Source organism: Shewanella sp. SR1, assembly GCF_020447145.1.
In the GTDB taxonomy this organism is placed as follows: domain Bacteria; phylum Pseudomonadota; class Gammaproteobacteria; order Enterobacterales; family Shewanellaceae; genus Shewanella; species Shewanella baltica.
In genome coordinates, this window is the sequence record NZ_JAJAEF010000004.1 from 57,672 (window position 1) to 173,014 (window position 115,343).

The window sequence follows — 115,343 nt, forward strand, 5'->3', positions numbered from 1 at the left end:
CCATAACTATCAAAGCGTTGAAAATTGTATTGCCTGTCATAACCCTGCTCAAGTGCCAAGTGATGAAAACCTTGCAGCGGGTCTAATTTATGACTTCCCTGCAATGATCCATAGGATCCACTCTGGCGCAGAAAACGCAGCAAACTTTGACCCTAGCAATGATAAAGCTAAAGAATGGAGTGAAATTGGCTTCCCATCTGATCTGAAAGAATGTACGACCTGTCATACTACAGACCAACCTAGCTATAACACTATTTACGCCCAAGCTTGTGTAGGCTGCCATATGACAGTCAACTTTGCGACGGGTGAAAACCACTCTGAATTTGCCCTAGCTCAAGCAGATGATACTCAATGTAGCTCTTGCCACGGCACAGGTAACTTGTCACCTGCGGTGGTTCACAGTGTTGGTAAACGTGCAGAGTATGCATCTCTGTTCAAAGTTGACTTCACCAGTGCTACAACAGTTCCATCAGCTACTCTAGGCATGAAAACCTTAACCTTAACAGCCAATGTCACCTTAAATGGTGCGCCAATTGCTGATGGTACATCGTTAAAAGCCTACAACGCGACCACTAACCCAACAGCGATGTTTGTCGCTAATGGTCTATTGATCGGTAATGTGGCCACTGACGGTACTGTGTACTCTTGGAGAGATGTTAAACCTGCTGCAATCAGTATTAAGCTAGACAGTGGAACACTTGCTGGTGGCGTGTTAACTATCGTTAAAGATATCCCAGATGCGCAAGCTGTGGGCACTCTCTACGTAGGTTCAGAAGCCAACTTCTGTGCTAAAGCGGGTAAAGTGGTTAGCTGTAATACTACAAACTTAGAGTTTGGTCCAACTAGCCCTATCGGTAACGAAGCTGCAGTGAAATTCTATAGCCCTGATGGTAGTGCAGTCACTAAAGCCCGTATGACTGATCCTGCTCGCATCACAGTCGCAGAAACTAAGTGTAATGCTTGTCATGGCACCTTAGATTATGCAAAAGGTTCAAGACACGGCACTTACACCTTCGACCAATGTATGCACTGCCATAACGACACCACTGGCGCTTCTGGCCACGGTGCAACTGGCTATAAAGGCGATGATGGTAAGTTAGTTGTTAATCCTGAAGTGACCTTCAATAACAAAGACCTATTCACAGTTGCTCACCGTTTCCACAGCGGTAACTTCGGTGTAGTAGAAGGTATCTTCCGCGATGTGAAAGGTGATTTGTTCGGTTATCCAGCGGTTGAAACAGATTGTGCGGCTTGTCATAAAGACAATGCCAAACTATTTGCTGCAGATAATGGTTTAACTTCAGGCAAACGCTCAATCAAAGTCGGTGATTACTACATTAGCCCAGTCGCTGAATCATGCCGTACCTGTCACGCTCATTCTAATGCGGCAGCTGTCGCTCACTTTAGAAGTAACGGTGCGGTAGTTGAAGCGGATGCAATGACAGATCCTAATCTACCAATAGAATCTTGCGCGACCTGTCACAAAGAAGGAAAAACCTACGGCGTAGATAAGGTACACGCAGAGTAGCACAGCAGTACTAGTACCTTTGGGTTGCCCCTGCACAACCCAAACTTAATCTCTGCAACTCATTGGGGACCCTTAGGGTCCCCTTTTTTATTGCCAATTATCTTCACGTAAAAATGAAATATCAATCGTATTAATAACTGCGGTAAAGCTTAATCCGCTAAGCGACTGGCTTGTGCAATACGTTGCCTAAGCAGCTTGATAAAGTCCTTAGCTTCTCTGTCCAAACTGTCATGGGGAATATACAAGTGATAACCTAAACGCGTATCTAACATCACGCAGCGATGCCCAAACATTGCCAATACACCGCGATAACGATCCCCTTCTATCACCAAAGGACCAAACTCTGCGCCGAGATAAGTTTCTAAAGTCGCTAAGTCTTCATCTTGCGAGGCTGCAGTCACCAATAAAGGCCGCTGCTCTGTTAATAAGCCGGTGGCTAAGCGCAGGGAGATATTGTCCAAAATAGGATTTAAGTGTTTTAGCTTAATGCCTAAATAAGATAACTCTATGGTATCTAATCCATTGGTCACCCGCGGGATATCGACCCTTTGAATATTATCCCAACCGATAGACACTTTGCCGCGACGATGAAAATAGGTCAGCCCCTTGTCATCTAATGCTAGGGTCGTTTCCGGCTCATACACCTTAGCTAAACCGAGAATAAGTGAAATAGCGCCCAAACTAAAAAACATCAAACCGACAGCAAACAAGGCTGGCCACGTTAGAAAAAGCCCCAAACCCAGCAGCAGACTTAAACCGCCCAGCCAAGTTAAGGTTAACCCATTTCGTTTTGATAAAGGACGCACTGACACTATTTCTGACTCAATTGTCATTGTTCATCTTCCTGTTAACACTCACTATCTTTAGATTGAAGTCGGAAACCACACCCTTAACTTGCCATTTTTAACTTACGGTCTTTAACCATAACCACAAACGGCCAATGTATTCATGAATCGCCCGCTGAGAAGCCACTAGATTATCCGCCGTCAAACGCCACCAAAAATCATCTCTCCCAATAAAATCCGTTGGTGCGGCTTCAGGATGTAAACCTTTAGCGGTGAAGATAGCCATAGCCCGTGGCATATGAGTGGCCGATGTGACTAAGCGAAAAGGTTCTTCGCCTAATTCCCACTGTAAATATTGCGCTTCTTCTATCGTATCTCGCGCTAAAGGGAATTGAATGATCCGACGTTTATCAACGCCCAGTTCAACTGCGGCTTTCGCCATCATTTCAGCATGGGAAACCTGCGTGAGTTCGCCGCCCCAACCGCTGACAATCAACTTGCATTCTTGGCCTAAGTTAAGTTGTCTGGCACCTTCACTAAGCCTTGCAAGCGCTACTGCAGACAAGGATTGCACCGCAGTAGCGCCTTGAATATCCGAGTGCGCCGAACCTAATACCATCACAAAACAAGCGCCTGTGATGAGTGTGGAATTAATGGGGTAAGCCGATTCTAATGGCCGCACTAAGGTATTCACACCCAGTTGACTGCTTAAAAAGAGTAAGACAAAGAAGGCGCACGATACTAAGTATTTAGCCATACTCCGACGGCGCCATACCAGAAAAGAAATGACTAATAACAATAGGATAAAGGGAATCGGCATTATCCCCTGTGAAACAACTTTCTTAACCCAAAACATGATGTCCATGCCAAGCAACCCAAAAGAGCGCAATCATAGCATCAAAATACGGCGAAACGCATAGCAGATAACATTAGCCCAGCGTTTTGCTGGGCTAATGTTTATAAAACGTATAGGCCATTAAGCATTGATTTCAAAGCTTAATAAGCTCACTAGATGAGTACAGATATCCAAGCGAAGATTACTTTTCCCACAACCAAGCGGCGCCGCGCACACCCGATGAACAACCATAAAGATTCTGCACCACAGGCGTATGGCACTCACGCCCCACCACATAATGGGCCAGTAATGCCGGTAATCTTGGGTAAATTGCCGCAACATTAGACATACCGCCGCCCAGCACTATGGCATCGGGATCGAGCATGTTGATCACATGGGCGAGTGAACGAGCGAGCCTATCCATATAACGATCAAACGCAGCGACCGCAATCGCATCCCCCTCATCGACTAACAACATAATATCGGCACCTGATTTTGCAGCAGCTCGAACTGTGCCTGCCGCCGTCAATGCCGCATTATAATCACGCACAAAGCCAGTGCCAGAGATAAAGGTTTCGATACAATCGGGATTGCCACAGAAGCAACGGGTGGTATTAAACTCTTCCTTGGTCATCCAAGGCAGAGGATTATGACCCCATTCACCGCCAATACCATTACCCCCACCGTGCACTTTGCCGTTAATTGCCACGCCAGCGCCACAGCCAGTGCCGATAATCACACCAAACACCACAGATGCGCCAGCGGCGGCACCATCGACCGACTCTGATACCGCAAAGCAGTTTGCATCATTGGCAACCCGCACTTCACGCTGCAACAATTCCCCTAAATCCACATCGAGGGGATGACCATTGATCCACGTTGAGTTGGCGTTTTTCACTAAACCTGAATAGGGCGATACCACACCAGGAATTCCCACACCGACTGTGCCTTGCTCGCCGAGTGTCGCTTCCGCTTCCTTGACCAGATTGACAACAGCAGCTAGCGTGCCCTGATAGTCACGCGGCGTCGTCACACGTTTGCGAAATAGCTCATTGCCTTCATCACTCAGTGCGACTAATTCTATTTTTGTTCCGCCTAAATCGACGCCCATGCGCATCATGAATTACTACTCCAGTGTTTAGCCCGCCCTTTCATCAACGAATATCGATGCTAGGCGGTCGTTATTTCACCCAGCCTGGGGCTGTGGCAATAAAGTAAGGGTTTAAAATGTCAGGTTTTTGATTATAAGTTAATGGTTCACCTGACTCATAACAGACAACTGTGCCGCCTGCACTTTCGAGCACAGCTTGCGCCGCCGCAGTATCCCATTCGCTGGTAGGGCCCAGTCTGGGGTACAGATCGGCACTGCCTTCTGCCAACATACAAAACTTAAGCGAGCTACCCACGCTTAAGATGTCATGCTCGCCAAACTGTTGTAAATATTGCGCTAAACCAGGGCTCAAGTGCGAGCGACTGCCAACAATCATCGGCATCGCGCGTGGCGCTTTAGAGCCCAATAAGGGACTTTCTTGACCCGCTTGTTGACGCCATGCACCTAAATGCTTAGCGCCGTAATAATAGGTATCGAGCACAGGCGCATATACCACACCTGCGATTGCAACCCCTTGATGGATAAGCGCAATATTGACGGTAAACTCGCCATTGCGCTTAATAAATTCCTTAGTGCCATCTAAAGGGTCAATTAACCAATAGGTTTGCCATTGACGACGCTCATCCCACGCAATATCCGCCGCTTCCTCAGACATAATAGGGATACCGACAAACTGCAGCGCCAATGCCGCCACTATCACGTGGTGCGCGGCTAAATCGGCGGCCGTTACGGGACTATCGTCGCCCTTGTGGCTCACCGAAAAGTCATCTTGACCATAAACCGTCATAATGGCATCGCCCGCCGCTTTGGCAATCGCGACCACTTGCAATAAATCTTGTTTGGTCAATGTCTGTGCTATTGTCGTTTTGTCTGCCACTGAAACGTCCTTAATGCATTAAATATTCTGGCATTATGCCATTGTCATCCAAGGGGAATTTAGAACAAATTCATCATACATCAAGCAAAATAGACTAAGACTCACGGCTTGAACCGCTGCGCACAAAACCACAGATAAACAAAGTGATTACGATACTAAGGCAAGCCATCGGTGCTGAGAAGAGCCTTGAGTCCAGCTGCATTCGTATTCACAGCCCATGTTTTCATACGGATAGTCTAAAGCCGTCGCTTAAATCTGATTATTGGCGGGCTTATTGTTTTCAACAGCGTTAATCACTCAGATGACGTAAACGCTTAAAGCGTGATTAAAGCAGCCTAAAGCAAAATGTGAGTCACGCTCATTATCGTCAAGATAACCGCCGCAACATGCAATTCAGTTGCTGACGCCAATCTTGCCACTCGATCTGTTCAGGCATCGACAGTACATTATTCGTAGCCAAAGTGGAGCGTAATTTACCACTGTTCAACACACTATAACTCGGCCTTTTTGCCAAATTGACACCGCGGTTTAGTGCCTGCTTAGTATAATCCGCACTGGTAATCGGCTGGATATCCACAGGTTGACTTAACAAATTAAGCGCTAGGGCTTGTCGCTGGATTTCACTGGCAAATTCATACCAACTGCACTGGCCTTGAGCGCTGTAATGAAATACGCCCGAGCGCTGCTGCATGACTAATTGCCAAATCACCTTAGCGAGTGCATCACTCCAAGTCGGGCAGCCGATTTGATCGGCTATCACCTGCAAACTTGACTGAGTACGCATCAAGTTCAGCATGGTGTTGACAAAATTATGCCCATCTTGACCGTAAAGCCATGAGGTGCGCACAATCGTTGCGCAATCACCCAAGACCGCCACTACCCTCTGCTCACCAAGCAACTTACTCGTACCGTAAGCAGACAACGGCTCGGGAGCATCAAGTTCAACAAATGGCCTTGGTAAATGAACTTGGTTTGGGTTTGGGTTTGGATTTGGGTTTGAATTTGAATTTGAAGCTGAGTCTGGGTTTTGATGTTGTTCAACGCCACTTTCTCTAGCATCGCAAACAACACGTTCAGCAGCATGAGCAATCTCGCAAACAGCTTGACCACCAAACACATAATCGCTCGACACATGCAGCAAGCGGGCGCCCGACAACAAACATTGCTGCGCCAATAACTCAGGGCCGAGTGCATTCACCCGATGCGCTTCGATTGCGTCATGCTCAGCAGCGTCTACCGCATTATAGGCCGCGCAATTGATCACCCAGCTTGGTCGATATTGATCAAACACTGCTGCAATATTGGCGGCATCGGTAATGTCTAACTGACTGCGACTTAACGCATACAGCTCCAGCGGTATGCTTGTGTTTTCACTTGCGTTGCTATCTATGGCTAGCTCGCCAATATTGGCAGCGATTCTCAGCAAGGCCTCTGCGAGCTGACTCTTCGCGCCAGTGATTAACACGACTTGCGGGATGTTAGCTTCTGTAGTGCTCGCCTCAGCGCATTGAGTTGGTGTCACTTTAATTGCCACTATTTTCATCACGGATCAACAGCATGGCTCATCATCGCTAAATAAGGGGATCAAATCGGCGACGGTTTCATGACCACGGGCGGCTAAAAAAGCCAAGAGTGCAGAAGGACTGCGATTGAGTAATCGTGATGGCGGATAAGCCACTTCATCGATGATCGCTTGCGCCCGCGCAAAACCGCCCAAACTAAAGGCCACATGGGAATCAGAGCCCATAACTAAAATAGTGCCAAATTCCTTGGCCGCTTTAGCAATCGCAGTGCAATTGGCTTCGCTACCCTTACGGGATACTTCAAAGGAGGAATTGTTAATTTCAAGCGCTACACCGTATTCGGCAGCGGCGCGGGCAACGGCTTCAATATCAATCGGGTAGGCTGGGTTTCCCGGATGAGTAATGATATCAACCTTGCCACTCTTAATCGCATTAATCATAGCCTCTGTGTGGGTTGCCTTATCCGATGGCGGATAAACCGGCTCATGGAATCCCGCGAGCACAATATCCAGCTGCTTTAGATAATCGCCAAAGAAATCAATCTCGCCGTCGATATTTTTTATGTTGGCTTCGATACCGCGCAAAATCCCGACACCATCGACCATACGTGGCAGCACTCTTAAATTCACAAAGTGCCAAAAATGCGGTGCATCCGCCATCGCAGGCCCATGATCTGTATTCGCAAATAGGCGAATACCCTTCTGTTTTGCTACGGCAATATAGTCATGAATCGTGCTATAAGCATGGCTTGAAGCCACAGTATGGGTATGAGTGTCGACTTGGTACTGCATGGTTCACCTCAGTCAAATGATTCAATCAATTTAGAAAAACTGGCCATGATTAGCTAAAAAGCGATAACAATTCATCGGCGCTTCCTTGCCATGTGCCCTTACCTTTACCTTCGAGAATACTGTCCGCGAGGCTTTGCTTATGCTGCTGCATTTCTTGGATTTTTTCTTCTACAGTGCCTTCGGCAATCAGCTTATACACAAACACGGGCTTATCTTGGCCGATACGATGGGCTCTGTCCGTAGCCTGTTTTTCCGCCGCCGGATTCCACCAAGGATCATAGTGGATCACAGTATCCGCCGCGGTGAGATTGAGCCCAGTACCGCCCGCTTTTAAGCTAATTAAGAACACAGGCGTATCGCCCTCTTGGAACTTATCTATCTGGGCTTGGCGCAGGCGAGTTTGCCCTGTGAGCTTACTGTAATCGAGCCCCAAGTCCACCAGCTCAGCTTCAATCAGGCTGAGCATGCTAGTGAACTGGCTGAAGATCAATATCTTACGCCCCTCTTGCACCATCTCGGGCAGATTCTGTTTTAGCCAGTCTAACTTAGCATTACTCTTCACTTTTTGCGCTTGCTCTAACTTTACTAAGCGCGGATCGCAGCAGGCTTGGCGTAGCTTAAGTAAAGCATCGAGAAACTCGATATGGCTGCTGCCAACGCCTTGAGTGGCAAATAAATCCCGCAGTTTTTTCTCCATTACCAGTCGAATACTCTCGTAGAGATTTCGCTGATCTTTTTCTAACTCTAAGCTCTGGGAGATTTCGGTTTTAGGGGGTAATTCACCGACCACTTCATCTTTGGTTCGGCGCAGCACAAAAGGCGCAATCCGTTGACTCAAGATTTGCGCTTGTTCCATATCACCATAACGTTCAATTTTGTGCCTAAAGGATTTATTAAAGAAGGCATTCGTGCCGAGTAATCCGGGCAAACTAAAATCCATCAAAGACTTAAGTTCGCCTAAGTGATTTTCAAGCGGCGTACCCGACAAACACAATCTAAACGGCGCTTTAAGATCTTTAATCACTTGAGTCACTTTCGCCTGCGCATTTTTAATCTGCTGCGCTTCATCGAGCACGATATGTTCAAACACCTGCTGTTGATAATAGTCACTGTCGCGCACAATCAGCGGATAGGTAGTCACCACAATATCAAACTCACCTAAGCGTTCGAGCAAAGGCTTACGCAAGGCGCCATGAATGATGACAAGCTTTAACGAAGGCGCAAATTTCGCGGCTTCTTTCGCCCAATTGCCCACTAAACTCGTTGGGCAAATAATTAGGCTCGGTACATGGCTAGCACCCGTCGGTTTTAACGCTTGCTGCTTGAGTAAAAAGGCCAAGGTTTGAATGGTTTTCCCCAGCCCCATATCATCGGCCAAAATACCGCCAAGCTGATATTCCTTTAAAAAACAGAGCCAATTTAAGCCTTGCTGTTGATACTGGCGTAACTCAGCATTTAAGTTGTATGGGACTGCGACCTCTAACACACCGTTAAAATTTTCAAGCTTAGTTGCTAAACTGCGTACCCGCTCACCATTAAGCAGACGAATATCGCTGTCGGCAAAATCATTTAATAGGTGGGCACGGTATTTAGGCAAAGACACGCTATTGCCTTTATGGCTATCGAACAGTTCTAAAATTATGCTGATCAGCGGCTTAATCACGCTGGCTTTGACTTTTAACCAATCGCCATTCGGGCTGGGTAGCAGTAATTCTGCATCATCTGCCGGTTCACCATACTGCTTAAGCCAAGTGGCAATTAAGGGCAGCATAGGCACCATTTGGCCATCGATATCGGCATTCAGTGACAGGGAGAACCAACCCTCTTGCGTATCATCCAGTTCAATCGCCAATGGAGTATCAATCACATTCAAACTGAAATGGTCGGCAAAATGCACTTGGTAGCCCAAGGCCTCTAGCGCCGGGATTTCCTGTTGAATAAAGTGCAACCAAGCATCAATGGTTTCTGGCAGTGGCCCTAAACCCCAAATGCTGACATAGCTGCCACTGTTAGGGATAAAAGAAGGTGCCAGCTCCACCAGTTCCAATGCCATCAAACGATTAATCGCATCCATTTCCGCATCGAGTTGACGCGCGACTTGATAGGTTTTGCCTTGATGGGTAACTAAGGACAAGGGCTCGTCGGGATATTGGCCGCCAAGTACCACGTCTTGATAGACAAACTCCAACAGCACCAGTGGCTGCGCCATAGCAAACTCGGGTAACTCCTGTGAAGTTAAGGTCAACCTGACTTGCAGCGGTACTTGCAACTCGACAAAATCAATCGAAACAGGCGTAGGTACGGTTTTCGCCGAAAAGTGTTTAATCAGTTTGTGACTCACCATTTCAATCTGCGAGCTAGGCACTGGCGGCATCTGGCTGAGTAACAAGAGTTTTTCAACGCTGATCTCTGTCTCTAATGCGCCTATCTTAAAATAATCAAAATCGATATAAGTCGGCGGCTCGCAGGGGATCAGCTCCCAATTTTCTTTATTGGGCAACGTTAACTGCATCTGTTTATGTTCGGCATCCTTATCTAGCCAAATGAATTCTGGCTTTAACGGTTCACCTCGGGTGAGCGCTAAACGGCTCTCTTCCCAAAAACACCGTTCAGTGACGAGCATTTTTTCCAGCGCCATAGCGCCTAACTGAGCTTTAAGGTACAGACGCGAGGCACCGTGGCGGCGGGTCGACATAACGAGATTGATGATGAGTACGTCTTCGGCACCAATCCAAGCGGGCATGTAATATTGCACATCGGATAACGCTATTTTCGAGCCTTTGTTATAGCCGCCCTTCTTCGCCAACTTGCCTTTTCTTAGCTCAAGGTAGACGCCGTTATCATCTTTGGATAACACGTACAGCACGCGATCGTCATAGAGTAAATCGACATTTGAAACCGTGAGATCATCACTCTCGTCTAGCAGATGTAACCACTGGGCAATACGTTGATCTTCAACGGTTCTATCACTCAGTAAACTGTAAAGCACGGCGGCAATATGCTTGCAATGCCCAGTGGCGGGGCATGAACAGAAGCCATTCATGATCAACTTATGGTTAACACTCACGAGGCGAATATCTTGACGATAGGGCTGGGATTCCGTCCCCATGACGCGACCTTCAATATGACGAAAATCGGCATTCGCTTTGGCGCTCAAGACCCGTCCCTTCATCACATAATCACGGGCGCGCATTAAGGTTGGCGACGTGAATAATGACTCAATAGTAGTGCGAGTCAATTGGATAGGATCTTGGGGGGACAAGCGATTCATGTAAAAACCTTGAAACTAAAAATATCAATACCTAACAATAGCAAGCCATTGCCGAGCGACATTTATCAATGAGTTGTGTGGGATTGTATTGAAAGCCTTGGCCGAAAGCCAGAATGATAGCCTCTATCGATAAACCCACCCTGCCTGCAAGATTAAGAGAACACACTTACTCGCAGACAGGATATGGATTTAAACTCGCATAAAGCCATTGATAAATCAGGTGTTAGCCTTGCATTAATCACTAAGCGTTAACGGTTACAACCAAGGGCTAAACTTTTGCTTTAGCTTCAGTACTTTTTGTATCAGCAATGTTTGTATCAGCAATGTAGCGATCGACCAATGTTTCTAAGATATCCAAGGGCACGGCGCCATTTTTCAGTACCACATCATGGAAGTCTCTGAGATCGAACTTATCTCCTAGGGCCGACTTGGCTTTTTCACGCAGTTCGAGAATTTTCATCATGCCGACTTTATAGGCCGTCGCTTGGCCTGGCATAACGATATAACGCTCAATCTCAGCCGTGACATCACGATCGGACATGCCAGTGTTTTTCTTCATATAGTCGATCGCTTGCTCGCGAGTCCAACGGCTATGGTGAATGCCCGTATCTACCACTAGACGCACAGCGCGGAACAACTCTGCCTGCAAACGACCGATATTATCAAAGGGATCCTTTTGAAAACCAAGCTCCCACGCCAAACGTTCGCTATATAAAGCCCAACCTTCAATGTACGCCGTAAAAGGCGCCATCTTACGAATAAGTGGCATACCCTCTAACTCCATCGCCACTGCGATTTGAAAATGATGCCCAGGGATCCCCTCGTGGTAGGCTAAAGTGTGCATACCGTATTTAGGCGTGGCCTTGATGTCATATAAATTGGCATAGAAACGCCCCGGACGACTGCCGTCAATCGCGGGCTGCTGATAATAGGCACCCGGTGCTGTTTTCTCTTTAAATTCAGGAATACGCACCACTTCCATGCCCGCTTCGGGTCGAATACGGAAGGCATCACCGAGTCCGGCATTCACTTCATCAAGAATATGCTGATAATCGACCAGGATTTGCGCTCTGCCCGCATCGCTATCTTCGTAGTAAAACTTAGGATCGGCGGCTAATGCTTCAATCGCGACCGAGAAACCTTGGCTCACATCGTAGCCTTCAGCGGCTAAGATAGTCATGATCTTGCTCTGAATGCGATCCACCTCAGCCAGCCCTTTAGCATGGATTTCGTCAGCAGTGTAATTAGTGGTCGTAAAGAACTTCAGCAATTGCTCATAGGCAAGGTCGCCATTTGGCAGCGCCCAATAACCATCATCCGTCCCAGCTTTGGCTTGTAACTGGGTGAAGTAGTCGATAAATAATTGATACGCTGGATGCACATAACCTTTAATGTCCGCTTCAGCGGCGGCCAATAACCGTGCTTGTTCATCGGCACTGATATCCGTGTCAGCTAATTTGGTTTTGAATGAACTGTATAGGATATTGTCTTGAATCGGCGTCGCGACAAAATCATTCATCTCGGTCAGTACCCGCTCAATCACAAACTTAGGCGGAATAATCCCTTTAGCTTCACGGATTTTTAAGCCTTCGAGCGTTTGCGCAAACTTAAGTTTCACCTTTTGTAATCGCGACAGATAGTTTTCAGCATCGCCCACCGAGTGGACTTGGTGCTGTGCCTGCATAAAGCTGGGATACCCGTTTTGCACACCAAACAACTGATTCAGCGGATAGTTATGGTAACGATACGGCTCAGAGACCAATGCAAAATCGGCAAGATATAAGGCAATATCCTTGGAAATGCGCTGATTTTCATCTAAATCCGCATCGGAATAACTCAGCAAGGTTTCACGTAGATCACGCACTTGCGCGAAAGTCTTATCCATCGCCTCTGGACTATCATCATCCAACTCGGCGTTATGGCCTGTAATCCCTACCGATTCTAAGAAACCCAATGAGGTTAAGGTCTCAGGGCTTTCGAAAGCCATCTTGACCACACTTCGATCTAAAAACGCGCGAAAGAAAAACGGCTTTTTCGCAAACCATTCATGGGCGGCCAGCGACACTAATAACAGCACTAAGACTAAGCTGCCGAGTCCAATCCGTTTTAGTGCTGTTTTCAACGTCATTCTCCATTCTTATTATATTGGGTCTACAGTTATCGCACTGAATCTAAAGCTCAAGCACGCTGTTATTTTGCAGACGAGAATATCACCAACACAAATAGGTAACAATTTAGCAACGTAACTAAGCGTGACTGAATCCCTTCTCTGGCATACAGGTCGCCTCCCACACTCCACAGACACCTAATAGGTAAACTGTCACTAAGTCGCGACAAACAGACAAAATATTTTTTACGCTCGATAACTTTCAAACTAACTTCGTATCCAATTGAATATAAACAGTTATAAAGCATCACCCTCCCAGAATCTTTCCATAACCCTCTCTATAGATGAAAGGTATTTCAAAATAAAGCTATACAAACCCCTAGAGTGTGTTAATCTGTACTCCGGCCTGTGATTCAGACCTATTTATAAGCAATATTATGTATTTGAAAACCTTCGCTACGCCTGTAATATTTTTTGCTGTCATGAAGCTTTCCACTCATAACTTATCATCAATGTAAATAATTCTATTTCTGGCTAACATCCCGCATAATTGCGAATTATTTGTTTGAAAATTTTGGAGACATTCATGTCTAAAACTACTGGTGTAGTTAAATGGTTTAACGAAGATAAAGGTTTTGGTTTTATTTCTCCTGACAATGGTGGCGCTGACGCATTCGTTCATTTCCGCGCAATCGTTTCAGAAGGCTTTAAAACTCTTGCTGAAGGTCAAAAGGTTTCTTTTGATATCGAACAAGGCCAAAAAGGTCCTCAAGCTGCGAACGTAGTTATTCTGTAATTAGACTTTGTCTAATTTAAGCTAACAAGTTCCAGACAAAAATGCCGACATTATGTCGGCATTTTTATATCTGCGTTTTCATCCATCACTCACGCAGACCATTAACCTTTAGCCGTGCAGCAGTTTAGCTTCCGCTTTCTCAAGTCTTCGTGGTTTACCCACTATCAGTAAGATATCCCCTGCACGAAAAACCCAGTCCTGCTCAGGATGTTCCACTTCGGCGCCACTGCGACGAATCGCCCTTAACTCCACCCTCAATGTTTCCCACATAATATCGGCAACGGTTTTACCAATCGCATCTGCACCACGCGGTAACGCCACCGCATGCAATGACTCCAAGGTGAAGTCGGTTTCTGTACCGGAAAAGAAGCCATGTAAAAATTGATAATGATTGCGCCGCTCTGACTCTAAGCGTTTTAAAATGCGCGCCAGTGGCACACCACATTGATGTAACACCTGTGACACTAACATCAGGCTGCCTTCCAAAGATTCTGGGATCACTTGATTGGCACCGGCTTTTTTCAGTAAGTCTAAATCACTGTCGTCTTTAGTTCTGACTAAAATTTTAGCGTCTGGCGCCAATAACTTACATAAGAGTAGAACTTCTTCTAAACTGCGCGACTCACAAAAAGTGATGACGATCATCTTGGCCTGCTTAACGCCAATTTGTTTTAACATCGCCCGTTTACACACATCCCCAAAATAAATAGGTTCGCCAGCACGGCGCGCCTCAGAGACACGAGTCGGATCGAGATCCATGACCAGATAAGGTACAGCTTCAGTTTTCAAAAAACGGGCAATGGTCTGCCCGACTCGGCCGTAACCAAAAATCATCACCAGATCATGCTCATCCATCAAGAGTGGCACAGCTTCATCCACATGTTTTGCCTGCCTTATTCCTAACACCCACTTAGCAATATCCACGCTATGGCGAACTAACCACGGGGCTATCGTCATGGAAAGCACGGCGACCATGACTAACATGGTACTGATTTCATTATCTAGAAGTTGATAGTTAACCGCTAAAGCCAACACCACAAAACTGAATTCGCCCACTTGGGCTAAGCTCATGGCGGTGCTCATCGCAATCCGAAAGGGTTCGCCAACCAATCTTAAGATCCCATGAATGATCAGCGCCTTACCTAGTACAACGGCCACTAAGATCAACAATATCTGCCACCAGAAACGCATCACTAAGGTAAAGTCCAGCATCATGCCGATGGAAATGAAAAACAGCCCCATCAATAGATCGCGAAACGGCCGGATATCCGCCTCAAGTTGGCGACGGTACTGGCTTTCCCCCAGCAGCATGCCCGCCATAAATGCCCCCAGCGCCATTGATAATCCCAGCCATTGGGTAAATGCGCCTGTCACTAAAGCCACCACTAGTGTTGATAACACGAAGAGTTCGTTAGAGCGGGAGCGGGCAACTTCGTCAAAAATCCGCGGCAGTGCCCATTTACCAAAAGCCATCAAGAGGAAAAAGGCCAAAATACCTTTGAGCAAGGCAAAGGCGATATCCGCAAGCATCAAAGGTTCGCCACCATTGGCCAGTAATGGCAATAGGATCAACAGCGGCACAACCGCTAAATCTTGGAATAATAAGACACTGACGGATAGCTCACCATGACGACGACGCAACCACCCCTGTTCATTGAGTAATTTAAGGACGATGGCAGTGGATGATAAGGCAATGGCAGCTCCGATAACTAAGGCTTCGACCCAATTAAGACCACACAACAGGGCCACGCCCATAGTCAACAGGGTCGTTATTACCATCTGTGCACTGCCTAAGCCAAATACGGTACGGCGCATGGCCCACAGACGCGGCACAGAGAACTCTAAGCCTAAGGTAAACATCAGTAGCACTACCCCAAGTTCAGCGACAGATTGCATTTGATGCTGGGTAAACCAATGAAAACCGCTCGGTCCACTCACTACACCAGTGAGTAAATAAGCCAGAATTGCGGGTAAGCCCAAACGGCGCAGCACAGCAATAGCCACAATGGCAATCACTAACATAAGTAGTACTTGGATTAAGAAGCTATGTTCCATTGGGGCGATGACTCCTGTCAAAATGCTGACGTGTCAAAAAAACTAACGCTGAGTTTTAAGCTTAACTGAATGACTAACAAAGACAAATTTTATTAACAAATATTACGGCACGGTATTTGCTTAGACTAGGTAAGAGATGTATCGCACTAACATTTGCTGGAGTGATGATTATGGACTTTGGCCTAGCGACCGAGCTATATCCCGACGAATATCGCTATCAAACAGAACATTATAGTCCCAATGATAATCCATTGGACTTGGTACAAGTGATCCAACAACTGCACGCCAGTTTAGATCCAAGGACAGTCTTTGCCTGCTATGGCAAAGTGCTGGGACAACACTTGCCGATCCAAGGTGTGCGCTTAAGTTATGGCGAACATAAATTAAGCTGGGGCAAACGTTATGGTATCAGCGTCAAAAGACAGCTGATATGTGCAGGTATGCCGCTGACGATTCAATACCAGTTATTGACGCCACTGACGCCATCGCAAACCTCGAACCTGAAAGAGATTGAGCCGCTGTTATTGCAACCGTTATTAAATGCAATGCAATACCAAGAAATGTCGATGCAAGCCATGTTTGACTCGCTCACAGGTTTAGGTAATCGCCATTACTACAGTCAAAGTCTCAGTAATGCGACCGCCAGAGCCCATAGAAAACAAGGTTCTGTCGCACTCATAGTGCTCGATTTAGATAACTTTAAACAGCTAAATGATAAATTCGGCCATAAATGTGGTGATTATATTCTGAAGGAATTTGGCGACATCATTCGTGCGACCATACGTAATACGGATCAAGCATTCCGTATCGGCGGTGACGAATTCGTTATTATTGTCCAAGGTAATATTCATGCGGCAGGCTTGTTGTGCGAACGGATTGTCTCGGCCATCAATCAGCACAGTAGTTTCACCCAGTTTGGGGTGAGCTGTAGTCTAGGTGCGGCAGAATCACACGATACCATTGAAGCCGAACAACTTTATGAACTTGCCGATAAGGCACTATATCAAGCCAAAGCAGCGGGACGTAACTGCTATAAACTCAGCCAAAATCAATTAGTTTAGACGCGCAGGGATGCCAAATGAAATGCGATAAAAAACTCGCAGCGCGTAATCGGTGAAGGTTCAAAACGAAAGGAAAGTTAATATCTCAATGTAGATCTCAAGGAAGATTCGAATCAAACTGACGTGCTGCGACCTACTCTTTCTTACTTTGCTGCTTTCCTACTTAAAAAGAATAACGCCGCAACGACTCACAAAAACTCCAGCGACAACTCCCAACCCAAACCCCTTGCTTCGCCAACAGGCACTTAAACAAACACTTAAACAGAAGTTTGAGAGACCTGTAAACCTAGTCCATTCGACTCAAGAATAAAGCTCTTTTCAACCCACAGCCCAATCGCCATAACCAGTTGCTCGTTATAGAACACGAAACCGACCTTTTCACGTACCCAAGGCGGAACGGCAAACTCTTGCCACAGTTTCTTTAATTCTCGGCCCTTGCCACGAGAATGGGGATGACAGCGACATTGCCCCGCAAGTTGATAACGCACACTCACCACTTCATCTGGCCGAGGAAAGCGAGCTCTGGGCCCTTGTTTAGAGGCACTGAGACGCATCGGCTCACCACAAGTAACCTCCGCAGGTTTCACGTCTAATTTAGTAACGCCTAATTGAGTAACGTCTAATTGAGTAACGTATAATTGAGTAACGTCTGATTGAGTAACGTCTGATTGAGGAACGTCTAATTGAGAGACATCGCCCTGCACTAACGGGATGAGGAGCTGCGAAGGAAGCGTCCAGCTCGCAGGCTTAACATGACGCGGACGGGCTTGATACTTAAATAAATACACTTGATTGGCAAAGCGGCGGATTTCACATTCACCGACACGAATATGCACTTTGGCATCATCTTTCGCGGTTAAAACCTGAGTGATGATCTGATTAAGCTGAACCTTTGAGGGCAAGGCAAAACCCTGGGATTCGATAAAACCCCGCAATAGTAGCGCTTGCCAGTCGGCTGACTGCTCGGCAAAACCATCGAGTGTAAATACACTTTGAGTATGGTAAGGCGCTTGGGTTAACCATAAAGGTAAACGTTCACCCACCTGTAAATCCAGCGTTGCCTGTTGCTCGGCGCACAATGCCGCACTGCGACTCGCGGTCGTCGCAATACTCGGCCAACGCGCTTTTAAGCGGGGAATGATTTCTAAACGTAAAAAATTACGATCGAACTTATCGTCTTGATTACTTTCATCTTCGATATGCACTAAGCCTTGCTGTTTTGCGTAGGCTTCAATTTGCTCACGGCTGATATCCAATAACGGCCGAAGTTGTCTGCCTTGTGCTAATGCTTGTACTTGCCCCATAGCCGCCAGCCCTTTCGGGCCCTGACCACGCTTGAGCGCAAGCAGAATAGTTTCGAGCTGATCATCTTCATGGTGGGCAGTTAACAACACATCATTTGCGCTTAAATGCCGTTCAATCGCTTGATAACGGACTTTTCGTGCTTCGGCTTCAAGGCTTAATCTTGGTCCGCGATTAACCGTTACTCGCTCAACCGTTACGGGCAAACCGTAATGCTGACCGCGCTCAAGACAATGCTGCGCCCAAACCTCAGCGTTGTCGCTTAGGCCATGGTGCACATACACCAGTTGATAGCTAAACTCGGGATATTGCCGCGCAAACTGACTTAAGCCAAAGGCCAATACTTCGGAATCAACCCCGCCACTGTAAGCCAGCACTAACTTGCAGTCAGGCGCTAAAGACTGCGCCGTCAAAAAAGCACTAATATGCGCGCAGAGATCGCCTGCAGCCGATGGCTCATCAAACTTAACCGACATAGGTTAACTTCATCTGTTTGCACCTAAGACATTCGCCAACATTAGAATAAAATTCTCACCTTGTTTGGCCCGAGCAGCGATTCAAGCGAGAGCATCAAGTCATCGGTCGGATTCACTCGCCAAGCATCGGCGAGCCTAAATTGACCTTTGGCTTGGGCTTGAGTGTAGTTGATCACCACAGGCACGGCGCCGTTACGCCACGAGCTTAAGGCTTGCTCGAAGGTATCGAGGGCTGATGGCGTTAACTCACTGCCATCCATATCGATTTCTAGCGCCTTAGCAAAGTGACTTCGCGCCTCACTAATGTCGATGATATTACGCGCCGTCATGCGGTTGCCGCCGGCGAAATCATCGTAACTCACCTCACCTTCACAAATGAGGATGCGATCTTTTTCCAGTAGATGATTAAATTTTTCAAACGCTTCAGTAAACAACATGATCTCAAGACGCGCGCTCTTATCGTCAAGCGTCAACAGGCCCATTTTCGAGCCGCGCTTAGTCAACATCACGCGTGTTGCCACCACTAAACCCGCAGCCTTAGCCGTTTTACCGCGCTCGGTGGGATGCACATCTTTCAAACGGCCGGACGTGTAATGCTTAAGCTCTTTTAAATACTGATTGATCGGATGGCCGGTCAAATACAAGCCTAAGGTCTCACGCTCGCCTTCAAGCCAAATTTTATCCGGCCAAGGGGTACATTCAACAAACTGCTGCTTGCTGTCTTCGGGTTCACTGTTGAGCAAACCAAACATATCGTGTTGGCCTATCGCTTCGGCTTTAGCATGTTGATCGGCGGCGCGAATCGCTTCGGGCAAGGTGGCCATCATTGACGCACGGTGCGGCCCAAGATTGTCTAAGGCACCCGCGCAGATCAGCTTTTCAATCACGCGCTTATTGAGTTTTTTCAAATCGATGCGGGCACAGAAATCGAATAAATCGACAAAGGGGCCGTCTTTACGCGCCTCTAAAATCGATTCAACTGGGCCTTCGCCCACACCTTTAATGGCGCCGATGCCATAAACAATGCGCAGATCATCATCGACGGTAAATTTGAACAAACCTTTGTTCACATCCGGCGGAATAAGCGGCAAGCCCATACGCTCACATTCATCGACCAAGGTCACAATCTTATCTGTGTTATCCATATCGGCCGACATGACCGCCGCCATAAACTGCGCAGGAAAATGGGTTTTAAGCCATAAGGTCTGATAGGAAACCAGCGCATAAGCGGCGGAGTGAGATTTGTTAAAACCGTAGCCGGCAAACTTTTCCACTAAGTCGAAGATCTTCATCGACAAGTCGCCATCGACGCCGTTATTGATTGCGCCTTCTTTAAAGATACTGCGCTGCTTGGCCATCTCTTCGGGCTTTTTCTTACCCATAGCACGGCGCAGCATGTCGGCGCCGCCAAGGGTGTAGCCCGATAGCACCTGCGCAATCTGCATCACCTGCTCTTGATACAGAATAATGCCGTAGGTCGGCGATAACAGCTCACGAAGCGATTCATGTTGATACTGAGAATCTGGGTACGAGACTTCCTCGCGCCCATGCTTACGTTCGATAAAGTTATCTACCATGCCCGATTGCAACGGCCCCGGACGGAATAGTGCCACCAGTGCGATCATGTCTTCGAAACAGTCGGGCTGCAGACGTTTAATCAAATCCTTCATACCACGGGATTCGAGCTGGAATACCGCCGTAGTTTCATACTTTTGCAGCAAACGGAAACAGGCGGGATCCGTGAGTGAAATCGCCTCAATCCGTATTGGTTTGCGCCCGTTTTTCACTTCGACCTTGTTCACCATCTCGAGCGCCCAGTCGATAATCGTCAGGGTTCTTAATCCCAAGAAATCGAACTTAACTAGCCCTGCGGTTTCAACGTCGTTTTTATCGAATTGTGTTACTGGGTTTTTGCCTTCTGCATCGCAATAGAGCGGCGCAAAATCGGTAATTTTTGTCGGTGCAATCACTACACCACCGGCGTGCTTACCAGCGTTACGGGTTACGCCCTCGAGCTTACGGCACATGTCGATCAGATCTTTGACGTCTTCATCGCCATCGTAAGATTCTTGCAACGCTGGCTCGACTTCAAAAGCTTTCGCCAGTGTCATGCCTGGTTCTGGAGGAATTAATTTTGAAATTCGGTCAACGAAACCATAGGGATGACCGAGCACTCGGCCAACGTCGCGGATAACCGCTTTTGCCGCCATAGTACCAAAGGTGATAATTTGCGATACCGCTTCGCGGCCGTACAACTCGGCCACGTGGTCGATCACTTCATCGCGTCTATCCATGCAAAAATCGACGTCAAAGTCGGGCATAGAAACCCGCTCAGGGTTCAAGAAACGTTCGAACAGTAAGTCAAATTCGAGCGGGTCTAAGTCGGTGATTTTGAGCGCATAGGCCACAAGTGAACCCGCGCCCGAACCACGACCGGGTCCCACTGGGATACCGTTATCTTTACCCCATTGGATGAACTCCATTACGATCAAGAAGTAACCAGGGAAGCCCATCTGGTTGATTACTTTGAGTTCGATATCGAGCCGTTCGTCGTATTCGCCCCGTTTCTCGGCGCGCACTTCGGGGTTGGGGAACAAAAACTCGAGCCGCTCTTCAAGGCCCTTCCTCGAGCAATCGACCAGAAAGTCTTCGATGGACATATCGCCAGTCGGGAAGTTGGGCAGAAAATACTCGTACAAACGAATCGTCACGTTACAACGTTTAGCGATTTCGACACTGTTCGCCAGCGCCGCGGGAATGTCGGCAAATAGCTCGCACATTTCCTCTTCGCTGCGTAAGTACTGCTGTTCACTGTACTTTTTAGGACGGCGCGGATCGGCAAGGGTAAAACCATCGTGGATCGCGACCCGAATTTCATGGGCGTCGAAATCCTCAGGTTTAAGGAACACCACCTGATTGGTGGCGACCACTGGGATACCCTTATCCTGCGCTAAGATCACTGCCATGTGTAGATAACGCTCTTCGTCTGGGCGGCCGGTACGGATAAGTTCGAGAAAATATCGATCGGCGAAATGTGTCTGATAAAACTCACATAAAGATTCAACCTGAGTGCTATTACCCTTGAGGAGCGCCTTACCCAGATCGCCCTCTTTGGCGCCCGATAACAGCAAAATGCCTTCGTTATAAGTGAGTAACCACTCTTGGTCGATCACCACACGCCCAGCAACTTGGCCACGCAAATAAGCCTGACTGATAATTTGGGTCAGATTCTGATAACCAATATTGTTCATCGCAATTATGGTCAAGGCGCATAATTCGCCTTCAAATCCGGGCACTTGCATCCAAAAATCGGCGCCGATAATCGGCTTGATCCCCGCACCATGGCAACCACTGTAAAACTTAACCAAACCACAAAAGTTGTTTTGGTCAGTCAGGGCGACAGCCGCCATTCCCTGCGCTTCCACCTGCGCCAAAATTGGCTTGACCTTGGCCACGCCATCGGTCATTGAGAAGTCACTGTGGACACGAAGATGCACAAAACGAGGATCGGACATAATTAGGATTATCTTTGAATAGCAGGTTAACAATAACTAGAAAGCAGACTAACAAAGTCACGCAGCCAGAGCCAGTGACTTTGCCGGATAACGGGAACTATATACCCAAACAACCTGAAGATACGAGTTTCAAGTTGTTTGAGCAAAATGCTAAAAGCAGCGCTTACAGTCCCAGTAATGCCTTGACGGGTTTGAAACTTTTACGATATTGGTCAAACACACCATGTTCGGCTATGGCCTCAAAATGCGCCTTAGTTGGATAGCCCTTATGTTTTGCAAAACCGTATTGCGGATAAGCGGCATCGAGCACGTCCATCTCGCGATCCCGCGTCACTTTCGCGATGATCGAAGCGGCGCTGATGCTGGCAATCAAACCATCACCTTTAATGATGCTGTGGCTGGTAAGCCCTGCGCCATTATGGGCAACAAAGATGGGGCTACGATTGCCATCCACAAGCACAAGCTCTGGGGCAATATTAAGCCCAGCAACCGCACGCTGCATCGCCAGCATAGTGGCGTGCAGAATATTCAGCTCATCGATTTCAGCAGGACTGGCACGGCCAACCTGATAACACAAAGCTTTATCACAAATCTCATCGAACAGGGCTTCACGGCGTTTCTCACTGAGTTTTTTAGAATCATTCAGGCCACTGATGGGCTTGTTTGGATCTAAAATTACTGCGGCAGTGACCACATCGCCGACTAAGGGGCCGCGGCCGACTTCATCCACTCCGGCAATCAAACCGGTTGAAAAGGCGAGCAAATCGGCTTCGGTTAAACTTTTATAAGTTGCCACTAGTTAGCCTCCTGCGATTTAGCATGAGTGTGTTTAGGCTCAACCAGCGCCATTACCGCTTCAGCAGCTTTTAAGCTCGCATCACGACGTAATACTTGGTGCAGGGCTTCAAACTCGGCTTTGAGCGGCGCAAAATCGCGATTGAGCTCAAGGGTGACTGCCGCCGCAATTTTCTCTGGGGTGCAATCTTCTTGAATGAGTTCTGGGACGAGATCTTTTCCAGCAAGCAAATTCGGTAACGAGAAACGTTCTACTTGCATCATGCGCTTAGCAATACGATAGGTTATCGAGCTCACGCGATAAGCCACCACCATAGGACGCTTGACCAGCATGGCTTCTAACGTCGCGGTGCCAGATGCCAATAAAATCCCATCGGCTGCCGCCATCACTTCACGCGACTGACCTTCAATCATGTGGATTTCAAGATCTGGCGCAAAATCTTTCAGCGCTTGCTCAAATTGGTCACGACGTTTTTGATTCACTAGCGGCGTCACAAAACGTATGTCTGGGAAATTTTGCCTAATCAACAAAGCCGCTTTCACAAAAGGCTCGGCCAGTTGCTTTAACTCACCGCCGCGGGAACCGGGCAGAATCGCTAAGTATTCAGCATCGGCATCTAGTCCGAGCAAGGCACGGGCTGCGGCCTTATCGCTTTGCAAGGGAATATCGTCGGCCAAGGTATGACCCACAAAGGTACAAGGCACCTGATGCTGATCGTAAAAGGCTTTCTCAAAAGGCAACAGCGACAACACCATATGGGTGGCTTTGGCGATTTTGAATATCCGTTTTGGACGCCACGCCCACACAGACGGGCTCACATAATGGACCGTCTTAATGCCACGCGCTTTGAGTTTAAGCTCGAGGCCAATATTAAAATCCGGTGCATCGATGCCAATAAAACAATCGGGCTTAAGCGCGGTAATCTCTTTAATCAGGGAGGCACGTACTGTTAATAAACGAGGCAAACGGGATAGCACTTCTACAATCCCCATCACGGCGAGTTCTTCCATCGCAAACAGGGATCTGAAGCCAAGGGCTTCCATACGGGGACCACCAATACCGACAAAGCGCGCATCGGGGTGATTCTTTTGCAGCGCCGCCATTAAACCTGCGCCTAAAATATCGCCCGAGAGTTCTCCGGCAACCATGGCAAACACTAATGGAGTTTTATTGCTCATAAACCAATCATGTCTCATGAATGAATGACATTGGATGACGGGGCGAACAACAGCTAAAACGCATCATTCCAAGCCATACTGATGTAAATTAATGATTAAGCTCATTGATGGTTGAATGCACAAGGACATTACTAACGACGAAGTCTAACCACCCAATAGGCTTAAGCCAATAATACAAAAGGGCATAAAAATGCCCTTTTGTTGTCATGTGGTCATCAAGTTAGCGAATAATGCCGCGACTCGATGACTTTACAAATTCCAGGAACAATTTCACTTGCTCATCGTTCTGCGCATCTTCAGCCAACGCTTCAATCGCTTCTTCAACTGTCAAGCTGCTGCGATATAAGGTTTTATAAGCACGGCGCACTGCAAGTTGGCTTTCTTTAGAAAAACCACGACGCTTCATGCCTTCGCTGTTTAAACCGCGTGGAATCGTCGGTTGACCCGCCGCCATCACAAAGGGAGGTACATCCTGCAATACTAAAGAACAACCTGCAGTAAACGCATGGGCACCGATATGCACAAACTGGTGAACACCTGTCATGCCGCCTAAAATCGCCCAATCACCCACATGTACGTGACCCGCGATAGAAGCGTTATTGGCCATGATCACATTGTCGCCGACCACACAGTCATGGGCGATATGTACATAGTTCATAAACAGGTTGTTCGACCCAATACGCGTCTCACTGTTATCTTGGACTGTACCGCGGTGGATAGTCACGTTTTCACGGATGACGTTATTGTCACCAATGATCAATCGTGTGGGTTCGCCAGCGTACTTTTTGTCTTGGCACTCTTCGCCTACTGAGGCGAATTGAAAAATACGATTACCTTTGCCGATAATCGTTGGGCCTTTAACAACCACATGGGAACTCAACCAACAATCATCACCAATTTCAACGCCTGCACCGATATAGGTCCAAGGGCCAATGGTGACGTTATTGCCAATTTTTGCATCGGGATGCACAAACGCTAATGTATCTATCACTGACTAATCTCTCTGCGGGCACACATGATTTCAGCGGAACAAACCACTTCACCATCCACTTTGGCCTCACCGTAGAAGACGCCAATCCCGCGGCGCTCTTTAATCATTTTGACATCAAAATGGATTTGATCTCCTGGCTCAACCACACGTCTAAAACGCGCATTGTCGATACCAGCAAAGTAATACAACACCCCTGGAGGTGGCACATCACTACTCATGGTTTTAAAGGCTAACAGGCCAGTTGCCTGCGCCATGGCTTCTAAAATAAGCACGCCTGGCATCACAGGCTGAACCGGGAAATGTCCCTGAAAAAATGGCTCATTTATTGAAACGTTTTTGATCGCCTGCAGACTAACACCAGGAGTGTAATCAAGCACACGATCGATCAATAGGAATGGATATCTATGGGGTAGATATTTAAGTATTTCTTTAATATCCATAGTGTTCATTTGATTAGACACGAACCGAGTTCCTCAAATTGCCTTGGAGCAATTAATCTGGTGTTTTTAAATTTTTTTCCAACGTTTTAACACGCTGGAACAGTTCATCTAACTGACGGAAACGAACTGTGTTTTTACGCCAAAGTTTATTGTCCATTGCCACTGTGGCAGAAGAGTATAAACCGGGCTCACGCATATTAGTGGTAATATTCGTAGCACCAGACACATGCACACCATCGGCAATGCTCAAATGACCTGCGATGGCACAACTACCACCAATAATACAATATTTACCAATAGTGACACTGCCTGCGATGGTCGTACTGCCAGCGATAGCGGTATTCTCACCGATAATATCGTTATGGGCAATTTGTACTTGGTTATCGATAATCACCCCATCGTGGATCTCGGTATGGCCTAATGCCCCCCGATCTACCGTTGAATTCGCACCTATCTCAACCCGATCGCCGATACGAACGCCGCCCGTTTGTGGGATTTTAATCCACTGACCGCGTTCATTGGCATAACCAAAACCATCGGAGCCTAATACAGCGCCCGAATGGATAATACAATCTTGTCCTAAATGCACATCGTGATAGACAGTGACATTAGCCCACAAACGCGTTTTTGAGCCAATAACCACATCTTGTCCGAGCACGACACCGGCACCTATCTGGACATTTTCACCTAAAATGACGTTCGCACCAATAACCGCATTCGCCCCAATCGCAACACCTTCACCTATATGGGCAGAAGCGTCAATTTGAGCCGAAGGATGGATACCCACCGCCGCTTTAGGCGTAGTGTCCAAATACTGGGCAACACGGGCAAAACCGACATAAGGATCTTTTACAATTAACGCAGTACCTTGATAATCCTGCGCATCTTTAGCTGACAATAACACCGCACTCGCTTGAGTCTCCTCAAGCTGAGAGCGATATTTACTGTTGGCTAAAAAAGAGATTTGACCTGCTTTGGCATGTTCTAAGGTCGCCACACTATTAATAATTAGCGTTTCGTCGCCTTGAATATCACCGTCTAATAACAGGCCTAGCTCTTTTAAAGTCACACTTTTCATCTATTACTTGCCTTTGCTTAAGGCTTCAACCACTTTGCCACTGATGTCAGCGTTAGGCTTAACATAAATGACTGCACCACGTTGTAATACCAAATCATATTGGTCTTTTTCAGCGATAGTGTTGATGGCTTTCTGCACTTTAACTAACAGTTTATTTTGCTCTTCACCTTGGCGACGACGTAAGTCTTCATCCAATGCTTTGCCTTTTAACTGATATTCAGATTTTAGCGATTCCATTTTACGAACCAGTTCCGTTTTTTGTGCATCGTTCATTAACGCACCGTCACGTTGCTGCTTCTCCATTAGAGAGCGCATTTCTTCTTGCATTTTTTGGACATCAGCCATGCGATCGCCAAACTCTTTCTTCAGAGATTGAGAGATCTGTTCACGTTGTGGCAGCTGTTCGAACACAGCCCCCATATCCACTACGGCAATTTTCTCAGCATGTGCCATTAACGGCGCGCCTAACAAAACTAACGTCATCAGCGCGCGATTTACCATCTTGTTCAAAATAAACTCCTTGTTACCTTGTTATAGTCAGCAAAACTTGCCGAGTGTATGCCTTTTAAAAAGTTTTGCCAATATTGAAAGAGAAGATCTCTGTTTGGTCGCCTTCGTATTCTTTAATCGGCCACGCTAAGCTAAACACCATAGGACCCATAGGTGATAACCACTGCACACTTAAGCCCCAAGAAGCGCGCAGGCGTGCTGGATCACTGTAGTCCTGTAACTTAGCAAACTCGTCCGCTGGAAGTGTTTGATATGCATTGTAATCAAACTCAGTATCCCAAACGTTACCCGCATCAACGAAGAAACTCGTACGCACTGAGTTAGTGTAAGCCTCATCCAAGAATGGCGTCGGTACAATCAACTCCATGCTCGCTGTCGCAAGGGCGTTACCACCGATTGAACGGCCAGAACTCACTTGGATACTGTTAGGATCGCCCGGCAAACTACAACCATCGCCCGATGGATCCGGTGCACATGGTTCACTACCTCGGTAGAGATAGAATGAACGAGGCCCCACAGAGTTAGACTTAAAGCCACGCAGTGAACTGCTACCACCTGAGTAATAGTTTTCCCAGAAAGGCAGAATTTGGTCGTTATCATTAAATTGACCATAACCGTTACCATAACCTAATCGACCACGGGCCAAGAGCACAAAGCTCTGACTACGGTTAATAGGGAAATAGAAGTTAGTGTCAAAGTCTGTCTTAAAGTACTGTAAATCAGACCCTGGCGAAGTCATTTTACCGTTCAAACGCTGAGACGATCCGTCTGTTGGGAAAGTGCCACGGTTCAAAGTGCTACGATACCAGCCCAGACTCAGTTCAAAGTTATCGAAACTTAAGTCCGCATTTGGATCGTCATCACGGTAGATGTTATAGAAACGCAGTGCTTGCTCATAGGCAGAAATTTCAGAAATCGTGTTATGACGATAACCTATGCCACCGTTGATACGGTTGTATTCATTGATCGGGAAACCCGAGTTCAGCGCCACACCGTAAGAACTGTTTTTATAACGCTCTAAGTTAGCTTCATTGGCGTCAAACTCGCTCCAATAAACGCTCCCCCCTAAACTCACACCATCTTTCGTCCAATACGGATCGGTATAGGATAAGTTAACGTTCTTAGAGTACTTGTTGGTGCTCAAGCTAATACCCGCTTGGTTACCTGTGCCTAAGAAGTTATTTTGCTGCACACCAAACTGCAAGCTCAGGCCTGATTCAGTACCATAGCCGACACCGGCGTTGAATGAGCCCGACGGCTGCTCTTTCACTTTAACCGCAACATCGACTAAATCATCAGTGCCTGGCACTTGAATGGTTTCAGTGTCAACGGTTTCGAAGAAGCCCAAACGGTTAAGACGCGCTTTAGATTGCTCCACTTGCGCAGAGTTTAACCAAGCCCCTTCCATCTGACGCAGTTCACGACGCATCACTTCATCTTTTGTCACTGTGTTACCAGTGAAGTTAATCGCACGCACGTAAACACGTTTACCCGGTTTAACATTGATGTTTAAGGTCACTTCTTTAGTCTTATCATCAATTTCAGGATACGTTTTGACTTCTGGGTAGGCATAACCGAAGCGGCCTAAATATTTGCTGTACATTTCTTCGGTGAAAGTCACATCACCGCCGTTGTACATATCACCCGCTTTGATCGGCAGAATTGATTTCATCAACTCTTCACGGCCCATCAAATCACCCGTCAGGTTTACTTCTTTAACTTTATATTTCTCACCTTCATCTACGTTGATGGTGATATATAAACCTTTACGGTCAGGCGTCATCGCCACTTGAGTCGAGGTGACTTCAAAGCGAATATAACCTTTATTGTGATAATAGGTTTTGATGGTCTCGAGATCGGCCTGCAGCTTTTGCTTCTGATAACGGCGTTCGCCGAACAGATCCCACCAAGCCACATAATCTTTAAGTTCCAGCATGCCAATCAACTCAGCATCGGTGAACTCATGATTACCGACCACGTTAATTTGGCGTATTTCGGCCGCTAAACCTTCGGTGAACTTAAATTTCAGCTCAACCCGGTTACGGGGTAAGTTGATCACTTGAGCTTCCACTTTAGCGCCGTATTTACCCACGCCGTAGTAGAAATCCTGCAAACCCTTTTCAATACCGGTCAACATAGTGCGATCGAGCGACTCACCGACTTTAACGCCAGAACCGTCCAGACTTTCCTGTAACTGTTCGTCTTTAATGTCTTTGTTGCCATCGAATGTCACGGCACTGATGGTAGGACGTTCAGTGACTTTCACCACTAATACGCCGCCATCTCGGCTCACGGAGACATTTTCAAAGTTAGTCGATGCATACAAGCTTTTAATGGCTTGTTGAATTCTTAACTGGTCAACAGTGTCACCTACTTTTACTGGTAAGCTTAACAGGGCAGCACCGAGTGCAACTCGCTGCAAACCTTCAACTTGGATGTCGGTCACTTCAAACGGTTGGAAAGTATCAGCCAACACAGTCCCTGAAAACGACGCACCGACGAATAACATCGAGGCAAAAAGTTTATTCAATCTCATAGAGCACTTCTAATTATTAGTCTGTCCTTGCTCAGAGTCGGGCAAAATCATTGAAAAGCGCAATGCTCATCAACATCAGCAGTATTGCTGCCCCAAATCTGAATCCTATTTCCTGCACCTTTTCAGGTACAGGTTTACCAGTTATTACTTCAATAAAGTAATACAGCAGGTGTCCCCCATCGAGCACAGGTAAAGGCAACAAGTTAATGATGCCTAAATTGACGCTGATGAGCGCGAGGAACCCGAGAAAATAGACCAAGCCATAGTTTGCACTACTGCCCGCACCCTGTGCGATCGAGATGGGTCCACTCAGGTTTTTCACCGACACATCGCCGGTAAATAATTTGCCAATCATCTTAAAGCTCACAGCAACAAGTTGCCATGTTTTATCCGCTGCTATGCCGAAAGAATCGATTGGTCCATATTCAAGTTGTAAACGCATATTGTCTGGCCATGGCGCTTGGGTTGGGCTCACCCCAAGCATACCTATATCTTGACCATCGGCGTTTTTACTGCTTAACGGTGTCACTGCCACGTTAAACTGTTCGCCATTACGACGCACAGTTAAGCTCACAGGCACATTGGCAGAATGTTGAATAATGTCAACAAAAGCCTGCCAATCGGTATAATTTTTACCATTTATCGCCACTAAGGTATCGCCGACTTTTAGCTCACTCTTGGCAGCGGCGCTGTCAGGGCTAATAGCAGCAATGGTAGGGTCGATTTCGGGGCGATATATCCCTAAACCTAAGGTGGTAATCGGCGATTCTTTTTCAGGATCAAAATGCCAATTGCGGGTATCTAAGGTATAAGAGCGCGCGCTGGAATCTAAGCCCTGCAAACCGCTCAATGGCGTCAGCGACACACTCAGGCTTTGATCGCCTATGTGGCCCACTAAGGCTAAATTCACTTCTTCCCAGTTACGTACAGCTTGACCGGAAATGGCCGTTATTTGCATTGGCTCTGTGACCTGGATTTGCGCGGCGGCAGTCCCAGGTGTTGTCGATGTGATCACAGGTTTCAGTGATGGCACACCAATCAGATACATAAAATACAGGGCAACGATGGCAAAAATAAAATTCGCAATCGGGCCAGCAGCCACAATCGCAATGCGTTGCCAAACGGTTTTACGATTGAATGCTTGATCTTTTAATGCTTCGGGGACGTCTTCAACGCGTTCATCGAGCATTTTGACATAGCCACCAAGTGGGATCATGGCTAACACGTATTCAGTGTCGTCTTTACCGACACGACGCCAAATCGCCTTACCGAAACCTATGGAGAAACGTTCGACTTTGACACCACAACGGCGTGCGACATAGAAATGGCCGTATTCGTGGGCAGTGATTAACAGGCCCAGTGCAACGATGAAAGAACCTAAGTTCCATAAAAAATCTAACATCCCACTCCTTACGTCATTAATTTAATCACTCAGCGATTGCTAAGCGATGCTTGCTAAGGTCTCACGCGCATAGACGCGGGTTTGCGCATCTAAGGCTAAAATATCTTCTATGCTGCCCATAGGGCGCTTAGGCACAGTCACTAAACAAGCTTCGTTCACTTTTGCAATTTGAGTAAAGCCAATTTGTCCCTGTAAAAACGCTTCAACAGCAATCTCATTGGCTGCATTTAACACAGTTGTCGCCTCTTGGCCTTGGGCACACGCGTCCATTGCCAGAGCCAAACAGGGGAAACGTTCAAAATCAGGTTCATAAAAGCTTAACTGTCCGACTTTGAAAAAATCTAAAGGTTCAACGCCAGAATGAATTCTTTGCGGATAAGCCATGCAATGGGCAATAGGCGTACGCATATCTGGGTTACCCATTTGGGCAATAACTGAGCCATCACGGTACTGCACCATAGAGTGGATCACGCTTTGCGGATGGATAACCACCTTAAGTTGCTCAGCCTGAGTGTTAAACAACCAACGTGCCTCAATAAACTCTAAGCCCTTATTCATCATAGTGGCGGAGTCGACGGAGATTTTAGGTCCCATGGACCAATTAGGATGTTTACAGGCTTGGGAAGGCGTCATGGCGGCCAGTGTCGCAAGATCCGACCGCAGGAAAGGTCCGCCAGAACCGGTTAACAGAATATGGGAAATACCCGATGCCGCTAAGTCACAACGGCCAAGGTTGGCTTGCACTTCCTGGGGGAGACATTGGAAGATGGCATTATGCTCACTGTCCACAGGCAAGAGCACTGCGCCAGAGCGCTTAGTCGCCTCAATAAACAGCTCACCTGACATGACTAAGGCTTCTTTGTTGGCCAGTAATACCCGCTTACCCGCCTTTACGGCTTCAAGCGTCGGTACTAGCCCTGCAGCCCCAACAATCGCCGCCATCACGGTATCCACTTCGGCAGCGGTCACTAAACCGAGTAAATCGTTCATGCCTGTGGTGACTTGGATATTGAGCGTCGCAGGTAAAACGGCACGCAACTGTTTTGCTGCCGCTTCATCCACCATATGCGCCACTTTCGGTCTATGCGCCAAACAAAGTGCAAGCATCTTATCAACACTCGCGTTGGCCACTAATCCATACACGCTATAAGCGAATGGATTAGCCGAGATCACACTTAAGGTACTGGCACCTATAGAGCCGGTAGCACCCAAAATCACCATATTTTGCATAGCGTTACATCCAGAATGCAATGTAGATCAGGGTAAACACCGGCAAGGCTGCTGTCAGGCTGTCGATGCGGTCGAGCACGCCGCCGTGACCTGGCAAAATGGTGCCAGAATCTTTGATACAGGCCGCGCGCTTAAACATACTTTCAGATAAATCACCCAGTGCTGACACTAAGGCAACAAATAAGGTTACGGCCACAACTAAGCCCAGTTCTTGCTCAGGCGAATAATACATCACCGCACCAACCACTATCATAGTGGTCACTAAACCACCGAGTAAACCTTCAAGCGTTTTAGCTGGGCTTACCGCTGGCATCAGTTTGGTTTTACCTATCGCCTTGCCCACGAAGTAAGCGCCTGAATCCGCGGCCCACACAATCAACATCACCAATAACACCAACACAGGGCCGTAATAAGGCGAAGCTTGCGAGCTAATGGATTTGAGCGCGATCAGGGCGACAAAACAAGGTATTAAGGTTAGCTGTCCAAACATGGACTTAAACATAGGATTCTTTTGCCAGAACTTAGCGCTTTTCGGATAAGTCACCACTAATAATAGTGAGGCTAACCACCAAAGTGCGCCAATGTAGAGAATGGCTAAATAAATAGGGTGTAACTGATGGCTTAACCAAACCGCATCGATTGGCACAATCAGATTAAGTGCCACTAACAAGATACCGACCGTACAAGTGAAGCTCCACTGGGTGACGTCACACTGATTATCGATAATTCTTCCCCATTCCTTTGCTGCAATGAGAAAGACGCCAACCAAGGCCCAAGCGAAGTAGTTGGCAGGGAGTAAAAATATCGCCCCCAAAACTAATGGAACTAACCAAATTGCTGTTATTATTCGTTGTTTTAGCAAAAAAAATCCCTCATGAGGTTTTACAATGCACGCATCTCATCAATCTGACTTCCAGTCAAACCAAAGCGGCGCTGGCGACTTGCAAAAATGGCAATCGCTTCATGAAAAGCCTGTTCATCGAAATCAGGCCAAAGGGTGTCGGTAAACACCAATTCTGCATAGGCCGCCTGCCACAGCACAAAATTGCTGATGCGACAGTCCCCGCCCGTGCGGATCATTAAATCAACTTCACTCTGATTTTGCATGCACAAATGTGCACTTAAGGCTTCTTCGGTGAACTGACTGCTGGTCATTTCGCCAGTTTCGACCTTTTCCGCTAATTTTTGGGCTGCTTGAAGTATGTCCCAACGGCCACCATAGTTAGCGGCAACATTCAGAACCAAGCCAGTATTGCCTGATGTCTTCTCTTGCGCAGCTGCAATTTGCTTCTGTAATCGCGCCGAAAACCGGCTGATATCACCAATAATCTTCAGCTTAACCTGATTCTTATGCAGCAATTTAATTTCGCGCTGTAAAACGGTAAAAAACAATTCCATCAGCAAGCTGACTTCTTTATCGGGTCTTCGCCAATTCTCGCTAGAAAATGCAAATAACGTTAGCGATTCAATGCCCAATTGGCTTGCCGTGCTTACGGCTCTTCTAACGGCCTTAACACCGGCCTTATGTCCCAACACTCGTGGTTTACCTTGGGTTTGTGCCCAGCGCCCATTGCCATCCATGATAATGGCAACATGCTTAGGTAACGACTGTTTCACGAGTTCGGGTAATTGTCCCGGCAAGGTCGTTTGAGTGTCTAAATCACTCTCACTCGTCCTAGGGTGCGGATCAAGTTCCACTGTGGATGACATCTAATACAGCCCTTTAAAATAGACAAACGCCGTGTAGTATACCCCTACACGGCGCATCAACTCTAGCTTATCGAACTTGAGATTAGACTTCCATCAACTCAATTTCTTTGGCCGCTAAAATCTCATCAATCTTTTTAATGTGAGCATCGGTGAACTTTTGTACTTCTTCTTCGCTGCGACGAACATCATCTTCAGTACAAGCTTTGGCTTTCTCAAGTTTTTTCACTTCAGAAATGGCATCACGACGTACGTTACGGATGGCGATACGACCGTTTTCAGCTTCGTTACGCACCACTTTGATGAAGTCTTTACGACGTTCTTCAGTCAGCGCGGGTAATGGAATACGTAATGTCGCGCCTGCAGACATAGGGTTCAGACCTAAATCTGAGCTCATAATGGCCTTTTCAACGGCTTGGATAGCGCTACGATCGAATACAGTCACAGACAGAGTGCGAGAGTCTTCAACACCCACGTTAGCCACTTGGTTCAGTGGTGTCATAGTACCGTAGTAAGACACTTGAATTGAATCAAGCAGGCTTGGGTGGGCACGACCTGTACGCACTTTTGCCATTTGGTTTTTAGTTGCGTCTACACATTTACCCATGCGTTCTTGCGCATCTTTCTTAATGTTCTCAATCACGTTAAATGTCCTTCTTGGTCATTAAATAACTTTTTTCGCTCTGATCAGCGTGCCTTCTTCTTCACCCATGATAACGCGGCGTAGAGCGCCAGGCTTGTTCATGTTGAAGACTAAAATAGGCATGTCGTGATCACGCGCCATAGTAAAGGCTGCTAAGTCCATTACTTTTAATTCTTTTTCCAGAATTTCCGCATAAGTCACTTCATCATACTTAACGGCGTCTGGGTTCTTCATTGGGTCTTCGGAGTATACACCGTCGACTTTAGTGCCTTTCAACACAACTTCAGCTTCGATTTCAATGCCGCGTAAACAGGCCGCAGAATCGGTCGTGCAGAAAGGATTACCTGTACCGGCAGCAAAAATAACCACTCGGCCAGATTTTAGCAAGCTGATCGCTTCAGCCCAATTGTAATCGTCACACACACCCTTTAACGGGATAGCTGACATCAGACGGGCATTAACATAGGCACGGTGCAAGGCGTCGCGCATTGCCAAGCCGTTCATAACCGTTGCCAGCATACCCATGTGATCGCCCACCACACGGTTCATGCCTGCTTTTGCTAGGCCTTCACCGCGAAACAGATTACCACCACCAATAACCACACCCACCTGAATACCCAGCTCAACCAGCTCTTTCACTTCCTGAGCCATGCGATCTAATACTTTAGGGTCGATGCCGAAGCCTTCGTCGCCCATCAGTGCTTCGCCACTTAATTTAAGAAGAATGCGTCTAAATGCGGGTTTTGGATTGGTGCTCATAATTTTTATCCTGGTCATAACAAGACCGCAGCTATTGCCGCGGTCTTGGGGGTATTTAGCGTTGGCGATTAAGCCTTTTTAGAAGCAGCGATTTGAGCAGCAACTTCAGCTGCGAAATCTTCTTCTTTCTTCTCAATACCTTCACCCACTTCTAAACGAATGAAGTTAGTGACTTTAGCGCCTTTCTCTTTCAGAATTTCGCCAACAGTTTTCTTTGGTTCCATGATGTAAGCTTGACCAGTCAGAGAAATCTCACCGGTGAACTTCTTCATACGACCAAGAACCATCTTCTCAGCGATCTCTGCCGATTTGCCTTCGTTCATTGACATTTCGATTTGCAGAGCTTGTTCTCTTGCAACGATTTCTGCAGGAACATCTTCTGGGTTCACGTATTCAGGCTTAGAAGCAGCAACGTGCATTGCGATGTGCTTTAAGGTTTCTTCGTCAGCTTCACCGGCTACAACAACACCAATGCGCTCACCGTGACGGTATGAAGATAAGTTTGCACCATCGATGTACTCAACACGACGAATGTTGATGTTTTCACCGATTTTAGTTACTAACGCAACACGTGCGTCTTCGAACTGTGCTTTTAAATCTTCAAGCGTCACTTTAGATGCAGCAGCGGCATCTAATACTGCGTTCGCGAATGCTAAGAAGTTTGAATCTTTAGCAACGAAGTCAGTTTGACAGTTAACTTCTAACAGCGCAGCGAAACCTTCGCCATTCTTGATCAGAATTGTACCGTCAGCAGCGATGTTACCCGCTTTTTTAGCAGCTTTAGCAGCACCAGACTTACGCATGTTGTCAATTGCTAACTCCATGTCGCCGTTAGTTTCTGTCAGAGCGTTTTTACAATCCATCATGCCTGCGCCAGTACGGTCGCGCAGTTCTTTAACTTGGGCAGCAGTAATTGCCATTGTTAAATCCTCTATAAAAAATCGACTAATTTGCAGATATAAAACAGGGGCCGAATGGCCCCTGTTAACCAATCAAAAATCTTGGTTAATAAGGGTGATGATAATCATCGCGCCTTATTATTATTCGGCTTCTACGAAACCGTCTTGCTCAGCTTGAACAGCCAAATCTTGACCACGGCCAGCTTTTGCAGCAGCAGCAACAGAAGAAGTGTACAGGCGGATAGCACGCATAGCGTCGTCGTTACCAGGAACGATGTAGTTAACACCATCTGGCGCAGAGTTAGTATCAACAACTGCAACAACAGGGATACCCAGGTTGTTAGCTTCTTTAATAGCGATATGCTCATGGTCAGCACCGATGACGAATAATACGTCTGGCAGGCCGCCCATGTTTTTAATACCACCTAAAGATTTTTCCAGCTTTTCAAGCTCACGAGTACGCATCAGCGCTTCTTTCTTGGTCAGCTTGTCGAAAGTACCGTCAACTGATTGGCTTTCTAGTTCTTTCAGACGTTTGATTGACTGACGAACAGTTTTCCAGTTAGTCAACATACCGCCTAACCAGCGGTGATCAACATAAAACTGATCACAAGACAGAGCAGATTCTTTGATCGCTTCGCCAGCAGCACGTTTAGTACCAACGAATAATACTTTACCTTTCTTTGAAGCTACGTTGCTGATGAAAGCCAGCGCTTCATTGAACATTGGCACTGTATGCTCAAGGTTGATGATGTGAACACCGTTGCGAGCACCGAAAATGAATGGCTTCATTTTTGGGTTCCAGTAACGGGTTTGGTGACCGAAGTGGACACCGGCCTGAAGCATATCGCGCATTGAAACTGTAGTCATTTCTATTACCTTAAAATTTAGGGGGTTAGACCTCCACGCATCCCATGTCTTCGACCCCGCAATTGATAACTGAGGGCACCCCGAAGAATGTGTCGACACGTGTGTGATTTAGTATTTAGACAAATAGCCATGTATAATGGCCGCCATCTTTAGTCTTGCAAGTATCTAAGCAGAGCAAAAGCTGGCTTGGACAATTCATCAAGACTTAAACATAACGGCGCGCTTTATACCATAAATAGCCCTAAAGCACAAATTTTTGCATTAGGTTGCGTGGCCAACAGACATTAAAGACACAAGAGAAAACGCAATGAGTATAGTCATCAAGACAGCTGAAGAAATTGAAAAAATGCGTGCTGCGGGCAAACTTGCCGCACAAGTATTAGAAATGATCGCTCCGCACGTTAAGCCGGGCGTGACCACCAATGAACTCAATGACCTCTGTGCCAAATATACCGAAGAGCAAGGTGCGATTTCGGCGCCGCTTAACTATCATGGTTTTCCTAAGTCCATTTGTACTTCTGTAAACCATGTCATTTGCCACGGTATTCCGAACGACAACCCACCATTGAAAGAAGGCGATATCCTCAATATCGACATCACAGTGATTAAAGACGGCTATCACGGCGATACCTCGATGATGTTTTTAATCGGTGAAGTGAGCGCGAAGGACAAACGTCTGTGCCGCATCGCGCAAGAAAGCCTGTATTTGGCCATTCGTAAGGTGCGTCCGGGCCTAAAACTGGGTGAAATTGGCAATACTATCGAAAAATTCATCAAAGCAAGCAAAACAGGCCTTGAGAAATATTCCATCGTGCAAGATTATTGTGGCCACGGTATTGGCTCAGGTTTCCATGAGGAACCTCAGGTCATGCATTACCGCAACGGCGATAATACAGTATTACGCCCAGGCATGTGTTTCACTATTGAACCTATGATCAATGCCGGTCGCCACACGACCATACTCGATCGCGATGATAAGTGGACGGTTACCACCTCCGATGGTAAAAATTCTGCCCAGTGGGAACATACCCTACTTGTGACTGAAAAAGGGGTTGAAGTACTTACCCTGCGTGAGGATGAAGATTTCCCACGCATCATCAATCACGAGCGATAGGCCAAACCAACAAAAATAAAAACAAGGGACTCGATGAATATAGCTCTGCTCGCTAAACAATCATTAATCGAACAGAATCAGACTCTTTTAGCCAGTTTCAAGGCTAAAACCCCGATTGAAGAGCTAGTCACGCAGCGCTGTCAATTTGTCGATGCCCTTGTAAAGCAAGCTTGGGAACAGCACGGTCTAAGGGAATTTGATATTTCCCTGATTGCCGTAGGCGGCTATGGCCGTGGGGAGCTGCATCCCCACTCAGATGTCGACTTGCTGTTCCTGTTTAATGATATATTGTCACCCGCCGCCGAAGCGGCACTCAGTCAGTTTATTGCCTTTCTGTGGGATGCAAATCTCGAAATTGGCCACAGTGTCCGTACGTTAAACGACACTATTACTCTCGGCCGTGAAGACATCACCATAGCCACTAACCTGTTAGAGGCACGACTGCTCGAAGGACCCGAGTTTTTATTCGACCAACTTTACGATGCCATTCGTCAGAGTGACTTTTGGACCTCAAGCGACTTCTTTATCGCTAAGCGTGACGAACAAAATGCCCGCCATGCCAGAGCCAGTGCCTTCGATTTAGAACCCAATATCAAGAGTTGTCCCGGTGGCCTTAGGGATATTCAAACCATTGCTTGGGTGGCCATGCGTCACTTTGGCGCCGCTCGCCTCGAAGAATTAGTTCAATACGACTTTTTAGAGCCCGGTGAATTAGAAGAGCTGCTCGAATGTCAGCACTTTTTATGGAAGCTACGCTTTGCCCTGCACATGGTGGTCGGTCGCGATGAAAATCGCTTACTGTTTGATGTGCAGCGCCAAGTTGCCGAACTTATGGGTTATGAAGACGCCACCCAGCTTGCCGTTGAGCAGATGATGAAGCGCTACTATCGCACGGTGCGCCGAGTGATGGAGTTGAACGAAATGCTGTTGCAGCTCTTTAAGCGCGCAACGCTGGGGCACACAAAAGCCTTAGAAATTCAATCGATAGACAAACACTACCAGCGCCGCGGCACCTTTATCGAAGCGCTCAGTGATGATCTGTTCGATAGCGGCGAAGAAATTGTGCGGCTATTTTTGTTGGTCGCTAAAAACTCCAACATCAAAGGCATTTACGCGCCAACACTGCGTTCACTGCGCCGTGCAAGACGCGCCCAGCCGCAAGCCTTGCAAGAAAACCCGCTTTGCCGCCAAGCCTTTATGGAAATTTTGCGCCATCCTCGCGGCATTGTTGCCTTGTCTTTAATGCACAAACACGGCGTGTTATCGGCCTATTTACCGGCATGGCGAAATATTGAAGGTCAGATGCAGTTTGATCTGTTCCACGCCTACACAGTCGATGAACATACCCACAGATTGCTGCTCAATATTGAGCGTTTTTCTCAAGCCGAACAAAAAGAAGAATTTCCCCTAGGCTCGATTCTCATCAACCAACTGCCGAAAAAGGGCTTACTGGTATTAGGCGCTATCTTCCACGATATCGCCAAAGGCCGCGGTGGCGATCACAGTAAACTTGGCGGCGCCGACGCCCTCGCCTTTTGTAAGCTACACGGGTTAAACGATCACGATGGTCGTCTAGTCGCTTGGCTGGTTGAGAATCATCTGGTGATGTCTGTTACTGCTCAGCGCCGAGATATTTCCGATCCCGATGTGGTGGCCGATTTTGCCAATAAAGTCCGCGATGCCGTGCATTTAAGCTATCTGTACTGCTTAACCGTCGCCGATATCTGCGCCACCAACGAAAAAACGTGGAACAACTGGAAAGGCTCACTGCTGCGCGACTTGTACTTTTCGACCCAAAGGGTGCTCGCCCGTGGTAAAGAAAAACCCGTCGACATTCGTGCCAGAGTACGTGAATACCAAGCCAAGGCGAAAAAAGAACTGCTGCGCCGTGGACTGAAAGAGAAAGATCTCGATACCCTGTGGCAACGTTTCAAGGCAGATTACTTTTTACGCCACCAGCCCAATCAAGTCGCGTGGCACGCCGAAGCGATTTTAAAGCATAAACAACAGGATGAGCCCTTAGTCTTAGTGTCCAAACACACGACTCGTGGTGGCACTGAGTTATTTGTCTATTGCCAAGACAGACCTAAATTGTTCGCAACTGTGATGGCGGTACTCGACAATAAAAATATCAACGTCCATGATGCCAACATCATGACGTCAAAAGATAATTATGCCCTCGATACCTTTGTGATCTTAGAGCAAGATGGCGCGCCCGTTAGCCAGCTGTCACGTATTCAAAGTATCCGTAAGGCGCTCGAAAAAGCCCTGTCGAGCGACAGTCCAAAACTGCCACGCTTTAGAAAACTGTCGCGCAAGATGAAACCTTTTAATGTTCCGACACAAGTAAGTTTCCTCGAAAGCAGTCGTCATGGTACAAGTATGATGGAGCTTATCGCCTTAGATTCGCCAGGATTACTGGCAAAAGTCGGGGATATCTTTTACCGTTGCAACACGACGTTACTCGCGGCCAAGATCACCACCATTGGTGAGCGAGCCGAAGACTTTTTTATGCTGCAAACCAACGATGGCCTGCAGCTTAATGAAACCCAGGAAAATACCCTCAGGGACGCTTTAATCAGTGCCTTGAGTGCAAAGAATATCGAATCAGTTAATTAACGAGACCAGTGGGAGAAGTAAATGGAGGCTTTACGCCAACGTATTGAGGCGGCTTTTGAAGCTCGCGCCGACATCACGCCAAGCACAGTTGACGCCAGCGTGCGTGACGATGTGCAAAATGTCATCAATATGCTCGACAAAGGTGAAGTCCGTGTCGCCGAGAAAATCGACGGACAATGGCATGTACACCAATGGCTGAAAAAGGCGGTATTACTGTCCTTCCGTATTTTCGATAACGTGGTTATTGATGGCGCCGAAACCAAATACTTCGACAAAGTGCCGTTAAAATTTGCCGAATATGATGAAGCCCGCTTTAGAGCGGAAGCTATTCGTGTGGTACCTTCAGCCACTGTGCGCAAAGGCTCATTCATCGGTAAAAATACCGTGTTGATGCCATCTTACGTAAACCTTGGTGCCTATGTAGATGAAGGCACTATGGTTGATACTTGGGCGACCGTTGGCTCATGTGCACAAATCGGTAAAAATGTGCATTTATCTGGCGGTGTAGGTATTGGTGGCGTACTTGAGCCATTACAAGCGGGCCCAACCATCATCGAAGATAACTGCTTTATCGGTGCACGTTCAGAGATTGTTGAAGGCGTTGTGGTTGAAGAAGGCTCAGTGATTTCTATGGGCGTGTATATCGGCCAAAGCACTCGAATTTATGATCGCGAAACTGGTGAAGTGCATTACGGTCGTGTACCAGCAGGTTCCGTTGTCGTTTCTGGCAACCTGCCCTCTGCCTGTGGCAAGTACAGCCTCTATGCCGCCATTATCGTTAAGAAAGTGGATGCAAAAACCCGCGGTAAAGTGGGTATCAACGAATTACTACGTATTGTTGATTAACAGTATTCGTTCGATAACATGAGTTCCATAAAAAAGATGCCCGAGGGCATCTTTTTTATTGTCGGTAAAATTTAGCCTATAGTTGCGCTGTCATTATCAGGCTTAAAAATAAAGTGTTTAATAAGGCACTTAAATCAAGCGCTCAACTTCACGAAATGCATTTCTCGTCATGGCAATAGCCCGCCAGCCGATAATCCCCAATGGCTGCTGCGCTTTGTTCACTACCACAAGATATTCTGAGTCCAAAAGATTCAACTGCAATAAGGCATCTTCCGATGTGGCCACCTCACTGATGATAGGTACCGAATGCTGCATGATCTGATGGGCTTTTTTATGCAGTGATGCCCTATCCTGTTCACGCTCAGCCGCTGTGCCAAGTAATGGGCTAAACCAATGTTCCAGCAAGCGACTAGTGATCACGCCGAGTATCTTATGTTGTTCATCCAATACCACGGCCACCTTAGCGTGGGCGGCTGTAAGCAAACGCTTAACGTCGACTAACTCATGGTCGAGGGAAATCGTAACTAGAGCTTCAAGAGGCGCAGCGCCGATATGGTCGCTAATACTCAACTCACGATTAATCAAAATCTCTAAACATGTTTCGACTATCTCAGGATCAAACAGTGTCCCTTTACCCGCACGCAGCACTTCGGTCATTTTCTCCAGCCCCAAAGATGGACGATAGGGCCTGTGGGATAATATCGAATCGGCAACATCGGCTACGGCAATAATTTTCGCCTCATAGAGAATGGCTTTATCCTTTAACCCCGCGGGATAACCTGAGCCATCGAGCCGCTCATGATGCTGTAAAATCATCTCTTTGATGGGCCAAGGAAACTCCACATCCTCAATAATTTCAGCGCCATGGAGTGGATGGGTCTGTATTAATGCGTATTCTTCTTTCGAAAGCTTCGAAGGTTTGGTCAAGATCTGCGATGGAATGGCCAACTTGCCGATATCATGGACTAAGGCACCAATTTTCAGTCCTTCGAGACGCAGTGGATCTAAGCCTAATTTCTCACCAATCAAATAACTTAATTGCGCCACCGACTTTTGATGCCCTGCGGTATAGGCATCTTTTAGTTCCAATGCCTCAGAAATGGCACTAATAAGCTGGGTTAACGACTGAGATAACTGCTCTTTTTGCGATTTAATGATTTTGGACTGGCGAGAGACAGCCCGTAATGTGCGCGGCAGTTCGATGGTGTGCCATAGGATGCTGGCGAAGGTGAGTAATGATCTTGCATCATTGCGACTATAGGGCTCGTTACGGTCGACCACGCACACTATGCCGACCAAGCGGCTGCGAAACAAAATCGGCACCGCCAAATAACGCCCTGCAAGTAACAGTTTATCTAAGGGCAAATCCCCTAAGCGCCTTTGGGAGTCGGTTTGATTTTGGATAATAGGCTTATAATCTCGCACGCATTCAAGCCATACGCGGCTTTCAAGTTCTGACACTTGGGTATTATCTTCGATGAAATCGGCTTGATTCGCCTCGGCGGGGGGGTAATCAGAACGTGCTGCGAGCGTAAGTGTTTTTGACTTTTCGTTATGCAGCAGAATAAACCCATATCGACTGCCGGTGAGCGACATCGCCTTGGAGACGGCAACTTTAAACACTTCTTCTTGGGAGGATTTAATCACATCTTCAATGTGTTGCAGCCAAGCATCGCTGGCTTGAATCGCTCGGCGATAATCCGAATGCAGCTCCTTCATCTGCGGATCTTCAAAATTGATGTCGGATAGAATCAAATACCATCCCATTTCAGGCAAGGAATGCAGTGCGAGATGCACACGTATGCCTCTATGGTCTTGTAACTGAAAACCTATCTCTTGCCCACGTCGCCTCACGATATCGGCGCACAACTCGGCATTAAAGGCACTAAATAGTTGGCTAATAGGTTGATTAATGATTTGCGCCGCCGAGCGTTTGCAACGGCTGTAAAAGGCTTGGCTCATCCGTAGCACGCGAAATTGCTCATCAAGCTGTGCCCAAGACAAATTCAAACTATCGGGCAAGTCTTTCATTCCAACGATAAGGCTTTGACTAGTTGACATCCAGTACTCCAGTCTTTGATTAGAGCATGGGCGACACGCTTTAGCGTGATATTCGCCCGAATGTGAGCACTATAAAATCTCCAATAAACATAATGATAGCTGATCCCATGACATACGCGGATTAAAATAGGCTTAGCTGAATGTCATGTTATCGCTACGCTTGTCATTACCTTAGCGCGACGGCCTTCGCTTTAGAAGACGATCGTTTTATTGCCGTACACGACCACTTGCTCGTTAAGCACTAACTGCAGCGCTTTGCTCAGCACACTCTTTTCAACATCGCGCCCTGCACGCGCCATTTCTAAGGCGCTATAACTGTGATCGACGGGAATCACGTCCTGCTTGATGATCGGCCCTTCATCGAGGCAATTATTCACAAAATGCGCCGTCGCACCGATAATTTTCACCCCACGCTCCCAGGCCTGGCGATAGGGTGCTGCGCCGATAAAGGCTGGTAAGAAAGAATGGTGAATGTTGATGATGCGATTAGGATATTGCGCCACAAAATCAGGCGTTAATACCCGCATGTACTTAGCCAAGACTAAATAATCGGGTTCGTATTGAGATACCGCAGCCAACAGTGCTTGCTCGTGTTGAATTCGGTCTAAGCCTTCGTGACTCACCAGATGAAAGGGAATGTTAAATTTTTCGGCCAGTTCGCGCAGCGCATCATGGTTGCCCACCACAGCGGCAATCTCGACACTTAAACCACCGTAATAAGCTTTCATCAACAGATCGCCTAAACAGTGCGCTTCTTTCGTCACTAACACCACAATGCGTTTCTTGCCGGCGCTGACCAAGGTCATGTGATTCTTAGCAGGCAGCACGTCGCGCAGATCCTGCAATAACTGTTCGCTATTAAAAATGCCCTCTAACTCAGTTCGCATAAAGAAACGCCCTTGGGCATTATCCACAAACTCACTGTTTTTAATGATGTTCAGTTTATGAGTAAAACAAACACTGGTGATTTTGGCGATGAGGCCTTGGGCATCGGCGCAATCCGTCAGTAAAATTTTACGTTCTATGGATGGCGAAATATTACCGCGAGTTTCAGTCATTTGTTGCAAAGTTGGATCTCCTATATTGTCCCTACATCGAGTTTGCCATAGCAAATCGTGCTGAACAGCATGAAAATCCTATAATGCGAAAATAAAAATGACATTTCAGAGGCTTGAATCAATAAAATGTAAAAATTAAGCAGTTAATTTTGTAAAAACACAATCCTAGCGGCGAGTATCTAAGTAACGCTGCAATACTTTACGCAGGGTTTCGGCCTTAGTGCCATAAACCACCTGCACACCTTTGCCCATAACGATCACGCCCTTAGCACCCAACTGACTCAAACGCACCTTATTGACTAACTCAGGCTTATGTACGCTCAAGCGTAACCGAGTTAAACAGGCATTGAGTTCAACGATATTGTCACGCCCACCAAGCGCCGCAATAATCGCCCGTAAACTTTCTTTTGGTCCTTTACTGTCACGGTCGTTATGCTCAAGCCTGCCGGGCGTTTTCAAATTAAAGGCTAAAATACTCAACCTAAACAACAGGTAATATATGATGGCGGTCAAAGGCCCGAGGAAAATAAACCAGCTGGCATTACGGGACAATGGAAATAACAACGTAAAGTCCACCAGCCCTTGGGAGAACACTATGCTGTGGTGAATATCGAGCATGATACAGACAAAATAAGCGAGCCCAGTGAGTAAGGCATGAATAATAAATAGGATTGGGGCCACAAACATAAAGGCAAATTCGATAGGTTCAGTCACCCCAGTTAACCAACTGGCCGCCCCCGCCGAGAGCATAATGCCCGCCACGCGATTGCGCTCAGAAGGATCGGCGCAGCGCCACATTGCCAGTGCCGCCGCAGGTAATCCCCACATTTTAATCAGATAACCACCGGCAAGGTTTCCCGCCTGCGGATCGCCCGCTAAATAACGTGCCACCTCACCACGGACGACTTCATGTCCTAATAACTGATATTGGCCCACTTCTAAGTAAAAAGGCGCATTCCAAATATGGTGCAACCCAAGGGGAATAAGTAACCGCTCTAGCGCGCCATATACACCAAAGGCAATGGCCGGTTTTTGATAAACCGCCCAGTCAGATACACGCTCAATCAATAGCGCTAAGGGTGGCCACACATGGGCGAGTACATAACCTAAGCCCATCGCTAAGGGAATAATCAGCAAAGATGCACTGCGGCGTCCCTCAAAGAAGGAGAAAATCGCAGGCAAACGTATATATTGACTCCAGCGCACCGCAAGACAAGTAATACCGCCGAGCATCATGCCGCCCGCAATCCCCGTATCTAAGGTATCCATTCCCAATAGAGGTTGGGTTGGGAGTCGATACAAATCGGCCAGTGCGGCTAATGTCGCCGTCATCACCCCATAACCAAACACCGCCGTAAAGGCAGCAATGCCTTGATCGCGGCAAAAGCCAATAGCGACCGCCACGGCAAATAACATCGGCATGATGGCGAAAATGAGTTTGCCCACCGCCAACATCAACACTGTCAGCTCTTCGGGCATAAAAGGAATGGGGCTAACGGTGAGGCCGAGCATGACCCCTGCGGCGGGTAAAATGGCAATAGGAATAAGCAGCGCTTGGCTTAAGCGCTGGGCAAATTTAAACCACTGCTGAGTAACGAAACTGCCTAAGCGACGAGCTCGGTTTTGACGACTTGATTCCAGCGTTCTAGCCATTTTATCGCTTCAACCTCAGGTTCCATGGTTTCACAGGCATCGATTTCTAATAATTCTACAAGTGGTTTAGCGCCAAGCTCACTTAAGAGCACATCTACAGCCCTACCGGCGCCGCAGAAGGTTTCATAACTTGAATCACCCAGTGCGATCACACTGTAGTTAAGCTCGGGCAAATAGGGCGCAAGATTTTTAAGATTATGATACCAAGGCTGAATATCTTCGGGTAAGTCCCCTTGGCCCGTCGTAGAAGTCACCACTACTAACAATTCATCCTGCGGAGGAATAAAGCTGGCGACGTCATTTGGTTGCCACAATGTTACATCATAACCTAAAACTTGCATTTCTTTCTCTAGGGTTTCGGCGGCAAATTGTGCACTTCCATAGACAGTGCCAAACACCAGATTCACCTTTTTCATGATACACTCCACATTGCGTTGCAAACCTTATTAGGCTGACCTTACTTTATTGTTCAGCGGATGGGCAAGCTAAGGCGCAAAATTTTTATAAATCAAGTCATTGAGCATGAGGAAATATCTGATGCGACAGTCCACCCGCCAAAAACACCTCAAGCAACACCACAAAACAACCCATATTCGACGTAAAAATTATTTCCACTCCGCCCAGCAAAATCTCACATCGCCACTCGCGCCTACCTCTGGATTCTCAACCTTAGCCGTCATGATGCAAGAATTGCGTCCACAAACCGCACAAACACCGCAACGCCTCGACTAATTACCGCCAGACTCATTTTGATTGGACAGTTTTAATTGAACCGTTTTAATTGAACAGTGTTGATTCGACCGTTATGGGTTCGATAGTTTTGATTCGATTGCTTAGTGTCAATAACCAAGCCAAGCGAATGACTTTTGATGCCACTCACTTGGCTGACTGCCAATTATGTCCAGATTGTCTCAGTTGAGATTGTCTGAGTTAAGGTCATGAGTTACGCATTTCCAGCTGGTATTTCATCCGTGGCGATTAACAACTCAGCCTGTTGACTTAAGATCGCCTCGTCCCAACCTAGCTCGGCAAACACGGTTTCCCACTCAGGCTCGAGCTCGGTTTCTATGCTGAGCCGAACTTGAGTGACAGGATGGGTGAAGCTGAGCTTTTTCGCGATAAGCCACAGGCGATTAATGCCAAAATGCTCGCGGAAAAACGCATTTTGCTTACCGTCGCCATGGGTGGTATCACCGACAATAGGGTGACGTAAATGCGCCATATGTCTTCTGAGCTGATGCTTACGCCCCGTTTTAGGGCTCAAGCGTACCAGTGCAAATCGGCTAGTGGGATATCGGCCCGAGGGATACGGAATTTCAGTATTGAGTAATGGCTCATAAGCCGTCACAGCTTCCTGCGCGGCTTTGTTAGGATCGGCATTCTTATCGCCCAACTCATCCAACTCAACCTTAAGCGCATAGTCTAAAATGCCACTCTCATGCATATTACCGCGCACTAAAGCCAAATATTGTTTTTCAATCGTATGGGAGGCAAATTGCTCACACAGTGCATTGGCCACTTCACTACTCTTGGCAAACAAGAGCACGCCAGATGTCGGCCTGTCGAGACGATGTACAGGGAACACATGACAGCCGACTAAGTCGCGGGTCAGCTGCATGGCAAAAAATCGCTCCCGACGCGCTAAATAACTGCGGTGGACCAATAAGCCTGCAGGTTTATGAATTGCCACTAAGTGCTCATCTTCATAAAGAATTTCAATCTCAGGCGCCTGCGCTTCTGAATCATCCTCTTGGGATGCATTCAGTGCATTTTCAGGCGTTTCAAGCCAGATATCATCTTGATTCATTTAACAACATATCCAATTCATTCAATACGCCAATCAGAGCTTGGCGCGGGGGCATATCCTGCCAAACATGTTCAGCCATAGGGGCTATCGCAATTTGCGTCGGCAATGGCGCACCCGTTTCGATTAAAGTCTGCATTCTAGGCAGTAAAATAAACTGCAACCACTGCTCAAGGGGCATAAGATCACAGGCAAAAGGCGCTGTGCTTGCCATTGCTGCGGCAGAAGGCGCCTGCTCAGACCACAACTCGGCCGCTTGCAGCGCTTGGGCAATCTGAGCCAATTTAGCTTGGGTTTGACTGTATAACATAGCTTTCAGATCCATTCTCATGTTAGCCATTGTGATTGAGGAACTTGCCACAATCCACAGGCCGAATAGGTCGATTAAAGTGCCGCAATCATACCATCCAGACGCACTTCCCCCTATAATGGCGCCAATTTATTGAGCCTCTTTGATTGATATGGCAGCCAAATGACTGAAATTACAACTTTAAGCCAGTTTTTAACCACAGCCAAAACCCAGTTCCAAGTGTATGATCTTGGCCGTAGGGTGCAACATATTGATATGCTCGCGTTTCACCAAATAGAATCTCTCGCAACCCCTTATCCTTACCCCATTCAAGGACATGCGCAATTTGCTATCGTCTTTTGGGATGCGAGCCAGCAACACTTTATTTGGTTTCTAAAACTGGCGTTAGATGAGCAAGGATTACTGTCGCCGGCACCGCGCTCACAATTTATCGAAATGATATTAGCGGCATTAGGGCAAGATCCCACTCAACCACTCAGTGATGAGCAGCAAGAACGACTCGCAAATAATCCGTTTAACTTCAAGCCAAGCCAGGAAAAACTCGCCGTATTCAACGCACTCGTTCGTAAACAACTCGGCCAACGCGCGTCATCGCAATACGAATTTGCCGTGCAGTACCTGTCAGGCCAAGTAGCCCCAGCACAATGGCAACATATTGGGATGCAAGGCATAGCCGATGTATGTGCGCGCGCAAATGAATTTGATCATGAGCAGCACTTAGTATTGAGTTTTGATACTGCCGCCATCGAAGTGCAAATCGCCCTATGTCAGTGTCTTGAGCACTTACTGATTAGCGACACGCTCGCCGATAAAATTCTCGCGAAACTTCAAGATGCTGCCCCAGAACACCAAGCTTATTTCCTACGGGCTCTGGCTTCTAGCGCCAAACACAGCCAGCAAGCGTTCGAACATCTACACGGCCAAGCCTCTTTAGATACCAATGCCCTCATCAGCATTGCCGGGCGTAACTGGTCGGTATTAAAACAAGATTCAAGTCGCAGTCTTTACTTAGAAGCCCTAGCACTGCAGCCCCAAGCCTTTTTTAATCAGGTCTTTGCTGATATTGTGGCTATCCCTAGTTTGCGCAATCAACTACTAGGCGAATTAAGAAACCCCAATCGAAGCGTTCAACTATCACAAGCCATAGGTGGTTTGTTTAAGGCAGCAAGCAAATGATGTCAGATTTACTGTTAATTATTGGCCTCGTCGTGATTGCCGCATTTTTTTGGCAGTTACGCCAAATGGCAGAGTTGAGCCGCATTTTTGCCGAAAAAGAATGTTGGCGACAAAAAGTGCAACTGTTAGCCATAGCAATGGAAACCGCCCGCCCAAGTATTGGCGGCACCACGGGGATTTGTTGGAAAGCGAAATATTTATTTGAATTCAGCACAGACGGCATTAACCAGTACAGTGGCCATATTTGGATGCAAGGTAAGAAAATTCAAAAAATAGAATGGCCTATCTTCCCAGAGCCCGAATGGCAAGAAGCGCCGACAGCACAGGGGAAATTTGGCGGTTGTGGTACGCAAAGCGGCTGTAGCTCAGGCAAGTGTCATTAAGTATTATCGACTATAGATGAGATGCCAAATAAGCTGTTCGCCAGAATAGAGAATAATCAGTCATTCTCTGGTGCTGCAAAATAACTCGCTGTAAAAATAAAAAAAGAAAGGGCGCGGCCCTAAAGCCACGCCCTCCTATTCTCTGTTAAGCTATCCTGCTATTTTTTTGCTCCCTGCACCATCCATGCGTCAATCTGCGTCCTGCTTCATCCCTGCTCAATCCTTGAGGTCCTTGTACTTTCGTACTTCCCTATATCTTGGTCATCCAGTCCCAAGCTTGCTCTTTCCTGAGCGGTTCCATCATCATCCATGAAACGGGTATTGCATCCATTCAATTGCACTCCATGTGCCATTGCCATCCTATGCAATGAGTCTATCAATCCTTGATAGTCTCCCTTCCTTGGTATTGGCTCTCTTTCATCCTGAAAGGCCCATATCCCTATCATTCCTTAAGTCACATTCCTTAGTCACTGTTCGATCATCCTGATCGCCAACATCCTGTTGCCCGTAATTCCTTCTACAAGATGAATTCTACGCCAACCAACGAAAGTACTCATTGCGGATTATTTAAAATGTTAACAAAAATGGTGAGCTCAGCTGATAAAAAACAGACTAACTGACTGATATAAATATAAATAATAACCAACCCAAAGACATAACCACCCTTTTAACCTACAAATTACTTACATACTTGTAAGAGATCTCTTACACGGAGGATGGCAATTCGAATCAAAAGTAAGCAAAACGCTAGATGTTCTCCCCTGAGGACTTATGCATAAACCGCTATCGCTCAAAGTTCGACAAGCATTCGGCGCATGACCAGCACACAGAGAGTAAATTATTGGGCAATAAGAGAAGTAAGACTGGTAAACATGCTTTACGATGATAAGTCTTTAAGCAGAGTTAAGATAAAGTCAATGTGAATAGCGTTATAGCTTGGCAAAGCGAGATTAATACTGAAAATGAACCAAAGAAAAGGGCGCAACTAAAGTGCGCCCCATTTATCCTTTGTAAGCCGTCCTGCTCGATTTGTGCTCCCTGCACCATCCATGCGTCTGCTTGCGTCCTGCGTCGTCCCTGTAATCCCTTTTCGTCCCTGTGTATCAAACTTGCGTGAGATAACACTCAGTCCTTTGACCTGTAAATCCATATTACAGAGCCTGTCACTTCCTATGACTTTTTCCTATTGCATCCTGCAAAAATTTGTCTTCCATGGAGTAGTACAAGCTGTTCACCCTTATACTTTATCCTTGTCTCGACACATCCTGTCTCGAGTTCATGCTTAATCCTTAAGCGTGTCCTGTATTCTTCCTGAAATTCATCATCCTGACGATACAACTCACTGTCTCTAATCATCCTTGAAAAGCAATCCTGCTTTTCCTTAGCCTATCCTAGGCGAATGACAGTTTTCCTACCGTCAGCGATTTCAACCTTGAAATCTTAATTCGTTGCTTCTTGCGTCCCTTTGGCCTGTTTCGCTTTCCTTGCTATCCATTTGCTTTGGCCATGAGTGAATTCTACGTTAACCATGACTTTTTTGTTCGGCTCAAAGAACGGACTACAAAAGAAATTACGGTCAAACATAAACTAAATAAACATAAGCAAATGATTCTATTTAAAATTAAACATAAGAGAACAAAAAACAATCAAAAAGAAAACATTATGTCCTACAGCGTTTGTAAGCGATCTCTCACACGGGCATGGGCATCTCACTCGGACGGCTTTTTTAACGCTTAAAAAAGCCGCTGATCATCTGAGCAAACATTATCCAATCAGCCATCAAACTGTAAAAGGGATACTGAAATGTCGCGGGTCGATTCTTCTCGAATACGAAGTGTCCCACCCACGCAAAACCGTAGCCAACGACCGGGATAAACCAACATAGCCACCAGGCTTGTGAAACCAAGGCAATGCCAATCAGCAGCAGGACTAAGCAACTGCCAACAAAGTGTAATTGCCGGCAAGTTGGGTGCTGGTGTTGGGATAAATAGAAAGGATAGAAATCGGCGAACCGTTTATAAGAGTGAGTCATCTTGTTGAACCGAATAGAATAATAACTGACCATGGACACTGCCGATATTGAGCTCGCCTAAAGAGACAAAGTCATGCTGGGTAAATAATTGCAGATGGCTCTCTTGAGCGACAAACACACCAATGCCATCCAGATCCGGCTGTTCATCACACCAACTCACTACCGCTTGCACTAACTTATGTCCGAGTCCTTTATGCTGCTCGTTTGGTGCAAGGGCGATAAACTGCAAAATACCGCAGTGCTTACTGGGTAAGAGTTCGACAATACTGGACTCTTTTTTCATCAAAGCTTGGGTCGATTGCCAGCCTGTACCTAACAACATCTTCAAGCGCCAATGCCAGTAACGCCCTTCACCCAAAGGCACTTCTTGCGTTACCACACAGGCTAAACCAACCAGTCTTTCATGGTCAAATAAACCTATGAGTGCTTGTTTTTGTTGCCATAACGTATTGAGTTCTTCGCGGATCGCGGCGCGCAGTTTTTGCTCGTAAGCAGCTTTATCTGAGGTGAAAAGTGAATCGACAAAAAAAGGGTCATCATGGTAAGCGTTATAGAGGATAGAGGCGGCAATGCGTAAGTCTTCCGCTGTCAAATAGACCGCACGGCAGTCTTCCAAGGTTTCATTGTCCATTATTAGTATTCCTTGACTTAGCTCACACTTTTTATGAGTAACAATTAATTTACCAAGGAAACGGAAAAGTGCAAATTTTAATCATAGATTGCATTTTTCAATCAGGCGCTTACTCTAAACGAAGGCACTATACTGAAAAGGAAATAATGATGGATACAACTCCAGTAGACCTAAGCCACTTATTCGAGCAACTCGGTTTAGACAGTAGCGATGAAGCCATAGCGCAGTTTATTGCAACCCATGATATCGACCATCACATCCATCTAAGCCAAGCGCCCTTTTGGACCCCAGCTCAAAAGAGCTTTATCATCGAAGGCCTAGAAGCTGATGCCCTCTGGACTGAGCCCATTGAGCAACTCGATACTCAGCTACGTAAGCTATAAAACTCGCGGGTTAAATTTTACTGTAAGCCGTTTCACCCCAACCCACTAAGGCATTGTTGCTCAGCACGATAGGTGTGCATTCGTCCTTAGTGGTTTTTCCATCGCCATTATTGCGCTGGGTACGATAAAACAACACTAAGACTTCTTTATTCGATTCACCTTGTTGAGCACTTTGTTGAATGTAGGCTTCACTAAAATCAGCGGTGCCCATTAAGATCATCACTTGGTCTTTGGGCATCCCTAAACTCAGTTTGGTTAAGTTAGTGCGGTTTTTATCCTGCACTTTCTCCCATGATTCGCCGCTATCCCAACCCGATTCGCCATCACCGACATTGACCACACAGCCGCTAAGACCTAAGCTTGCAAGCCCTAAAAAAGTGATGGCGATAAGTTTGTTATTCAATTTATGGTTAATCATGTGACATCCTGTGTGATTATTATTGTTGCTTAAAAAAGCGATTTAGGCAGGAGAATAAGCAAAATAGATGCCAAACGATAACACACTGTTTTTAAATGAAAAAATTACGCGACCTTTTGAGATTAGTTTAAATCATTCAACAAATTAAGGAATTTTGCTAATTATGAGTCCACTTGACCAAGTATTAGCGGCTGCACGTTCGCTCGAAGCCTGCGGTAAAGTACCGAGCCTTGCCTTAATTAAAACCCGTTTAGGTAGCAGCCTACCTTTACCGATATTGATCCAAGGCTTACAGCAATTTAAATCTATGCCTAAGGCGGATCGTGAGCGTTTAGCCGAGTTGCAAGCCATCAACCCGACAACCGAAGCCGCTGCAACTAACGATACCTTAACGCTTATACTGCTTGCCGAGCGTCTGCAGATACAACAGACGCATTTTGAACGTCATGCTGAGCAGCAAAAAGCAGAAATCATGCAATTGAAAAACGAACTGCTTGAACTTAAACAACGTATCAACTTATTAGAATCCCAAGGAAAAACCGCTTAATGTTTGTCACTGAACTACGCTTCGAATGCTTCGCCGACACCACGATTTCTGCCGCCGAAAAAGCCATTAATCAGCTCCTTGAAGCCTATCGAGCTAATGGCCAAATCTTAGGGCGAGAATTTGCGGTCGCCTTTAATGACGGTGAGTTTAGAGTGCGTTTACTGATGCCAGAGAAAAGCAGTTTAGCGCATAAATATCACAGCCCTTGGGTCAAAAAAGCCTTAGCAGAGTTAACCGACGCTAAGCTACTCGCGCCGCGGGAAAAGTTTATCGGTCAGGACATTAATTCTGAGGTCAGCAATACCGACACACCGAGCTGGCAACTGCTGTATACCAGCTTTGTGCACATGTGCTCGCCCCTGCGCAGCGGCGATAATCTATTGCCCATTCCTTTATATCGACTCCCAGCAACCTTTAATGGCGATCACAAACGCATTATCCGTTGGCAGAGCGAATGGCAAGCCTGTGACGAGTTACAAATGGCGGCGGCCACCAAAGCAGAATTTGCCGCACTTGAGGAATTATCGAGTCCAGACAGTGATTTATTTCGTAGAGGTTGGGATTTACGCGGCCGTATCGAATATCTCACTAAAATCCCGACCTATTACTACTTATACCGCGTCGGCGGCCAAGATTTGGCCTCAGAAAAAGCGCGACCTTGCCCACGTTGTGGCAGTCATGATTGGAAACTCGATGAACCTTTATTGGATATGTTCCACTTTCGCTGCGAGCCTTGCCGCATAGTATCGAATCTGTCATGGGATCATCAGTAACATCATCTTATCCCGCCAAAGACCTCAACCTAAGATAAACCACGCTTAGGTTGAGCGTTCACACTCAAACTAAGTGTGGTTGAGCGTTCACGCTCTGGCTAAACATGATTGAAGGCTGAGAACTCGCAGCAAGATAGCGTCAAGCTCACGCCAACTAACGTTTACCAAAGAGGTTTTGCCACATACGTTTAAAGCTGGCAAAAATCCCCGGATGTTCTAATGCGGGCATAGGCAGTTCTTCATGTTTAACGGGTGGTGCTATTCGTGGCGATAACGCCTCAATAAATTCCGCTAAACTTGGCGACAATTGCTGGGTGGGGATCTCACCTGGAAGCTCTATCCACACGCTGCCATCACTGTTGTTGATGGTGAGCATTTTATCGCCCTCATCTAACAAACCGATAAACCACGTCGGCGGCTGCTTGAGCTTTTTCTTCATCATCAGATGACCAATCAGGTTTTGCTGTAGGCAGGTAAAATCATCCTCGTTCCACACTTGCAGTAACTCACCCGTGCCCCATTCTGAGTCGAACAATAACGGTGCAGAAAAATACTGACCGTAAAAATGATTGATTTCTGGCCATAAAGTCAACTCAAGCGCATGCTCAACATTGGCAAAACTGCCTTCGACTTCGCGTTTAACCGGCTGCCAAGAAACGGCTTGATCAAGATCAGCATGAAATTCACCTTGAATACACACAGAAGGCTCACCCTGTGGGTAATAACGCGGTAGTTCACCTAAACTCGTTAGGTAAGCTTGATGGTAGTTTTGCAAAAATTTATCGAGTGCGGGCAGACAAGACACTTAAGCACAATCCAATTTCAGGTATAATGTGCGCCTATTTTGACATGGAAACAGTATTGATGACACAGAATCACGATCCCTATAGTGATGCGCAAGCGCTTGTTGGCCTGACTTTAGGTAAAGCCACAGACTATCAAGCCGAGTATGATGCGTCGCTGCTGCAAGGGGTTCCACGCTCACTAAACCGTAATGCTATTGCACTCACTGGGACGTTACCGTTTCATGGTGCCGATATCTGGACGGGTTATGAGCTGTCTTGGTTAAATGCTAAAGGTAAGCCTATGGTGGCCATAGCTGAATTTCATTTAAGCTATGAAAGCCTGAACCTGATTGAGTCGAAATCGTTCAAACTGTATCTCAATAGCTTTAATCAAACCAAGTTCGATAGCATAGATTCACTGCAAAAGACCTTAGTCGCAGACTTAAGCCAATGTGCTCAAGGTGATATTAGCGTTAAAATCATCGAACCAAAAAGCTTTGGCATTCAGCGTATTATCGAGTTACCAGGCACGTGTATTGACGATCTCGATATTGAAGTCAGCGATTATAGTTTTAATCCTGATTACTTGGAAAACAGCACGGACGATAAGCAAACGGTTGCGGAAACGCTTAATTCAAACCTGCTGAAATCCAACTGTTTGATCACTTCGCAACCCGACTGGGGCAGCGTGATGATCCGTTATCAAGGGCCTAAAATCGATCGCGAGAAACTGCTGCGCTATTTGATTTCTTTCCGCCAACATAACGAGTTCCACGAGCAATGTGTCGAGCGGATTTTTGTCGATTTGAAGCGTTTCTGTCATTGCACTAAATTGACCGTTTACGCCCGCTATACGCGCCGCGGCGGTTTAGATATCAACCCGTATCGCAGTGACTTCGAGCAACCTGGCGAAAGCCACAGACTCGCAAGGCAGTAATTAACGTTCGTTCGAGTATCAGATTACGAACTAAGGTTTAGAACTGAGAAAAAACTAAGGTTAAAAACCGAAACTAAGCTCTGAATCGCTAGCCTAGCTGCTAGCAAGATTCAGAGCTTTTTCATTTACAGTGCTCGCACTGGCATCGAGCAATAAGCTTCGCAGCCATTGATGGCTCGGGTTTTGGGTGTATTTACTGCTCCACACCATATACAAATCAATGGGTCTTGTTTTCAGTGGCATAGGTAAAATCTGGATGCCGAACAACTCGGCGTACTGACTGGCGTACCGCAAAGGCGCTATGCCTATCGCCTCACTTTTGCCTACGGTAGCAAACATACTCAATAAAGATGACTGCTCACTATACATCTTGCGTCTGGGCAAGACGCCTTCGGTAAACAAATCCCCCGCAGTAAGATTAAAACGCCGCATATTCAAAAAGACGTGTTTCCCCTCAAAATACTGCTCATGGGTGATGGCGCCTTGAATCCGAGGATGCTGCCGACTGACGATACACACTAAGGTTTCAGTGAACAGTAATTTGCTCGAGAGCAAACTTTGCTGCGCGGGTTTAATGTCTATCGCCACAGCGACTCGCTCAAGCAAGATATCGCGATATAAATCAGCTTCCTGTGGCGGTGATTCTCGAAAAATCACTTCAATATCCGCATCCTGTAATAACGCCTGCACACCGGTTTGCAGCGCTTCGATAACCGACTCATTGGCATACACATAGAAGCGTCGCTGACTGCACTTTGGATCAAAATGCTCAAACCCCAGCAATACAGTTTCGATATCTGCCATTGGCTGCTCAAACTTACGGTACATTTCCCGCGCCACTGCCGTCGGTTCAATTCCCCTCCCAACCCGATTGAACAGTGACTCCCCGACCCATCCCCTGAATCGACTGATCGCATTACTGACCGAAGATTGAGTTAAATCCAGTTCTTCAGCCGCTTGCGTGAATGAACGAGTACGGTAAACCACCATAAACACCCGCAATAAGTTTAAATCTAATGGCTTTTGTGTCGGCATAAGGGAAACCACTCATTCACAATATGAATATTACAACCCAAGCTAACGCGAGTTATCTAAATACACAAGCTGTCTATACTCAAACCATCAACGACACTATCCCTCCTATCTGTAGGTAAAATTATGCAAAAATCTTTGATGACATTGAGTATTATCGCAACGTTCTCCCTCAGCGCTTCGGCGGCAGAACACGAGCATGAACATATCAGTCTGCACTATCAGGGAAAGCCTGCGACCCAGCAAACCGCTGAGGTCAACAAGGCCACAGCAGCCACTCTAAATTACACCGATAAAAAAGCCTTTGAAGAGTTTTCTAAGAATCTCATCGCCGAACTCGATGAACCAACTGCCGCCATTTTACGCACCGAATTCAGCTTTATCGGCGACAAAACCCCAGACACAGTCAATCCCTCACTCTATCGCCAAGCTCAGTTGAATATGGTGTCTAACGGCTTATACAAGGTCACAGATGGCATTTATCAAGTTCGCGGCACTGACTTGTCGAACTTAACGCTTATCCGCGGTAAAACGGGGTGGATCCTTTATGACGTGCTGCTCACCAAAGAAGCGGCAAAGTTATCATTGGAGTTTGCGCTAAAAAACTTGCCTGAGGGTAATGACTTACCTGTGGTGGCGATGATTTATTCCCACAGTCATGCGGACCATTTTGGCGGTTCCCGTGCAATCAAAGACATATACCCTAAGGTCAAAGTTTATGGTTCAAATAACATTACCAAAGAAATTGTCGACGAAAACGTTCTCGCCGGTAATGCCATGAGCCGCCGCGCTGCCTATCAATACGGCGCAACGTTAGAGCGAAACGATCAAGGTATTGTCGATGCAGCACTCGCCAAGGGGTTATCCAAAGGCGAAGTGACCTACGTTAAACCCGATGTCACCTTAAACGGCAAAGATAAGTGGGAAACACTCACCATAGATGGCATAGACATGGTGTTTATGGATGCCTCAGGCACAGAAGCCGCCTCGGAAATGGCCACCTATATTCCCTCAATGAAAGCCCTGTGGACGGGTGAACTCACCTACCATGGCATGCACAACATTTACACCTTGCGCGGTGCAAAAGTCCGTGATGCAATCAAATGGTCAAAGGATATCAATGCATTGCTGACACGCTTTGGCGATGATGCACAGGTACTTTTCGAGGCCCATTCAGCGCCCGTCTTTGGCAATGCGGATGTAAATGCTTACCTCAGAATGCAAAGGGATAACTATGGCCTAGTGCATAGTCAAACCCTGCGTTTAGCCAATAACGGTGTGGGTATTCAAGATATTGGCGATGCGATTCAAACCACTATCCCTAAGGCGGTGCGCGATACTTGGTATACCAATGGTTACCATGGTACCTACAGCCATAATGCGAAAGCCGTGTACAACATGTATTTAGGCTATTTCGATATGAATCCAGCCAACTTAAACCCGCTACCGACTAAAGATGAAGCGAAGAAATTTGTCGAGTATATGGGCGGTGCTAAAGCCGTGGTTAAACATGCCAAAGCCGACTATGCCCAAGGTGAATACCGTTTCGTGGCGACGGCACTGAATAAAGTGATCATGGCAGAACCCGATAACGAAAAGGCCAGACAATTACTTGCCGATACCTATGAGCAACTGGGCTACCAAGCCGAAGGCGCAGGCTGGCGTAACATTTATCTTACCGGCGCCCAAGAGTTACGCGTAGGGATCCAACCCGGCGCGCCCAAATCGGCATCGGCAGATATTTTAGGTGAAATGGATATCTCGACTCTGTTTGACTTCCTCGCCGTAAAAGTCGATAGCATCAAGGCCGCAGAACTTGGATTCATCAGGCTAAATGTAATTAACCCCGATACCAAAGACACTCTCTACGTCGAGCTAAGTAACGGTAACTTAAGCAATATTAAGGTTGACAAACCAATGGAGGCCGACACCAATCTTTATATTGATAAGCGCTACATTACCAGGATTTTACTCGGCAAAGTGACCCTCAAAGACTTACTTGCCAACGGCACGGCCAAACTCGAGGGCGATAAAGCGGCCTTCAGTAAGATAGCGTCGACCTTAGTAAAATTTGATGAAAACTTTGAAATCGTCCCGCTACCTAGCGCGAAATAATGACATCAACGCCCTGAAGCTTCAGGGCTTTTTTTATGGGAAAACGAACTAGCGTATAATCACCTTGAACGCCTCTAGCACTGGGGGATTGGCATCATCCCAAGCAGATTCAGGATGATGTTGTCAGTTAAGAAAGCAGCATTAGTTCCCAGAGGCTGGCGTTGGAGTTGGCGCTACAGTTTTACACTCAAGTAATAATTGCTGGAAATGTTCGCCTAAATCTTGCTGGGCAAATTGCTCGCTCGCAGTCGCCATTTGCTTCAGGCTTTGTAAGGCTTGATCTAAACCTTGTTGCTCGATAAGGCTTTTTGCATAGGCCGCCGCATCCGCGCCCTTTTGTAGCAAGCTCGCGACTTGATCAAAACTGATGTCTTGCTGCATCACTTTCTGCAAGTCACCCAGTAATTCAGCCACCTTGGCCGACTCCACCAGCGAGCCTTCAACATTCACTAATTTGCCAAGCGGATCTTGGCTAAGTTTTTCTGCCACGCAGGCTGAAACTGTGCCCGCAGCCGCGCTTTGGGCGACAACATCTAAGCCATTGGCACGAATTTGCTCAACCACTTGCTGCAACTGTGGATCTTGGGCCAACCAAGCCTGCTCTAATTGCTGCTTTTCATCGCCACCAAAATAACCACAACCAGATAACAACACCAGCATAGTGGCCGGCAATACGCACTTAATCCGTTTCATTGCTAAACCTCATTTATTTCATTCAACTTCAAAATATTATGGGCGTGACTATATCCAGCAATGTTTAACCGAAGATGAATAAAATGGATTGATAACAAGATAACGCGCAGAAAGAATTATGGCTAAACGCAATCGCAGATCTTAGCGGTTTAAGTGAGTTTACTGGCGCGAATAACGCCCCCTCTTTCGCCGTTAATAATCTGCAAGTAAGACTTCTATGCTGCTCAGCTGCGCGGTTAGTGTCATGGGAATCGCGGCATTACCAGCATGCGCTAGGCTAATGGCAAAGCGATACTCCTCGGTCAAACGACCAAAGTGCGTCTGCCAATGCAGGGAATCAACCAAATCCGGTGTTTTTAGCGAGATTTGTTGCGGGATATTTAGCGAGATATGTGGATAAACATTAAGCATTGAAGCTACGCCGCAGGCTTGCCTCAATCCGGCATCTTGGCATGATAACTCAAGCGATTCTGCCGCCAATTGCTCAAACGGCTTAAGCTCAAAGGCAAAGGATTTGAGCGACTGCGCTAAACCTAAACCAGTCGCCTTAATATAGGACTCCTTTAGCGCCCATAAATCGAAAAAGCGCTGCCGCTGACTCGTTTCATCGGCGAGGGCGAGCAAGGCTGCGGTTTCTTGGGGAGAAAAATAGTGATTTAGGATTGGATAGATATCCGTCTTCGGCCGTGACCTTTCAATATCGACACCAAATAAAACAGACTCAACGCCATCAAACTGAGCCACACCAATCAATAACCAATCGCCGCTATGGCTTAGGTTAAACTCAAGCCCCGTTTGCTGCCGTAATGTCGCCGTTAAACTCGGTTTGCCCTTAGCGCCATACTCAAAACACCACTCATGTGGCGATAAATCCGCATAGCGAGATAATACGGTCCGTAGCGCCGCCCTCACCTGTAACCCCTTTATTTGCGCCTTGGGATCGCGATAACGCCTGACCTTTGCGAGTTCATCATCACTTAACCAAGACTCGGCAAGTGATGTTTGCGCCGCTGAAATATCGTTCAGCGGAATAAAAAACAGATCCACATTCACGCCGTTTTTGCTAGATGTTAGAGAGTCGGTCATTCGAGAGCCTAGCTGTACAAAGCCTTGCGGCTGATGAGTTATCATTGTCTGGCTTTTTGGAGAGCACTTAGCAACATTCTTATCTGGTTCATTATTGTCTAGGTTCATCATTATCTGAGTTCATTATGCATCTTAAATCGTTTCAACTAAGCCCGAGTTCAATTCTTAGCCGCACTCTAATAAGAGCAATTCTTAGCAGCACTCTAATAAGAGCAATGCTTAGAACGACTATTAACTCTATCCTAAGTGCAAATTTTTGCTGCAATTGCGCCAAGGCCCCCCCCCCAAAAAAAAACAAATTAGCAGGTTTAGCCGCACAGCCTCATTCATGACGAAAGGGACGTAAGCCAATATTGGGCTATTTTACCCCGATAACTCAAAAAAGCTGCCTTCATCGCCGCTACAAATATAAATCTTCCACTATCAAAGTATTAAACAGTCCAAGCGGTAAGCGAAAACCCAACATAACGCACAGAAAATACCATTACTCAACGAAAGCTAATAAATTCCAGTCCCAGATGATTGTATCGCTCCGAAACCTCAGGTAATCTGCATCCCCATTAAGTGACACAGATGATAAGCACAGGTTTTACGATGAGTGTCACGACATTAGTCATAAATGTCAGTCGTGACTCAGCCAAAATCGCTTATCAGTCCCAATAGATTATGTCGGATGATAATTATTTTTAATGGCAACTCGCGACTCTCAATCTAAAGCGCCGTCTTACGCCCCCAAGAGCACAACTCCAGCGGCGCAAAAAGACAGCACACCTCGGCATCGCAACGCCACCACTACGCCTGAAATGCGACTCTTTATCCAACAATCGGATCTGAGCGTGAGCCAGCTGGCAAAGATTTTAAATATTACCGAGGCAACGGTGCGTAAGTGGCGTAAGCGTGAGTCCATCAGCAACAGCTCGAACACGCCCCACCATCTCAACACGACGCTCACGCCGATGGAAGAATACGTGGTGGTGGGGTTACGTTACCAACTCAGACTCACCTTAGATAGATTGCTCCACGTCACCCAAACCTACATTAATCCCAATGTGTCGCGCTCCGGCCTTGCCCGTTGCTTAAAGCGCTACGGCATATCGCGGCTCGATGAGTTTGAAGCACCACAAGTACCCGAACGCTATTTTAATCAATTGCCTGTGACGCAAGGCAGCGATATCCAAACCTATACGGTCAATCCAGAAACCTTGGCCAAGGCGCTGGCGCTGCCAAGTACCGACGGCAATACTGTGGTGCAAGTGGTGTCACTCACTATACCGCCGCAGCTCACTGAGCAAGCTCCAAGCTCAGTGCTATTAGGCATAGATACGGCAAGTGATTGGATTTACCTCGATATTTATCAAGACAGCAACACCCAAGCGACCAATAGATATATCGCCTATGTCCTCCGACATGGGCCGTTTCATTTACGAAAGTTGCTCGTTCGCAACTATCACACCTTCTTAGCCCGTTTTCCCGGTGCCCATGGCACGCCAAAGACAAGCGCGGCTGAATCCCAAAACAAGGTCACCGTATCCAGGTCGACCCGTGGAGACTCTTTATGAGCCATACCCCTTCTGTACCTAATTCTGCGACTGAGTCAAAAAAAGATAAACGACTCAACAAACGTTTGAAAGATATGCCCGTTGCCATTGTCGGCATGGCCAGCATCTTTGCTAACTCGCGTTATTTAAATAAATTTTGGGATTTGATCAGCGAAAAAATCGATGCCATTACTGACATCCCAGACACCCATTGGCGCGCCGAAGATTATTACGATGCAGACAAAAGCAAAGCCGATAAAAGCTACTGTAAACGCGGTGGTTTTTTGCCTGAAGTCGACTTTAACCCCATGGAATTTGGTCTGCCGCCCAATATTCTTGAGCTGACAGATACCTCGCAACTGCTGTCGCTGATTGTCGCCAAAGAAGTGCTCGCCGATGCCAATCTGCCCACCGATTATGATCGCGATCGTATCGGCATCACGCTAGGCGTGGGCGGTGGTCAAAAAATCAGTCAAAGCTTAAACTCGCGCCTGCAATATCCAGTGTTGAAAAAAGTATTTAAAAGCAGCGGCCTGAGCGATGAAGACAGCGAAATGCTGATCAAAAAGTTCCAAGACCAATATATCCACTGGGAAGAAAACTCTTTCCCAGGGTCCTTAGGCAACGTGATTGCAGGCCGTATCGCCAACCGGTTTGATTTTGGCGGCATGAACTGCGTAGTCGATGCTGCCTGCGCGGGCTCGCTTGCCGCTATGCGTATGGCGTTGACTGAACTGACCGAAGGTCGCAGCGACATGATGATCACCGGCGGCGTCTGTACCGACAACTCGCCATCAATGTACATGAGCTTCTCAAAAACGCCAGCCTTCACCACCAATGAAACCATTCAACCCTTTGATATCGATTCTAAAGGCATGATGATCGGCGAAGGTATTGGCATGGTCGCACTTAAGCGCCTTGAAGATGCCGAGCGCGATGGTGACCGGATTTATGCCGTCATCAAAGGCGTTGGCGCCTCATCGGACGGTAAGTTTAAGAGTATTTATGCGCCGCGCCCTGAGGGCCAAGCTAAAGCATTGGAGCGCGCTTACGACGATGCTGGTTTTGCACCGCACAGCATTGGTTTGGTTGAAGCCCACGGCACCGGCACAGCTGCAGGTGATGTGGCCGAATTCAATGGCTTAAAATCGGTATTCGCCCAAGGCAACGACACCAATCAACATATCGCGTTAGGTTCAGTGAAATCCCAAGTGGGCCACACTAAATCAACTGCGGGTACTGCCGGGGTTATCAAAGCCGCGCTGGCACTGCATCACAAGGTATTGCCTGCGACCATTAACGTCAGCCAGCCTAATCCAAAACTGAATATCGAAAGTTCGCCATTCTATTTAAATACCGAAACTCGCCCATGGTTCCAGCGCGCCGATGCAACGCCGCGCCGTGCAGGCGTGAGCTCCTTTGGTTTTGGCGGCACTAACTTCCATCTTGTATTAGAAGAATACAAACCTGAGCATAGCCGTGACGAGCAATATCGTCAGCGCAGTGTGCCGCAGACACTATTGTTTGCCGCCGCCAATAAAACTGCGCTGCTTAGCGAGTTAAAAGCTGCGCTGAGCCAAAGCGTGAACACGAGCGCAAACACGAATAAGAGCAGCGCTGCGAGTCTGAACGCTATCGCTCAGCAATATCCGCTACGCACACTGGCAAGCACAGATGCCCGTTTAGGTTTTGTGGCTAAGGATATCGCACAGCTGCAAGCTCAGTTAAATCAATCGATTGCGCATTTAGAAACCAATGCAATTGAAGTGTGGCAATTACCTTCTGGTATCAGCTACCGCTCTCATGCCTTAGTGGCTCAGAATGAATCAAAGAAAGTAGCCGCCCTGTTTGCCGGTCAAGGTTCACAGTACCTGAACATGGGCCGCGAACTCGCCTGCCATTTCCCTGAAATGCGCCAACAAGTGATGGCCAGCGATAAAGCATTTGCTCACCACGGCCAAACACCGTTATCCAACATCCTTTACCCTATTCCGGCATTCGATGCCGATGCGGTGAAAGCCCAAGAAGCGGCGCTGACCAATACCCTGTTCGCCCAAAGCGCCATTGGCGCGATTTCAATGGCGCAATATTCGCTATTAACTCAAGCGGGTTTTGCCCCCGATATGGTGGCAGGTCACAGCTTTGGTGAACTGTCAGCCCTTTGCGCGGCAGGCGTGATTTCCAATGAAGATTACGTCGAACTGGCCTTCGCCCGTGGGCACGCCATGGCGCAAGTGCCAAGTGATACCGCGAGTAAAGCAGTTGATTTAGGAACAATGTTCGCCATCATTCTTAAGCAAAAGAATGATATCGATGCGCTCAATAGCTGTTTAGCCCAGTTTGATGGCGTTAAAATTGCCAACTACAACGCGCCGACACAATTAGTCATCGCAGGTGGCACAGAGCAAACTCAGCTGGCCGCTAAAGCCATTAGCGAACTGGGCTTTAAAGCGATTGCCCTGCCCGTCTCTGGCGCGTTCCATACTCCCTTGGTTGGACACGCACAAAAGCCATTTGCCAAAGCCATTGATAAAGCTAAATTCAGCGCACCTTCTGTCGCACTTTATGCCAACGGCACGGGTCAATTACACCCAAGCGATGGCAAAGCGATTAAAGCAGAATTCAAACAACACATGCTGCAATCGGTTCGCTTTAGCGAACAACTGCAGGCCATGTATGACGCTGGCGCCCGTGTGTTTGTTGAGTTTGGCCCTAAGAACATACTGCAAAAGTTAGTTGAAAATACCTTAGGCGAACACTTAAATGAGCTTTGCCTTGTCAGCATGAACCCTAATCCTAAGGGCGACAGTGACAGTCAATTACGCTTAGCCGCAGTGCAACTCGCGGTAGCCGGCGTGGCGTTAACTGAGGTTGACCCCTATCAAGCCGTCACGTCACAAGAGATTGCCGAGCGTGAAGCGCCATCAGCGATGAACATCACACTCACCGCCACTAACCATATTAGTGCAGCGACCAAAGCTAAGATGGCCAAATCCCTCGCCACAGGCAGCGTGACTAGCCAAGTGCAATATGTGGATCGCATCGTTGAAACGATTCTCGAAAAAGAAGTCGAAAAAATCGTTGAGAAAGAAGTCATCGTCGAAAAAGTTGTTGAGAAAATAATAGAAGTGGAAGCGAATCAAGTGGCAGCTGTTGAAATGAAACAAACATCCCCAAGCGTTGCGCAAGGCTTAAGCAATCACGCACAACAAGCAACGGCGCCGTTGAGCCCAAGCACACCAAACGTCAGCAGCGATGCGTTAACCGCATTTTTCAGCGCACAATCTCAAGCGGCGCAGTTGCATCAACAGTTTTTAGCTATCCCGCAGCAATATGGCGATACTTTCACGACACTGATGACTGAACAAGCCAAGATGGCGAGCCAAGGCATTGCAATCCCAGAAAGCCTGCAACGCTCAATGGAAATGTTCCACCAGCATCAAGCGCAAACCCTGCAAAGCCACGCCGAATTTATGCAACTGCAAAGCAGTAGCAGCCAAGCGGCCTTGGCGATGCTAAACAATGCGCCGATTAACTTTAGCCCGGCGGTTGCAAGTCAGCCACGAGCAACTGCGCCGGCTCCAGCACCTGTTGCTGCATCGACAGTTGCGCACAATGCCGCACCAGTAGCGGCTCAGGCTGTTGCGACGAGACCAGCAGTTAGCACACCCATTCCTCCTGTTGTGCAAACAGCTCCGGTTGCTTTTGCACCTGCGGTGACAGTACAAGTTGCGCCAGCAGCTCCTGTTTTAGTTATGCCAGAGATGACATCTGTGGCACCAGCAACAAGCAGCTTAAGTGCAGCACTTGTTCAACAAACTATGATGGCTGTGGTGGCCGACAAGACAGGCTACCCCACTGAAATGCTGGAACTTGGCATGGATATGGAAGCCGATCTAGGTATCGATTCGATTAAGCGCGTTGAAATTTTAGGCACAGTACAAGACGAACTGCCGGGCTTACCTGAACTCAGCCCAGAAGATCTGGCCGAGTGCCGTACCTTAGGTGAAATCGTTGACTACATGAACTCTAAGCTTCCAGCAGTGGGTACAATTATCGTAGCGCCTATTACTGCTGCAAATGTGGCAACTCAAGTGGCAACAGCCGCACCTGCCGCCAACGGTTTAAGCGCCGCGTTAGTGCAACAGACCATGATGACAGTGGTGGCCGACAAGACAGGCTACCCCACTGAAATGCTGGAACTCAGCATGGACATGGAAGCTGATTTAGGTATCGATTCCATAAAGCGCGTTGAAATCTTAGGCACAGTACAAGACGAACTGCCGGGTTTACCAGAGCTCAGCCCAGAAGATCTGGCCGAGTGTCGCACCTTAGGTGAAATCGTTGACTACATGAACAGCAAATTGCCAGTAGTTAGCGTGGTAGCAGTTGCACCACCGGCAAACGTTGAAGCAACGCCTGCACAAGTTCCAGCGAATAACGGTTTAAGCGCTGCCTTAGTGCAACAAACCATGATGGCTGTGGTGGCTGACAAGACTGGCTACCCCACTGAAATGCTGGAACTTGGCATGGATATGGAAGCCGATTTAGGTATCGATTCAATTAAGCGCGTTGAAATCTTAGGCACAGTGCAAGACGAGCTGCCGGGTTTACCTGAGCTCAGCCCAGAAGATTTGGCCGAGTGTCGCACCTTAGGTGAAATCGTTGACTACATGAACAGCAAACTGCCAGCTGTGGGATCAGTTATCGTAGCAACTCATGTGACAACTGCCGCACCTGCCGCCAGCGGTTTAAGCGCTGCGTTAGTGCAACAAACCATGATGACAGTGGTGGCCGACAAGACAGGCTACCCCACTGAAATGCTGGAACTCAGCATGGACATGGAAGCCGATCTAGGTATCGACTCCATCAAGCGCGTTGAAATCTTAGGCACAGTGCAAGACGAGCTGCCGGGTTTACCTGAGCTCAGCCCAGAAGATTTGGCCGAGTGTCGCACCTTAGGCGAAATCGTTAACTACATGAACAGCAAACTGCCAGCTGTGGGATCAGTTATCGTAGCAACTCATGTGACAACTGCCGCGCCTGCCGCCAGCGGTTTAAGCGCTGCGTTAGTGCAACAAACTATGATGGCAGTGGTGGCCGACAAAACAGGCTATCCCACTGAAATGCTGGAACTCAGCATGGATATGGAAGCCGATCTAGGTATCGATTCGATCAAGCGCGTTGAAATCTTAGGCACAGTGCAAGATGAGCTACCGGGCTTACCTGAGCTGAATCCTGAAGATCTGGCCGAGTGTCGCACCTTAGGTGAAATCGTTAGCTATATGCAAGGTAAGCTAGGCCAGAATACTGCTGCAAATGTGGTAAACGTCGCTGTCGCGGCTGAACCAGCTATCGATTTGCCCCATGATTTGCCACCACACAGTGAGGTGGTGCTAAAAAAGTTGCCAGCGGCGGCTGAACTAGCGCAAAAAGCAACGCAACAATCAGCGCAACAAGCTGTGACACGAACTTTCGCTAAAGATGCCTGCATTATCATTAGCGATGATGGTCACAATGCTGGCGTACTTGCCGAGAAATTGCATGCTCAAGGTCTAACGGTTGCGGTTGTGCGCTCGCCAGAAAGCCTTGTAGCCAGTGCATCACCGCTCAATAGCCACATTGCCAGCTTCACATTGGCGGCGATTGACGATGCCAGTATCAGCGCAGTAATTAATGAGATCAAAAGCTTAGGTACAGTTGCAGGCTTTATTCATCTGCAACCACAACATAAAACCTCAGCCGATGCGAAAGGTTTAGTGTTGTCCTGTGCCGCCAAAGCGTCGGTCGAGCAAGCGTTCTTGTTCGCCAAGCACTTACAACCGCTTTTAACAACAGCAGCAACGGCAAATACTAGCAGCAGCTTTATCAGCGTCAGTCGTATCGACGGTGGTTTTGGTTATCTTAACCACAGCCAAATTGCCCGCAGCGAGTTAAACCAAGCCGCATTGGCAGGTCTGACGAAAACCTTGAGCCACGAGTGGCCGAGCGTGCATTGCCGCGCCTTAGATATCGCGCCAGCACTTGATGCCAAACAACTGGCCAATGCGGTCATCGCTGAGTTATTCGCAACCGATAAGCTATTAGAAGTCGGTGTGAGTGAAGCCGGCGCAACTGAAACGCTGGCACGCGTGACCTTAGTTGCAGGCAAGGCAGATACCCGCCACAGCGCAGCTAACTTGACTAGTGCAGATAAAATCCTAGTCACTGGCGGCGCAAAAGGCGTGACCTTTGAATGTGCCTTGAGTCTGGCAAAACGCAGCAAGGCGCACTTTATCCTTGCTGGCAGAAGCAGCCAACAAGCCATTCCCGCTTGGGCACAGGGTAAGAATAACAGTGAACTTAAAGCCGCAGCTATTGCCCACATTCAAAGCTTGGGCGAGAAACCCACGCCAAAACAAGTGGATGCCTTAGTATGGCCAGTTCAAAGCAGCCTAGAAATTGCAGCCGCACTAGAAGCCTTTTCCGCTGTAGGTGCCAGCGCTGAGTACTTAAGCCTCGATGTTAACAATCCAAACGCGATTGCCAGCACGATAGTGCCGATTACCGAGTTATCACCTATTACCGGCATCATCCATGGTGCGGGCGTACTCGCCGATAAACACATCCAAGACAAAACCTTAGATGAGTTAGCACGGGTGTATGGCACTAAGGTCACAGGCATTAGCAATCTTCTTGCCGCACTGGATTTAGATAAAGTAAAACTGATCGCCCTGTTCTCTTCGGCGGCGGGTTTTTACGGCAATACCGGCCAAAGCGATTACGCTATGTCCAACGACATACTCAACAAAGCCGCACTGCAACTGGCGCAGCAACTGCCAAATGCCAAAGTGATGAGCTTCGATTGGGGTCCGTGGGACGGCGGCATGGTGAATCCTGCGCTGAAAAAGATGTTTATGGATCGCGGTGTTTATGTGATCCCGTTAAAGGCGGGTGCTGAGTTATTTGCGAGCCAATTACTGAGCAACACAGGCGCACAATTGCTGGTCGGTACTGACATGCAAGGCAGCGCACCTCATGACGACACTTCTCATAAAGTGCAAGAGACTAAAGGTAGCAATCTAAAAAAGCCTGAAGCGGATCTGACCACTGACTCGTCGGGTCCGCATGCTTTGCCTAACGCTGTAAATCCAAGCGCTGTAAATATAAGCGCTGTAAAACTGCAGCGCACACTGAACCCTAAGGCAATGATCTTTATTGAAGATCACTGCATTAACGGTAATCCCGTATTACCGACTGTGTGCGCGATTCAGTGGATGCGTGAAGCCGCCTTTGATGTGCTCAAGCAGCCTGTCAAAGTGCAAAGCTACAAGCTGTTGAAGGGCATTATTTTCGACACTGTGACGTTAGAAAAAGGTGCGTTAGAAAACGGTGCGCCCATCACGCTAGAACTTGAGCTTGCACCGATTGCGTTAACAGATAAAGCCGCGAAAGACACAGACGAGTGCTCGAGTAGACAATTCAGTGCCTTAATCAGCTTTGAAGGTCGTCCGCAATATCAGGCTATCCTAGTGATTGATGATGCTGTTGATGACGCGGCTAACGATTACTTAGCCACTAACAGCAAAGCAACCGCCTTTGACGCGCAAAGCTTGGCAGGACTTTCTGCCATCACAACCGCAAGCAGCCTTTACAGCGACGGCACGCTTTTCCACGGCCCAAGACTGCAAGGTATTGAGTCTGTGGTGAAGTTTGACGATGCGAGCTTAGTCGCCAAGGTGAGTATTCCCCATGTTGCGTTAGCGGACTGCGGGAGTTTTGTGCCCAATCTGGCACCTAAAGGCTCACAAGCCTTTGCGGAAGATTTGCTGCTGCAGGCGATGCTGGTGTGGGCGAGACTCAAATATGGCGCGGCGAGTTTGCCATCAAGCATTGGTGAGTTTATCTCCCATGCGCCGTTTGCCTTTGGCGATAAAGGCTATTTAGTACTGGAGGTGGTAAAACACTCTGGCCGTGCCCTTGAAGCCAATATTGCACTTTATCATCAAGATGGCCGCTTGAGCTGCGAGATGAACAACGCCAAAGTCACCATCAGCAAAAACCTCAACGGTGCATTCTTAGCTAATAAAGTTGCTAATAAAAGCATTGAAAGCGTGGAGGCAAAAGTCGAGTGAACTTAGCCCCCCCTTTAGCAACGACCCATAGCGGCCAAGTTGAAACATCGATAGCTGACACAGCTAATGCCGACAAGGCTATTGCAGACACGGTTATTACTGAAAAGCTTGCCAAGCCACTGCGTATTGCAGTGTTGCTTGGCGATGCAGTCAACCTTGACTCTCACTCAGCCCAAGTATTAGGGACGTTTACTGAACGTGAAAGAGTTCAGATTTGCGCTGCCGATGCCAACCAATCAACAGTACATGTGCCGACAGCTCATGAACCAAGAGGGCATGAACCGTCAATGCATGAGCAAAGGTCACTCACTGCCTTGTTAGGCCAAGCAACAACAGCCATTGAGCAAGGCAAGCTCGTTGAACTGATATTCAATGATGGCAATCTGCCCCAGTCTCTGTATTTGCTCGATGGTTTACGCGCCGCCAAACTGCGCCTTCACGCCCACGCGTTTATTGCTGGCTTTGCCGCTGGCAATGAGACAACAGATGTTGAAAATGCGGCGACTGTTGCTAATGCAGCGGCAGTTGCAAATGCAGCGTTAGCAGCGGCAAAGCGCAGCCCAGCTCAAACCGTTCAACATCAGACTATCGCCAACACTCTCAACGAGGCATTTGTTGCGCTGCGCCAAGGCGTAACCGCCCTCGCGGCGCGAACACAAGCGCCGCTTAAAGGCACTACTGATATAAAACAGACAAACGACACCAATCATCAAACTGGCTATTGGTTTAGCGACCAACATCAAGCGCGGGTGTTGTGTCTAAATCTTGTAGCAAAGACGTCACATCAAGCGGATGAGTCTCGAAATCTAAGCCAAAGCCTAGTGCTGACCCAAGGCACACAAGTTATCGCGCCCAAAGCTCTTATTGATGAAAACCGGCTGTTTGTGCCGATAAGCGCTGATAATATTGATGAGCTCATCGCGCAAATATTGCAGATAATTAACACAGTAGAAAATGGTGCGGGCACTCTGGAAAATAGCACGGACTTTAGCGCGGAATATCTCAAAGCTTTGTTTGAACGCTACGATACCAACGCACCACTGGCATTAGTCTTGATGGCGGCATCAAGTGATGATCTCAAACTTGAAGCTAAGGCCATGCTTACGGCGCTTGAAAATGATGCTATTCGTCATCACGGTCAACCCTTTAAGACCCCAGCGGGCAGCTGCTTTACCGCTAAGCCGCTAGGGGATGCGGGACTTACCTTTGTATATCCCGGCGTTGGCACGGTTTACGCCAATATGTTCAATAACTTGCATGAGTATTTCCCCGCGCTGTATCACCAGTTAGAACGTGAAGGCGATTTAAGCGCCATGCTGCAATCACCGCAGATTTATGCGGCAGATGTTAAAACCGCGGCTGGCATGAACCTAAGTCAGCAAGCGATTAGTGGCGTGGGGGCCAGTTATCTATTCACTAAACTGTTGACCCAAGTCTTTAATATTAAACCTAAAATGGCGCTCGGTTACTCTATGGGCGAAGCGGCCATGTGGGCCAGCCTAGATGTGTGGCAAACACCGCACGCTATGATTAACGCCACTGAAAATAGCGATATTTTCAACCATGCGATTTCTGGTAAGCTAACCGCAGTCCGCCGAGCGTGGCAGCTTGCGGATGATGAAGCCATAGTGTGGAACAGCTTTGTGGTGCGCGCCGACAGCAATGAAATCAAGGCATTATTGCCAGAGTTCCCTCGCGCCTACTTAGCCATCACCCAAGGTGATACTTGTGTCATTGCAGGCTGCGAAGCGAGCTGTAAAGCCCTACTTGCCAAGTTAGGCAAACGCGGGATTGCCGCCAATCGCGTCACGGCAATGCATACCGCGCCAGCCATGTTAGTCCATGGGCAAGTACAAGATTTCTATACTCAAGCGCTAAAACCTGAGGCACTGAAACCTAAGGCGCTGAAAGCGGCAGCGCAAGATTCGTCTATTCGCTTTATTAGTGCAGCGCAAACTGCGCCAGTAACCGTGAATAGCCACAGCATTGGCCGCGCGATTGCCGATACCTTTTGTTCGCCACTCGACTTTAGTGCGCTCATTCAAAATGCCACTGAGCAAGGCGCAAGGCTGTTTGTCGAAGTGGGCGCCGATAGGCAAACTAGCACACTCATAGATAAAATTAGCCACGCCCACGCAAGCCAAAGCACTGCGAACGCGGCGACAGCCGCCATTGCTTGCAATGCCAAGGGGGCCGATGCGATCACCAGCTTACTCAAGTGTTTAGCTCAACTGATAAGCCACAGAGTACCGCTGTCGCTCACGCCGCTCATTCAGCCACTAAGTGCTAACGCAGCCCCTTTATCATCAGCAGTATTACCAGAAGGAGAACCCCAGTGAGTTCTCAGCATTCCCCTACTATTGATAAAACTACCGTGCCTACCATTGCGTCAAACAGCGCATCAAAAAGTGCGTCAAAAATTGCGATTGTCGGTCTCGCGACTCAGTATCCTGACGCCGATAATCCACAAACCTTCTGGCAAAATCTGTTGGATAAAAAAGACTCACGCACCCAAATAAGTCGCGAAAAGCTCAATGCTAATCCCGCCGATTACCAAGGTGTGCAGGGTCAGTCTGACCGTTTTTACTGTGATAAAGGCGGCTACATCCAACACTTCCAGTTTGATGCCAAAGGTTATCAACTGCCTGAGTCTGCCTTTGACGGTTTAGATGAAAGCTTTTTATGGGCACTCGATTGCAGTCGTAAAGCCCTTCAAGACGCAGGGATTGCCCCAAGCGATGCCGTACTGGCGCGCACAGGTATCGTGATGGGAACCTTGTCGTTCCCGACCGCCCGCTCCAATGAATTATTTTTGCCTCTGTATCATCAAACCGTTGAAAAGGCGCTGCAAAACAAACTTAACCAGAGTGCGTTTCAGCTGGCTGATTTTAACCAAGCTCACACTGACAAAGCGTTAAACCTCGAGCAAGCATTAAACGTCGCCAATGGCGCCGTTGCTCACACAGCCTCAAAGCTGGTCAGCGATGCACTCGGTTTAGGAGGCACTCAGTTAAGTCTGGACGCCGCCTGCGCCAGCTCGGTTTACGCACTCAAACTCGCCTGCGATTACCTGACCACAGGCAAGGTCGATATGATGCTTGCAGGCGCAGTATCGGGCGCAGATCCCTTCTTTATCAACATGGGGTTCTCGATTTTTCACGCCTATCCAGATCATGGTATTTCGGCGCCCTTTGATAGCAACAGCAAGGGCTTATTCGCCGGAGAAGGCGCAGGGGTTTTAGTCTTAAAACGCTTAGAAGATGCCGAGCGCGATGGCGATAACATCTATGCTGTCGTCAGCGGCATTGGATTGTCGAACGACGGTAAAGGCCAGTTTGTATTAAGCCCCAACAGCAAGGGCCAAGTGCAAGCCTTCGAGCGCGCCTATAGTGCGGCAAACACACTGCCCGCCAATATCGAAGTGATTGAATGCCATGCCACCGGCACGCCGCTCGGTGATAAAGTCGAACTCGCCTCGATGGAGCGCTTCTTCGAGGACAAACTCGCGGGCTCTGCAGTGCCGCTGATCGGTTCAGCAAAATCCAACTTAGGCCATTTACTCACCGCCGCAGGCATGCCGGGGATCATGAAGATGATTTTTGCCATGCGCTCGGGTCGACTGCCGCCAAGTATTAACTTATCAGCGCCGATATCCTCGCCTAAGGGCTTGTTTAGCGCTAAAAATCTGCCAACAGAATTGCATGCTTGGCCAGATAAAGCCGGAAACTCCCGCCGCCACGCGGGTGTTTCCGTGTTTGGTTTTGGCGGCTGTAACGCGCATTTGCTGCTGGAATCCTATGTTGCCAATACAAACAAGAAGAATGAACAAGAAGCAGCCGCTGTAAGTTATCAGCACACGCCATTAAATATCATTGGCTTAGCATCGCACTTTGGGCCTTTATCCTCCATTAATGCACTGGATAACACGATAAGCGCAAAGCAACATGCCTTTATCCCGCTGCCCACTAAACGCTGGAAAGGCTTAGATAAACACCCTGATATTCTAGCCAACTTTGGTTTAACCGGAACTGGCCTCGTAGCCGCACCACAGGGCGCGTATATCGACCAGTTCGATTTTGACTTTCTGCGCTTTAAAGTGCCGCCCAATGAAGATGACCGCCTGATCTCCCAGCAACTGCTGCTGATCAAAGTGGCTGATGAAGCGATTCGCGATGCGAACTTAAAGCCCGGCGGCAAGGTTGCTGTATTAGTGGCGATGGAAACAGAGCTTGAATTGCACCAGTTCCGTGGCAGGGTGAACCTGCACACTCAACTGGCAGACAGCCTTAAAAAACAAGGAATAACACTCACACAAGCTGAGTATCTCGCCCTTGAAAAAATCACCATGGACAGTGTGCTCGATGCCGCAAAACTGAACCAATACACCAGTTTTATTGGCAACATTATGGCGTCACGCATCGCATCCCTTTGGGACTTTAACGGCCCTGCCTTTACCATTTCGGCGGCGGAGCAATCGGTCGCCCGCTGTATCGATGTAGCCGAAAACTTGTTATCCCAAGAATCCTTGGATGCCGTAGTGATCGCCGCCGTCGATTTAAGTGGCAGCCTTGAGCAAGTGATCCTCAAAAACGCCGTATCGCCAGTGGCATTTAATGCCACTGACACTGGTTGGAAAGTCGGTGAAGGTGCTGGAGCATTAGTGCTCACGACAACACAATCAAGTGCAGCCCAGCCAAGTACTGCCGCTGACAATACCAATAGCAACAGCTATGGCGACTGTTATGGTCATATCAGCGGCCAAGTGTTTGGCGCTATGTGTGACCCGCAAGGTCACAGCAACACAGCGCGTATTTGCGATGACTTGTTAACCCAAGCCAAGGTGAATAGCAGCCAGATTAGCTTGATTGAAACCAGTATTGCGGTTGAGCAACTTGCCGATTCGGAACTGGTACTCAATACCCTGCTGCCGAGTGTAAGTGAGCGCAGCCAAGCCGCAGATACCCTAGGCCACAACTTTGCCGCTGCGGGCATGGCGAGTATTTTGAGCGCGCTGCTTCAGCTTAAAAATCATGGGCAATTAAAAAACCAAGTACAGCCACAAGCTAATCAAGTGCAGCACGCGCTCGTTGCCACGTTTAGCCAAGGTAAATGCTCGCAATTATTGCTCAGTCAAAGTGCCACGCAAGCGCACAGTTTGCAGCAAAGGCTTGAACAAGACTTAACGCTTTCAGAGCAAAAACACTTAATTAAACAAGTGACACTCGGTGGCCGCGATATCTATCAGCATATCCTTGATACGCCGCTCGCGGACATCGATGCTATACAGCAAAAAGCCCAAGCCATCACTGCATTGCCAAAGCGCAGCCAACGCAAACATTTGGCCCAAATAGCGAGCAAAGACGCGAGTGGCTTTGCAACAAGCAGCCCAACCACGGCTCTACAAAAAGAGACATTAAGCAGCATGCCAATGAATGCCCTAAGCACGCCCAATAACAACGCCGCTCAAGCAGAGCTAAAAGACGCTGCATTTATACGTAATCAGCAACTCGCCCGTGAAGCCCATTTAGCCTTTTTACAAAGCCGTGAGCAAGGCCTGAAACTGGCCGATGCCTTGATGAAAGCCCAGCTTGCCAGCGAGTTAGCCGTAAATGGCCAAGTTGCTCCGGTGGAGCAGCAAGCCACCGTTCAGGCATCTGCGACAGCGGTTCTTCCACATACTGCACTTTATCCAAACCATGCAAAAGTGCCTCTGTACACGCCGCCAACACCGATAAGCAAGCCTTGTATTTGGGATTATGCGGATTTAGTCGAGTACGCCGAAGGCGATATTGCTAACGTCTTTGGCCAAGATTACGCCATTATCGACAGCTATTCGCGCCGTGTACGTCTGCCAACCACAGACTATTTGCTGGTATCTCGAGTAACGAAATTAAACGCTCAGATGAACCAATATCAGCCTTGCACTATGACCACAGAATACGACATTCCTGTGGACGCCCCGTATTTGGTCGATGGTCAAATTCCGTGGGCCGTGGCCGTTGAATCGGGTCAATGCGACTTAATGCTGATCAGCTACTTAGGTATCGACTTTGAAAACAAGGGCGAGCGCGTTTATCGCCTGCTCGATTGCACTCTGACCTTCCTTGGCGACTTACCGCGCGGTGGCGACACTCTGCGCTACGATATTTCCATCAATCACTTTGCCCGCAATGGCGATACCTTGCTGTTCTTCTTCTCCTACGAATGTTTCGTGGGCGACAAGCTGATCCTGAAAATGGATGGCGGCTGTGCCGGCTTCTTCACCGACAAGGAACTCGCCGACGGTAAAGGCGTTATTCACACCGAAGCCGAAATCAAAGCGCGCAACCTCGCCTTGAACAATCCGAATAAGCCGCGCTTTAATCCGTTACTTGACTGCGCGCAAAACCAATTTGATTACAGCCAAATTCATAAATTGCTCGGCGCCGATATCGGTGGCTGTTTTGGCGGCGCACACGCGGCGCATCAAGCCCAATATGGTTTGCAGCCCTCTTTATGTTTTGCATCCGAAAAATTCCTGATGATTGAACAAGTCAGCAATCTTGAGGTGCATGGCGGCGCGTGGGGCTTAGGTTCAGTTCAAGGCCATAAACAGCTCGAAGCTGATCATTGGTATTTCCCGTGTCATTTCATGGGCGACCAAGTGATGGCGGGATCGTTAATGGCTGAAGGTTGTGGACAATTACTGCAATTCTTTATGCTGCATATTGGTATGCACCTAAGTGTAAAAGATGGTCGTTTCCAACCGCTCGAAAACGCATCACAAAAAGTGCGTTGTCGCGGTCAAGTGTTGCCGCAATCTGGCCTGCTCACCTATCGCATGGAAATCACCGAAATAGGTATGAGCCCGCGCCCGTATGCTAAGGCGAATATCGATATTCTGCTCAATGGTAAAGTGGTTGTGGACTTCCAAAACCTTGGGGTGATGATCAAAGAAGAAGCCGAATGCACCCGCTACCTTGCGGATAATGATGCCAGCACAGCAGACAATACGACTAAAAATGCTGCCAAAAATGCTGCTTCGGCTGTGCCGCTAGTTTCGACAACACCCGCATCGTTCGCCGCGCCGCTGATGGCGCAGCAGCCAGATTTAACCGCGCCAACCAACAAAGGCGTGGTGCCGCTTAAGCATGTACCTGCGCCGATTGCGACAGCGGATTCAAAGTACGCCAACCGCGTGCCCGATACCCTGCCGTTCACGCCGTATCACATGTTCGAATTTGCCACGGGCGATATCGAAAACTGCTTCGGCCCTGATTTCAGCATCTATCGCGGCCTTATTCCACCGCGCACGCCTTGCGGTGATTTACAGCTCACCACCCGCGTCATTGCGATTGACGGCAAACGCGGCGAGCTGAAAAAGCCCTCTTCGTGTATCGCCGAATACGAAGTGCCCGCAAACGCTTGGTATTACGATAAAAACAGCCATCACGCCGTGATGCCCTATTCTGTGCTAATGGAGATATCACTGCAGCCAAACGGCTTTATCTCAGGCTATATGGGCACCACCTTGGGCTTCCCCGGCCAAGAGCTGTTTTTCCGCAACTTAGACGGTAGCGGTAAGCTGCTGCGCCATGTGGATTTACGCGGTAAAACAATAGTGAACGACTCACGTCTATTATCGACTGTGATTGCTGGCAGCAACATCATCCAGAATTTCAGCTTCGAGCTAAGCTGCGATGACGAGCCTTTCTACCAAGGTAAAGCGGTATTTGGTTACTTCAAGGGCGATGCGCTGAAAAACCAACTCGGCATAGACAACGGCAAGATCACACAACCTTGGCATGTTCAAAATGGCATAGCGGCCGATAGCCAAATCAATCTGTTAGATAAACAGCATCGCAGCTTTAACGCGCCAGAAGGTCAGCCGCATTACCGTTTAGCGGGCGGTCAGCTTAGCTTTATCGACAAAGCCGACATCGTGAAGACCGGCGGTAAAGCGGGCCTTGGCTATTTATACGCCGAGCGCACCATTGACCCGAGTGATTGGTTCTTCCAATTCCACTTCCATCAAGATCCGGTAATGCCAGGCTCATTAGGGGTTGAAGCGATTATCGAGCTGATGCAAACCTATGCGATTGACCAAGATCTTGGTGCGGGCTTTAAGAGTCCAAAATTCGGCCAGATATTATCGGATATCAAATGGAAGTATCGCGGCCAAATTAACCCATTAAACAAGCAGATGTCGCTGGATGTACACATTACCAGCGTGACGGACGACAATGGCAAACGCATCATTATGGGCGATGCCAACTTGAGTAAAGATGGTCTGCGGATTTATGAAGTCAAAGATATCGCCATCTGTATTGAAGAAGCTTAATGCGGTAAATTCTATTTATTGAATCACTTAAAAATAATCCTGCCGCTGCGTTGGCTTTTTACACCCGAACTTTTTACTCAAGTAATAGCAACGCAGCAGCATTAAAAACGAGACCCAAGATGACTAGCCATACTCTAGATCAATTCAATAGTAATAACGAAAAACTCAGCCCTTGGCCGTGGCAAGTCAACGATGCAGAGCTGAGCTTTGATATCGACTCATTAGGCAAAAAACTCAAAGATTTAAGCCAAGCCTGTTACTTAGTCAATCACAGTGAAAAAGGCTTAGGCATAGCGCAAACGGCTGAAGTGACCACAAGTGACAGCCAAGCGCCATTGGGCTCACACCCTGTCAGCGCCTTTGCCCCAGCCCTTGGCACCCAAAGTTTAGGCGACAGTAATTTTCGCCGCGTCCACGGCGTCAAATACGCTTACTACGCCGGCGCTATGGCCAACGGTATTGCCTCGGAAGAACTGGTTATCGCCCTTGGCCAAGCGGGCATTTTGTGCTCATTTGGCGCGGCGGGGTTAATTCCATCCCGTGTTGAAGCGGCCATTACTCGCATTCAAGCGGCGCTGCCCAATGGCCCCTACGCCTTTAACTTAATTCACAGCCCAAGCGAGCCCGCATTAGAGCGCGGCAGCGTTGAGCTGTTTTTAAAACATAAAGTGCGCACGGTCGAAGCCTCGGCATTTTTAGGTTTAACGCCGCAGATCGTCTATTACCGCGCAGCAGGTTTGAGCCGCGACGAACATGGCGAGATAGTCATTGGCAACAAAGTCATAGCAAAAATCAGCCGCACCGAAGTCGCGACTAAGTTTATGGAACCTGCGCCTGCCAAAATCCTCCAGCAATTAGTGAGTGATGGTCTTATCAGCCAAGACCAAATGGCGATGGCGCAACTTGTGCCAATGGCAGACGACATCACAGCCGAAGCCGATTCTGGCGGCCATACCGACAATCGTCCATTGGTCACGCTATTGCCGACGATTTTGGCGCTCAAAGATGAAATCCAAGCTAAGTATCAATATAAAACGCCCATCCGTGTGGGCGCAGGCGGCGGCGTCGGCACACCCGATGCAGCATTAGCGACCTTCAACATGGGCGCGGCCTTTATCGTCACAGGTTCAATCAACCAAGCTTGCGTCGAAGCGGGCGCCAGCGAACACACCCGTAAGTTACTCGCCACCACAGAAATGGCCGATGTGACTATGGCGCCTGCCGCCGATATGTTCGAAATGGGCGTGAAATTACAAGTGGTTAAGCGCGGCACCCTGTTCCCGATGCGCGCCAATAAGCTTTATGAGATCTACACCCGTTACGATTCGATTGATGCCATCCCTGCGGACGAGCGTAAAAAGCTCGAAGAACAAGTGTTCCGCTCATCACTCGATGACATTTGGGCGGGCACTGTCGCCCACTTTAACGAGCGCGATCCTAAGCAAATCGAGCGCGCACTGGATAATCCCAAACGTAAGATGGCGTTGATTTTCCGCTGGTATTTGGGTCTGTCTAGCCGCTGGTCAAACACAGGTGAAATCGGCCGCGAAATGGATTACCAAATCTGGGCAGGCCCAGCACTGGGTGCATTTAACGCTTGGGCGAAAGGCAGTTATTTAGATGACTATAAGGCCCGTAATGCAGTGGATTTAGCCAAACATTTAATGGTGGGCGCGGCGTATCAATCCCGCATTAACTTGCTGTTATCCCAAGGTGCGAGCATTCCGGTCACACTACTACGCTGGAAACCACTGAATCGTTTTTAACCGCTTTTAGCCCTATTGCAGGCTGCTAACAAAGCGAATTAATGCAAGAGCCCACACTGATTAATGAATGGATTAATTGATTCACGCATTAACAGTGTCGGCTTTTTATTCTGTTTCATTTGTCATCAATCTCAGCTCCCCGACCTTCAAACAAGGCTTTGCTCCAACGTCTCAAATCCCAATATTAGGCTGAAACTCTTACCGAAGCTTAGGTAAAAATTGCCTGTACTACGTTTAGTACATTCGCGCCCACTTAAAACTAATAAATTAAATTTCATTTAAAATCAATAAACTAATTAAAATATGCAAAGTTGGCATTATGTTCGCAATCTAGAAATAACCATTAGCCGTTACCTTACAAATGACACAAACGGTCATGCGAAGGATTAAGACAAGGGCAGGAGGTTCATATGTTAGGTTGGACATTAGTATTTCTGGTTGTTGCTGTTATTGCAGGCCTATTAGGATTTACTGGGATAGCTGGCGCAGCGGCGGGCATAGCGAAAATCATTTTCTTAATCTTTATTGTGTTATTAGTGATTTCCCTGCTGGTTAATGCCTTTAGAGGTAAGTCACCGCGACTTTAATTATTTTTTAAAAAGGAGATGTATATGAAACCATTTACTCTGATGACAAGCGCTTCACTGGCATTATTACTCGCCCTCGGTTTAACCGCTTGTAGCGATAACAAAGCCGAAGACGCGGGTGAAAAAATTGATGAAGTGATGACAGATACAGGTAATGCCATCGAAGATGCCTGTGAAGAAGTCAAAGAAGGTGTTAAAGCTAAAGATACTAAGTGCTAAACAAACCTCATTTTAAGGTGGCAATAGACTCGTCTACTGCCACCCTTTTGAGTTAGCACCTAATTTAAACTTAAGTTAGAACCTAGTTTCAACGACGCGATTCACCGATGCAGTCAGCCGTTTAACATGCAGCGGTAAAATCAAATGAACAGCATTGGAGGGCGCGTATGCTAAGCAAAATCCACATCAAATATTTCTACTTAGCGGGTGCCGTGTTGCTAGCCTATTTTGCGGTAACGGGCACGTCTCCCCTGTTCACCTTTATTTGGGCTTGGACAAGCCTGTCGCTATTTTTAGTCGGTTCCGCCTATTGGTTTAATCTCGCCAGCATTTTTAGAAAGCGCCAAGATGGCACTATCCCTTGGTATATTCGCTGGGGCTTTATTCCGTTTCTATTGGGCAGCCGGCTGTATAACCATTGGGCGAGAAAACGCGACTCTGTGCCGTCGATGCAAAAGATAGATGAGCAGTTGTATCTCGGCTGCCGATTATTTTCTGCGGATCTGGAGAAAATCAAAGCCAATAAGATCACCGCAATTCTTGATGTGACCGCCGAATTTGATGGCTTAGATTGGTCGCAGTTTGAAGATCATATCGAGTATTTAAACATCCCCATCCTCGACCATAGCGTGCCGACCAGCGCCCAGCTCAATCAAGCCGTTAACTGGTTGCATCGCCAAGTGCGCGCCAATAAACAGGTGCTGATCCACTGTGCTATGGGGCGTGGCCGCTCAGTACTGGTGCTCGCCGCCTATTTAGTCTGTAAAGATAAACAGCGCAACTTCGCCGAAGTATTACAACAAATTAAGCAGGTCCGCAAAACCGCGGGCTTAAACAAATGGCAATTACGCGCCCTTGAACACATGCTCAAACAAGGCAAAATCAACATCCACAAAGTGGCGTGGATTATCGCTAACCCTGTCTCTGGCGGCGGCAAATGGCAACAATATGGCGAGCAAATCCAAGATGAACTAAAAGCCTATTTTGACCTAACGTTAAAACTCACTACCGAAAATATCAGCGCAAACACCTTCGCCAAAAAAGCCCGCAATAGCGGCGCCGATATCATTATTGCCTGTGGTGGCGATGGCACAGTGACAGAGGTGGCATCGGAAATAGTGAACACTGACATTGCCTTAGGGATCATTCCCTTAGGCACGACTAACGCACTCAGCCACGCGCTATTTGGTTTAGGCAGTAAGCTCATTCCTGTCTCTCAGGCGCTGGACAATATTATCCAAGGGCATTACCAAGCCATTGATACAGCTCGTTGTAATGAACAATTAGTCTTGTTACTTGTGGGGATTGGCTTTGAACAGCAGATGATTGAATCTGCCAACCGTGAACGTAAAAATGCCCTCGGCCAGTTTGCCTACCTCGATGGTTTGTGGCGCGCCGTCAATGCCGATATCACTTTAACCATACAGCTCAGCTTAGATGATGCCGAGCCCACAACATTGACCACCCATAGCCTCATTGTTGCCAATGCCGCCCCGTTTACCAGCGTATTAGCGCAGGGCGATGGCGAGCCAAACATGACAGATGGCCTGCTCGATATTACCTGGTTAGATTCGGGGGATGAACCTAAGGAGCAGCTCCTTAGTCTGGCCGAATTAGCCATTGCCGGATGGGTAAAAGAAGGTAATAAAGACACACATTCAAAGCGACCTAGCGCGCCTTCTACCGCGACCAAAGTCCACCACGCCCATGCGAAAAAAGTGAATATTAGTAGTCAGCCCAAGTGTAAATATGTGATTGATGGCGAAATCTTTGAACCCGCAGATCTCACCATTGAAGTCCAACCCGCATCCCTTAAGGTGTTTGTGCCTTATCAGGAAATAACTGAAGAGGATGGGTGATACATCTTGCTGGCACGCTTGAGTCATTAGTAGGAACGACTTCCCATAAGCATTCTTCCTGCACTAAACAACCCGACATATTTTCAATATAGCTTTCAGGTAACACTTGCTTTTTAAGGGTTGGCAGAACGGTTTTTACGTAATTTTCATGAGCTGGGTTCGACGCCCAGCGCGTCATAACGATGAAGTAGTCACTCTGTTTTAGACTGCGGGCGACACAACCGCCAAGCATGCCGTCTGCTTGTCCAAGATGGGCATTCCAAATCGTTCGTTGGTCACTTAAAAAACGTTCGACATCTTGCACTCCTCGGCAATAAGCCAAGCGAATGACATTGTCATTTTGATCTGCAGGATGATGAGTTAGCGAAGGGATACTCAGTATATTTTCAAAATAATGGACATCACACTGTTTATAAGTTGTTTGCTGACCACTTTTGGAGAACAGCTCGTCGTGAACTGACCCCATGAAAGCCGTAACATCCTCGAGTGATTGCCATACACCCACAATAATCGCCTGCCTTTCGGGTTGACTCCAACCACCGAACTGGCCTCTAAAACCTACGCAGTTGCTCAACGCTTTCCATATCTGTTGGCTTTGAGAAAAATCTTGCTCTTGTTCATTTTCAACCTGACAAGTGATCAACTTTACTATCGTCAAATCTCGCTCCTAACGCTGCAAAAAGTGGCCTAGCGTAGTGAAATCCAATTCCAAAGAGCCGATGCCACTTGGCTTAAACCTCCTTGCTAGCAACCACATCAACGGTATGCTTAAGATGGCTAAAGCCGCAGGATAAAGCTCAATGAGATATTAAATTCACTCACATCTGCGGCTTTTGAGCGCAAAAAACTATTCCACCGTCGATTCACCCGCTTCGATTTGCTGCTCGTATTTGCTGAGCTTGTTGTAGAGGGTTTTCACGCTGATCCCCAGCTGCTCGGCAGTATCGGTTTTATTGCCTTGAGTCGTTTCTAATGCTTGATAAATGGCGATTTTTTCTAAGTCATCTAAACGCATGCCCTGCGGGATAACGACTTGGTCATCGCCAGAAGCACCCATTTCACTCGCCTGTGGCAACTGTAAATGGCTGGGTAAAATCTCTTGGTCTGCCAAAATATAGGCTCGCTCAATGGCATGCTTTAATTCACGCACATTACCCGACCAAGGGTACGCAGCGATCATCTGCGCACTGTCGTCAGCGAGGCTTTTATTCTGCTTTTCTGCCACGTTACGATAGGCAAGAAAATGCTGCGCCAGCCCAAGAATATCATCGCCACGTTCCCTTAATGGCGGAACGCGGATAGGGAACTGGGCCAAACGGAAATATAAATCCTCGCGAAATTGCCCAGCCTCGATTGCCGCTATGGGATCACGATTGGTTGCCGCTACAATCCGCACATTGGCGAGTTGCACTTTGGCACCGCCAACGGGGCGATATTCACTATTTTCAAGCACTCTGAGTAACTTCACTTGATGCTCAATTGGCATTTCGGTGACTTCATCGAGAAATAAGGTTCCGCCTTCTGCCTGCTCAAATACGCCTTTGTGATCGCGATGAGCGCCAGTGAACGCGCCTTTTACATGGCCAAACAACTCGCTATCGACCAATTCAGGGCTTAAGGCGCCGCAGTTAATCGCGATAAAAGGCTCGTTCAGCCTAGGGCTGGCAAGATGTATGGTATTAGCGACCAGCTCTTTCCCCGCACCGCTCTCACCGATGATCAGCACATTACTGTCGGTCGCGGAGACGCGGCGAATCGTGCGATACAGCTTATGCATAGCAGCAGAGGAACCGACGAGTAAACCATATTGGTCTAGCTCACTGGAAAAAGGCCGAGGCCGAATTGGGGATGACACTAGATACTGGGCAAAATCGGCGAAAATATCGCTGATTAACGTCATGTCGTAGGGTTTGCGAAAATGATAACCGGCAAAATGCGACATTAACTGATCAAGATTGGGGTTTGGCTGGCCGTCGGAGAGAAAAATAAACTCAATATTAGACAGAGCTACATTGTCCAGTAGCCCGAGATAATCCTCACGGCTAAGGCTGGACAGCTCAATGATGGCAACATCGACGTGATTCGCCTCAAGCTGTTCTATCCAAGGTAAATCATCGACACTGCGTAGCTTATTAAAGTCGGCAGCGCCGGCGAGTTCTAAGATGGCTTGTTCGGCGTTTACATCCTGCAGGTGATAAAAAAGTGTCAATCGAGCCATGCTATCCCACTCCCTGTGTATGAAGGGCTACTGTATGTCAGTCGTGAAATTTTAACAACAGCAGCGGTAATAGTTGCCGATATTCCAAGAGGATGGCGTAATGAACCGAGAATATCAGTCTAAAAATCAGCCTGTTAACATATCATTAAAAACGAGAACAGAATATGCATGGTAGCTGAACGAAACTCAATTAGTTGACCCAAGCCGTTAAACAAGGCTATGTCGAACACTGGCATTAGGAGGCCCATAATGAAGTCTAATGTTGTGCAACATCAGACTGATATCCGCGCCGATATCATGTTGATCGATGAAATAATAACGCTCAATCAAGAAGGACTCACATTTTACAACCAGGCGATGACGTACGTCGAAGACTATAACCTTAAGCGTATTTTTTCGACCAAAGCGAATATCCACCAGCGAATGTTGAGGCGATTTGAGCAGCTGCGCCCTTTGTCTAGCGAGCCGCTTCATGGCCTGAGTCATACGATACCTGTCACTTACACTCAAGCGACAAAGTTGCTGCATCAGTGCCATATATCGCAGGCGATGGCCGCACTTGTCGTTATAGAGCAGCAAGTGTTAACCCAGATGAAGCAAGCAGTAAGGCAAGCACATCAGCCACAACTTGCCAATCAGCTCGCAGAAGGCGCCGCTTGGCTGCAAATCAGTTGCGATGGTATGAGTTCGCTCAATCCTGGTTAATTCTTTGCACCTGTTTACATCAGTGCGCATCAGTATGAGCCTCTTTACCTGGCGATATCCAGCTTTAACGCACCGCTTGTTACTCCACACACTACTCCGCACACATTCGTGCGGTTTTTTTATGCTTTAAAGATGACTTCGCTTGCCAGAAAAAATTACATTTTGTCGGTAAAAAAGACCGACTTAAGCAAAATAACCCTTCCATCAAAATATCAAAAACAGCCGCTAAACACATTTAAATCAGCCACTTAATAATATTGGCACGATTCACGCAATATCTAACATCGAGAAAACAACGGAGGATATGATTATGAAAACCACAACAGCATCAGTACTAGCGACCTTACTTGTCGGTTCAATCAGTTTAAATGTCGCAGCAGCTCAAGATTGGAAGGACGGGGCTAAGGATGCGTGGATCGATGGTAAAGCTGAAACCACTTTACTGCTCAATACCAATCTCAATTCCTTTGACATTATAACGGATGTCAAAGAGGGAAACGTGACGTTAACGGGTAAAGTGGAAAGCAGTGTCGATAAAGCTCTTGCCACTGAACTGATCAAAAGTTTAGACGGCGTAAAAGATGTCGATAACCAACTCACTGTAATGAATGAGAAAGAAGGCACCAGTGAAGTTGTTGCTACTTTGACCGATTCTAAGGTTGCCACAGTCGTCAAAACCCGTTTACTGTTTTCAACCGATGTTTCCGGCACTCAGATTAATGTGGATGTCGCTAATGGTATCGTTACCTTAAAAGGTGAAGTTGCTAGCGATGCCGAACGTCAGTTAGCGCTGAAAATTGCCGAGAATACCGACGATGTGAAAAAAGTTGTCGATAAAATCAAAGTCGTTAAAAAAGCCTCTTAACGCTAGCTAAAGCTGCACTTTCTGAAACTAGCTTTCAAAAGTAGCGCTTTAACAGTCAGAGTTAAGTACAAGGCGTTAATCTTGCCTCAACTTTTGAACTCGATTGATAAGAAAGAGTAATAACAAAAAACCAGCCTAGGCTGGTTTTTTTATGTCCATTATGTCACTAAATCAAGCAAGGTTTTCTAGGCCACGTAGATAAGACTAGGTTTGAGAAAACGAAATCAAGGTAGGAAAATTGAACGACATCAGGCTAATGCGAGAAGCGATAGTACCTTAAGCGATAACACCTTAAGCGATAACACCTTAAGCAATAGTGCCTGAAACTATATTTTCAGAAACAGTCATGCCTAAAACAATCATGCCTCAAGTAGCGTTAAAATGCGGGCTCAGCGCTGGCTTCAAAGCCAAACTGGAACTCATAAAAATGCTGACCATTTTCGATACTGATGGCCATAGTGCCCGTTAAGCCCTGCAACTCGCCCGCACCGGAATGGGGAACCACTTCTAAGATCAAACGGTTTTGTCCATCGGTCATAATGCCAAAATGTTGCAGCACGAAACTCCCCTGCTTACCACACACCTTGCCAACCACTTGCTCAATCGCCACATAGCCAGCCGAGCCTTTGACTGACGTCATTGCACTGAGCATTTCCCCTTGGCTACGGCCCTCAAGCTCGCCATAAAAGGTTTTATCTAAACCCATACGACCTAACGTTACGCCGCCCACACCCGTAGCATAGGTGCTATCTGGGGTGAGCTTAACATCAAATTTCCCAGTGATTTTGCTAACTTGCATGACACTCTCCTTGTCAAAACATTATGCCAAGTCTATCTACCCGAGAATACTTGCCGCTGCGGCAAGCATCACACACAGAACGAAAAATAACTTAGCACAAGCCTGCGCAGATCCATAATGCATTTACTCACGACCCTTTGCGCACGACTACTCACTACTGATTTATGTTAGTGATGCCAGTTTCGCTGACTGTCACCTCTAAGGTTTTGACGATTTCAGGGCTTTCAGACATAGGTTGATCAGGCGCTCTATCGCGATAAGTCACGGCAATTTTGAATGGGGCTTCGAAGGGATAAACAGGTTCAATATTGTCCACCTCAATCCGATCGCCCAGCATGACGCTGCCTAAATGCTTCAAGTTATTGTGTTCAAAATCGAGGCTAAACAAGCCAAGGTACCAAAATGCCCCCGAACCTTGAGTCGTCACAATAAACGGTGCCACAAAGGGCATAGTCTGCATTTTAGGATCATCTTGAATTGGCGCATCACTCTGGGTATCAGGCTCTAAAGCGGGATCGAAATTTAACGGCGTAATGCGCAAATAATCCAGTAATACTCGGCCTTTTACCTCGCCATCTTGATAATCGCCCATCGCAAATTCAGTTTGCTTGATCTTAATAAAATGGGTCAAGGCAACCGATTTACCGCCCTCTGGTAGGGTAATTTCAAACGGGTTGGCGGTATTTAAGCTAAAGAGTTTAAGCATCACTTCCGACGCATTCGCCACCGGCTTAACCTCAAGCGGTGTTACCACTTCAACCTCATTGGCCTGTGCCTGCGTTTTTTCCTGCGCCATGGCCTCGTCGTATTGCATGACCTTACCATCTTCCATCACCATATAAATATCATCATTGGTCATGTTGAAACGGTAAATACCTGCGGCGAGTATGGCTAATATCACTAAGGTGCCCGCTAAGGTTAACTTTACAAACGTACTCATTTTCTCTCCCCAATCGCGCGCTTTGTGCGCTGCTTTTCTAACACTGATCAACTTCAAATCAATGTCGGAGCAGTATTACAGATACTGAGTTAAAGCGGAGTGGGTAAAGTGTAAAAAAGTGACGCTATTTTGAGTTTTGTCAGGCTAAGTTCAGTTTATCCTTAGCCAAGATAACTAAAGGCATTTAATTTTTATCACCTTACCGTCCTCAAGCTTAAAAAATGCATCTTGCGGCATGTCTTGTGCCCATAAAGCTTGATAATCCAGATCCGCATAAATACCGCGAAACACGGCCCCAGATAAAGCATGAGAAACGACAATGACGCGTTCAGGGATGCTAGGATCGTTTAGCCAATCCTTAAGACGCCCACTTATACTTGTAAATGACTCAGCATTCGGAGCATAGGTATACCAGTCGACGATGCCACTTAACTCAGGCTGAGATTGCTTAATATCTGGGACGCGCTGCTGTTCCCAATCACCAAGACCGAATTCAATTAAACGCGCATCCTTTTGTAACCGTGCAACAGGAAAACCAATTTGTTGACAAATAATTTCTGCGGTCTGTACTGCTCGCCCTAACGGACTAACATGAAATGCCCATTCATCCACACTGTATACATGCTGCTTCAAGACCTCCCCAACCGCTTGTGCCTGTAAACGTAGCTCTGCGTTAAATTGTGTCTGCCCATGACGTAATAGATAAATCGTTTTTTTAATCAATTTGATAACCTAAAAAATATTATTGAAATACAGACTTGATATTGTGTGCTAAGCCACACTTTGGCATTGATAATGGGATATGTCATTATTAAGTATCAAATGACGTCCTTTAGCATCAGAATGTAAAATACTCAAACTTACCGGACGAATGGTATTCCAAAGTGTTTCAGAATTTTGTTCAGTCAGGAAATAGTTAGTCAATAATTTAACCATTAAAGATTCTAATACAATAAGCACATTACCACTGTATAGCATGCCAATACTTTCAATGATTTCAAAAAGACGTTTCTCTACTATTTTTAATTGAGTATAAATAGATGAGCAAAAACCACGGGGTTGCAACATCATAGTATGAATACACAGGGGTAAATCAAAGCATTCTCCATTAACGTCAAAATCGGCTTTAAAATCCTCCAATGCTAACTTTTTAATCACAGATATGGATTTTTTCCGCCCTTGGTTTAATATTCCAGCCGTTTCTATTGATAATGGTGACGTGCAAGAATATACCATTTCAAACCGAGTATCCCTCAATGAGTTTGCTAGCATATTTGCATGCAACCCTCCGAGATTAGACAGTGAATAATTGAAAGAAGCTGATAGATCATATACGTCAGAAGATTTTGCATCTCCTTGACTAATTAGATATATAGTAGCCAATTTAATCACCTCAAATTCTATATTAAGTTCGACAATCTTAGCCGAGAGCAAGCTAACGAAACCTACACTCGGCTACATTTTAGGCTGTTAAAAAACGTGGCGGACACCGACTGTAACAACTTTGTCGTCGCCAATATCTTGCTTTATGCCAGACATTCTATATTCGCCTTCGTAAATAGAAAAATGAGAATAAACTCGAGTCGATTTTTTCACTTTTTTCTCGGCACCAATAGTAAACTGGCTGATATCAACGTCAGTCAGCTCATCATTTTGACCAACTAGTTTATAAAAGTAGCCACCTAATCCAGAACGATCTTCACCAAACTCAGCTTTCAGTGTGATACCGAATAAATCACAGGTAGCATTGATGAAATAGGAGTGCCCTTCCATATTTGAAAACTTCAAACTTTCAGTATATTGAAATATCCCACCAAGCTTAATATTTCCTAACTTTACTTGTGTAACTGCGCGATAGGCATCGATATTGGAAATACCTTTATTAAGTGCGACAGCAAAATAATAGTTATTTTTCTTGAGTGCTTTATCACCAATGGCCGTACTAAAAGCGTACAAAACACCATCAACACCATAATTATCTTGCATTAAGTAAGTGGCATTAAAATCAATTAGACCGAATAACTTTGGAGAGTAATACCACAGACCATCAGCACTTCGGGTCTGCCCAGCGACTAATTGATTAATATCGGCATTCGTCGCACCAAAAATATCGACTTTACCTTCTGAGGTTTTAAAAACAGTATCATTTCGACCAACAAGCAAAGTACCATAAACTGTTTCAACACCTAAATAGCTATTTCTTGCAGAGAATACTTTACTGGAATCATTGGCTCGGTTAGATGTATTATTTACGCCAAACTCCATCTTGTAGATAATATTAATATCATTATTTATGCTAGATTTACCTTTAAGCCCAATATTGGATGAGTTATTTTCAAGGTAAGTACCACTCTCGCCCACACTTACCCCGCTAGTGCCACTGTAAACAGTTGAACCTAACTCTGAATGGGTAACTGATAAATCAAGTCGACCATAGATACTCGGTGATTCAACTGCCATAACCGATACTGACGAAATGGCGAATACTGAAGCAGTCAAAATTGATTTCTTCATCATGTTTCTCTTACTTAGTTTGATATTAATGGTTTAGAAGAAACTCTTTAAAAAAGACCATGACGATTAACGCCATGACCTACTCAGTTTTATCATTCGACCATAGTGACTTTCTTAGAACGCCATACAGAAGCCGCGAGTACAATGGATAATATTGAAGTGCTTAACCAGAAGTATTGCGCACTGCCAAAGTCATAATGCTTAACACCAGCCACTTCGGTAACTACGATTAATTTAGAGGAAACAATCTCTTGCAGGGATGCCGCGAGGTAAGAAAATAAACCAATGAAGCCCTTCACTGCGCCTACGGCATTTTTAGGCATTAAGTCACAGGCCGTTAAACCTGCAAGGAATACGACTAGACCGCCGATTGAAAAACCGATCAGACCCAGACCAAAGGCATCCATAGTACGGCTCTCTGAACCCCAGAACAGCAGGCACATACCAACTATATTTGCTAAACCGTATAAGAAGGTCGGAATATGACGATTAGCATTGAATACTTTGTCAGAAATAATCCCCGATAAAATAGCCCCAAAGAATCCTGCTATCGGATATGAAGACATAGCAACACCCGCATCAATCAAGGAATAGTTTTTTTCCGATTGCAGGTACAGTACGGCCCAAGAACTCATAGCATAACGCGATGAATACATCGCCGCACACGCTAAGGCAATAATCCAAACAACGGGTTGTTTTAATACAAACAATTGGGCTTTACGAATAGCGACAGGATCATGCCCTTTAACTGACTCAGGCTCTTCACCGTAAGCAGTTGCAGGATCTGGTAAACCATAGGTACGAGGACGATCTTTTAGCAGCATTAACATACAAGCTGCAGCGGCAAATGCAGCAATACCTGCCCCAACAAAGCCTATCTGCCAGCCAAAAAAGCTTACTAATGAAGCTGTTAATATCCAACTGATTGCTTCACCGATATTGCGTGAGCCGCCCCATATAGAGTAAACACTGCCCCTTTGTTTAGGTGAGTACCAATGGAAGATTGAAACACATGAAGGAGCAGAACCCACTGATTGGAACCAGCCATTCATCCCCCAAAGTACCACGAAGAATACCCCTGCAACCCCCATCCCCATTGCCATGCAAGCAATAGAGGAAAGCATCAAGGAAACAGACATAAAGCGACCAATGTTGGCATAATCCGCTAAAAATCCATTTGAAAACTTACCAAATGCATAAGTAAAGAAGAATGCTGAGCCCATCAAACCTAATTCTTCAATGGTTACAACACCTGCGTCGAGCATAGGTTTTTTAACCACACTCAACGCCATACGTACTACATAAAACATGGCATAGCCGAACACTAAGCCGATAAAAACCTGCCATTGATATTTTTTATAAATTGAACGAATTTTTTCGGGCGTCTCGTTCATAATAGGTAGATCAGCACCGGTTTGAAAAAATTTCTTTATCATAGCTTGCTCCAAAAGTTGGAAGTCTAGTTAGCCAAAAAGTAACGATGCACATATTAAGAATTCGTGTAACATCATTTTCACAGACACCTTAATATCCGATATGAATTGCAACAAATTGACGAAAATGAGTTAGTTTTGACACAAACTCGTCCTAGAAGCACTAATTCCTATGTGTTAATACAAGGCGCGAACGATAAAGATGGCTTAAGCTATTTTCAGCCCTAAAAAATCGAGTCAAATTTGACTCAACTAGAATCAAACAAGAATTTAAAATTTTAAAAAATATGCGAGTTGAATCACTTAATAAGGTATTAATGCCATGAGTTACATAAAACTGGACGCAATAAGTCATGTTCTGCAAATAAAATTTAAAATTTTGACTCCATTTTTATTACTTCTGTGGATAAGCATAGGCATAAGCTCGCTCTTTAATTCCGCCTCAGCAGCAGAACCTCTAGTGGTATTAACTACCTTTTCTGAAGAACCTATGGGCGCCTTATTTGAAGAATTCAAACAGTTAAATCCAGATATCCCAATTCAAGTGGTATATCGCAGAACTGGACCCGCGTTAAAGTGGGTAAAACAATCATCCATACATCCAGTAGATATGATTATTTCCTCTACACCCACCTTCTTCCGCGATTTGGATAATGCGGGGCTTATTGTCGCCCCATCAGAACGCTATGACATGCCGCCTTGGTTAAAAATACATGACCTTACTAAAAGCAATAAAACCATAGCATTAGGATATTCTGGGATAACAATTATGTATAATCAGCGCTACCTAGAAAAAAACAACTTACCCATACCCCATACTTGGAAAGATCTCGCTACAGCACAATTTTCTGGGCACATTATGATGAGTACGCCCAACAATTCAGGCACCACTCATATGATGGTCGAAGGATTGCTACAACAAAAAGGCTGGGTTCAAGGTTGGGCATTACTAAGGGAAATAGGTGGAAATTTGGCCTCAGTTTCAGCAAGAAGCTTTGGAGTGAGTGAATCGATCTCTAGGGGACTTGTTGGTGCAGGCGTTGTAATTGATAGCTATGCCATTGATGCAAAAAATAAATTTACCTTTACTAATTTTAATTATCTCCCCAACACAGTTATATTACCGACTTATATTTCTGTTACTTCCCGTGGAAGAAGTAAGGTGAATGTCGAAAATCTTATCCAATATTTTCTCTCTAATAATGGCCAAAAGCTTATTAGTTCTAGTGCTGTTGCCAAACACTCACTGACAGATGCTAGCCTTGCAAAAGGTACACAGCCCGTCATCGATGAAGAAATACTGTTTAATCGAGCCGATATTATCAATACATTATTCGATCAAGTGATTACCTATCAATTACCTAAACTACAGCTAGCATGGAAACTTATTCATCAAGCAGAAACATCGACAACCATTTCAGCTGATGAACAACAACTGATCAGCCAAGCACGTCTATTAGCAAGTTCAGTCCCTATTAGTGAAGCCGAGTCTTTATCTTTAGTATTACAGAATCAATTCATGCAGCTTTCAACTGAGCATAAGCACACCGCAGAATTAGAACAAATTTTGTACCAATGGCGCAAAAATAGTGAATATCAATTAGATCAGGCTATTAGCTTAATGAACAGCTTAGTGTCCAAAAAGTCATGAAAAAATATCATTTCAAAATACCGACAACATTAGGAAGCAAATTAATGCTCGCTTTTGCGAGCATGACATTCCTCAATCTATCTATAGGAATTACTACGGCTTTTATTTGGGAAGAACTCAGTAATAAGATAAATAATATTGTCGAGCATAGTCTGCCACCACTTAATGGCGCATATATATTAGAAAGATCCAGTGGGAATTTGCAGAGCATTATATCTAACAGCTATAAAATTAAAGATGAACTTGATTATCAACAATTTGAGGCTGATATAAAAAATGAAATTACAACTATTAAAAAAACCTATATTAACAGTAACCCGGATAACGAGTTACTTTCAGAACAGCGGATTACTCTCGATCATTTTTCAAATTTGATCGAGCAACAAGATACGCTATTAAAACAAAAAATCACTTATAGCCAAGAACTTAATAACTTACAAAAACGCATTACTTGGTTACATCAAGATCTTAATGATGAAATGACACCCTTAATGCAAGAGGTCGAGTGGCACGTGACTCGCTTGCTGTCACATCCGGTCGGAAATACATCACCAAATGTCTTAATGAGTGAATTTTTTATTTTGCAGGAATTATCCGCTAAAGAAACGGAACTTTTTACCTTAGTCAATGAAATTATTGATCAAAGATACACGCGAGAATTAACGAGTGCCTTCTATTACCTTGACCAAAAAATAATAGAAATTAAAGAGTTAGCAGAAAAACTAAAAAGTTTTCCTTCCACGATTAGCCATAGGCAAATAATGAAGAATCTAATCACTCTTATCAGTTCTAATGGTGAATTGATTCGACTCTTAAAACTGGATACTGAAGCTCAACTGGCGTTATCACAACTAGCAGCCCCATTAACTCAAGTCTTAACCCAATTTCACCATAAAAACATTGCTACCTTGGAACAATCCAGCCAAGCATTCAACTCATTAAACATCAATACTAAATCCATGATAGTAAATGGAAAGTTGATTATTTTCCTGATATCCGTAGTTTCTATTTTAATCAGTATTTTAGTGCTCGCAATCCTCATCCGACAACGAGTATTAAAACGCCTTAACACCCTAGAAATTGATTTAGAAAATGTCGCTAATGGCCATTTAGACTGGCCGATAGCGACACAAGGAAAAGACGAAATTGGCCATATGGGTGACTGCTTGCGACAATTCTGTGTCGATATGCAGGCAATGGTTAAGAGTAATGCTTTAACACTTATCAATAATGCCCAAGCCAGCTTGATTACCTGTTATCCCAACGGGGAAATTGAATCGGCAAACCCTCAGGCACTACAATTACTAAGTTTAACCACACTCGCCCCACAACTAACTCTTTGGCAAGCATTTCCCTCCACGAGCCAGCAGGTGTTATCGCTGCAATTCACGATTGATAGTGAGCTGCAACGAACCGGACGAAGTGAATGCATCCTCAATGTACTCAAAAATGACACGCCGCAATACTTGCACTTTCACCTGCAGGCATTCGAACACGCACGACAAGCAAAATACATGGTTACGATTACTGACATCACCAAACAAGAACTCAATGCCCGCGAACTTGAGCAATTAGTCGCTGACAGGACATTAAATCTAACCCTTAAAAATCAAGAGTTAACGGCAGAAATAGAACAACGTGGTATTGCTGAAAAACATTTGCGTCAAGCCCAAGCGGATCTCATCCAAGCAGCCAAAATGGCTGCTGTAGGTCAGACAATGACAAGTCTAGCACACGAGTTAAATCAACCGCTTTCAGCTGTCAGTACCTATTTGTACAGTTGCCGTTTGGCCTTAGCCTCAAATCAGTTCGACTTACTAACTGACATGATAGGTAAAACCGAAAAGATGAATTTGCGGATGGCTAAAATTATCTCTGCTATTAGAAATTTCGCTCGAAAATCCCCCAGTAATATCGAAGCTGTTAGCCTAGATATCCGTCAACTCGTTAGTAACGCATTAGTATTGGTGGAAACCCGAGCTAGAAATGAAAACATCATTATTCATAATAAGTTAGATAAAAACTACATGATAATGGCAGACGCGGTTCAGGTAGAACAAGTACTGCTCAATATCCTAATTAATGCTATGGACGCCACCGCAAGTCAATTAGAGAAGCAGATCTATTTATCAGTATTAAAGCAAACGAGCGCCAAATTAACACTGGCAATTTACGATAATGGCCCAGGATTTGACCCGAGTATTTTGCCTCTTATATTCAACCCGTTTAACACGACTAAGGCTGTAGGTCTGGGCTTAGGGTTGAGTATTTGTCGCTCAATACTCGAACGTTTTAAAGCTGAGATTTATGTGGCATCACACCTAAGTGGCGGCGCTATGATTATTTTGGAGTTTCACAATGCAGATTGAAAATTCGATGCAGTTTAATGTGCTACTTGTCGATGATGATGAGGATGTACTCACTGCATATCGCCATTTATTACACCTATCAGGGTACAGCGCTAAGGCCACCAACTCGCCAGCTAAAGCCTTAGCGTTACTCAATGAAAACTGGAATGGCGTTGTCGTCTCAGATATTTATATGCCCGCAATGAATGGCATGGATTTACTCGATGAAGTCAAAAAAGTTGATCCTGAAATTCCTGTCATCATGATCACTGGCCACGGTGATATTCCACTCGCGGTCGAGGCAGTCAAACGCGGTGCTTTCGATTTCCTTGAAAAACCTCTCGACTCAGCCCAATTCTTACAACTGCTCAAACGAGCTCAACAAATCCGTCATGGGCTCATAGAACAGAGAGAAGCTATCTCTAGCACTTTTAAGGAACATTTATTCGGCACCAGTGAGCAGATCAATCTAATACGCCAACAACTGAGCCAAATAGCTAAAATAGATAAGGATGTGATGATTGAAGGGCAAATGGGCACAGGTCGTCACTTAGTCGCATCTGTACTGCACAGCTTAAGTCAATATAAAAACAACAGCTTAATAATCCATGATTGCAAAGAACATCCCACATTTCCCGAATTAGAAACAAGTATAGCTAAAGCCCAAAATGGTACCTTAGTACTGCGTTCACTAACTCAGCTAGACCATGATCATCAACGCTGGCTATGTACTCGCTTACTGGATCAGGAAAGACTAAATACAAAAAGCCACCGTACGATTTGTATTTTCGATACCAATCCAGATGATGAAGTCAAAACAGGGGCCCTATTACCTGAGTTATATTACTACTTCTCACAGGCACGTATCCAATTGCCAAAACTCGCTGAACGCAAGAGTGATATTATTCCTTTATTCCGAAATTTCGTAAGCCAAAGCTGTAAGCGTTTCGATATTCCTATTCCCAAAATTGACTTGAATTATATTGATATTCTTAAGCGCTACCACTGGCCGGGAAACATCCGAGAGTTACGAAATCTTGCCGAACTCTATGCTGTTGACATCATAAAACTACCCGGTGAAGAAGCCCTGAAACTAGTACAAGCCCCTGACGCGCCGTTGGATGAGCTCGTTGACGCATATGAAAAACAAGTCATTGAAAATATTCTTTATCTTTGTTCAGGAAGAGTCACAGATGCCGCAAATTACTTAGGTATTCCTCGGAAAAAACTGTACCTGAGGATGAAAAAACTCAATCTTGAAAAGGATAAATTTAAGCCTAAATCTTAACCACTGCCAGAATTATATAGAAGCTCGCCGTAGTGACATTGAAAGCGTCACTGCGGCTATAGGTTTAATCCCACTGTGCCACGCTAGTTCAATGCTCGCGAAAGAGGAGCCCTTTTTTAATCGATAAATCTCCCATCACCACTCAAGTTGAAATCACCGCCGCCCTCGCGTTAAACACAATAGAAAAATACCAATCCTAGTGTGAAAAGTACCGCATCAACAATTCGATAACAGGTAAGTTAACTGAAGAAAAAAACAACACTAAAGCACTACAGGGACGCTATAACATGTCAGAAGGTCAATTATTTAAGAGCTCTTTGCTCGCATTGTGTATCGCTAACGCCTTATTCGGGATGAGCTCAACCGCAGTCGCGGCAGAGCAACAAGAGGCAACGGCAGAAAATATGGAGGTGATCCAAGTACGCGGCATACGTCGTTCGATTGAAGCCTCATTGAATACCAAACGCTTCGCCGACTCCACGGTCGATGCCATCACCTCGGAAGACATAGGTAAGTTTCCCGATAAAAACATCGGTGATGCGCTGCAGCGAATTTCTGGGGTCACGGTCGATAGGCAATACGGCGAAGTAAGCGGCGTCACTATTCGCGGTACAGCGCCAGAGCAGAGCCGTATTTTGCTTAACGGTCAAACCGTTGCTAGCACTTCTTGGTATGACTTGGGTCCTGCCACTCGTACCTTCAATATGGAATTGTTGTCGGCTGAGCAAGTGAACGCCGTTGAAGTGCACAAAACCCCGACCGCGAGACTTGAAGAAGGTGCGCTGGGCGGTACTGTCGATCTCAAAACCCGCAAGCCCTTAGATCTCGATGCCCACACCTATCAAGTCGCTGGCGAGCTGAGCCAAAGCAGCCTGTACGATGAAACAGACCCGAGTGGCTCTTTCCTCGGGAGCTGGAAAAATGACGACGAAAAGTTCGGCATTTTAGGTGCCTATTCAGTAGAAAAAATTACCAGCGGCCGCCAAGTGCTGGAATCTCTCAGTGGTTATTATGAATACTTCGCCGCAGATCCCGCGCAAAATCAAGAATCTACCGTTGGCGCTTGGGGCATAGGCTCGCAGGCATTTAGAGCCGAACGTGAACGGACCAGCGCCCAAGTCACACTGCAATTTGCGCCAACTGACAATACCGAGTTCACCTTAGATTACTTTAATTTTGAACTCGATATCCCCCACGTAAACCATAACTTCTTAACCGTTGGCGCGCGCGGTTCAGGCTCCACCAACGTAGTGAATAACGCCCAAGGCGGCACAGCGTCGGCAACAATTCTGCCGGCGTATGCGTCGATTATTTATAACCCTGTGGTGCGCCACGCGGTTAATATGAAGTCTGACGTACTCAACTTGACCGGAAAATACGTCGGGGACAGTTTTACGATTAGCGGCGTCATTGGCCAATCCACCTCAGATGGCGGCACTCAAGGCGGTTCATCTTCTTGGTGGATCCCAGCGACAGATCAAGGCGGTAAAATTGGCGATCCCGCCTTCCCTAATGGTCAAGGCAGTGTCGATGGCGGCTTTAGTTACGATGCCACGGGTCCCTACCAAGTGGTGCTGACGAGTTTAGATGCCAACGATGCCAGCCAGTTCAAGCACGCCCAAGAGGCGAACTACGAAACCACAGTGCAAGATCATAAAGTGACCTACGCACAGACCGATTTCGAATATCAACTCGACCATGATTTTATTAACAAAATTGCGGTCGGGATTAAGTACAACACCAGTGATTTCGAGCGTAATGCCTTCAACCGTAACCCCGCAGAAATTCTAGGTTTCGTGCCTAATGGCAACCTCGCTAACTGGAGCGATGGCGTGCTGTCTGGGCTACATTCCCAGAGCGGCGGCAATGTACTCGACTCCTATGCCAAGTTAGATGAAGACAAATGGTGGGCCTTTATCAGCGAGAAATACGCCAATGGCGAGTTAGTGGAAGTCGCCGATCTCGGTAACACCTTCACTGTCGAAGAGGATATGTTGGCCCTGTATGCCCAAGCGGATTTCAGCGGCGAATTCTACCGTGGTAACTTTGGCGTGCGTTACGTTAACACAGACCAAACCTCAACCGGTTTTGCCGATGGCAAGCCCTACAATGAATCCGTCAATTACGATAATTGGCTACCGAGCATCAACGTCGCCTTCGATCTGCAAGAAGACTTAATCCTACGTGCTTCGGCCTCTTCCGTGATGGCACGTAACAACTACAGCGATCTTAAACCTGGCTTAGCCATAGCAAAAAACTTTGGTACTGCGACCGGCGGCAATCCAAATTTAAAACCCTATAAGGCGAATCAAGCCGACCTTGGCATCGAATGGTACTTCACTGAATCTTCTATGCTGTCGGCGGCCTTGTTCTACAAAGATATTGATAACGTAGTGTTTGTCACTGAGTCGACGCAATATATCGAAGGTTGCGGCGCATCAGAATCCGAGTGGGATAAATGCCGAGTTACAGCCCCTGCCAACGGCGGTAGCGGCTCAGTGACTGGGCTTGAAATCCAGTTGCAACATAACTTTGAAAGCGGTTTTGGCTTCTTGACCAACTACACCTATGTTGACAGTAAGAGCACTCGCCCCGATGGCACTGAACAGATGATTGAAGGCGTATCTGAAAACTCCTTCAACGGTTCACTCTTCTACGAAGATGATCTATTCAGCGCCCGTATCGCCTATAACTGGCGTTCAGAATACTTAGGCGTGGGTAACATTCAAAACGTGTTAAACGACAGCTATCAACAAGTCGATGCCTCGATTATTTGGCATGCAATGGAGAACTTAGATGTTTCACTCGAAGGGGTAAACTTAACCAATGAAGTGGTGCAATCCTATGATGTTAAATACGGATTGACCCAAAACACCATCGAATTTGGTTCGCGTTATTTCGTCGGTGCCAGCTACAAATTTTAAACTTGAGTCACACCATAGCCGACCTTAGGGTCGGCTTTTTGCGTTGATAATGCAGCGGGGATAAGCCATGAAAGTGAAACAAGCAATCAGAAAAATCATTATCTTAGGTGGCGGCACCGCAGGCTGGATGGCCGCGGCCGCCCTCGCGAATAACCCCGTATTTGCCGCCATTGAACTCTGTTTAGTGGAATCGGACAACATAGGCACTATCGGCGTTGGCGAAGGCTCTACGCCACACCTAAAACGCTTTATGGACAACTTAGGCATTAGCGAAAAAGATTGGATGGAACGATGCCACGCCAGCTATAAAACCGGCATCGACTTTATCAATTGGAATGGTGACGGGCAGCAATATTTCCACCCTTTCTATTTTCAAATGGATGTAAAACCCGCCGAAGTCTTTTTTATCAACGCCAATGCGAGGCGCCGAGGGCATGGCAATGCCGTTAAACCCGATGCGTTTTTCTCAAGCGGTGTACTGGCCAAACACAATCTCAGCCCAAGGCCGAATAAAACACTGCCCTGCACCAACGAATACGGCTATCACTTCGATGCGACTGAGCTGGCCAACTACTTAAAAGCTTATGCCTGCCAACGCGGCGTACGGCAGATCATTGCTGATGTGGTCGAGGTTTCAACCACCCAACAACAGCAGATTGAGACGCTGATCCTAGCAAATGGTGAACGACTGAGCGCCGACTTTTTCATCGATGCCAGCGGCTTTAGCGCCAAGTTAATTCATAAAGCCCTAGGTGTGCCCTTTCAATCCTTCGCCGATGAGTTACTCAACGACAGCGCCGTCACTGTACCTATTCCTATACCTACATTAATGGACTCCACTCAAACGCAGCAAGCCAAAGCACAGCAGGCAAAGTACCATACCCGCGCCACGGCGCTCAGTGCGGGCTGGCTATGGCAAATCCCCCTCACCCACAGGCTTGGCAATGGCTATGTTTATAGCAGTCGCCACCTCAGTGCCAATGCCGCGGCCAAGGAATTGTTGCACAGTGTAAATTTACCCGAGTCGACCCAAGTTCGGTTTCTTAAAATGCGGGTCGGCGTCAGTGACAAGGCTTGGCACAACAATGTACTGGCGATAGGGCTTGCACAAAGCTTTATCGAGCCGCTCGAAGCCACGTCCATCATGATGACTCAATTTACCCTTGAAAGATTTATGTCGTTATTCGAGCGCTATCAATTAAATAAGCAGGCAGAAACCTTAAGTCGACAAACACTGAATCAAGCAGTAATGCAGTTAGTGCTCGGCATAAAGGATTACATTCAGGCCCATTATGTCACCAGTCAGCGCAGCGAACCTTATTGGGTGGCAGCGAGAAAAGTCGCGATTTCCCAAAGGCTGACGCAACTATTAAAAGCTTGGTATCAAGGGGAAGACTTTGATTTACTGCTTTACCAATACGATCAGCAGCTCGCCTACTTTCGCCCTTCTTGGTATGCGCTATTAGCGGGAATGGATTACCGCGACCCCAAACTCAAGCGCCCATTTGAGCCGATTTCAGCGGACATCACGGCGCAGGCAATAAGCTATTGCCAAACCTTAGTGGAGCAGTATTTTCAGCCTAAGCATTCGTGATAGTAAGGGTTAAATCGCCCTTTGTTTACTGCTAAAGCGCTGACGAAAGCGACTCGGCGTGACGCCTTTAAATTGAATAAAGCGTCGATTGAAATTAGATAAGTTATTGAAACCACACTGATCACTGATGGTTGAAATCGGGCTCTGGTTCGAGAGTAATAACTTGCACGCCTTAGCGATCCTGAGTTGATTGATAAACTCAGTTAAGGTTTTCTCGGTGCGTTTTTTAAAGAAGCGATGGAAATGATTGGTGCTCATGTGCGCCAACTTTGCCAAGTCCTGTGCCGACAAGGCCTGAGTGTAATTGTCATAGATATGCTCGATCACTTTATCGAGCTTTTTCACGGTAAAGTCGAGCTTACTGACGTGGGTGAACAAGGTGCTCGACAAGAGTTCTTGCTGACTATCCTGTTGTAATAACGCTAATAATTCCAATAACAAAATATAGCGTTTAAAGGGATTAGCCGCCTCCATCGCGATAAACACGCTATGGGCATTGCGCGCCGTTTCCTCACTAAATAACACGCCCCGTTTGGCATGGGTCAACAGTGAATGCAAGGACGCTAACTCGCGCTGCTCATTCACAATTTGGTGTAGCCAGGCTGCGGGAATTTGCGCCACATACACGACTTCCTTCACTCGATTTTTCGAAGCGGACCCCTTCAAAGTGGGCTCTTTCAAACCGACCGCAGTTGAACTGCCGCCTTTCAAACAATCGTTCTTTGAAGCCTCGTCAGGTGAAATATCAAGGTTAGCCTCGGATTGCCAGCCGTGGGGCATGTCTGGGCCGATGATCACTAAATCATAATCGCCATAGCGGGCAATATGGTCGCCCACATAACGCATGCCATAACTGTTGAGGGTTAAGCAGATTTCGTACTCGGGGTGATAATGCCAGTTGAGATCCATGTGGTCCCATTCATAACGAAAGTAACGCCAAGAGCTGTTTTCATCGGGGATCACTTTTTCACACAGAGGTTTCATCCATTAAACTCCAGTTACTCATTCCTTTACCTTAGCTTCAATCAGCCCTTGCAGATCAACGCCATTCACTCAAGCTAGCCGTTATTGCATCCTGTTAAATTATTCAATTACTTAGACCTTATTTTTAATACCAGCCTTAACCTATCAGCTCGGTGAAATCGCTGTGCCTCGCGCACTATTGTCTATAGCAAGTCAGCCCTACAGTGATACTAAACTCCGTTACTCTAATACTATTCTATCCAATGTTAATTAAAGGTAACTATTTTACAAGTAAACACTTTATCAGCAGATACTAAAACACAGCTTTACCTATGCCTATCCGCAGCAGCTATCTGCAACTCGTATCTATCGCCAGTATCTATCGCCAGTATTTACAAGTATCTACAGCCCGTATTAACTGCACCTGATGTAAATCAGCCAAATCAGCGCGAACAGGATTTGCATATGTGAGAAAAGTATCGACAGAGGCGCCATTCGTATCACCGCCATAGCGAACGTCAGTCCACAATGAATTTCACTTAATTCAATTGGCTAAGCACATGAAACACAAACTCATCATTCTGTTTGTCCTCTGTACTTTCTTTGTGATTTCCTTGATGACCAACAGTATGGGGCCGATTTTCCCTGCGTTAATTGACAGTTATGCTATCGGCCTGACCTTGGCGGGGTTATTTCCCTTTGCGTTTTTTATCGCCTACGGAGTGACATCGATTCCTGCGGGGATTTTGGTGGACAAGTACGGTGAAAAGCGAGTGATCATCTTAGCTTTTAGCCTGGCGTTTATCGGCGCTGTGACTTTTGTGTGCCTCCCTTCTTTTAGCATCGCCATGTTTAGCCTGTTTTGTATCGGCACTGGCATGAGCTTATTGCAGGTAGCAGTGAATCCCTTACTGCGCCAAGCCGCGGGGCCTGAGCACTTTGCCTTTTTCTCCGTACTGGCCCAACTCGCCTTTGGCGGCGCCGCGACTTTAGCGCCGCTGGTGTACCAGCATTTTGTCGCCTTAGATCAAGCCAGTGCAGCATCAGCCAACTATGTGCAACAGCTATTGCCAGAGAACATGAGTTGGCTCGCCATGTACTGGTTATTTGCCGTGGTCGCACTCGCCATGGTGCTCTTTGCCAGCCTAGTGAAGATGCCCAAAGTGGATAAATTGGCAGATGAGTCGGCGGGTGCACTGGAGACCCATTTACGCCTTTTCAAAGATAAAACCGTTTTGAAATTCTTCTTCGCTATCGCCGCCTACGTCGCACTTGAACAAGGGCTTGCTAATAGTATCTCAGTCTTTTTGTCGCAATATCATGGCCTTGATACCTTAAGTGTCGGCGCCAATGTGGTTAGCGATTTTTGGTTTTACATGACGCTCGGCTGCCTACTCGGTTTGCTGCTACTTAAGCTTATCGACAGTCAGATCTTGCTGCTCAGTTTTTCCCTTAGTTCACTGGTTTGTTTTCTGGTGGCGATTTGGGGACCGAGCCAACTAGCATTAATTTGTTTCCCATTGGTTGGCTTTTTCATTTCTATCATGTGGTCGGTGATCTTCTCGCTGGCGCTCAATTCTCGCGCCCAAGATCATGGATCATTCGCCGGCATTCTCTGTACTGGCATTATCGGCGGCGCGTTTATCTCGCCGATCATTGGTGTTATCAGTGAGCTGTCCGGCGAGTTACGGTTCGGGATGTTAGTGCTGTTAATCCCTATGGCTTACATAGGTTATGTCGCGCTAACGGCTCGCCCCTTGATTAAAAACACCACCCTATTTTCTGCTAAAACGGCATCAAAAGATGATGATTCTAAGCAGATGGCAGCAACCAACACGAGAGGCAACAAGCTATTATGAGCGTCCTATGTTTAGACCTTGGGGGAACTAAACTGATGTTGGCACAGGTGGAAGGTAAAACCTTACTCGACACTTGGCGGTATCCCGTTCCCGCCGATGGCAATTTCGAACAATTATTCGATTTCCTCGTGACCTGTATCCACAGCCATCTCACGCCTGAAACCTGTGGTATTTCCATCGGGATACCCGGCATGGTGGATATGCACAGCGGCACTTTACTCGAAGTGCTCAACATCCCTGCATTGACGGCAACGCAGTTAGCCCAGAAACTTAAAAATACCTTTGAAATGGATGTTGTTGTGAATAACGACGCTAACCTCTTTGCCCTTGGCGAAGCTGTGCTCAACAGCAATCAAGACATGCTCGGGATTACCTTAGGCACTGGCGTGGGCGCTGGAGTGATTTTTAATGGTCAGTTGTATTCGGGTAAACATTGCGCCGCAGGTGAAATCGGCAGTTTGAGTTATCGCGATGGCATAATTGAGCACTACTGCTCGGGGCAATACTTCACCACTCACCACCACATGAGTGGCGAATATTTGTATCAAAAAGCCTGTGAAGGAGACAGCCAAGCGCTGCAAGCCTTCGCCCATTTTGGTGAACACTTGGCGCACATGATCGCCCAAACCTTACTGGTATACGATCCTAAAGATATCGTCCTTGGCGGCTCAGTCAGCCAAAGCTTTCCCTTCTTTATTGAAGCGCTTAAACAGAAATTGCAAAGCTTAGTCTATGGCCCGCAACTGATGGACTTGACGATTTCAGCCAGCCAACATCACAATGCGGCACTCATTGGCGCGTCACAATGGTTTTTACAACAACAGAAATCAAGCGATTTCAACTAACATCACAATGCTCCAGCAATTGATTGGCGCGGCGCAATGGTTTTTACAATAAAAGGACTTAGCTAAGTGAAAGGACTAATAAAACAAAGAGGGATGATTAAGTGGCAGGGGATTAAGACAGCCTTAGTCAGCGGCGTAATGGCCGTGCTTCCCGCGATGCCTGTGCTTTCAATACTTGCGATGCCATCAGTACAGGCCGCCAATGCTGTGCAGGAGGCAAATCATGTCGCGCTGAATCAATTGGCCGATAAGCTCCAATTAAATTATCAGTTAACCGCCAGTTATCTTGAAACCTGTCCCGCTAAAGAAACCCAGTGCTATCGCTCAGCCATTGAGCTGACCTTGCCCACTCAGTTATCTAATGAAGAGTTAAATCACGGCGACTGGCAAATTTATTTCAGCCAGTTATCGCCCGTTTATTTCGTCGATGCGGGTGACTTTAGCATTGAGCATATCAATGGCGATTTACACAAAATCACTCCTAAAGCCAGCTTTAAGGGCTTCGTCGCCGATCAGGTTTATCGTATTGAGTTTTATAGCCAAGGTAGCCAAATCACCCGTTCCGAGTTTATGCCAAACTTCTTTGTCGCTATGGGTGATAAGGCACAGGTCATAAAGAGCACTCAAACCCAGCGCAATAAAGAAACGGGGTTGCCCGAGCAAGCCTACCTCGCGCCTTTTAATGCCGATCAACAATTCTTACTGGCAAAAAACGATGCAACCCCCTTTGCCGATGGCCAGTATTTAGCCGAGCAATATCAAGCCTTAGCCGCAGACAAGGCACCTGACATTAGCGGCAAACTCATCCCCACACCACTTCACAGTAAAAGGCTAGACTCGGCGCCCTTATCCCTTGCCAAAGGTTATCGACTCACGGCTGCGGTAGACTTTAAGGGCCGGCAGGCGGCGTTTGATTACCTCGCCAGTTTAGGGTTTGCGGCCAAGGACAAAGGCACGCCGCTGTTATTACAGCTCGATGCCCAAGCTCCTAAAGTCGCCAGCACTGAAGCCCATGATAGTGAAATTAAAAGTAACGAAGCCTATCGGTTAACCATAACGGCTGAGCAAATCAGTATTCGAGCGGGCAGTGAAGCGGGACTCTTCTACGGCCTACAAAGCCTCGCAGGGTTGATCAGTTTAAGTGACGATCAACTGGTCGCCATCGAGATCCAAGACCAGCCTCGCTACGCCTTTCGCGGCCTGCACATCGATTTAGCCCGTAACTTCCACTCGCTAGATTTTATTAAACGCATCATTCCACAGCTCGCCGCCTATAAAATCAATAAGCTGCATTTGCACTTAGCCGACGACGAAGGCTGGCGTTTAGCCATCCCCGGCTTACCCGAACTGACCGATGTGGGCGCAAAACGCTGTTTCGATTTAACCGAGCAAACCTGTTTATTACCACAACTGGGCAGCGGTATTGCGGACGAAAACCCCGTCGATGGCTACTTAACCGTGGCGCAATACCAAGAAATATTACAACTGGCTTATGCTCACCATATCGAAGTGATCCCTTCACTAGACATGCCAGGACATTCCCGCGCCGCGATAAAATCCATGGAGGCACGTTATCACCATTACCTCGCCAAGGGAGACAAAGCTAAGGCGGAGGAGTTTTTACTGACTGAATTTGCAGATAAAACCCAATATTCGTCGCTTCAGTATTATCACGACAACACACTTAATGTGTGCTTGGCGAGCACCTATCACTTTATCGATACTGTGATTGATGAAGTTAAAAAAATGCACCAAGCCGTAGGCATTCCCTTAGTGCATTACCACATAGGCGCCGATGAAACCGCAGGCGCTTGGGTCGACTCTCCCGCGTGTATCGCAATGAAAAAACAAAAAGCCGATGAGTTAACCGGACTCCACTCACTCAATGGTTACTTTATCGAACGCGTTGCTAACATGCTGGTAGATAAAGGGATTATTGCCGCTGGCTGGAATGATGGTATGGGTGAAGTGCGCCCCGAAAACATGCCCCCCCCCAAGTGCAATCTAACGCTTGGTCACTGATTTCGGACAACGGCCATCAAATCGCCCATAAGCAAGTCAATCTTGGCTGGAAGGTAGTGCTTTCAACGCCGGAAGTCACCTATTTTGATTTTCCCTATGCTAGCCATCCAGATGAGCGCGGTAATCATTGGGCAGCAAGGGCAATTGACAGTTTTAAGGTGTTTAGCTTTATGCCCGACAACCTGCCCGCCCATGCCGAGCGCTGGCGCAATAGTTTAAATCAGCCATTTATCGCGGACGACAGCCACAGCCAGCTCAAGCCGGGACACGGTTTTTACGGCTTGCAGGGGCATCTTTGGAGCGAAATGGTGCAATCGGATGAGCAAGCAGAATACATGCTATTCCCGCGCATGATAGCCCTTGCAGAACGGGCATGGCACAAGGCATCATGGGAATTAGCCTATGATTATCAAGGTAAAATCTATAGCCAACAGACTCAACATTTTGCCAGCCAACTCAATGGCCAAGCCGAGCAAGTCCTCAAACAGGATTGGCAAACTTTCACCGCTGTGTACGCCAATAAAGTGCAGCCTAAGTTAGCAAAAGCGGGAGTTTTCTACCGCATAGCATCACCTGGGATTCTTGTTGAAAATCAGCTGTTAGTGCTGAATAGCTTATATCCCAATGCCGAGCTGGAATACCAACTCGACTCAGGACCTTGGCAAACCTACCGCCAAGCGTTCAAGCTTAATGATGTCAAACACATCAGCGCCAGAGTCAAAGATGGCACGCGTTACTCTCGCCCATCGACTTGGCAAAGCTCCCTCTAATCGTTCATCGCACAATGTCGGCCATCACATGTGATGGCCGACGCGTTAACGCCCAACTGATGCCGCTGATATTTGTTTTTTTTGGAAACGCTCACGTTATCAATCTGAGATTGCGACTTTATGCTTGAAGCTCTCTAAAAAGTTAATTAATTATTTAAAATCAAATTGATACACAGCTACCTAACAGGGTTAATTTATTACACCTCTCTTAGGTTGAATAAATTTTGCCTTAGCAGTCACACACGCGATATCAGCCACATAAAGTGAGGCTTCCAATTGGTACATTCCCATACGCTGGCTCACGATTCGGCCGACAATTTTAATGGCATCTCCCACCTTTATTGGCGCAACAAAACGCACAGTCATTTCAGCAGTTAATGCTTTTATGCCCTGCATAAACAAACAATGGGTCATAGCGGCATCCACTAAGGAACTGGCAACGCCTCCATGTAGTAGGTTGTTATAGCCCTGAAGCTGGCGATTGACCTTATGATAACCCACAACCTGATCCTTACCGTCAGCAAAAAACTTACACTGCAAAGACAAAGGGTTTTGAGTCGCGTCGCCACAGACAAGGCATTGGCTGTGGCTTTGTTTACAATCTTGATAATTGTTCACGCTGCACCTATTTATTGATGGATGTAAATGGTTTTAAAATCCATCTTTAATGCTGTTCTTCACTAAAAACGTGCATTAACCATTTGATAAGTTTTATAGCCACCACTGAGGTTGCGTACCTTAAAACCATGTTGCACTAACATCCGATAAGCGACATGCCCGCGCAGACCCACTTGGCAAAATACGAGCAGTTCTTTGTCTTTAGGAAGTTCATTGAGCCTGTCTCTCAGTATTGGCAACGGAATATTAATCGCACCAACAATGGCACCCACTGCCGTTAGCTCGCTCGGGTTGCGCACATCGATAATGACTTGTTCAGCCGTCAGATGATCTAGTTCCTGAGAATGGCAAATGGATTCATCACCTAATAAGACGTTTGCAGCCACCATGCCGGCTTGATTCACTACATCACGCGCCGAGCCAAAGGGTGGTGCATAAGTGAGTTCAAGATCGGCTAAATCATAAACTGTCATTCCTGCCCGTTGTGCTACTGCTAACACATCAATGCGTTTGTCGACGCCATCAATCCCAGCGGCTTGAGCCCCTAAAATACGGCCGTTATCAGGGCAAAACAACAGCTTTAGGGTAATGGGATGTGCTCTAGGGTAATAGCTGGCATGGCTAGCGGTGTGCACATAAATCTTTTCAAACGGAATAACTTGCCTTAGCAAACTCTTCTCGTTTAACCCCGTTGAGGCGATTGCCATATCAAACAATTTACAAATTGCAGTACCTTGGGTGGCACGATACAGCTTATTGCCGCCAAGCATATTATCTGCGGCTAATCGACCTTGACGATTGGCGGGACCTGCGAGTGGAATAAGTATTGGATTACCTGTAACAAAATCATCAGTTTCAATCGCATCGCCTACGGCATAGATGTCCGGGTCAGAAGTGCGCATACTGGCGTCAACGTAAATTCCACCGAGCTTGCCTAAGGTTAAACCGCATTCAGATGCTAAGCGGGTTTCAGGCTTAACACCTATGGCAAGGATCACTAAATCTGTAGCTAAGCTGCTGTTATCACTCAAATCTAAATGTAGATGGTAATGAGGAAACACTGGCGTATCGTAGTCATCGGTAATGTCGGATTCAGCCGGTTGAATAGGACGCTCATGAACTGCGGTCAATCCTGTTTTTAAACGTAAATCCACGCCATTATCGACTAATTTTTGATGCAGTATATTGGCCATTTCAACATCGACCGGCCCCATCACTTGGTCGGCAAGCTCTAGTAAACTCACCTCTAATCCTCGATGTCGTAGTGCTTCTGCCATCTCTAAACCAATAAAGCCACCACCGACGACAGTGGCATGCTTAGGTTTATGCAGCAGAAGGTTAGCTAACACCTTATCCATATCGGGAATATTTCGCAGGCTATGCACAAAATGACTATTAATGCCGCTAATTGGAGGTTTGATTGGCGAGGCACCTGGACTTAGCAACAACTTATCATATGACTCTTGATAGACTTCATCTGTGAGCAGATTACGTATGCTTAACTGCTTGGTTTGTCGATTAATTGCAATCACATCATTAAACACGCGCACTTCAATATTAAAACGTGATTTAAAGCTTTCAGGCGTTTGCAGCAACAAGGCCTCTCTAGACTCTATCTCACCGCCAATATGATAAGGCAAGCCACAGTTCGCAAATGAAATAAACTCGCCTCGCTCTAACATGATAATTTCAGCAGTTTCTGATACACGTCTTGCTCTTGCTGCTGCAGATGCGCCACCAGCAACACCGCCTACAATCACTATTTTAGTCATGTTCTTCTCCAATAAAATTAACGAATAATATTTCGTCTATCTACCCGATTTGCTCTCAAGCTTTTGCTTACAATCAAAACAGTGACCATAAATATTAAGGCTGTGATGATCGATACTCATACCGTGACGTTCAGCTGCTAACCATAAACGTAAGTCAATCAAAGGATCGGCAAACTCAACTAACTTGCCGCAAGTTAAGCAGATTAAATGCTCATGACGCGGTTTCCCATTGAGCTCATACATCGCATTTTCAGACTCAAAAAGCCGCCTTACCACTAAGCCGGCTTGTTCGAAATGCGCCATGATTCGGTACACAGTATTCAGGCCCATGGTCTCGCCCTGCGCATTTAACCCCTGATAGATATTTTCGATGGTTAAATGTTGCTTATCGACTTGAGTTAAAAACTTAAGCAACTTGCATCTTTGAGTGGTGACTTTGAGGCCCGAGTCTTTCAATACTGCTTGCATTACACTTACCTAGACACGTCGATACGCGTTACCAGTGTTCAATACTCAGTTGATATTGTTTGTCATCAGCGCTTTACCGTTGATTAAGCTATCAACCACCTTATACCTTGCCCCTTTAACTAAATTCGCCAAGGTTTGACGTGATACACCCATTGATTTAGCCGCTTCCTGTTGCTGCATACCGAGTAAATCAACTAAGCGCATAGCCTCGATTTCGTCCTCGGCCAGCGGCACCTGCTCTAACTGTGTCATAGGAATGCCATTAGGCTTAAAACAGATATTGGCTCTTTGGCCACAAATAGTTCTGGGGATTTTTGGTCTGACCATGTTACACCTCGTTTATAGCATATGCCATTTATATTCGGTTTAGTTCTCATATGCAACCTATATCAGTAGACGAGGAAAATGCTAAAAGCGGCCTAAGCCATGAAAGCACCGTTCGCTATTTGCATTTGAGCTTTTCAATATCACCTAAACTCAGGCTATAATCGCCACAACTAAGGCAAATGCCGATTGACAGCGTCGTGAGTTGCTCATTTTTAAGCCATATCATTCACTCAATTTTTAAGGATTTCACTGCCGATGACAACTGCTTCTACTAGCCCCTTTGCCGTGTTAAATCAAACCACTGCGACCTCGTTCAATGAGCAGAAGAATCTGATTAAACGGGTATTTAAAGGTAAGCCAGTGCAATGTCCTAGCTGTAAACAGACATTAAAAGTGATATTGCCTGAGCAGGCAAAGACAGAACAAGCGGCAGGAATTTACTGTGCCAAAGGCTGTACTGATATCGAACTCGATATGGAAGCCGTCGCGGGACTCTAACAAATTAGAATCAAAACTTTTGCCTTAACACTTTCGAATTAACACTACGGCGGTATTACGGATAACTCGCCGTAGCATCATTAATTACTTCGCTATTTATTGATATTGTTCGTGCGAACTTCAATCTTTTCAAGATTCAAGACACTTGCCACTGCCATTCGAGCAAAGGTTCAGCACTCGCTTGCAGACCCCGGCTCAGCGTGACGTTAAATACACTTTTAGCGGGAATCACTCCCACGCCTTTGGGGGTGCCTGTCATCACAATATCGCCTTCATCGAGACTGATAAACGCTTGCAGTTCGGACAATATGGTCTGAGGTTTGTAGATCATTAAATCGATATGCCCCTCTTGCACCAAGTTATCGTTGATACTCAAAGTAAAATGCAGCGGCGCCTCGGCATCATCAATCGCCACAAAGGGACTGAATAATGCCGCACCATCGAAGGCCTTTGCCCGCTCCCAAGGCAATCCCTTGGCTTTTAACTTGCTTTGTAAATCACGTTTAGTGAGATCTAAGCCAATGGCAACGCTGCTAAAACGGCCATCTTGAAACATAAAACACAGCTCGGTTTCATAGTGCAAGCTTTCACCTTGATGCTCGGCAAGCAATACTGTCGACATCGCCGAATTGGGCTTTAAAAACACCACCATGTCGTCGGGTATATCATTGCCTAACTCATGGATATGATCGACATAGTTACGCCCAATGCAGACAATTTTTGTCGGCACGATACACTTTTCACCCAACACGACAGATTTCATTTTTAATCCTTTTTACGATACGGTTGAGATTATTTTTAAATAATCAAACCAAGAAGTTAACCTTAACTAGCGCTAAACTCTCAATAGAATAATTCACTTTACTTGTGACGAACTCTGCTACACTTGAATTAATATTTCAATAAAAACAGCGATCTAATCATTAATAAACCCATTTTACAGGGACAGTCATAGAAGAGGTTTTCGCACTATGTTGACGCTTACCATAAAACAAAAAATCATTTTTAGCTTTAGTGCCATCGGCGCCCTGCTCATCGCTGGCAGCAGCTTCTTCTATTATTCACTCTCACAAGTACAAACCGCCTATCAAAATATCGAAACCTTAGCCGTACCGGTGCAAAAGCAGAGTAATAGCTTGCAACTGGTACTGTTGAAAATGTCACGCCTTGCCACCTTGGCCCATAGCCAGCAAGACACAGCCGCCTTAACCAAAAGTCAGCAAGCATTTACAGCGCTGCAGAAGAAATATCAAAGTATCGAAAATGAGTTAACGGAGCGAGTGGCAGATCAATCTAAGATGCAGACTTCCCTGCACGAGGCGCAGGCTAGATACCAAGCCTATTTGCAACAAAGCCAAGCCATGTTTAGTGCGAAACTCGCCAATGAACAAGCAAAGCAGCAATACCAACAACTTTTCCAACGCTTTAACGATGCCAAGACCAACGCCAGTAATGCGATGATCGATCTCGAAACCCTGTCCATCCCCGGTAATCCCACTCTGCTCGAAGAGATTATCGGTACAGGCACGCGTATCGACGACATGTTGTATACGCTAACCAACACTATGGGAGAGCTGATCCACACTCAAAGTTTGGAGGTGATCCACTCGCACCAGCAAGATGTCAGCATCTTACTGGGTAACCTCACCACTAACTTTACCTTTTTAAAACAACAAACTGATGGGCTTGATACCTTAGGCTTGCTGCAAACCTTCGAACAGCAATATGCGATTATCAATACCTTACTCGCAGCGCCTGCCGAGCTTTATAAAACACAACAAGCCGTGGTTGAGGCGCAGCTTCAAGCCGAGCAACATTACCTCGATGCCGATAAAGAATTTAACGCCAATAATCTCGCCTTAGACAAGTTAATCACCTTAGCCGATCGCCGATTTAGCAGCCTGCAAACCATTGCCAGTAATGCCATTGAGCAAGGGCAAACCTTAGCGATAGTGCTCGCATTGGTGTTTATCGTTATGGTGAGTTTTATT

General features: G+C 46.7%; 86 protein-coding genes and 1 pseudogene (2 of these 87 cut by a window edge). 34 read left to right on the forward strand and 53 right to left on the reverse strand.

Annotated features, from left to right (window positions below; translation table 11 throughout):
* Positions 1-1,528: the 3' portion of an OmcA/MtrC family decaheme c-type cytochrome gene (locus KV201_RS05010; RefSeq protein WP_226058701.1), read on the forward strand. The gene continues 776 nt to the left of window position 1, outside the view; only the last 1,528 of its 2,304 coding nucleotides appear in the window; its start codon lies beyond the left edge, outside the window; its stop codon occupies positions 1,526-1,528.
* Between the two features lie 149 nt (positions 1,529-1,677).
* Here KV201_RS05010 and KV201_RS05015 read toward each other — a convergent pair whose 3' ends face one another.
* From KV201_RS05015 to KV201_RS05050, 8 genes are all read right to left on the reverse strand, one after another.
* Positions 1,678-2,361, reverse strand: a complete 684-nt coding sequence (locus KV201_RS05015) for a DUF2982 domain-containing protein (RefSeq protein WP_006081006.1) — start codon at positions 2,359-2,361, stop codon at positions 1,678-1,680.
* 70 nt (positions 2,362-2,431) lie between these two features.
* Positions 2,432-3,133 carry a YdcF family protein gene (locus KV201_RS05020; protein WP_226058786.1) on the reverse strand — a complete coding sequence of 234 codons (702 nt, stop codon included), beginning with the start codon at positions 3,131-3,133 and terminating at the stop codon, positions 2,432-2,434.
* A 217-nt stretch (positions 3,134-3,350) separates the two neighbouring features.
* Positions 3,351-4,268 (reverse strand): fructokinase, encoded by a 918-nt coding sequence (gene mak / locus KV201_RS05025; RefSeq protein WP_006085264.1) that lies wholly within the window; start codon positions 4,266-4,268, stop codon positions 3,351-3,353.
* A 61-nt stretch (positions 4,269-4,329) separates the two neighbouring features.
* On the reverse strand, positions 4,330-5,136 hold the full coding sequence (cysQ, locus tag KV201_RS05030; RefSeq protein WP_226058702.1) for a 3'(2'),5'-bisphosphate nucleotidase CysQ: 807 nt from the start codon (positions 5,134-5,136) through the stop codon (positions 4,330-4,332).
* Positions 5,137-5,503: 367 nt separating this feature from the next.
* Positions 5,504-6,679 carry an NAD(P)-dependent oxidoreductase gene (locus KV201_RS05035; protein ID WP_226058703.1) on the reverse strand — a complete coding sequence of 392 codons (1,176 nt, stop codon included), beginning with the start codon at positions 6,677-6,679 and terminating at the stop codon, positions 5,504-5,506.
* A 6-nt stretch (positions 6,680-6,685) separates the two neighbouring features.
* A complete protein-coding gene (locus KV201_RS05040; RefSeq protein WP_006085262.1) occupies positions 6,686-7,450 on the reverse strand; it encodes a phosphatase in 765 nt (254 codons plus the stop codon).
* Between the two features lie 49 nt (positions 7,451-7,499).
* On the reverse strand, positions 7,500-10,721 hold the full coding sequence (locus tag KV201_RS05045; RefSeq protein WP_226058704.1) for a DEAD/DEAH box helicase: 3,222 nt from the start codon (positions 10,719-10,721) through the stop codon (positions 7,500-7,502).
* A 268-nt stretch (positions 10,722-10,989) separates the two neighbouring features.
* Entirely contained in the window at positions 10,990-12,849 is a 1,860-nt protein-coding gene (locus tag KV201_RS05050; RefSeq protein ID WP_226058705.1) for a DUF885 family protein, read from the reverse strand.
* Positions 12,850-13,414: 565 nt separating this feature from the next.
* On the opposite strand from KV201_RS05050, the gene KV201_RS05055 reads away from it, so the two are divergent.
* Positions 13,415-13,624 (forward strand): cold-shock protein, encoded by a 210-nt coding sequence (locus tag KV201_RS05055; RefSeq protein WP_006080998.1) that lies wholly within the window; start codon positions 13,415-13,417, stop codon positions 13,622-13,624.
* Between the two features lie 108 nt (positions 13,625-13,732).
* Here the strand turns inward: KV201_RS05055 and KV201_RS05060 are convergent, their stop codons facing one another.
* Complete coding sequence (locus KV201_RS05060; RefSeq protein ID WP_226058706.1) at positions 13,733-15,679, reverse strand: monovalent cation:proton antiporter family protein; 1,947 nt, start codon at positions 15,677-15,679, stop codon at positions 13,733-13,735.
* A gap of 170 nt (positions 15,680-15,849) precedes the next feature.
* On the opposite strand from KV201_RS05060, the gene KV201_RS05065 reads away from it, so the two are divergent.
* Complete coding sequence (locus KV201_RS05065; protein ID WP_006080996.1) at positions 15,850-16,740, forward strand: GGDEF domain-containing protein; 891 nt, start codon at positions 15,850-15,852, stop codon at positions 16,738-16,740.
* A 257-nt stretch (positions 16,741-16,997) separates the two neighbouring features.
* On the opposite strand, the gene tilS is transcribed toward KV201_RS05065, so the two are convergent.
* The 17 genes from tilS to rpsB form a co-directional block, all read right to left on the reverse strand.
* Entirely contained in the window at positions 16,998-18,518 is a 1,521-nt protein-coding gene (tilS, locus tag KV201_RS05070) for a tRNA lysidine(34) synthetase TilS (protein WP_226058707.1), read from the reverse strand.
* Between the two features lie 41 nt (positions 18,519-18,559).
* On the reverse strand, positions 18,560-22,033 hold the full coding sequence (gene dnaE, locus KV201_RS05075) for a DNA polymerase III subunit alpha (protein ID WP_226058708.1): 3,474 nt from the start codon (positions 22,031-22,033) through the stop codon (positions 18,560-18,562).
* A gap of 163 nt (positions 22,034-22,196) precedes the next feature.
* Entirely contained in the window at positions 22,197-22,829 is a 633-nt protein-coding gene (gene rnhB, locus KV201_RS05080) for a ribonuclease HII (protein WP_226058709.1), read from the reverse strand.
* On the reverse strand, positions 22,829-24,007 hold the full coding sequence (gene lpxB, locus KV201_RS05085) for a lipid-A-disaccharide synthase (protein ID WP_226058710.1): 1,179 nt from the start codon (positions 24,005-24,007) through the stop codon (positions 22,829-22,831). Before lpxB ends, rnhB begins: the two co-directional genes overlap by 1 nt.
* 220 nt (positions 24,008-24,227) lie before the next feature.
* Complete coding sequence (lpxA, locus tag KV201_RS05090; RefSeq protein WP_006080991.1) at positions 24,228-24,998, reverse strand: acyl-ACP--UDP-N-acetylglucosamine O-acyltransferase; 771 nt, start codon at positions 24,996-24,998, stop codon at positions 24,228-24,230.
* The gene (fabZ, locus tag KV201_RS05095; RefSeq protein ID WP_106650029.1) at positions 24,995-25,459 is read right to left on the reverse strand and encodes a 3-hydroxyacyl-ACP dehydratase FabZ; all 465 of its coding nucleotides are present in this window, start codon (positions 25,457-25,459) and stop codon (positions 24,995-24,997) included. The genes lpxA and fabZ overlap by 4 nt, the downstream gene beginning before the upstream one ends.
* A 31-nt stretch (positions 25,460-25,490) precedes the next feature.
* Entirely contained in the window at positions 25,491-26,516 is a 1,026-nt protein-coding gene (gene lpxD / locus KV201_RS05100) for a UDP-3-O-(3-hydroxymyristoyl)glucosamine N-acyltransferase (protein ID WP_126492385.1), read from the reverse strand.
* Positions 26,517-26,519: 3 nt separating this feature from the next.
* Positions 26,520-27,017 (reverse strand): OmpH family outer membrane protein, encoded by a 498-nt coding sequence (locus KV201_RS05105; protein ID WP_011846353.1) that lies wholly within the window; start codon positions 27,015-27,017, stop codon positions 26,520-26,522.
* 64 nt (positions 27,018-27,081) lie between these two features.
* Complete coding sequence (gene bamA / locus KV201_RS05110; RefSeq protein WP_012088728.1) at positions 27,082-29,562, reverse strand: outer membrane protein assembly factor BamA; 2,481 nt, start codon at positions 29,560-29,562, stop codon at positions 27,082-27,084.
* A gap of 31 nt (positions 29,563-29,593) precedes the next feature.
* Positions 29,594-30,964: a sigma E protease regulator RseP gene (gene rseP, locus KV201_RS05115; RefSeq protein ID WP_226058711.1), complete on the reverse strand. Its 1,371-nt coding sequence runs from the start codon at positions 30,962-30,964 to the stop codon at positions 29,594-29,596.
* 39 nt (positions 30,965-31,003) lie between these two features.
* Positions 31,004-32,194, reverse strand: a complete 1,191-nt coding sequence (gene ispC, locus KV201_RS05120; protein ID WP_226058712.1) for a 1-deoxy-D-xylulose-5-phosphate reductoisomerase — start codon at positions 32,192-32,194, stop codon at positions 31,004-31,006.
* A 4-nt stretch (positions 32,195-32,198) separates the two neighbouring features.
* Positions 32,199-33,056: a phosphatidate cytidylyltransferase gene (locus KV201_RS05125; protein WP_006085249.1), complete on the reverse strand. Its 858-nt coding sequence runs from the start codon at positions 33,054-33,056 to the stop codon at positions 32,199-32,201.
* 20 nt (positions 33,057-33,076) lie between these two features.
* Positions 33,077-33,904: a polyprenyl diphosphate synthase gene (uppS, locus tag KV201_RS05130; protein ID WP_226058713.1), complete on the reverse strand. Its 828-nt coding sequence runs from the start codon at positions 33,902-33,904 to the stop codon at positions 33,077-33,079.
* 82 nt (positions 33,905-33,986) lie between these two features.
* The gene (gene frr / locus KV201_RS05135; protein WP_006080982.1) at positions 33,987-34,544 is read right to left on the reverse strand and encodes a ribosome recycling factor; all 558 of its coding nucleotides are present in this window, start codon (positions 34,542-34,544) and stop codon (positions 33,987-33,989) included.
* A 21-nt stretch (positions 34,545-34,565) separates the two neighbouring features.
* Entirely contained in the window at positions 34,566-35,303 is a 738-nt protein-coding gene (gene pyrH / locus KV201_RS05140) for a UMP kinase (RefSeq protein WP_006080981.1), read from the reverse strand.
* Positions 35,304-35,371: 68 nt separating this feature from the next.
* Positions 35,372-36,223: a translation elongation factor Ts gene (gene tsf, locus KV201_RS05145; RefSeq protein WP_006085247.1), complete on the reverse strand. Its 852-nt coding sequence runs from the start codon at positions 36,221-36,223 to the stop codon at positions 35,372-35,374.
* Positions 36,224-36,343: 120 nt separating this feature from the next.
* A complete protein-coding gene (gene rpsB, locus KV201_RS05150) occupies positions 36,344-37,072 on the reverse strand; it encodes a 30S ribosomal protein S2 (protein ID WP_006080979.1) in 729 nt (242 codons plus the stop codon).
* 283 nt (positions 37,073-37,355) lie between these two features.
* Here rpsB and map point away from each other — a divergent pair, with 283 nt between their 5' ends.
* From map to dapD, 3 genes are read left to right on the forward strand one after another with little or no spacing between them, the layout of a single operon-like run.
* Entirely contained in the window at positions 37,356-38,186 is an 831-nt protein-coding gene (map, locus tag KV201_RS05155; protein ID WP_226058787.1) for a type I methionyl aminopeptidase, read from the forward strand.
* Positions 38,187-38,219: 33 nt separating this feature from the next.
* Positions 38,220-40,805 (forward strand): bifunctional uridylyltransferase/uridylyl-removing protein GlnD, encoded by a 2,586-nt coding sequence (glnD, locus tag KV201_RS05160; protein WP_006080977.1) that lies wholly within the window; start codon positions 38,220-38,222, stop codon positions 40,803-40,805.
* Positions 40,806-40,826: 21 nt separating this feature from the next.
* On the forward strand, positions 40,827-41,651 hold the full coding sequence (gene dapD, locus KV201_RS05165) for a 2,3,4,5-tetrahydropyridine-2,6-dicarboxylate N-succinyltransferase (protein WP_226058714.1): 825 nt from the start codon (positions 40,827-40,829) through the stop codon (positions 41,649-41,651).
* Between the two features lie 129 nt (positions 41,652-41,780).
* On the opposite strand, the gene KV201_RS05170 is transcribed toward dapD, so the two are convergent.
* The 4 genes from KV201_RS05170 to KV201_RS05185 form a co-directional block, all read right to left on the reverse strand.
* On the reverse strand, positions 41,781-43,712 hold the full coding sequence (locus KV201_RS05170; protein ID WP_226058715.1) for an HD domain-containing phosphohydrolase: 1,932 nt from the start codon (positions 43,710-43,712) through the stop codon (positions 41,781-41,783).
* A 191-nt stretch (positions 43,713-43,903) separates the two neighbouring features.
* Positions 43,904-44,770: a formyltetrahydrofolate deformylase gene (gene purU, locus KV201_RS05175; protein ID WP_226058788.1), complete on the reverse strand. Its 867-nt coding sequence runs from the start codon at positions 44,768-44,770 to the stop codon at positions 43,904-43,906.
* Between the two features lie 165 nt (positions 44,771-44,935).
* Positions 44,936-46,423 (reverse strand): PTS transporter subunit EIIC, encoded by a 1,488-nt coding sequence (locus KV201_RS05180; protein WP_226058716.1) that lies wholly within the window; start codon positions 46,421-46,423, stop codon positions 44,936-44,938.
* Entirely contained in the window at positions 46,375-46,839 is a 465-nt protein-coding gene (locus KV201_RS05185; RefSeq protein ID WP_107402272.1) for a flavodoxin, read from the reverse strand. Before KV201_RS05185 ends, KV201_RS05180 begins: the two co-directional genes overlap by 49 nt.
* Before the next feature lie 121 nt (positions 46,840-46,960).
* Between KV201_RS05185 and KV201_RS05190 the strand changes: the two genes are divergently transcribed.
* Complete coding sequence (locus KV201_RS05190) at positions 46,961-47,155, forward strand: hypothetical protein (protein WP_006080971.1); 195 nt, start codon at positions 46,961-46,963, stop codon at positions 47,153-47,155.
* Between the two features lie 211 nt (positions 47,156-47,366).
* Here the strand turns inward: KV201_RS05190 and truC are convergent, their stop codons facing one another.
* Together truC and KV201_RS05200 are read right to left on the reverse strand one after the other, a co-directional pair.
* On the reverse strand, positions 47,367-48,230 hold the full coding sequence (gene truC, locus KV201_RS05195) for a tRNA pseudouridine(65) synthase TruC (RefSeq protein WP_226058717.1): 864 nt from the start codon (positions 48,228-48,230) through the stop codon (positions 47,367-47,369).
* The gene (locus KV201_RS05200) at positions 48,217-48,537 is read right to left on the reverse strand and encodes a YqcC family protein (RefSeq protein WP_107402275.1); all 321 of its coding nucleotides are present in this window, start codon (positions 48,535-48,537) and stop codon (positions 48,217-48,219) included. Before KV201_RS05200 ends, truC begins: the two co-directional genes overlap by 14 nt.
* Positions 48,538-48,699: 162 nt before the next feature.
* Between KV201_RS05200 and KV201_RS05205 the strand changes: the two genes are divergently transcribed.
* Together KV201_RS05205 and KV201_RS05210 are read left to right on the forward strand one after the other, a co-directional pair.
* The gene (locus tag KV201_RS05205) at positions 48,700-49,713 is read left to right on the forward strand and encodes a DUF3549 family protein (RefSeq protein ID WP_071939082.1); all 1,014 of its coding nucleotides are present in this window, start codon (positions 48,700-48,702) and stop codon (positions 49,711-49,713) included.
* Positions 49,710-50,096, forward strand: a complete 387-nt coding sequence (locus tag KV201_RS05210; RefSeq protein WP_006080967.1) for a DUF3301 domain-containing protein — start codon at positions 49,710-49,712, stop codon at positions 50,094-50,096. Before KV201_RS05205 ends, KV201_RS05210 begins: the two co-directional genes overlap by 4 nt.
* A 1,726-nt stretch (positions 50,097-51,822) precedes the next feature.
* Here the strand turns inward: KV201_RS05210 and KV201_RS05215 are convergent.
* Together KV201_RS05215 and KV201_RS05220 are read right to left on the reverse strand one after the other, a co-directional pair.
* Positions 51,823-52,128, reverse strand: a complete 306-nt coding sequence (locus KV201_RS05215) for a DUF962 domain-containing protein (RefSeq protein WP_226058718.1) — start codon at positions 52,126-52,128, stop codon at positions 51,823-51,825.
* The gene (locus KV201_RS05220) at positions 52,112-52,759 is read right to left on the reverse strand and encodes a GNAT family N-acetyltransferase (RefSeq protein WP_006085234.1); all 648 of its coding nucleotides are present in this window, start codon (positions 52,757-52,759) and stop codon (positions 52,112-52,114) included. The genes KV201_RS05215 and KV201_RS05220 overlap by 17 nt, the downstream gene beginning before the upstream one ends.
* 149 nt (positions 52,760-52,908) lie before the next feature.
* On the opposite strand from KV201_RS05220, the gene KV201_RS05225 reads away from it, so the two are divergent.
* Complete coding sequence (locus tag KV201_RS05225; RefSeq protein WP_012588139.1) at positions 52,909-53,142, forward strand: DUF2789 domain-containing protein; 234 nt, start codon at positions 52,909-52,911, stop codon at positions 53,140-53,142.
* A gap of 10 nt (positions 53,143-53,152) precedes the next feature.
* Here KV201_RS05225 and KV201_RS05230 read toward each other — a convergent pair whose 3' ends face one another.
* Positions 53,153-53,560, reverse strand: coding sequence for a DUF3192 domain-containing protein (locus tag KV201_RS05230; RefSeq protein WP_226058719.1), 408 nt, complete (start codon positions 53,558-53,560; stop codon positions 53,153-53,155).
* 163 nt (positions 53,561-53,723) lie between these two features.
* On the opposite strand from KV201_RS05230, the gene KV201_RS05235 reads away from it, so the two are divergent.
* Positions 53,724-54,107, forward strand: coding sequence for a hypothetical protein (locus KV201_RS05235; protein ID WP_226058720.1), 384 nt, complete (start codon positions 53,724-53,726; stop codon positions 54,105-54,107).
* Positions 54,107-54,880, forward strand: coding sequence for a Zn-ribbon-containing protein (locus tag KV201_RS05240; RefSeq protein ID WP_006085230.1), 774 nt, complete (start codon positions 54,107-54,109; stop codon positions 54,878-54,880). The genes KV201_RS05235 and KV201_RS05240 overlap by 1 nt, the downstream gene beginning before the upstream one ends.
* A gap of 154 nt (positions 54,881-55,034) precedes the next feature.
* Here the strand turns inward: KV201_RS05240 and syd are convergent, their stop codons facing one another.
* Entirely contained in the window at positions 55,035-55,685 is a 651-nt protein-coding gene (gene syd / locus KV201_RS05245; protein ID WP_226058721.1) for a SecY-interacting protein, read from the reverse strand.
* Between the two features lie 59 nt (positions 55,686-55,744).
* Between syd and queF the strand changes: the two genes are divergently transcribed.
* Complete coding sequence (gene queF / locus KV201_RS05250) at positions 55,745-56,602, forward strand: NADPH-dependent 7-cyano-7-deazaguanine reductase QueF (protein WP_006080957.1); 858 nt, start codon at positions 55,745-55,747, stop codon at positions 56,600-56,602.
* A gap of 93 nt (positions 56,603-56,695) precedes the next feature.
* On the opposite strand, the gene KV201_RS05255 is transcribed toward queF, so the two are convergent.
* Entirely contained in the window at positions 56,696-57,637 is a 942-nt protein-coding gene (locus KV201_RS05255; protein WP_226058722.1) for a LysR family transcriptional regulator, read from the reverse strand.
* Positions 57,638-57,760: 123 nt separating this feature from the next.
* On the opposite strand from KV201_RS05255, the gene KV201_RS05260 reads away from it, so the two are divergent.
* The gene (locus KV201_RS05260) at positions 57,761-59,749 is read left to right on the forward strand and encodes an alkyl/aryl-sulfatase (RefSeq protein WP_226058723.1); all 1,989 of its coding nucleotides are present in this window, start codon (positions 57,761-57,763) and stop codon (positions 59,747-59,749) included.
* A gap of 141 nt (positions 59,750-59,890) precedes the next feature.
* On the opposite strand, the gene KV201_RS05265 is transcribed toward KV201_RS05260, so the two are convergent.
* Both KV201_RS05265 and KV201_RS05270 read right to left on the reverse strand, forming a co-directional pair.
* Positions 59,891-60,442 carry a hypothetical protein gene (locus KV201_RS05265; protein WP_226058724.1) on the reverse strand — a complete coding sequence of 184 codons (552 nt, stop codon included), beginning with the start codon at positions 60,440-60,442 and terminating at the stop codon, positions 59,891-59,893.
* A gap of 192 nt (positions 60,443-60,634) precedes the next feature.
* The gene (locus KV201_RS05270; RefSeq protein ID WP_226058725.1) at positions 60,635-61,528 is read right to left on the reverse strand and encodes a 4'-phosphopantetheinyl transferase superfamily protein; all 894 of its coding nucleotides are present in this window, start codon (positions 61,526-61,528) and stop codon (positions 60,635-60,637) included.
* Positions 61,529-62,217: 689 nt separating this feature from the next.
* On the opposite strand from KV201_RS05270, the gene KV201_RS05275 reads away from it, so the two are divergent.
* From KV201_RS05275 to KV201_RS05310, 8 genes are all read left to right on the forward strand, one after another.
* Positions 62,218-63,087: a transcriptional regulator gene (locus tag KV201_RS05275; RefSeq protein ID WP_226058726.1), complete on the forward strand. Its 870-nt coding sequence runs from the start codon at positions 62,218-62,220 to the stop codon at positions 63,085-63,087.
* On the forward strand, positions 63,084-71,180 hold the full coding sequence (locus KV201_RS05280) for a type I polyketide synthase (protein WP_226058727.1): 8,097 nt from the start codon (positions 63,084-63,086) through the stop codon (positions 71,178-71,180). The genes KV201_RS05275 and KV201_RS05280 overlap by 4 nt, the downstream gene beginning before the upstream one ends.
* Entirely contained in the window at positions 71,177-73,519 is a 2,343-nt protein-coding gene (locus KV201_RS05285) for a PfaB family protein (protein WP_226058728.1), read from the forward strand. The genes KV201_RS05280 and KV201_RS05285 overlap by 4 nt, the downstream gene beginning before the upstream one ends.
* Entirely contained in the window at positions 73,516-79,500 is a 5,985-nt protein-coding gene (locus tag KV201_RS05290) for a beta-ketoacyl synthase N-terminal-like domain-containing protein (protein WP_319000208.1), read from the forward strand. The genes KV201_RS05285 and KV201_RS05290 overlap by 4 nt, the downstream gene beginning before the upstream one ends.
* 119 nt (positions 79,501-79,619) lie before the next feature.
* Positions 79,620-81,266, forward strand: a complete 1,647-nt coding sequence (gene pfaD, locus KV201_RS05295) for an eicosapentaenoate synthase subunit PfaD (protein ID WP_063883256.1) — start codon at positions 79,620-79,622, stop codon at positions 81,264-81,266.
* Positions 81,267-81,676: 410 nt separating this feature from the next.
* On the forward strand, positions 81,677-81,853 hold the full coding sequence (locus tag KV201_RS05300) for a DUF1328 domain-containing protein (protein WP_011846326.1): 177 nt from the start codon (positions 81,677-81,679) through the stop codon (positions 81,851-81,853).
* A gap of 24 nt (positions 81,854-81,877) precedes the next feature.
* Entirely contained in the window at positions 81,878-82,072 is a 195-nt protein-coding gene (locus KV201_RS05305; RefSeq protein WP_006085205.1) for a hypothetical protein, read from the forward strand.
* A 167-nt stretch (positions 82,073-82,239) separates the two neighbouring features.
* On the forward strand, positions 82,240-83,931 hold the full coding sequence (locus KV201_RS05310) for a diacylglycerol kinase family protein (RefSeq protein ID WP_226058729.1): 1,692 nt from the start codon (positions 82,240-82,242) through the stop codon (positions 83,929-83,931).
* Here KV201_RS05310 and KV201_RS05315 read toward each other — a convergent pair.
* Together KV201_RS05315 and KV201_RS05320 are read right to left on the reverse strand one after the other, a co-directional pair.
* A complete protein-coding gene (locus tag KV201_RS05315) occupies positions 83,885-84,589 on the reverse strand; it encodes a DUF4937 domain-containing protein (RefSeq protein WP_226058730.1) in 705 nt (234 codons plus the stop codon). The genes KV201_RS05310 and KV201_RS05315 overlap by 47 nt on opposite strands.
* A gap of 189 nt (positions 84,590-84,778) precedes the next feature.
* The gene (locus tag KV201_RS05320) at positions 84,779-86,149 is read right to left on the reverse strand and encodes a sigma-54-dependent Fis family transcriptional regulator (protein WP_226058731.1); all 1,371 of its coding nucleotides are present in this window, start codon (positions 86,147-86,149) and stop codon (positions 84,779-84,781) included.
* 249 nt (positions 86,150-86,398) lie between these two features.
* Here KV201_RS05320 and KV201_RS05325 point away from each other — a divergent pair, with 249 nt between their 5' ends.
* Together KV201_RS05325 and KV201_RS05330 are read left to right on the forward strand one after the other, a co-directional pair.
* The gene (locus KV201_RS05325; protein WP_107402289.1) at positions 86,399-86,854 is read left to right on the forward strand and encodes a glutamyl-tRNA reductase; all 456 of its coding nucleotides are present in this window, start codon (positions 86,399-86,401) and stop codon (positions 86,852-86,854) included.
* A 310-nt stretch (positions 86,855-87,164) separates the two neighbouring features.
* Positions 87,165-87,719 carry a BON domain-containing protein gene (locus KV201_RS05330; RefSeq protein WP_226058732.1) on the forward strand — a complete coding sequence of 185 codons (555 nt, stop codon included), beginning with the start codon at positions 87,165-87,167 and terminating at the stop codon, positions 87,717-87,719.
* Positions 87,720-88,095: 376 nt separating this feature from the next.
* Here the strand turns inward: KV201_RS05330 and KV201_RS05335 are convergent, their stop codons facing one another.
* The 6 genes from KV201_RS05335 to KV201_RS05360 form a co-directional block, all read right to left on the reverse strand.
* Positions 88,096-88,518, reverse strand: a complete 423-nt coding sequence (locus KV201_RS05335) for a DUF3224 domain-containing protein (RefSeq protein WP_006080939.1) — start codon at positions 88,516-88,518, stop codon at positions 88,096-88,098.
* 154 nt (positions 88,519-88,672) lie between these two features.
* Positions 88,673-89,458: a hypothetical protein gene (locus KV201_RS05340; RefSeq protein WP_226058733.1), complete on the reverse strand. Its 786-nt coding sequence runs from the start codon at positions 89,456-89,458 to the stop codon at positions 88,673-88,675.
* A 174-nt stretch (positions 89,459-89,632) separates the two neighbouring features.
* Positions 89,633-90,181 (reverse strand): histidine phosphatase family protein, encoded by a 549-nt coding sequence (locus KV201_RS05345; protein ID WP_226058734.1) that lies wholly within the window; start codon positions 90,179-90,181, stop codon positions 89,633-89,635.
* Positions 90,182-90,229: 48 nt separating this feature from the next.
* The gene (locus KV201_RS05350) at positions 90,230-90,841 is read right to left on the reverse strand and encodes a hypothetical protein (RefSeq protein ID WP_226058735.1); all 612 of its coding nucleotides are present in this window, start codon (positions 90,839-90,841) and stop codon (positions 90,230-90,232) included.
* Positions 90,842-90,928: 87 nt separating this feature from the next.
* Positions 90,929-91,972: a porin gene (locus KV201_RS05355; protein ID WP_226058790.1), complete on the reverse strand. Its 1,044-nt coding sequence runs from the start codon at positions 91,970-91,972 to the stop codon at positions 90,929-90,931.
* A gap of 92 nt (positions 91,973-92,064) precedes the next feature.
* Positions 92,065-93,408, reverse strand: a complete 1,344-nt coding sequence (locus tag KV201_RS05360) for an MFS transporter (RefSeq protein WP_226058736.1) — start codon at positions 93,406-93,408, stop codon at positions 92,065-92,067.
* A 319-nt stretch (positions 93,409-93,727) separates the two neighbouring features.
* Between KV201_RS05360 and KV201_RS05365 the strand changes: the two genes are divergently transcribed.
* The 5 genes from KV201_RS05365 to KV201_RS05385 all read left to right on the forward strand — a co-directional run bounded on the left by KV201_RS05365 (position 93,728) and on the right by KV201_RS05385 (position 103,210).
* Positions 93,728-95,056, forward strand: coding sequence for an ABC transporter substrate-binding protein (locus tag KV201_RS05365; RefSeq protein WP_226058737.1), 1,329 nt, complete (start codon positions 93,728-93,730; stop codon positions 95,054-95,056).
* Positions 95,053-97,425: an ATP-binding protein gene (locus KV201_RS05370; protein WP_226058738.1), complete on the forward strand. Its 2,373-nt coding sequence runs from the start codon at positions 95,053-95,055 to the stop codon at positions 97,423-97,425. The genes KV201_RS05365 and KV201_RS05370 overlap by 4 nt, the downstream gene beginning before the upstream one ends.
* Positions 97,415-98,692, forward strand: coding sequence for a sigma-54 dependent transcriptional regulator (locus KV201_RS05375; RefSeq protein ID WP_226058739.1), 1,278 nt, complete (start codon positions 97,415-97,417; stop codon positions 98,690-98,692). Before KV201_RS05370 ends, KV201_RS05375 begins: the two co-directional genes overlap by 11 nt.
* Positions 98,693-98,979: 287 nt before the next feature.
* Positions 98,980-101,616 carry a TonB-dependent receptor gene (locus KV201_RS05380; RefSeq protein ID WP_226058740.1) on the forward strand — a complete coding sequence of 879 codons (2,637 nt, stop codon included), beginning with the start codon at positions 98,980-98,982 and terminating at the stop codon, positions 101,614-101,616.
* A gap of 67 nt (positions 101,617-101,683) precedes the next feature.
* Positions 101,684-103,210 (forward strand): tryptophan halogenase family protein, encoded by a 1,527-nt coding sequence (locus KV201_RS05385; protein WP_226058741.1) that lies wholly within the window; start codon positions 101,684-101,686, stop codon positions 103,208-103,210.
* A gap of 9 nt (positions 103,211-103,219) precedes the next feature.
* Here KV201_RS05385 and KV201_RS05390 read toward each other — a convergent pair whose 3' ends face one another.
* Positions 103,220-104,194 carry an AraC family transcriptional regulator gene (locus KV201_RS05390; RefSeq protein WP_226058742.1) on the reverse strand — a complete coding sequence of 325 codons (975 nt, stop codon included), beginning with the start codon at positions 104,192-104,194 and terminating at the stop codon, positions 103,220-103,222.
* A gap of 539 nt (positions 104,195-104,733) precedes the next feature.
* Between KV201_RS05390 and KV201_RS05395 the strand changes: the two genes are divergently transcribed.
* From KV201_RS05395 to KV201_RS05405, 3 genes and pseudogenes are all read left to right on the forward strand, one after another.
* Positions 104,734-106,032 carry an MFS transporter gene (locus KV201_RS05395; RefSeq protein ID WP_226058743.1) on the forward strand — a complete coding sequence of 433 codons (1,299 nt, stop codon included), beginning with the start codon at positions 104,734-104,736 and terminating at the stop codon, positions 106,030-106,032.
* Positions 106,029-106,877, forward strand: a complete 849-nt coding sequence (locus KV201_RS05400) for an ROK family protein (RefSeq protein ID WP_226058744.1) — start codon at positions 106,029-106,031, stop codon at positions 106,875-106,877. Before KV201_RS05395 ends, KV201_RS05400 begins: the two co-directional genes overlap by 4 nt.
* A 66-nt stretch (positions 106,878-106,943) precedes the next feature.
* A pseudogene (locus KV201_RS05405) lies at positions 106,944-109,669 on the forward strand (family 20 glycosylhydrolase).
* A gap of 189 nt (positions 109,670-109,858) precedes the next feature.
* Here KV201_RS05405 and KV201_RS05415 read toward each other — a convergent pair.
* The 4 genes from KV201_RS05415 to KV201_RS05430 form a co-directional block, all read right to left on the reverse strand.
* Positions 109,859-110,287, reverse strand: coding sequence for a PaaI family thioesterase (locus tag KV201_RS05415; RefSeq protein WP_006085190.1), 429 nt, complete (start codon positions 110,285-110,287; stop codon positions 109,859-109,861).
* A gap of 62 nt (positions 110,288-110,349) precedes the next feature.
* Positions 110,350-112,059 carry an FAD-dependent oxidoreductase gene (locus KV201_RS05420; RefSeq protein WP_226058745.1) on the reverse strand — a complete coding sequence of 570 codons (1,710 nt, stop codon included), beginning with the start codon at positions 112,057-112,059 and terminating at the stop codon, positions 110,350-110,352.
* Between the two features lie 36 nt (positions 112,060-112,095).
* Positions 112,096-112,527, reverse strand: coding sequence for a transcriptional repressor (locus tag KV201_RS05425; RefSeq protein ID WP_006085188.1), 432 nt, complete (start codon positions 112,525-112,527; stop codon positions 112,096-112,098).
* Between the two features lie 45 nt (positions 112,528-112,572).
* Complete coding sequence (locus KV201_RS05430; protein WP_006085187.1) at positions 112,573-112,854, reverse strand: DUF134 domain-containing protein; 282 nt, start codon at positions 112,852-112,854, stop codon at positions 112,573-112,575.
* A gap of 255 nt (positions 112,855-113,109) precedes the next feature.
* Between KV201_RS05430 and KV201_RS05435 the strand changes: the two genes are divergently transcribed.
* Complete coding sequence (locus tag KV201_RS05435; protein ID WP_126492416.1) at positions 113,110-113,352, forward strand: hypothetical protein; 243 nt, start codon at positions 113,110-113,112, stop codon at positions 113,350-113,352.
* Between the two features lie 136 nt (positions 113,353-113,488).
* Here KV201_RS05435 and KV201_RS05440 read toward each other — a convergent pair whose 3' ends face one another.
* Entirely contained in the window at positions 113,489-114,115 is a 627-nt protein-coding gene (locus KV201_RS05440; RefSeq protein ID WP_226058746.1) for a fumarylacetoacetate hydrolase family protein, read from the reverse strand.
* A gap of 208 nt (positions 114,116-114,323) precedes the next feature.
* Here KV201_RS05440 and KV201_RS05445 point away from each other — a divergent pair, with 208 nt between their 5' ends.
* Positions 114,324-115,343, forward strand: the 5' portion of a protein-coding gene (locus tag KV201_RS05445; protein ID WP_226058747.1) for a methyl-accepting chemotaxis protein. 1,008 nt of this gene lie beyond the right edge of the window; only the first 1,020 of its 2,028 coding nucleotides appear in the window; the start codon lies at positions 114,324-114,326; its stop codon lies off the right edge, out of view.

What these genes read in the sequence shown, in the direction of transcription:
- KV201_RS05015 (WP_006081006.1), bottom strand. Translation starts at nt 2,361, where the DNA reads ATGACAATTGAGTCAGAAATAGTGTCAGTGCGTCCTTTATCAAAACGA.
- KV201_RS05020 (WP_226058786.1), bottom strand. Translation starts at nt 3,133, where the DNA reads ATGCCGATTCCCTTTATCCTATTGTTATTAGTCATTTCTTTTCTGGTA.
- mak (WP_006085264.1), bottom strand. Translation starts at nt 4,268, where the DNA reads ATGATGCGCATGGGCGTCGATTTAGGCGGAACAAAAATAGAATTAGTC.
- KV201_RS05035 (WP_226058703.1), bottom strand. Translation starts at nt 6,679, where the DNA reads ATGAAAATAGTGGCAATTAAAGTGACACCAACTCAATGCGCTGAGGCG.
- KV201_RS05040 (WP_006085262.1), bottom strand. Translation starts at nt 7,450, where the DNA reads ATGCAGTACCAAGTCGACACTCATACCCATACTGTGGCTTCAAGCCAT.
- KV201_RS05045 (WP_226058704.1), bottom strand. Translation starts at nt 10,721, where the DNA reads ATGAATCGCTTGTCCCCCCAAGATCCTATCCAATTGACTCGCACTACT.
- KV201_RS05050 (WP_226058705.1), bottom strand. Translation starts at nt 12,849, where the DNA reads ATGACGTTGAAAACAGCACTAAAACGGATTGGACTCGGCAGCTTAGTC.
- KV201_RS05055 (WP_006080998.1), top strand. Translation starts at nt 13,415, where the DNA reads ATGTCTAAAACTACTGGTGTAGTTAAATGGTTTAACGAAGATAAAGGT.
- KV201_RS05060 (WP_226058706.1), bottom strand. Translation starts at nt 15,679, where the DNA reads ATGGAACATAGCTTCTTAATCCAAGTACTACTTATGTTAGTGATTGCC.
- KV201_RS05065 (WP_006080996.1), top strand. Translation starts at nt 15,850, where the DNA reads ATGGACTTTGGCCTAGCGACCGAGCTATATCCCGACGAATATCGCTAT.
- tilS (WP_226058707.1), bottom strand. Translation starts at nt 18,518, where the DNA reads ATGTCGGTTAAGTTTGATGAGCCATCGGCTGCAGGCGATCTCTGCGCG.
- dnaE (WP_226058708.1), bottom strand. Translation starts at nt 22,033, where the DNA reads ATGTCCGATCCTCGTTTTGTGCATCTTCGTGTCCACAGTGACTTCTCA.
- lpxB (WP_226058710.1), bottom strand. Translation starts at nt 24,007, where the DNA reads ATGAGCAATAAAACTCCATTAGTGTTTGCCATGGTTGCCGGAGAACTC.
- lpxD (WP_126492385.1), bottom strand. Translation starts at nt 26,516, where the DNA reads ATGAAAAGTGTGACTTTAAAAGAGCTAGGCCTGTTATTAGACGGTGAT.
- KV201_RS05105 (WP_011846353.1), bottom strand. Translation starts at nt 27,017, where the DNA reads ATGGTAAATCGCGCGCTGATGACGTTAGTTTTGTTAGGCGCGCCGTTA.
- bamA (WP_012088728.1), bottom strand. Translation starts at nt 29,562, where the DNA reads ATGAGATTGAATAAACTTTTTGCCTCGATGTTATTCGTCGGTGCGTCG.
- rseP (WP_226058711.1), bottom strand. Translation starts at nt 30,964, where the DNA reads ATGTTAGATTTTTTATGGAACTTAGGTTCTTTCATCGTTGCACTGGGC.
- ispC (WP_226058712.1), bottom strand. Translation starts at nt 32,194, where the DNA reads ATGCAAAATATGGTGATTTTGGGTGCTACCGGCTCTATAGGTGCCAGT.
- uppS (WP_226058713.1), bottom strand. Translation starts at nt 33,904, where the DNA reads ATGTCATCCACAGTGGAACTTGATCCGCACCCTAGGACGAGTGAGAGT.
- pyrH (WP_006080981.1), bottom strand. Translation starts at nt 35,303, where the DNA reads ATGAGCACCAATCCAAAACCCGCATTTAGACGCATTCTTCTTAAATTA.
- tsf (WP_006085247.1), bottom strand. Translation starts at nt 36,223, where the DNA reads ATGGCAATTACTGCTGCCCAAGTTAAAGAACTGCGCGACCGTACTGGC.
- rpsB (WP_006080979.1), bottom strand. Translation starts at nt 37,072, where the DNA reads ATGACTACAGTTTCAATGCGCGATATGCTTCAGGCCGGTGTCCACTTC.
- glnD (WP_006080977.1), top strand. Translation starts at nt 38,220, where the DNA reads ATGAATATAGCTCTGCTCGCTAAACAATCATTAATCGAACAGAATCAG.
- dapD (WP_226058714.1), top strand. Translation starts at nt 40,827, where the DNA reads ATGGAGGCTTTACGCCAACGTATTGAGGCGGCTTTTGAAGCTCGCGCC.
- KV201_RS05170 (WP_226058715.1), bottom strand. Translation starts at nt 43,712, where the DNA reads ATGTCAACTAGTCAAAGCCTTATCGTTGGAATGAAAGACTTGCCCGAT.
- purU (WP_226058788.1), bottom strand. Translation starts at nt 44,770, where the DNA reads ATGACTGAAACTCGCGGTAATATTTCGCCATCCATAGAACGTAAAATT.
- KV201_RS05180 (WP_226058716.1), bottom strand. Translation starts at nt 46,423, where the DNA reads ATGGCTAGAACGCTGGAATCAAGTCGTCAAAACCGAGCTCGTCGCTTA.
- KV201_RS05185 (WP_107402272.1), bottom strand. Translation starts at nt 46,839, where the DNA reads ATGAAAAAGGTGAATCTGGTGTTTGGCACTGTCTATGGAAGTGCACAA.
- KV201_RS05190 (WP_006080971.1), top strand. Translation starts at nt 46,961, where the DNA reads ATGCGACAGTCCACCCGCCAAAAACACCTCAAGCAACACCACAAAACA.
- truC (WP_226058717.1), bottom strand. Translation starts at nt 48,230, where the DNA reads ATGAATCAAGATGATATCTGGCTTGAAACGCCTGAAAATGCACTGAAT.
- KV201_RS05200 (WP_107402275.1), bottom strand. Translation starts at nt 48,537, where the DNA reads ATGTTATACAGTCAAACCCAAGCTAAATTGGCTCAGATTGCCCAAGCG.
- KV201_RS05205 (WP_071939082.1), top strand. Translation starts at nt 48,700, where the DNA reads ATGACTGAAATTACAACTTTAAGCCAGTTTTTAACCACAGCCAAAACC.
- KV201_RS05210 (WP_006080967.1), top strand. Translation starts at nt 49,710, where the DNA reads ATGATGTCAGATTTACTGTTAATTATTGGCCTCGTCGTGATTGCCGCA.
- KV201_RS05215 (WP_226058718.1), bottom strand. Translation starts at nt 52,128, where the DNA reads ATGACTCACTCTTATAAACGGTTCGCCGATTTCTATCCTTTCTATTTA.
- KV201_RS05220 (WP_006085234.1), bottom strand. Translation starts at nt 52,759, where the DNA reads ATGGACAATGAAACCTTGGAAGACTGCCGTGCGGTCTATTTGACAGCG.
- KV201_RS05225 (WP_012588139.1), top strand. Translation starts at nt 52,909, where the DNA reads ATGGATACAACTCCAGTAGACCTAAGCCACTTATTCGAGCAACTCGGT.
- KV201_RS05230 (WP_226058719.1), bottom strand. Translation starts at nt 53,560, where the DNA reads ATGATTAACCATAAATTGAATAACAAACTTATCGCCATCACTTTTTTA.
- KV201_RS05235 (WP_226058720.1), top strand. Translation starts at nt 53,724, where the DNA reads ATGAGTCCACTTGACCAAGTATTAGCGGCTGCACGTTCGCTCGAAGCC.
- KV201_RS05240 (WP_006085230.1), top strand. Translation starts at nt 54,107, where the DNA reads ATGTTTGTCACTGAACTACGCTTCGAATGCTTCGCCGACACCACGATT.
- queF (WP_006080957.1), top strand. Translation starts at nt 55,745, where the DNA reads ATGACACAGAATCACGATCCCTATAGTGATGCGCAAGCGCTTGTTGGC.
- KV201_RS05255 (WP_226058722.1), bottom strand. Translation starts at nt 57,637, where the DNA reads ATGCCGACACAAAAGCCATTAGATTTAAACTTATTGCGGGTGTTTATG.
- KV201_RS05260 (WP_226058723.1), top strand. Translation starts at nt 57,761, where the DNA reads ATGCAAAAATCTTTGATGACATTGAGTATTATCGCAACGTTCTCCCTC.
- KV201_RS05265 (WP_226058724.1), bottom strand. Translation starts at nt 60,442, where the DNA reads ATGAAACGGATTAAGTGCGTATTGCCGGCCACTATGCTGGTGTTGTTA.
- KV201_RS05270 (WP_226058725.1), bottom strand. Translation starts at nt 61,528, where the DNA reads ATGACCGACTCTCTAACATCTAGCAAAAACGGCGTGAATGTGGATCTG.
- KV201_RS05275 (WP_226058726.1), top strand. Translation starts at nt 62,218, where the DNA reads ATGGCAACTCGCGACTCTCAATCTAAAGCGCCGTCTTACGCCCCCAAG.
- KV201_RS05280 (WP_226058727.1), top strand. Translation starts at nt 63,084, where the DNA reads ATGAGCCATACCCCTTCTGTACCTAATTCTGCGACTGAGTCAAAAAAA.
- pfaD (WP_063883256.1), top strand. Translation starts at nt 79,620, where the DNA reads ATGACTAGCCATACTCTAGATCAATTCAATAGTAATAACGAAAAACTC.
- KV201_RS05300 (WP_011846326.1), top strand. Translation starts at nt 81,677, where the DNA reads ATGTTAGGTTGGACATTAGTATTTCTGGTTGTTGCTGTTATTGCAGGC.
- KV201_RS05305 (WP_006085205.1), top strand. Translation starts at nt 81,878, where the DNA reads ATGAAACCATTTACTCTGATGACAAGCGCTTCACTGGCATTATTACTC.
- KV201_RS05310 (WP_226058729.1), top strand. Translation starts at nt 82,240, where the DNA reads ATGCTAAGCAAAATCCACATCAAATATTTCTACTTAGCGGGTGCCGTG.
- KV201_RS05320 (WP_226058731.1), bottom strand. Translation starts at nt 86,149, where the DNA reads ATGGCTCGATTGACACTTTTTTATCACCTGCAGGATGTAAACGCCGAA.
- KV201_RS05325 (WP_107402289.1), top strand. Translation starts at nt 86,399, where the DNA reads ATGAAGTCTAATGTTGTGCAACATCAGACTGATATCCGCGCCGATATC.
- KV201_RS05330 (WP_226058732.1), top strand. Translation starts at nt 87,165, where the DNA reads ATGAAAACCACAACAGCATCAGTACTAGCGACCTTACTTGTCGGTTCA.
- KV201_RS05335 (WP_006080939.1), bottom strand. Translation starts at nt 88,518, where the DNA reads ATGCAAGTTAGCAAAATCACTGGGAAATTTGATGTTAAGCTCACCCCA.
- KV201_RS05340 (WP_226058733.1), bottom strand. Translation starts at nt 89,458, where the DNA reads ATGAGTACGTTTGTAAAGTTAACCTTAGCGGGCACCTTAGTGATATTA.
- KV201_RS05355 (WP_226058790.1), bottom strand. Translation starts at nt 91,972, where the DNA reads ATGAAGAAATCAATTTTGACTGCTTCAGTATTCGCCATTTCGTCAGTA.
- KV201_RS05360 (WP_226058736.1), bottom strand. Translation starts at nt 93,408, where the DNA reads ATGATAAAGAAATTTTTTCAAACCGGTGCTGATCTACCTATTATGAAC.
- KV201_RS05365 (WP_226058737.1), top strand. Translation starts at nt 93,728, where the DNA reads ATGAGTTACATAAAACTGGACGCAATAAGTCATGTTCTGCAAATAAAA.
- KV201_RS05370 (WP_226058738.1), top strand. Translation starts at nt 95,053, where the DNA reads ATGAAAAAATATCATTTCAAAATACCGACAACATTAGGAAGCAAATTA.
- KV201_RS05375 (WP_226058739.1), top strand. Translation starts at nt 97,415, where the DNA reads ATGCAGATTGAAAATTCGATGCAGTTTAATGTGCTACTTGTCGATGAT.
- KV201_RS05380 (WP_226058740.1), top strand. Translation starts at nt 98,980, where the DNA reads ATGTCAGAAGGTCAATTATTTAAGAGCTCTTTGCTCGCATTGTGTATC.
- KV201_RS05385 (WP_226058741.1), top strand. Translation starts at nt 101,684, where the DNA reads ATGAAAGTGAAACAAGCAATCAGAAAAATCATTATCTTAGGTGGCGGC.
- KV201_RS05390 (WP_226058742.1), bottom strand. Translation starts at nt 104,194, where the DNA reads ATGAAACCTCTGTGTGAAAAAGTGATCCCCGATGAAAACAGCTCTTGG.
- KV201_RS05395 (WP_226058743.1), top strand. Translation starts at nt 104,734, where the DNA reads ATGAAACACAAACTCATCATTCTGTTTGTCCTCTGTACTTTCTTTGTG.
- KV201_RS05400 (WP_226058744.1), top strand. Translation starts at nt 106,029, where the DNA reads ATGAGCGTCCTATGTTTAGACCTTGGGGGAACTAAACTGATGTTGGCA.
- KV201_RS05420 (WP_226058745.1), bottom strand. Translation starts at nt 112,059, where the DNA reads ATGACTAAAATAGTGATTGTAGGCGGTGTTGCTGGTGGCGCATCTGCA.
- KV201_RS05425 (WP_006085188.1), bottom strand. Translation starts at nt 112,527, where the DNA reads ATGCAAGCAGTATTGAAAGACTCGGGCCTCAAAGTCACCACTCAAAGA.
- KV201_RS05430 (WP_006085187.1), bottom strand. Translation starts at nt 112,854, where the DNA reads ATGGTCAGACCAAAAATCCCCAGAACTATTTGTGGCCAAAGAGCCAAT.
- KV201_RS05435 (WP_126492416.1), top strand. Translation starts at nt 113,110, where the DNA reads ATGACAACTGCTTCTACTAGCCCCTTTGCCGTGTTAAATCAAACCACT.
- KV201_RS05440 (WP_226058746.1), bottom strand. Translation starts at nt 114,115, where the DNA reads ATGAAATCTGTCGTGTTGGGTGAAAAGTGTATCGTGCCGACAAAAATT.